96 protein-coding genes, 3 pseudogenes and 3 riboswitches (1 of these 102 running past the window's edge) are annotated in these 115,343 nt (G+C 72.8%); of the genes and pseudogenes, 64 read left to right on the forward strand and 35 right to left on the reverse strand.

Features of this window, described 5'->3' with window-relative positions:
• Positions 1–86: 86 nt before the first annotated feature.
• Positions 87–821: pseudogene (locus ACIQFU_RS31155) on the reverse strand (dienelactone hydrolase family protein); the annotation flags it as partial.
• Positions 822–1,857: 1,036 nt separating this feature from the next.
• Between ACIQFU_RS31155 and ACIQFU_RS31160 the strand changes: the two are divergent.
• From ACIQFU_RS31160 to ACIQFU_RS31235, 16 genes and pseudogenes are all read left to right on the forward strand, one after another.
• Positions 1,858–2,520 carry a DedA family protein gene (locus ACIQFU_RS31160; protein ID WP_402555955.1) on the forward strand — a complete coding sequence of 221 codons (663 nt, stop codon included), beginning with the start codon at positions 1,858–1,860 and terminating at the stop codon, positions 2,518–2,520.
• A 68-nt stretch (positions 2,521–2,588) separates the two neighbouring features.
• On the forward strand, positions 2,589–3,809 hold the full coding sequence (locus tag ACIQFU_RS31165; protein WP_402555957.1) for a sensor histidine kinase: 1,221 nt from the start codon (positions 2,589–2,591) through the stop codon (positions 3,807–3,809).
• The gene (locus ACIQFU_RS31170; protein WP_402556123.1) at positions 3,809–4,444 is read left to right on the forward strand and encodes a response regulator; all 636 of its coding nucleotides are present in this window, start codon (positions 3,809–3,811) and stop codon (positions 4,442–4,444) included. The genes ACIQFU_RS31165 and ACIQFU_RS31170 overlap by 1 nt, the downstream gene beginning before the upstream one ends.
• A gap of 49 nt (positions 4,445–4,493) precedes the next feature.
• Positions 4,494–4,691, forward strand: a pseudogene (locus ACIQFU_RS31175) (DNA-binding transcriptional regulator); the annotation flags it as partial.
• A gap of 588 nt (positions 4,692–5,279) precedes the next feature.
• Complete coding sequence (locus ACIQFU_RS31180) at positions 5,280–6,197, forward strand: ribokinase (RefSeq protein WP_402555959.1); 918 nt, start codon at positions 5,280–5,282, stop codon at positions 6,195–6,197.
• Entirely contained in the window at positions 6,194–7,231 is a 1,038-nt protein-coding gene (locus ACIQFU_RS31185) for an ABC transporter permease (RefSeq protein ID WP_402555961.1), read from the forward strand. The genes ACIQFU_RS31180 and ACIQFU_RS31185 overlap by 4 nt, the downstream gene beginning before the upstream one ends.
• 97 nt (positions 7,232–7,328) lie before the next feature.
• Positions 7,329–8,360, forward strand: coding sequence for a sugar ABC transporter substrate-binding protein (locus tag ACIQFU_RS31190; protein WP_402555963.1), 1,032 nt, complete (start codon positions 7,329–7,331; stop codon positions 8,358–8,360).
• Complete coding sequence (locus ACIQFU_RS31195) at positions 8,360–9,910, forward strand: sugar ABC transporter ATP-binding protein (RefSeq protein WP_402555965.1); 1,551 nt, start codon at positions 8,360–8,362, stop codon at positions 9,908–9,910. The genes ACIQFU_RS31190 and ACIQFU_RS31195 overlap by 1 nt, the downstream gene beginning before the upstream one ends.
• Before the next feature lie 64 nt (positions 9,911–9,974).
• Positions 9,975–10,430, forward strand: a complete 456-nt coding sequence (gene rbsD / locus ACIQFU_RS31200; RefSeq protein ID WP_402555967.1) for a D-ribose pyranase — start codon at positions 9,975–9,977, stop codon at positions 10,428–10,430.
• A 118-nt stretch (positions 10,431–10,548) separates the two neighbouring features.
• On the forward strand, positions 10,549–11,262 hold the full coding sequence (gene deoC / locus ACIQFU_RS31205) for a deoxyribose-phosphate aldolase (RefSeq protein ID WP_402555969.1): 714 nt from the start codon (positions 10,549–10,551) through the stop codon (positions 11,260–11,262).
• A 107-nt stretch (positions 11,263–11,369) separates the two neighbouring features.
• Positions 11,370–12,128, forward strand: coding sequence for a GntR family transcriptional regulator (locus ACIQFU_RS31210; protein ID WP_402555971.1), 759 nt, complete (start codon positions 11,370–11,372; stop codon positions 12,126–12,128).
• A gap of 457 nt (positions 12,129–12,585) precedes the next feature.
• Positions 12,586–13,437 (forward strand): helix-turn-helix domain-containing protein, encoded by an 852-nt coding sequence (locus ACIQFU_RS31215; RefSeq protein WP_402555973.1) that lies wholly within the window; start codon positions 12,586–12,588, stop codon positions 13,435–13,437.
• A 178-nt stretch (positions 13,438–13,615) separates the two neighbouring features.
• On the forward strand, positions 13,616–14,479 hold the full coding sequence (locus ACIQFU_RS31220) for an ABC transporter ATP-binding protein (RefSeq protein WP_402555975.1): 864 nt from the start codon (positions 13,616–13,618) through the stop codon (positions 14,477–14,479).
• Positions 14,480–14,554: 75 nt separating this feature from the next.
• Positions 14,555–15,613 (forward strand): ABC transporter substrate-binding protein, encoded by a 1,059-nt coding sequence (locus ACIQFU_RS31225; RefSeq protein ID WP_402555977.1) that lies wholly within the window; start codon positions 14,555–14,557, stop codon positions 15,611–15,613.
• Between the two features lie 33 nt (positions 15,614–15,646).
• Entirely contained in the window at positions 15,647–17,749 is a 2,103-nt protein-coding gene (locus ACIQFU_RS31230; protein ID WP_402556124.1) for an iron ABC transporter permease, read from the forward strand.
• A gap of 44 nt (positions 17,750–17,793) precedes the next feature.
• Positions 17,794–18,870, forward strand: a complete 1,077-nt coding sequence (locus ACIQFU_RS31235) for a peptidase C39 family protein (RefSeq protein ID WP_402555979.1) — start codon at positions 17,794–17,796, stop codon at positions 18,868–18,870.
• A 44-nt stretch (positions 18,871–18,914) separates the two neighbouring features.
• Here ACIQFU_RS31235 and ACIQFU_RS31240 read toward each other — a convergent pair whose 3' ends face one another.
• The 4 genes from ACIQFU_RS31240 to ACIQFU_RS31255 are packed head-to-tail and all read right to left on the reverse strand — an operon-like array spanning position 18,915 to position 22,105.
• Positions 18,915–20,012, reverse strand: coding sequence for an ABC transporter ATP-binding protein (locus tag ACIQFU_RS31240; RefSeq protein WP_402555981.1), 1,098 nt, complete (start codon positions 20,010–20,012; stop codon positions 18,915–18,917).
• On the reverse strand, positions 20,009–20,857 hold the full coding sequence (gene modB, locus ACIQFU_RS31245) for a molybdate ABC transporter permease subunit (RefSeq protein ID WP_402555983.1): 849 nt from the start codon (positions 20,855–20,857) through the stop codon (positions 20,009–20,011). Before modB ends, ACIQFU_RS31240 begins: the two co-directional genes overlap by 4 nt.
• Positions 20,854–21,681, reverse strand: coding sequence for a molybdate ABC transporter substrate-binding protein (modA, locus tag ACIQFU_RS31250; RefSeq protein WP_402555985.1), 828 nt, complete (start codon positions 21,679–21,681; stop codon positions 20,854–20,856). The genes modB and modA overlap by 4 nt, the downstream gene beginning before the upstream one ends.
• Before the next feature lie 37 nt (positions 21,682–21,718).
• Positions 21,719–22,105, reverse strand: a complete 387-nt coding sequence (locus ACIQFU_RS31255; RefSeq protein WP_402555987.1) for a molybdopterin-binding protein — start codon at positions 22,103–22,105, stop codon at positions 21,719–21,721.
• A 138-nt stretch (positions 22,106–22,243) separates the two neighbouring features.
• On the opposite strand from ACIQFU_RS31255, the gene ACIQFU_RS31260 reads away from it, so the two are divergent.
• Both ACIQFU_RS31260 and ACIQFU_RS31265 read left to right on the forward strand, forming a co-directional pair.
• Positions 22,244–22,726, forward strand: coding sequence for a molybdopterin-dependent oxidoreductase (locus tag ACIQFU_RS31260; protein ID WP_402555989.1), 483 nt, complete (start codon positions 22,244–22,246; stop codon positions 22,724–22,726).
• On the forward strand, positions 22,717–23,934 hold the full coding sequence (locus tag ACIQFU_RS31265) for a methyltransferase domain-containing protein (protein ID WP_402555991.1): 1,218 nt from the start codon (positions 22,717–22,719) through the stop codon (positions 23,932–23,934). The genes ACIQFU_RS31260 and ACIQFU_RS31265 overlap by 10 nt, the downstream gene beginning before the upstream one ends.
• A 322-nt stretch (positions 23,935–24,256) precedes the next feature.
• Here ACIQFU_RS31265 and ACIQFU_RS31270 read toward each other — a convergent pair whose 3' ends face one another.
• The 4 genes from ACIQFU_RS31270 to ACIQFU_RS31285 all read right to left on the reverse strand — a co-directional run bounded on the left by ACIQFU_RS31270 (position 24,257) and on the right by ACIQFU_RS31285 (position 29,780).
• Positions 24,257–24,652 carry a molybdopterin-binding protein gene (locus tag ACIQFU_RS31270; protein ID WP_402555993.1) on the reverse strand — a complete coding sequence of 132 codons (396 nt, stop codon included), beginning with the start codon at positions 24,650–24,652 and terminating at the stop codon, positions 24,257–24,259.
• Positions 24,653–24,761: 109 nt separating this feature from the next.
• Positions 24,762–25,775, reverse strand: a complete 1,014-nt coding sequence (gene meaB, locus ACIQFU_RS31275) for a methylmalonyl Co-A mutase-associated GTPase MeaB (protein WP_402555995.1) — start codon at positions 25,773–25,775, stop codon at positions 24,762–24,764.
• Positions 25,776–25,788: 13 nt separating this feature from the next.
• Positions 25,789–27,966 carry a methylmalonyl-CoA mutase gene (gene scpA / locus ACIQFU_RS31280; protein WP_402555997.1) on the reverse strand — a complete coding sequence of 726 codons (2,178 nt, stop codon included), beginning with the start codon at positions 27,964–27,966 and terminating at the stop codon, positions 25,789–25,791.
• Positions 27,966–29,780: a methylmalonyl-CoA mutase family protein gene (locus ACIQFU_RS31285; protein ID WP_402555999.1), complete on the reverse strand. Its 1,815-nt coding sequence runs from the start codon at positions 29,778–29,780 to the stop codon at positions 27,966–27,968. Before ACIQFU_RS31285 ends, scpA begins: the two co-directional genes overlap by 1 nt.
• 439 nt (positions 29,781–30,219) lie before the next feature.
• Positions 30,220–30,348: riboswitch (cobalamin riboswitch) on the forward strand.
• Between the two features lie 55 nt (positions 30,349–30,403).
• Between ACIQFU_RS31285 and ACIQFU_RS31290 the strand changes: the two genes are divergently transcribed.
• Genes ACIQFU_RS31290 through ACIQFU_RS31305 form a run of 4 tightly spaced genes read left to right on the forward strand, consistent with a single transcriptional unit; the run spans position 30,404 to position 35,313 of the window.
• Positions 30,404–31,963, forward strand: coding sequence for an ABC transporter substrate-binding protein (locus ACIQFU_RS31290; RefSeq protein WP_402556001.1), 1,560 nt, complete (start codon positions 30,404–30,406; stop codon positions 31,961–31,963).
• A 1-nt stretch (position 31,964) separates the two neighbouring features.
• Positions 31,965–32,912, forward strand: a complete 948-nt coding sequence (locus ACIQFU_RS31295; RefSeq protein ID WP_402556002.1) for an ABC transporter permease — start codon at positions 31,965–31,967, stop codon at positions 32,910–32,912.
• A complete protein-coding gene (locus tag ACIQFU_RS31300) occupies positions 32,909–33,748 on the forward strand; it encodes an ABC transporter permease (RefSeq protein WP_402556004.1) in 840 nt (279 codons plus the stop codon). Before ACIQFU_RS31295 ends, ACIQFU_RS31300 begins: the two co-directional genes overlap by 4 nt.
• On the forward strand, positions 33,745–35,313 hold the full coding sequence (locus ACIQFU_RS31305) for an ABC transporter ATP-binding protein (RefSeq protein ID WP_402556006.1): 1,569 nt from the start codon (positions 33,745–33,747) through the stop codon (positions 35,311–35,313). Before ACIQFU_RS31300 ends, ACIQFU_RS31305 begins: the two co-directional genes overlap by 4 nt.
• Positions 35,314–35,356: 43 nt before the next feature.
• Here ACIQFU_RS31305 and metE read toward each other — a convergent pair whose 3' ends face one another.
• The 7 genes from metE to ACIQFU_RS31340 form a co-directional block, all read right to left on the reverse strand.
• Positions 35,357–37,675 (reverse strand): 5-methyltetrahydropteroyltriglutamate--homocysteine S-methyltransferase, encoded by a 2,319-nt coding sequence (gene metE / locus ACIQFU_RS31310; protein ID WP_402556008.1) that lies wholly within the window; start codon positions 37,673–37,675, stop codon positions 35,357–35,359.
• A gap of 169 nt (positions 37,676–37,844) precedes the next feature.
• Positions 37,845–38,067, reverse strand: a riboswitch (cobalamin riboswitch).
• 144 nt (positions 38,068–38,211) lie between these two features.
• Positions 38,212–40,530, reverse strand: a complete 2,319-nt coding sequence (locus tag ACIQFU_RS31315; protein ID WP_402556010.1) for a DHA2 family efflux MFS transporter permease subunit — start codon at positions 40,528–40,530, stop codon at positions 38,212–38,214.
• Positions 40,527–40,991: a MarR family winged helix-turn-helix transcriptional regulator gene (locus tag ACIQFU_RS31320; protein ID WP_402556012.1), complete on the reverse strand. Its 465-nt coding sequence runs from the start codon at positions 40,989–40,991 to the stop codon at positions 40,527–40,529. Before ACIQFU_RS31320 ends, ACIQFU_RS31315 begins: the two co-directional genes overlap by 4 nt.
• Positions 40,992–41,044: 53 nt before the next feature.
• Positions 41,045–41,383 carry a hypothetical protein gene (locus ACIQFU_RS31325; RefSeq protein WP_402556013.1) on the reverse strand — a complete coding sequence of 113 codons (339 nt, stop codon included), beginning with the start codon at positions 41,381–41,383 and terminating at the stop codon, positions 41,045–41,047.
• A 109-nt stretch (positions 41,384–41,492) separates the two neighbouring features.
• Positions 41,493–42,194, reverse strand: coding sequence for a GNAT family N-acetyltransferase (locus ACIQFU_RS31330; RefSeq protein WP_402556014.1), 702 nt, complete (start codon positions 42,192–42,194; stop codon positions 41,493–41,495).
• 76 nt (positions 42,195–42,270) lie between these two features.
• Positions 42,271–42,498, reverse strand: a complete 228-nt coding sequence (locus ACIQFU_RS31335) for a LysE family transporter (RefSeq protein ID WP_402556016.1) — start codon at positions 42,496–42,498, stop codon at positions 42,271–42,273.
• 327 nt (positions 42,499–42,825) lie between these two features.
• A complete protein-coding gene (locus ACIQFU_RS31340) occupies positions 42,826–43,614 on the reverse strand; it encodes an OBAP family protein (protein ID WP_402556017.1) in 789 nt (262 codons plus the stop codon).
• 382 nt (positions 43,615–43,996) lie between these two features.
• Between ACIQFU_RS31340 and ACIQFU_RS31345 the strand changes: the two genes are divergently transcribed.
• The 7 genes from ACIQFU_RS31345 to ACIQFU_RS31375 all read left to right on the forward strand — a co-directional run bounded on the left by ACIQFU_RS31345 (position 43,997) and on the right by ACIQFU_RS31375 (position 50,812).
• The gene (locus ACIQFU_RS31345; protein ID WP_402556018.1) at positions 43,997–45,397 is read left to right on the forward strand and encodes an MFS transporter; all 1,401 of its coding nucleotides are present in this window, start codon (positions 43,997–43,999) and stop codon (positions 45,395–45,397) included.
• On the forward strand, positions 45,394–46,527 hold the full coding sequence (locus tag ACIQFU_RS31350; protein ID WP_402556020.1) for an FAD-dependent monooxygenase: 1,134 nt from the start codon (positions 45,394–45,396) through the stop codon (positions 46,525–46,527). The genes ACIQFU_RS31345 and ACIQFU_RS31350 overlap by 4 nt, the downstream gene beginning before the upstream one ends.
• Complete coding sequence (locus tag ACIQFU_RS31355; RefSeq protein WP_402556021.1) at positions 46,524–46,721, forward strand: hypothetical protein; 198 nt, start codon at positions 46,524–46,526, stop codon at positions 46,719–46,721. Before ACIQFU_RS31350 ends, ACIQFU_RS31355 begins: the two co-directional genes overlap by 4 nt.
• Positions 46,722–46,909: 188 nt before the next feature.
• A complete protein-coding gene (locus ACIQFU_RS31360; RefSeq protein WP_402556126.1) occupies positions 46,910–47,746 on the forward strand; it encodes a polyphosphate polymerase domain-containing protein in 837 nt (278 codons plus the stop codon).
• The gene (locus ACIQFU_RS31365; protein ID WP_373903599.1) at positions 47,743–48,420 is read left to right on the forward strand and encodes a DUF4956 domain-containing protein; all 678 of its coding nucleotides are present in this window, start codon (positions 47,743–47,745) and stop codon (positions 48,418–48,420) included. Before ACIQFU_RS31360 ends, ACIQFU_RS31365 begins: the two co-directional genes overlap by 4 nt.
• Positions 48,420–50,141 carry a CotH kinase family protein gene (locus ACIQFU_RS31370; RefSeq protein WP_402556022.1) on the forward strand — a complete coding sequence of 574 codons (1,722 nt, stop codon included), beginning with the start codon at positions 48,420–48,422 and terminating at the stop codon, positions 50,139–50,141. Before ACIQFU_RS31365 ends, ACIQFU_RS31370 begins: the two co-directional genes overlap by 1 nt.
• A gap of 155 nt (positions 50,142–50,296) precedes the next feature.
• Entirely contained in the window at positions 50,297–50,812 is a 516-nt protein-coding gene (locus tag ACIQFU_RS31375) for a hypothetical protein (RefSeq protein ID WP_402556023.1), read from the forward strand.
• 25 nt (positions 50,813–50,837) lie between these two features.
• On the opposite strand, the gene ACIQFU_RS31380 is transcribed toward ACIQFU_RS31375, so the two are convergent.
• Complete coding sequence (locus tag ACIQFU_RS31380; protein WP_402556024.1) at positions 50,838–51,272, reverse strand: hypothetical protein; 435 nt, start codon at positions 51,270–51,272, stop codon at positions 50,838–50,840.
• A 129-nt stretch (positions 51,273–51,401) separates the two neighbouring features.
• Between ACIQFU_RS31380 and ACIQFU_RS31385 the strand changes: the two genes are divergently transcribed.
• Together ACIQFU_RS31385 and ACIQFU_RS31390 are read left to right on the forward strand one after the other, a co-directional pair.
• On the forward strand, positions 51,402–52,049 hold the full coding sequence (locus ACIQFU_RS31385; protein ID WP_402556025.1) for a TetR/AcrR family transcriptional regulator: 648 nt from the start codon (positions 51,402–51,404) through the stop codon (positions 52,047–52,049).
• Positions 52,050–52,184: 135 nt separating this feature from the next.
• On the forward strand, positions 52,185–53,810 hold the full coding sequence (locus ACIQFU_RS31390; RefSeq protein ID WP_402556027.1) for an MFS transporter: 1,626 nt from the start codon (positions 52,185–52,187) through the stop codon (positions 53,808–53,810).
• On the opposite strand, the gene ACIQFU_RS31395 is transcribed toward ACIQFU_RS31390, so the two are convergent.
• The 6 genes from ACIQFU_RS31395 to ACIQFU_RS31420 all read right to left on the reverse strand — a co-directional run bounded on the left by ACIQFU_RS31395 (position 53,799) and on the right by ACIQFU_RS31420 (position 58,840).
• Positions 53,799–54,683: an ATP-binding cassette domain-containing protein gene (locus tag ACIQFU_RS31395; RefSeq protein WP_402556029.1), complete on the reverse strand. Its 885-nt coding sequence runs from the start codon at positions 54,681–54,683 to the stop codon at positions 53,799–53,801. The two genes, ACIQFU_RS31390 and ACIQFU_RS31395, sit on opposite strands and share 12 nt — an antisense overlap.
• On the reverse strand, positions 54,680–55,429 hold the full coding sequence (gene cbiQ / locus ACIQFU_RS31400) for a cobalt ECF transporter T component CbiQ (RefSeq protein WP_402556031.1): 750 nt from the start codon (positions 55,427–55,429) through the stop codon (positions 54,680–54,682). Before cbiQ ends, ACIQFU_RS31395 begins: the two co-directional genes overlap by 4 nt.
• On the reverse strand, positions 55,430–55,786 hold the full coding sequence (locus ACIQFU_RS31405) for an energy-coupling factor ABC transporter substrate-binding protein (RefSeq protein WP_402556033.1): 357 nt from the start codon (positions 55,784–55,786) through the stop codon (positions 55,430–55,432).
• Positions 55,783–56,487 carry an energy-coupling factor ABC transporter permease gene (locus ACIQFU_RS31410; protein ID WP_402556034.1) on the reverse strand — a complete coding sequence of 235 codons (705 nt, stop codon included), beginning with the start codon at positions 56,485–56,487 and terminating at the stop codon, positions 55,783–55,785. The genes ACIQFU_RS31405 and ACIQFU_RS31410 overlap by 4 nt, the downstream gene beginning before the upstream one ends.
• Before the next feature lie 29 nt (positions 56,488–56,516).
• A riboswitch (cobalamin riboswitch) is annotated at positions 56,517–56,702 on the reverse strand.
• 192 nt (positions 56,703–56,894) lie between these two features.
• Positions 56,895–57,356: a potassium channel family protein gene (locus tag ACIQFU_RS31415; RefSeq protein ID WP_402556128.1), complete on the reverse strand. Its 462-nt coding sequence runs from the start codon at positions 57,354–57,356 to the stop codon at positions 56,895–56,897.
• Between the two features lie 125 nt (positions 57,357–57,481).
• Positions 57,482–58,840 (reverse strand): chloride channel protein, encoded by a 1,359-nt coding sequence (locus tag ACIQFU_RS31420; RefSeq protein ID WP_402556036.1) that lies wholly within the window; start codon positions 58,838–58,840, stop codon positions 57,482–57,484.
• Positions 58,841–59,143: 303 nt separating this feature from the next.
• Here ACIQFU_RS31420 and ACIQFU_RS31425 point away from each other — a divergent pair, with 303 nt between their 5' ends.
• A complete protein-coding gene (locus tag ACIQFU_RS31425; RefSeq protein WP_402556038.1) occupies positions 59,144–59,608 on the forward strand; it encodes a hypothetical protein in 465 nt (154 codons plus the stop codon).
• A 25-nt stretch (positions 59,609–59,633) separates the two neighbouring features.
• Here the strand turns inward: ACIQFU_RS31425 and ACIQFU_RS31430 are convergent.
• Positions 59,634–62,769, reverse strand: a pseudogene (locus ACIQFU_RS31430) (FAD-binding and (Fe-S)-binding domain-containing protein).
• 220 nt (positions 62,770–62,989) lie between these two features.
• On the opposite strand from ACIQFU_RS31430, the gene ACIQFU_RS31435 reads away from it, so the two are divergent.
• The 10 genes from ACIQFU_RS31435 (at position 62,990) to fxsT (ending at position 78,382) form a co-directional block, all read left to right on the forward strand.
• Positions 62,990–63,382: a cell division protein SepF gene (locus ACIQFU_RS31435; protein WP_402556040.1), complete on the forward strand. Its 393-nt coding sequence runs from the start codon at positions 62,990–62,992 to the stop codon at positions 63,380–63,382.
• A 134-nt stretch (positions 63,383–63,516) separates the two neighbouring features.
• On the forward strand, positions 63,517–64,743 hold the full coding sequence (locus ACIQFU_RS31440) for an ATP-binding protein (RefSeq protein WP_402556041.1): 1,227 nt from the start codon (positions 63,517–63,519) through the stop codon (positions 64,741–64,743).
• A complete protein-coding gene (locus ACIQFU_RS31445; protein WP_402556043.1) occupies positions 64,740–65,102 on the forward strand; it encodes a nucleotide pyrophosphohydrolase in 363 nt (120 codons plus the stop codon). Before ACIQFU_RS31440 ends, ACIQFU_RS31445 begins: the two co-directional genes overlap by 4 nt.
• A 177-nt stretch (positions 65,103–65,279) precedes the next feature.
• Positions 65,280–65,750, forward strand: coding sequence for a DUF6099 family protein (locus tag ACIQFU_RS31450; protein WP_402556045.1), 471 nt, complete (start codon positions 65,280–65,282; stop codon positions 65,748–65,750).
• A gap of 70 nt (positions 65,751–65,820) precedes the next feature.
• Complete coding sequence (locus tag ACIQFU_RS31455; RefSeq protein WP_402556047.1) at positions 65,821–66,744, forward strand: LLM class F420-dependent oxidoreductase; 924 nt, start codon at positions 65,821–65,823, stop codon at positions 66,742–66,744.
• 162 nt (positions 66,745–66,906) lie between these two features.
• Positions 66,907–68,400 carry a 3' terminal RNA ribose 2'-O-methyltransferase Hen1 gene (locus ACIQFU_RS31460; protein ID WP_402556048.1) on the forward strand — a complete coding sequence of 498 codons (1,494 nt, stop codon included), beginning with the start codon at positions 66,907–66,909 and terminating at the stop codon, positions 68,398–68,400.
• Positions 68,397–70,961, forward strand: a complete 2,565-nt coding sequence (locus ACIQFU_RS31465) for a polynucleotide kinase-phosphatase (protein ID WP_402556050.1) — start codon at positions 68,397–68,399, stop codon at positions 70,959–70,961. The genes ACIQFU_RS31460 and ACIQFU_RS31465 overlap by 4 nt, the downstream gene beginning before the upstream one ends.
• Before the next feature lie 144 nt (positions 70,962–71,105).
• Positions 71,106–72,653 (forward strand): hypothetical protein, encoded by a 1,548-nt coding sequence (locus ACIQFU_RS31470; protein WP_402556051.1) that lies wholly within the window; start codon positions 71,106–71,108, stop codon positions 72,651–72,653.
• Positions 72,650–73,741 carry an AAA family ATPase gene (locus ACIQFU_RS31475; protein WP_402556053.1) on the forward strand — a complete coding sequence of 364 codons (1,092 nt, stop codon included), beginning with the start codon at positions 72,650–72,652 and terminating at the stop codon, positions 73,739–73,741. The genes ACIQFU_RS31470 and ACIQFU_RS31475 overlap by 4 nt, the downstream gene beginning before the upstream one ends.
• Complete coding sequence (gene fxsT / locus ACIQFU_RS31480; protein ID WP_402556055.1) at positions 73,742–78,382, forward strand: FxSxx-COOH system tetratricopeptide repeat protein; 4,641 nt, start codon at positions 73,742–73,744, stop codon at positions 78,380–78,382. It abuts the gene before it with no gap.
• Positions 78,383–78,461: 79 nt separating this feature from the next.
• Here fxsT and ACIQFU_RS31485 read toward each other — a convergent pair whose 3' ends face one another.
• Positions 78,462–79,775 carry a cation:proton antiporter gene (locus ACIQFU_RS31485; protein ID WP_402556057.1) on the reverse strand — a complete coding sequence of 438 codons (1,314 nt, stop codon included), beginning with the start codon at positions 79,773–79,775 and terminating at the stop codon, positions 78,462–78,464.
• Between the two features lie 178 nt (positions 79,776–79,953).
• On the opposite strand from ACIQFU_RS31485, the gene ACIQFU_RS31490 reads away from it, so the two are divergent.
• The 7 genes from ACIQFU_RS31490 (at position 79,954) to ACIQFU_RS31520 (ending at position 89,133) form a co-directional block, all read left to right on the forward strand.
• Positions 79,954–81,117: a hypothetical protein gene (locus ACIQFU_RS31490; RefSeq protein ID WP_402556058.1), complete on the forward strand. Its 1,164-nt coding sequence runs from the start codon at positions 79,954–79,956 to the stop codon at positions 81,115–81,117.
• On the forward strand, positions 81,114–82,247 hold the full coding sequence (locus ACIQFU_RS31495; protein WP_402556060.1) for a caspase family protein: 1,134 nt from the start codon (positions 81,114–81,116) through the stop codon (positions 82,245–82,247). Before ACIQFU_RS31490 ends, ACIQFU_RS31495 begins: the two co-directional genes overlap by 4 nt.
• 100 nt (positions 82,248–82,347) lie before the next feature.
• The gene (locus tag ACIQFU_RS31500) at positions 82,348–82,587 is read left to right on the forward strand and encodes a hypothetical protein (protein WP_402556062.1); all 240 of its coding nucleotides are present in this window, start codon (positions 82,348–82,350) and stop codon (positions 82,585–82,587) included.
• Positions 82,588–82,727: 140 nt separating this feature from the next.
• Positions 82,728–85,163, forward strand: coding sequence for an aKG-HExxH-type peptide beta-hydroxylase (locus ACIQFU_RS31505; RefSeq protein ID WP_402556063.1), 2,436 nt, complete (start codon positions 82,728–82,730; stop codon positions 85,161–85,163).
• A gap of 65 nt (positions 85,164–85,228) precedes the next feature.
• Complete coding sequence (locus ACIQFU_RS31510; RefSeq protein WP_402556064.1) at positions 85,229–86,452, forward strand: arginine deiminase; 1,224 nt, start codon at positions 85,229–85,231, stop codon at positions 86,450–86,452.
• Between the two features lie 105 nt (positions 86,453–86,557).
• Positions 86,558–87,565 carry an ornithine carbamoyltransferase gene (argF, locus tag ACIQFU_RS31515; protein WP_402556066.1) on the forward strand — a complete coding sequence of 336 codons (1,008 nt, stop codon included), beginning with the start codon at positions 86,558–86,560 and terminating at the stop codon, positions 87,563–87,565.
• A gap of 125 nt (positions 87,566–87,690) precedes the next feature.
• On the forward strand, positions 87,691–89,133 hold the full coding sequence (locus ACIQFU_RS31520; protein ID WP_402556068.1) for an amino acid permease: 1,443 nt from the start codon (positions 87,691–87,693) through the stop codon (positions 89,131–89,133).
• On the opposite strand, the gene ACIQFU_RS31525 is transcribed toward ACIQFU_RS31520, so the two are convergent.
• Positions 89,093–89,533, reverse strand: coding sequence for an ATP-binding protein (locus ACIQFU_RS31525; protein ID WP_402556069.1), 441 nt, complete (start codon positions 89,531–89,533; stop codon positions 89,093–89,095). The genes ACIQFU_RS31520 and ACIQFU_RS31525 overlap by 41 nt on opposite strands.
• Positions 89,534–89,717: 184 nt before the next feature.
• Here ACIQFU_RS31525 and ACIQFU_RS31530 point away from each other — a divergent pair, with 184 nt between their 5' ends.
• Entirely contained in the window at positions 89,718–90,545 is an 828-nt protein-coding gene (locus tag ACIQFU_RS31530; RefSeq protein ID WP_402556071.1) for an enoyl-CoA hydratase family protein, read from the forward strand.
• 4 nt (positions 90,546–90,549) lie between these two features.
• Positions 90,550–92,955: a bifunctional salicylyl-CoA 5-hydroxylase/oxidoreductase gene (locus ACIQFU_RS31535; RefSeq protein WP_402556073.1), complete on the forward strand. Its 2,406-nt coding sequence runs from the start codon at positions 90,550–90,552 to the stop codon at positions 92,953–92,955.
• Here the strand turns inward: ACIQFU_RS31535 and ACIQFU_RS31540 are convergent.
• From ACIQFU_RS31540 to ACIQFU_RS31550, 3 genes are all read right to left on the reverse strand, one after another.
• Positions 92,943–93,854 carry a sulfotransferase family protein gene (locus tag ACIQFU_RS31540; protein ID WP_402556074.1) on the reverse strand — a complete coding sequence of 304 codons (912 nt, stop codon included), beginning with the start codon at positions 93,852–93,854 and terminating at the stop codon, positions 92,943–92,945. The two genes, ACIQFU_RS31535 and ACIQFU_RS31540, sit on opposite strands and share 13 nt — an antisense overlap.
• Before the next feature lie 83 nt (positions 93,855–93,937).
• Entirely contained in the window at positions 93,938–94,798 is an 861-nt protein-coding gene (locus tag ACIQFU_RS31545; protein ID WP_402556075.1) for a PaaX family transcriptional regulator C-terminal domain-containing protein, read from the reverse strand.
• A 1-nt stretch (position 94,799) separates the two neighbouring features.
• Entirely contained in the window at positions 94,800–96,551 is a 1,752-nt protein-coding gene (locus tag ACIQFU_RS31550; RefSeq protein WP_402556129.1) for an AMP-binding protein, read from the reverse strand.
• Positions 96,552–96,627: 76 nt separating this feature from the next.
• On the opposite strand from ACIQFU_RS31550, the gene ACIQFU_RS31555 reads away from it, so the two are divergent.
• The 3 genes from ACIQFU_RS31555 to ACIQFU_RS31565 are packed head-to-tail and all read left to right on the forward strand — an operon-like array spanning position 96,628 to position 99,038.
• On the forward strand, positions 96,628–97,788 hold the full coding sequence (locus ACIQFU_RS31555) for an acyl-CoA dehydrogenase family protein (protein ID WP_402556077.1): 1,161 nt from the start codon (positions 96,628–96,630) through the stop codon (positions 97,786–97,788).
• A complete protein-coding gene (locus ACIQFU_RS31560) occupies positions 97,785–98,183 on the forward strand; it encodes a RidA family protein (protein ID WP_402556079.1) in 399 nt (132 codons plus the stop codon). Before ACIQFU_RS31555 ends, ACIQFU_RS31560 begins: the two co-directional genes overlap by 4 nt.
• A gap of 27 nt (positions 98,184–98,210) precedes the next feature.
• Entirely contained in the window at positions 98,211–99,038 is an 828-nt protein-coding gene (locus ACIQFU_RS31565; RefSeq protein WP_402556081.1) for an alpha/beta fold hydrolase, read from the forward strand.
• A gap of 40 nt (positions 99,039–99,078) precedes the next feature.
• Here the strand turns inward: ACIQFU_RS31565 and ACIQFU_RS31570 are convergent, their stop codons facing one another.
• The gene (locus ACIQFU_RS31570; RefSeq protein ID WP_402556083.1) at positions 99,079–99,270 is read right to left on the reverse strand and encodes a DUF5999 family protein; all 192 of its coding nucleotides are present in this window, start codon (positions 99,268–99,270) and stop codon (positions 99,079–99,081) included.
• 242 nt (positions 99,271–99,512) lie between these two features.
• Between ACIQFU_RS31570 and ACIQFU_RS31575 the strand changes: the two genes are divergently transcribed.
• Positions 99,513–99,956 (forward strand): DUF6299 family protein, encoded by a 444-nt coding sequence (locus tag ACIQFU_RS31575; RefSeq protein ID WP_402556084.1) that lies wholly within the window; start codon positions 99,513–99,515, stop codon positions 99,954–99,956.
• A gap of 126 nt (positions 99,957–100,082) precedes the next feature.
• Here ACIQFU_RS31575 and ACIQFU_RS31580 read toward each other — a convergent pair whose 3' ends face one another.
• Both ACIQFU_RS31580 and ACIQFU_RS31585 read right to left on the reverse strand, forming a co-directional pair.
• The gene (locus ACIQFU_RS31580) at positions 100,083–100,937 is read right to left on the reverse strand and encodes a DUF2637 domain-containing protein (protein WP_402556086.1); all 855 of its coding nucleotides are present in this window, start codon (positions 100,935–100,937) and stop codon (positions 100,083–100,085) included.
• A 593-nt stretch (positions 100,938–101,530) separates the two neighbouring features.
• Positions 101,531–102,553 carry a LacI family DNA-binding transcriptional regulator gene (locus ACIQFU_RS31585; RefSeq protein ID WP_402556087.1) on the reverse strand — a complete coding sequence of 341 codons (1,023 nt, stop codon included), beginning with the start codon at positions 102,551–102,553 and terminating at the stop codon, positions 101,531–101,533.
• Between the two features lie 363 nt (positions 102,554–102,916).
• Between ACIQFU_RS31585 and ACIQFU_RS31590 the strand changes: the two genes are divergently transcribed.
• The 6 genes from ACIQFU_RS31590 (at position 102,917) to ACIQFU_RS31615 (ending at position 110,206) form a co-directional block, all read left to right on the forward strand.
• Positions 102,917–103,171 (forward strand): hypothetical protein, encoded by a 255-nt coding sequence (locus ACIQFU_RS31590; RefSeq protein ID WP_402556088.1) that lies wholly within the window; start codon positions 102,917–102,919, stop codon positions 103,169–103,171.
• The gene (locus ACIQFU_RS31595) at positions 103,168–105,051 is read left to right on the forward strand and encodes a glycoside hydrolase family 35 protein (RefSeq protein ID WP_402556090.1); all 1,884 of its coding nucleotides are present in this window, start codon (positions 103,168–103,170) and stop codon (positions 105,049–105,051) included. Before ACIQFU_RS31590 ends, ACIQFU_RS31595 begins: the two co-directional genes overlap by 4 nt.
• Positions 105,052–105,086: 35 nt before the next feature.
• On the forward strand, positions 105,087–105,416 hold the full coding sequence (locus ACIQFU_RS31600) for a hypothetical protein (protein WP_402556092.1): 330 nt from the start codon (positions 105,087–105,089) through the stop codon (positions 105,414–105,416).
• Entirely contained in the window at positions 105,409–106,395 is a 987-nt protein-coding gene (locus ACIQFU_RS31605; protein ID WP_402556094.1) for an ROK family protein, read from the forward strand. Before ACIQFU_RS31600 ends, ACIQFU_RS31605 begins: the two co-directional genes overlap by 8 nt.
• A gap of 100 nt (positions 106,396–106,495) precedes the next feature.
• A complete protein-coding gene (locus tag ACIQFU_RS31610; protein WP_402556095.1) occupies positions 106,496–108,706 on the forward strand; it encodes an RICIN domain-containing protein in 2,211 nt (736 codons plus the stop codon).
• A gap of 261 nt (positions 108,707–108,967) precedes the next feature.
• Positions 108,968–110,206 (forward strand): Gfo/Idh/MocA family protein, encoded by a 1,239-nt coding sequence (locus ACIQFU_RS31615; protein WP_402556096.1) that lies wholly within the window; start codon positions 108,968–108,970, stop codon positions 110,204–110,206.
• A 114-nt stretch (positions 110,207–110,320) separates the two neighbouring features.
• On the opposite strand, the gene ACIQFU_RS31620 is transcribed toward ACIQFU_RS31615, so the two are convergent.
• Both ACIQFU_RS31620 and ACIQFU_RS31625 read right to left on the reverse strand, forming a co-directional pair.
• Complete coding sequence (locus tag ACIQFU_RS31620; RefSeq protein ID WP_402556130.1) at positions 110,321–110,530, reverse strand: hypothetical protein; 210 nt, start codon at positions 110,528–110,530, stop codon at positions 110,321–110,323.
• 305 nt (positions 110,531–110,835) lie between these two features.
• Complete coding sequence (locus ACIQFU_RS31625; RefSeq protein WP_402556098.1) at positions 110,836–111,606, reverse strand: TetR/AcrR family transcriptional regulator; 771 nt, start codon at positions 111,604–111,606, stop codon at positions 110,836–110,838.
• 107 nt (positions 111,607–111,713) lie between these two features.
• On the opposite strand from ACIQFU_RS31625, the gene ACIQFU_RS31630 reads away from it, so the two are divergent.
• The 3 genes from ACIQFU_RS31630 (at position 111,714) to ACIQFU_RS31640 (ending at position 114,987) form a co-directional block, all read left to right on the forward strand.
• Positions 111,714–112,739: an ATP-binding cassette domain-containing protein gene (locus ACIQFU_RS31630; protein WP_402556100.1), complete on the forward strand. Its 1,026-nt coding sequence runs from the start codon at positions 111,714–111,716 to the stop codon at positions 112,737–112,739.
• A complete protein-coding gene (locus tag ACIQFU_RS31635; RefSeq protein WP_402556102.1) occupies positions 112,736–113,551 on the forward strand; it encodes an ABC transporter permease in 816 nt (271 codons plus the stop codon). Before ACIQFU_RS31630 ends, ACIQFU_RS31635 begins: the two co-directional genes overlap by 4 nt.
• Before the next feature lie 71 nt (positions 113,552–113,622).
• Positions 113,623–114,987, forward strand: coding sequence for a carotenoid oxygenase family protein (locus ACIQFU_RS31640; protein WP_402556104.1), 1,365 nt, complete (start codon positions 113,623–113,625; stop codon positions 114,985–114,987).
• On the opposite strand, the gene ACIQFU_RS31645 is transcribed toward ACIQFU_RS31640, so the two are convergent.
• Positions 114,897–115,343 carry the final stretch of an activator-dependent family glycosyltransferase gene (locus tag ACIQFU_RS31645; protein WP_402556106.1) on the reverse strand. The gene runs 951 nt beyond the window's last position, so 447 of the gene's 1,398 nt are visible here — the last part of the coding sequence; its start codon lies beyond the right edge, outside the window; its stop codon occupies positions 114,897–114,899. The two genes, ACIQFU_RS31640 and ACIQFU_RS31645, sit on opposite strands and share 91 nt — an antisense overlap.

Consider the following 115,343-nt stretch of genomic DNA (forward strand, 5'->3'; position numbering starts at 1 on the left):
GGGACGAGCCTAAGGGTGTGGTGCGGTCCATCGGCCCGCTCACACAGACGCCAGCGCCAAGACGGAGTCAGACTGATCCAAGAGACAGACCCTAGATCCTCCTTCACGGGCAGGCACTCGGCGAGCAGGTCGACGACGTCGCGCCAGGCTCGCTGCGCGTGCCGTGGGTGGTAGCCGACGCCGGGGACTGCGGGGTGGTCGACCGGCGGGTGGTGGAAGGCGTGCAAGGCGCCGCCGTAGACCGCGAGGCGCCAGTCGACGCCCGCGGCCTGCATCTCAGCGGTGAACGCGTTCCGTTGCGCGGGCGGCATGATCGGGTCTTCCGACCCGACCCCGGCCCACACCGGGCAGCGGATGCGCGCTGCCTCGCCCGGTCGGCCCGTGGTGGTTGCGTTGACTGTCCCGATCGCGCGCAGGTTGACGCCATCACGCCCGAGTTCCAGCGCGATGGCGCCCCCGGTGCCGTAGCCGACGGCGGCGATCCGGTCGGGGTCGGTCCGCGGTTCGGTGCGCAACACGTCGAGTGCCGCGTGGCCGATGCCTCGCATCCGGTCGGGATCGGCGAGCAGTGGCATGCAACGGGCCAGCATCTCTTCGGGGTCGCCCAAATAGCGCCCGCCGTGAAGGTCGAAGGCCAGCGCTACGTATCCCAGCTCGGCGAGAGCATCGGCCCGGCGGCGCTCGACGTCGCTGAGTCCCATGCCCTCTGGTCCGAGCAGCACCGCGGGCCGGCGGTCGACACCGGCCGGGAGCGCGAGGTGCCCGATCATCGTCAAACCGTCGGCCGGGTACTCGACCGTACGCGTCGTAATCGTCGTCATGCGACTGGACTGTAGTGATCATCAAGCCCGGTCCGGCCGGTGTTCTGCCGCTGGCAGCAGCGCGCGTGTCCCTCTGAAATGCGGGGGCCGAGCCCTCGGCTTCAAGATCATCTCATTGCCCCTTTGGCGGGTACCTCGGTCACACCCCAACCCGTCGGCTACTCCGCCAGCGGGCGCCACGTCCCCCTCCGGTTCCCCGCGAGTCCACCCCGAGAATCCGCGAACCCGTCGGCTTGGTCCGGGGCGGAGCGAGGTTCCGTGTGCGGTGCTGGCTTCTGGCACTGCGCTGGTGGGGCTGGTCCAGTTCTGTGGGGCGTCCGTTCAGCGGGTTGATGCGTATGGCGCCCACCCGGGCCGCCTTTTTCCTGCCCCGTATGTACGGCGAGCAGTTGACGAACGAAGTACGGATGTCGTGCTCGGTCAGGGGGTTCGTGGAGGATCCTTCGGGGGTGTGAGGTGGACGGTGGCGGGACACGGCTGGGATCGCCAGGCCGGTGTCTCTTTCCGGCGTGGTGCGGCGTCCCGTGCCGTACGGTGCGGGACGCCACCAGGGCGGCGAGCAGCAGCACGCCCGCCGAGCACCGGTAGGCGACGGGGAAGCCGGCCGGGCACCGTACTGCTCAACACCATCGCCACCGGCGCCACCAGCCGTTACGTCCACGTGCACGACCCGGCCCACGTCGGCGCGGTCCTCGACGAAGGCATGCTGCACGGAGCTGACCGGGCTGTTCCAGCGCAGGGTCTCCTCCGCCGTCTCCGCCCAGCTCGCCCTGCCGGAGAGGATCAGGCCGAACTGGTCTCGATGGGCACTCAGGGCGGGTACGGCGTTCGTGACACATGCCGCTCCGCCGGAACCTTGTTGCCAGAGCCCGGTCCCGGCGCGTCCCGACTCTGCGGAAAACCGCAGGGTCGGGGTGCGGGAAAACGCACAAGTTCGACGGCTATCCGCATACCGGCACTGAGCTGGGACTTCTAGCTTGATCAATGGATCGCGGCACCGGCTCGCGGCGTGCGCTTCGTACTTGGAGACCTCGACATGGACCACATCATCCTGGCGCTGCCACAGGAACCCACCGACGGCATCGCGGGATGGGCTGCCGACCTGGTGGACGCCATGGGCGGCCCCGGTGCGGGCCTCGCCATCGCCCTGGAGAACCTCTTCCCGCCGCTGCCGAGCGAGGTCATCCTGCCGTTGACCGGTTTCGCCGCCGGACAGGGTGTCATCAGTCTGTTCTCCGCCCTGTTCTGGACAACGCTCGGGTCCGTGCTGGGCGCCGCCGTCCTCTACTGGATCGGCGCGCTGGTCGGCCGTGAGCGGATGTACGCGATCTGGGCCAGGCTGCCCCTGGTCAAGACCTCCGACCTGGAGCGGACGGAGGCGTGGTTCGCCAAGCACGGCACCAAGGCCGTCTTCCTCGGCCGCATGGTGCCGATCTTCCGCAGTCTGATCTCCGTGCCGGCCGGCCTCGAGCGCATGCCGCTGCCGACCTTCCTGACACTGACCGCTCTGGGCAGCCTGATGTGGAACACCGTGCTGGTCATGTGCGGTTACTGGCTCGGCGACCAGTGGGACACCGTCGGTGACTACGTCGGTGTGGTCAGCAAGGGCGTCCTGGTACTGGTGGTCGCCGCACTGGCCTTCTACGTCGCGGTCCGGTTCCGTTCCCGCGGCATCGCCCGGCACCGCCGTACGTCGTGACCGGCCCCGTTCTCACACCGACCGAACGATCTTGCCCAGGTTGCGCAGCGCGACTACGCTCGGCGACCGTGCAGGGGGAACCGGCGGATACGACCACCCAGCACCTCCCGACAGCCTCCGAAACCGAGCTGCCGGGCGGTGAGGCCACGGCGATTCCGGCGTCGGCGCTGCCCCTGCGGGCGACCGGTGTCCTTCTCGGCTGCCTGACCGCGCTGTTGGGACTGCTGTACTTCGTCGTCGCCGGCACCCTGCTCGGTCCGGCTCTGCTGTGGCCTCGCACCCGGCGACGGGCGTTCGTCGTCCTCACCGCCGGGGCCCGGCGGCTGACGACCCTCGAGCGGCGCCGTCGTTCCACCTTCTTCGGGGACCGCTTCCCCGCTCGGCCCGTGCCCGACCAGCACGTCCTGCGTTACCTGGCCGCCCGTACGTACGCCGGTCTGATCACCGGCGTCGTGGTCGGCCTGCTCGGGTTCGGCGCCCTCCTTGCGGGCCTGCTCGTCGCGTCCCTCGTCCGGGGCACCCTGGGCTGGGGGGAGCTGCTCACCCAGGTCCTGCTCGGCGGGGTGCTGCTCTTCCTGGACGTGCAGGGGCTGTTCTCCCTGGAGGCCCTCGACGCGCGGCTGGCCCGGGAGTGCTTCGGCCCCTCGCAGCGCGAGCTGATGGAGCAGCGCATCGACGAACTGGCCACCAGCCGGGCGGCGGTGCTCCAGGCCGTCGACACCGAGCGCCGACGCATCGAGCGGGACCTGCACGACGGGGTGCAGCAGCGTCTGGTGGCGCTGGCCATGCTCCTCGGACGGGCCCGTCGGGGCGGCCGTACGCCCGAACAGGCGCGGAGTCTGGTGGAGCAGGCCCACAAGGAGTCGCAGGACGTCCTGACGGAACTACGGGAAGTGGCCTGGCGGGTGTATCCGACGGCGCTGGACAACCTGGGGCTCCAAGAGGCGCTGGCCGGGGTGTCGGAGCGGTGCGGCATTCCGCTGCGGACCGAGTTCGCGCTCGACGGGACCCTGCCCGCCTCCGTGGAGACCGCCGCGTACTTCGTCGTGTCGGAGTCGGTGACCAACGCCGCCAAGCACTCCGCCGCCACGGAGATCCACGTGAGCGTCCGCAGGTATGGGCCGGTCCTCGTCATCCGGGTCGAGGACAACGGCGTCGGCGGCGCGAAGCCGGAGGGCAGCGGGCTGACCGGGCTGCACAGCCGGGTCGGCGCCCTGGACGGTCGACTGCACGTTCACAGCCCCCTCGGGGGGCCCACCACGATCACCGCGGAGCTGCCGTGCGCGTAATGCTGGCCGAGGACTCGACCCTGCTGAGAGAGGGGCTGGTCCGGCTGCTCACCGAGGAAGGCCACGAGGTCCCTGCCGCGGTGGGTGACGCCGTCGCCCTGCTGCGAGAGGTCGAGGCCCAGCAGCCGGACATGGTCGTCGTGGACATCCGGATGCCCCCCACTCATACGGACGAGGGACTGCGGGCGGCGCTGGAGATCCGCAAGCGGTGGCCCGGCGTAGGGGTCCTGGTCCTGTCCCAGCACATGGAGCGCAACTACGCGGTGCAGCTGCTGACGGCGAACGCGGAGCGGGTCGGGTACCTGCTGAAGGACCGGGTCGCCCAGGTGGAGGAGTTCCTCGACGCGCTGGAACGGATCCAGGCGGGCGGCGCCGCGCTCGACCCGGAGGTCGTACGGCAGTTGGTGATCCGTACGACGCACAGCGACCCGCTGGCGCGGCTGACCCCCCGCGAGCGCAGCGTCCTGGAGGCCCTGGCGCAGGGGCACACCAACGCGGCCATCGCGGACAAGCTGCACATCTCCATGAGCGCGGTGGAGAAGAACCTCAACATGATCTTCGACAAGCTCGAACTCGGTCACACCACCGGCTACAACCGCCGGATCCTGGCCGTACTCCGGTACCTGGAGTCCTGACGCACGACATCCCGGGCGCTGGTGCCCGGCACGTCCTTCGCCAGGCAGGTCACGGCGAGGCGCGCAGCTGTTCGGTCCGGGATCGGCGCTCGCCCCAGCCGTGCTGAAAGTGGTCGACGCGCTGCCCGAGGGGCTCCGGGACACCGCCGCCGGAGCGGTCCAGCGGCTGCTCATCGACTACGAGGCAGTGGGCCGGCCCCCGAAATGGCGCGCCGTGGACCCGATCGGCCTGGTGCTCGTCAGCGAACCTTTCCCGAGGCCAAGCAGTGGGCCCGGGCGATCGGCGTTTTCGCGGGGGCTCCGCGGTCGGCGCGGCTGCTGCGGCACAGCTCGCTCAGTACGGCAGGCGCCGAGGGCGGCAGGGGGCGCGCGGCCACCCCAAGGCGTTCGGCAGGCGAGTCCGCTCAGCGCTGCGCAGGACGGATTCTCGACCTTGACGCTCCTATGACGCTCTGGGCGCCTGCACGAAGGAGGATGAACGGAGAAACGAGATCTGACCAGGGCATTTCTTGGAGGTAGCGCGACGGACCGGACGGGAGCGGCGCCTCCGTAGCGCACTTCTTGCCGGTCGTCGCAGGTTCTGGTGACGGTCTGACGCCCACGCAGATGTCTGCCATCGGAAAGGGGCCGGTCGCTGTTCCACCCGCCGCAGTGAGAGGCCGGGGCGTCCGTCCGTCGGCCCCGGCCTTTCGTGTGTCCGAGGGGGCGGGGAGGGGGCCCGGGGGCCGGGTGCCTCGCGTTCGACATTCGCTGGGTGCCCGGCCATTGACTATGGACATCCCTGTACCTACGATCTGGCTTGTCCATGGTTGTCCATACACAAAGTGGTGTGCCGATGAAGATCGCGGTTGTCGGAAGTTATGGAGCCGGCCTCACCATGCGGGTCCCCAAGGCGCCCGCAGCCGGTGAGACCGTCTCGGGCGGCCTCTTCGACTCGGGTGCCGGCGGGAAGGGCAGCAACCAGGCCGTCGGCGCTGCCCGGCTGGGCGCCGAGGTCACGCTCCTCACGGCCGTCGGCGACGACGAGTTCGGCCGCTCCGCGCGTGAGCTGTGGCGGCGCGAAGGGGTGGGCGCCGAACACGTGGTCACCGCCGGGGCGCCCACCATGGTCGGTTTCATCCTGGTCGAGCCGTCCGGGGAGAACCGCATCGCCATCGCCCCCGGCGCCCTGGACGAGCTGGACGCCGCCGCCGTCGACGCCTTCCGCGCCGAGATCGCCTCCGCCGACATCCTCGTCGTCTCCATGGAGATCCCCGAGGAAGCCGTCGTCGCCGCCCTCCGCGCCGGACGCGAGAGCGGCACCCGCACCCTGCTGAACCCGGCCCCCGCCCGGCCGCTGCCCGACGAGTGCTGGCCGCTCATCGACGTGCTCACGCCCAATCAGACGGAGGCCCCCGTCCTCCTCGGCCTCGACGAGGGACACGGGCTCGGCGACGAGGACCTGGCCCGCGCGCTGCACGAGCGCACCGGCGGCACCGTCGTCATCACCCGAGGCGGTGAGGGCGCGCTGGTCGCCCAGGACACCGGCGTCACCACGGTGCCCCCGCACCCGGCCCGGACGGTCGTGGACACCACGGGCGCCGGGGACTCCTTCACCGCCGCCTTCGCCGTCGCCCTGGCCGAAGGCCGACCCGTCGACCGGGCCGTGGAGTTCGCCGCCGTGGCCGGCGCGCACACCGTGTCGATCGCGGGCGTCATCCCCGCCCTGCCCACCAGAGCCCAGCTGAACGCCCTGATTGGAAGTGTCTCGTGACCTCGACCGCCACCAAGCCGCCCGCCACCGCGGCCCCGTCGTCCGACGCGAGCACCCGGCAGTTCCCGCTCGCGCTGCGCAGGCTGCTGCACGCGCGGGAGGCCGGCGTCTTCGCCGCGCTCGTCCTGCTCTTCCTGCTGGGCACGGTGCTCTCGCCGACCTTCGCCCAGTCCGACAACCTCCTGTCGGTGGGCCAGCAGATCGCGCAGATCGGCATCATGGCCGTGGGGGCGACCTTCGTCATCCTCAACGGGGAGATCGACCTCTCGGTCGGCTCCACCTACGCCCTCTCCGCGATCTCCACCGGCATGCTCATATCGGACGGCTGGAGCTGGCCCGCCGCCATGTTCGTCGGCCTCGCGGTCGGCGTCCTCGCCGGGCTCTTCAACGGACTGGCCGTGGTGGTCCTCGGCGTCCCTTCCTTCATCGTCACCCTCGGCACGCTCAGCGTCTTCCGCGGCATCGCCCTGCTCATCTCCGACGGCGCCCCGATCTCGCTGAGCTCCTCCCAGCCGGGCGTCGCCGACTTCAACCTGCTCGGCCAGGGGCGGCTGTTCGGCCTCGTGCCCATGCAGTTCGTCTTCTTCGCCGTCGTCGCCGCCATCGGCGTCGTCCTGCTGGCCCGCTCCCGCTTCGGCTTCAACACCTACGCGGTCGGCGGCAACCAGGAGGCCGCCCGGCTCGTCGGCGTCAACGTCAAGCGGGTCAAGCTGACCGCCTTCGTCCTCTCCGGCTTCACCGCGGGCCTCGCCGGCGTCCTCGGCCTGTCCTTCCTCTCCTACGTCCAGGGTGTGACCGGACAGGGCCTCGAACTCACCGTCATCTCGGCCGTCATCATCGGCGGCGCCGCCCTCTTCGGCGGCTCCGGAACGATGTGGGGCACCGTCATCGGCGTCGCCTTCATCGGCCTCCTGCAGAACATCCTCAACATCAAGGGCATCTCGTCCTTCTGGCAGACCGTCGTCACCGGCCTCGTCATCGTCGCCGCCGTCGCCGCGGACACCTGGCAGCGCAAGCGCAAGACACGCGCCTGAGCCAGCGCGCCGACCGCCGTACCCCCAAAAAAAGCCGCCCCACCGGCCCTTCATCCCCGAACGCCTCCCGACCCACGGACTCGACGAAGGAGCCCTCATGTCCCCGCGCACCCTCCTCAGAAGCCTCACCGCCGCCACCGCGGTCGCCGCGGCGCTCTCCCTCACCGCCTGCGGCGCCGTCACCCCCGCCGACGGCGGCTCCGGCGGCTCCGGCGACGGCTCCTTCAAGCTGGCCTCGTACATCCAGCAGCGGATCGACGACGACAAGCCGATGCGCATCAAGCTCAGCTACCACGACCCGTCCCTCGCCTTCGCCACGCCGATCGGCGCCGGGATGAAGAAGGCCGGCAAGGAGCTGGGCGCCGAGGTCTCCCTCATCGGTCCCACCGGCGGCGACGCCGCCAAGCAGGTCTCCGAGATACAGACGCTCATCCAGCAGAAGGCCGTGGACGGGCTCGCCGTCTCCTCCGCCTCCAGCGACGCTCTCAAGCCCGTCATCAGCCAGGCGTACAAGGCGGGCATCCCGGTCATCTCCTTCAACACCGACAACCCCGACTCCGATCAGATGGGCTTCGTCGGCCAGGACCTCAAGGGCTCCGGCAAGGCGCAGGCCGAACAGCTCCGCAAGGACCTCAAGGGGGACGTCAACGGCAAGTCCGTGGTGGTGTTCTCCGTCGACACCGGAGCCGGCTGGTCGCACGACCGCTTCAACGGCTTCAAGGAGGGCCTGGACGGCAGCGGACTGAAGATCGTCGGCCCGGTCAACGTCGGCAACGAGCCCAACAGCGCCTACAACACCGTCGAGTCCACCATGTCCGGTCAGTCCAATGTGGTCGCCGTGGCCGGCCTGGACTGCTGCTCCACCACGGCCGCCGCCAAGTGGGTGGCCCAGTCCGGCAAGGCCGACGGCATCACCATGGGCGGCTTCGACCTGCTGACCCAGACCGCCGAGTACATCGAGCGCGGCGTCCTGAACTTCAGCATCAGCCAGAACCCGGCCGAACAGGGCTACCAGGCCGTCAAGGTGCTGCACGACTTCCTCGCCGACGGCACCGAGATCAAGGGCGTGGACACCGGCGCCCAGTTCATCACCCAGGACAACCTCGCCGACGCGACCGTGGAGGACTGATGACCCCCGCACCCCACGCCGCCTCCCCCGGGAGCCCGGACCGTACCGGCGGGCCGGCCGTCCAGGTCCGCGGCCTCACCCGCAACTTCGGGCCGGTCCGCGCCCTGCGCGACGTCTCCTTCGACGTCCCCGCCGGCGACATCACCGCCCTCCTCGGCGAGAACGGCGCCGGAAAGTCCACCCTGCTCAAGATCCTGGCCGGCCTCCAGCCGCCCAGCGAGGGCAGTGTCACCGTGTTCGGCGAGAAGGTCACCTCCTTCGAACCGGCCTCCATGCTCAGCCGGCACGGCGTGGCGATCGTCCCCCAGGAGCTGTCGCTGCTGCCCGACCGTACCGTCGCCGAGAACGTGCTCAGCGGCGTCGAACCGGGCAACCGCTGGTTCCCCTCCCGGCGTCGCATGCTGGAGCGCACCACCGAACTCCTCGCCGAACTCGACCTCCACCTGGACCCGAACGCCTCCGTGCGCACCCTGGACCTGGCCACCCAGCAGCTCATCGTGGTGGCCCGCTCCATCGCCCGGGGCTGCCGCGTCCTGATCCTTGACGAACCCACGGCGATGCTCACCCCCGCCGAGGCCGACCGCCTGTTCGCCCTCATGGACAAGCTCAAGGCCAACGGCACGACCATGCTCTACGTCTCCCACCGCATGCCGGAGGTCTTCCGCCTGGCCGACCACATCCAGGTCCTGCGCGACGGCGGCCACGTCGCCTCCTGGCGCAGCGAGGACACCACCCCCGACCAGGCCGTCGCCGCCATGGTCGGCCGCGAACTGGGCCAGTTCACCCGCCGCGCCGGCGCGGCCGAACCCACCGCCGAACCGGCCCTCAGGGTCACGGAGTTGAGCGGCAAGCGGCACCGGGACGTCTCCTTCGAGCTGCGCCCCGGAGAGATCCTCGGCGTCGCCGGACTCCCCGACTCCGGACGGGTCGAACTGCTCCACAACCTCTTCGGAGCCGACCCCGGCACCGGCGGCACCGTGGAACTGCTCGGAAAGATCTACGAACGGCGCAACCCGATCGCCAGCGTCGAACGCCGACTGGCGTTCGTCCCCGGCGAGCGCCGCGCCCAGGGGCTGCTGACCACGATGAGCGTCGGCGAGAACGTCGGCGCCCTCACCACGAAGGCGTTCAGCCGGCTCGGCCTGATCCGCCGCCGTGCCTTCGACACGGCCGCCGGTGAACAGGCCCGCCGGCTGCGGGTGAAGACCGCCACCATGACCCAGCCCATCACCAGCCTCTCCGGCGGCAACCAGCAGAAGGCCGTCCTCGGCCGCTGGCTCGCCATCGACCCGGGCGTGCTCATCCTCGACGAGCCCACCCGCGGCGTCGACATCGGCGCCAAGGCCGAGATCTACGACCGGCTCACCGCGCTCGCCGACAAGGGCCTGGCGATCCTCTGCTCCTCCTCCGACCTGCCCGAACTGCTCACCCTGACCGACCGCATCGCGGTGATGAGCGAAGGCCGCCTGGTGGCCGTCGTCGACTCCGCCGACGCCACCGAGGAATCCGTGATGACCCTCGCCACCGGAGCGGCGCCGGCCGTCGCCTGACCCCGCGGCCCCGTCCGACCGCCGCCCCGAACCCTCCTCAAGGCCCCACCCGAAAGGAACCACCATGAAGCGCTCCGGCATCCTCAACGCCGAACTGAGCGGAGTCCTCGCCACCCTCGGCCACACCGACCTCCTCCTCGTGGTCGACGCGGGCTTCCCCGTGCCGCGCGACGCGCACCGTGTCGACCTGGCCCTCGCCGAGAACCTGCCCGACCTGCGCACCGTCCTCGGCCTGATCGCCGACGAACTGGTCGTCGAGGGCGTGGTCCGCGCCGACGACGTCCCGAGCCACAACCCCCGTCTCGACTCCTGGCTGCACGAGCGGTTCGCCGGCGCCGAGTTCACCACCCGCCCGCACGCCGAGGTCCTCGGCGACCTCGCCCGCGAGGCCAAGGCCGTGGTGCGCACCGGAGCCTTCGAGCCCTGGGGGAACATCGGCCTCTATTGCGGCGTCGACGCGCCCCGCTGGTTCGGCGGCGAGGGCGTCGTCGTCCCGGAGCAGTACGCGTCCAAGGTCTGAGCCGCGCCGCCCCGCACGCGGGCGCAGGCACCGTCAACTCGCGGCGGCAGCCCACGAAGAAGCCCCGGCGGCCGATCCGCCGGGAACCTGCCGCCACCCACCCAAGGGAGATCACCCCGTGTCCGAAACCACCGTCAATCCCGCCGAACTCGACCTCACCCCGGCCGAGTTGGCGCCGTTCATCCAGCACACCAAGATCGACCCGGATGCGACGCGCGACGAGATGATCGCCCACGCCCGGGAGGCCGTCACCCACGGCTTCAACGCGGCGATGGTCCCCGCCTCCTGGCTGCCGGTCGTCGTCGCCGAGGTCAAGGGCACCGGCGTCGAGGTGGCCTCCGCCCTGGACTTCCCGACCGTCGGCGTCATGACCAGCGCCGGGAAGGCCGCCGAGGCCGCCGAGATCGCCCGCCTCGGCGCCAGCCAGCTCGACATGGGCGTGCAGGTCGGCTGGCTCAAGAGCGGCCGCTACGACGACTTCCGCGAGGACATCGCGGGCGTCGTGCGCGCCTCGGGCCTGCCCGTCAAGGTCATGCTGGAGCTGCCGCTGCTGACCGACGCCGAGAAGGAGGCCGCGGTCGAACTCGCCATGGAAGCGGGCGCGTCCTTCCTGAAGAACGCCAGCAGCGGGCAGATCGAGACTGCGAATCCCACCAGCGTTCGTTACCTTGTTGACCGGGCGCGGGAAGGCGTCCGGGTGAAGGCGTCCGGCTCGATCAAGAGCTACCGCCAGGGCCTGGAGCTCCTGCGGGCGGGCGCCTCCCTGCTCGGGACCAGCGCCGGCCTGGCGATCATCACCGACACCGGTGACGCGTCCACCGTCAGCTACTGACCGGACACCACCGCCGTACCCCGGCCGCCCGCCGCGGCCGGGGTACGGCTTCCACGCCGGAGCGACACCCGTCCCCCGGTGAGAGCGGAGAAGGAGATGCGACCACTGTGACGGCCGACAAAGGCGGAGTCCCGGGCATCAAGCGGGACGTCCCCACGGCGATCCACGTCCAGATCTCGGAGCACATCCGGTTGCGGATCGCCGGCGGCGAGTGGCCGCCGCACTACCGTCTCAAGAGCGAGCCGGAGCTGGCCCAGCAGTTCGGGGTCAGCCGCGGCACGCTGCGCAGGGCGCTGACCACCCTGATCGAGGAGGGCCTGCTGCGCCAGGTCCGGGGCCGGGGCACCTTCGTGACCTCGACGACGATCGAGCCCGCCATCGCGCAGAAGCTGAGCACGCTGTCCGAGGACTTCGCCGACCAGGGCGTGGTGACCACGACCACGGTGCGCGAGTGTGCGCTGATCGCGCCGCCCAAGCCGGTCGCGGCGCTGCTGGACGTGGCCCCGGGCACCCGTGTCCTGCGTTTGGTGCGGGTGCGGCGCACAGATCAGGGGCCGGTCGCCCTGCTGTTCAACTTCGTGCGTACCGACCTCGCGCCCGGTATCGCGGAGGTCGACTTCACCTCGGCCAGTCTCTTCGGCGTCCTGGAGGGCACGTACGGGCTGAAGATCGCCACGGCCCGCCGTACCTTGGGCGCCGAGGCGGCCGGTGCTGACGTCGCAGCCTCTCTCGACCTCGCTGAGGGCGCCCCGGTCCAGTACCTCCAGCAGGTCACCTACCTCGCCGACGACCGGCCCGTCGAGTACTCCGACGTCTGGATCCACAGCGGCCGCCTCCGCGTGACGTCCCTCCTGCTGCGCCGCTGAGCACGGCAGAGGCCGCCAGGCCGGCCGGGCACACCAGGCCCCGCCCTCCCCGGGACAACGGGGTGGACGGGGCTCCGGGCCCGTGACCGGTGATTTGGGGTTCACGTGCGGGTGCCGCGGGCCCACGACCCCGAGCTGCCGGCGAACTGCGTGGCCGATGCTCCGGCCGAGGGGGATCCGGGCTTCGCCGGCGCCGACGACTGTTTGCCGAGCGCGGGTCGGCGCGTGGTCGTGGTCGGCACTGTTTCGGCAAGGGCCTGATCGGGACAGCGATTATCGGCAGTGACTAGGTGTTCTCGGCCGTGTGCGGGAGATCGCGTCGGCCGTACTCCGTGCTCGCGATGGTGCGCAGCGGTAATGGCTGACCAGCCCATGTCGCCCGGCCCGGTCGCGCCGACCGGTCTGACTGCACGAGGGCCCCGGAGCGTCCCCCACCACCCCGGATAGACTCGCCCGTATGGTCCGAACGTCCCGTGCCGCCGCCGAGGGGAACCCCGGGATGTGGCGGCGCGAGGCCGGTACCGTCGTACGACGGGCCCTCGCGCTTCCGGAGCGGGCGGCGGTGAGCGGCGCCATAACGGCCGGCTCCCATGTACCGCGCGTCCCCACCGAGTGGGCGCCGCACTCCCACCCCTCCCACGAACTCGTCTGGGTCCGCGGGGGCACGGTCACCTCTCGCGTGGAGGACCGCGTCTTCACCGTGTCCGAGGGGTACGGGCTGTGGATGCCCGCCGGAGTGGTGCACGGAGGGCGGACCACGGCGGGGGCGAAGTTCCACGACGCCTTCTTCGCCCCCGACCGGACGCCGTTCGCGTTCGGGGAGCCGAGGACGATCACGATGACGCCGCTCCTGGAGTCACTGCTGACCCACCTCGCCCGTACGGATCTCGACGACGCGGCCAGGGCGCGGGCGGAGTCGGTCGTGTTCGACGTGCTCCAGCCGTCGGAGCGGCAGTTCACCCTGCGGCTGCCGCCCGGCGACGGCCGGATCGACGCCATCGCCGAGGCCCTGCTGGCCGACCCCGCCGACCACCGGTCACTGGAGGAGTGGGCACGGACGCTGGGCATCAGCGACCGCACGATCACCCGCGCGTTCCGGCAGACCACCGGTCTCTCCTTCGCGCAGTGGCGGCAACTGCTGCGGGTACACCGCGCGTTGGCGCTCCTCTCCGAGGGCTTCGATGTGATGACCGTCTCCGAGACACTCGGCTACGCGCAGCCCAGCTCCTTCATCGCCGCGTTCCGGCGGGTCATGGGCACCACCCCCGGGAATGTCCGGAATCCCGTATCGGGCGTCCATAACTCCTGATTGTCGACCTGGCGAGCGGAATATAGCTTTCTCGCAGTTAGGTAACCCTTAGTTGTTGCTCGACGTGGACCGTGCTGCCCGTACGCAGAGGAGTCCGCGGGGCAGCGCGCGGTCCGGCCGGTGACGGCCGGACGGGGGGTGCCGTACGCCTCGCCCCTGCGATCACCCGGAATCGTCGATGCTCACACGCCCCTCCCGGCACACCGGCCGCCCGGCTGCCGACCCCGCCGCGCCGGTGGCCGCCCTCAACGGGCGCGGACTGGTGCTGAGTCACGGCGGCAAGGCGGTCGTCCACGGCGTCTCCATCGGCCTGGAGCCCGGCCGGGCAACCGCCCTGGTGGGGCCGAACGGCAGCGGGAAGTCCACGCTGCTGCGGGCGCTCTCCCGGCTGCATCCGGTGGACGGCGGCCGGGTGACGTTCGGAGCGCACGGGGATGCGCCCGAGCGGGACGCGGCGCTCCTCAGCGCCCGCCGGTTCGCCCGCGAGGTCACGCTCTTCTCCCAGTCGAGGCCGGCGCCGCAGGGGCTGACGGTCGCGGAGGTCGTGGCGTTCGGACGCCACCCCTACCGGCGCGGCTTCGCGGGACCGACCGCCGAGGACCGGGCCGCCGTCGGCCGTGCCATGGGCGTCACGGGCGTACGGGACATGTCCGGACGGCCGGTCGGCGAACTCTCCGGCGGTGAGATGCAGCGCGTCTGGCTCGCCGCCTGCCTGGCCCAGGACACCGGCGTCGTCCTGCTCGACGAACCCACCAACCACCTGGACCTGCGCTACCAGATCGAGACGCTCGACCTGGTGCGCGACCTCGTTGAGGACCACGGCATCGCGGTCGGCATCGTGCTCCACGACCTCGACCAGGCGTCCCGCGTCGCGGACACGCTGGTCCTCATGCGCTCGGGCCGCGTGCACGCGGCGGGCACCCCCGTCGACGTCCTCACCGCCGAGAACATCGGCGAGGTCTACGACATCCGGGTCGAGGTCGCCGTCGACCCCCGCACGGGCCGCCTCCGCATCGACCCCGTCGGACGGCACCCCGCCTGACCGGAAATCCCGCCTGACGCGGAACGTCCCTCGCTCATCACGCATCACGCATCACAAGAAAAAGAGGAACCCTCCATGAACCGTGCCCGACACCTGGCGGCGGCAGCCTCCACGGGGCTCGTACTCCTGGCCGCGACGGCCTGCGGCACGACCGACGTCGGCGACAAGGCCGATGCCGCCGCCCCCTCGCCCGCGTCGAAGGACTGCGCCGACGACACGACGACCACCGCCACGGGCCCGGTTTCCTTCAAGGACGGCGTGGGCCGCACCGTGAAGCTCGACAAGCCCGCCGAGCGCATCGCGGTCCTGGAATGGCAGCAGGTGGAGGACGCGCTGACCCTGTGCGTCACCCCCACCGCGGTCTCCGACGCGAAGGGGTACAGCACCTGGGTCAGCGCGGAGAAGCTGCCCGGCGGGGTGAAGGACATCGGCACCCGTGAGGAGCCCGACCTCGACACCCTCTACGCGGCCGAGCCCGACCTGATCGTCGTGGAGGCGTTCGACGCCGACGACGAGACGGTCAAGAAGCTGGAGAAGCGGAACGTCCCGGTCATGGTCACCAAGGGCGCGGACCCGAAGGACCCGATCGGGAACATGCGCAAGGTGTTCCGCATGATCGGCGAGGCCACGGGCCGCACCGAGCGGGCCGACCAGGTGCTCAAGGAGTTCGACGAGCACCTCGCGGAGGCGAAGCAGCAGGTCACCGATGCCGACCTGCCGACGAAGGAGTTCCTGTTCTTCGACGGCTGGCTCCAGGGCGGCAACCTCACCGTCCGCCCCTACAGCGACGGCGCCCTGTTCACGGAGATCGGCAAGGAACTGGGCATGGCACCCGCCTGGACCGACGCGATCAACAAGGACCACGGTGACGGAGGCGTCGACCCCTCCTACGGTCTCGCCCAGACCGACGTCGAGGGTCTCACCGCGGTCGGCGACGCCAACCTCTTCTACGCCAACGACGAGGGCGCCGGCGGTTATGTCGGGGCGCTGAAGAAGAACCCGATCTGGAAGACCCTCCCGGCCGTCAAGGACGGCCGCGCGCACTCCTTCCCGGCACGGGTGTGGGGCGCCGGCGGCCCGCGCTCCTGCGAGCAGGCCATCGACGCCTACGTCGACGTCCTCGACAAGAAGTAAGTGACACCGCGAGAAGTGAGCACAACGCAAGAAGTGAGCGTGTCCGGGATTCCGGCACCCGGCGCAGAACCGCTGCCGCGCACCGAGCACGACGGCGGCCCCACCGGACTCGCCGTCCTCGCGGCGCTCGCCGCCGCGACCGTCCTGGCCGGCATGTGGCACCTCACGCAGGGAACGTCGGGTGTCTGCGTCGGCGACCTGCTGCGGTACCTCGTCGGGCACCGGGACGGCACCGGCGGCCCGCCGGTCGGCGAGATCATCACCGGCTCGCGCCTGCCGCGGCTCCTGGCGGGCCAGGCGGTCGGCTTCGCCCTCGGCACCGCCGGAACGCTGCTCCAGTCCGTCACGCACAACGCCCTCGCCTCACCCGACACCCTCGCGGTCACGGCCGGCGCCTACTTCACCCTCACCCTCGTCGCGGCGTTCGGCCTGACCGTCCCGCTGTGGGCGTCGGGCGCCGTCGCCTTCGCCGGCGGTCTGCTCGCGGCGGCGCTGGTCCTGCTCCTCGCGGGCCGCGCCGCGGGCACCGCCGGCACCCGGCTGATCCTCGCCGGATCGGCGACGGCGATGGCGCTGGACGCGGCGACCGGCACGCTCCTCATCCTGTTCGACCAGAACACGACCGGCCTCTTCGCCTGGGGCAGCGGTTCGCTCGCACAGCTGAACATCGACGCGTCGGTACGCGCGTGGCCGCTGGTGGCCGTGGTGCTGTGTCTCGCCCTGGCCCTGTCCCGGCGGCTTGACGTCATGAACCTCGGTGACGACACCGCGTCCACCCTCGGTGTGCCGATCCGCACCACCCGCGTCACCGCCGTCCTGTGCGCGGTCCTGCTCACCAGTACGGCGGTGACGCTCGCGGGCCCCATCTCCTTCGTCGGCCTCGGCGCCCCCGTCCTGGTCCGCCTGATCGCGAACCGGGTCCGGGCACTGCGCAGGCACCTGTACGCGGTCCCGGCGGCCGGACTGGTCGGCGCGCTGCTCATCCTCCTCGCCGACGCCGTCCTGCGCGCCGTGCAGGGCGCGGACGGCGCCGCCGCCATCCCGACCGGAGTGCCGACCGCGCTGCTCGGCGCGGTCGTCATCGTCGTCCTCGCGCTGCGGCTGCGGGACACCGGCCAGGTCGCGCGCGCGGCGCACGCGCGGGTCCTCGCACGGTCGCACCGCGCGTATCTCCTCGTCGTGCTCGGCGCGGTGGTCCTGCTGGCGGCCGCGGCCGTCGTGGGGGTGCTGGCGGGGAGCCTGCGGCTGCGGACCGGGGACGTCGTGCTCTGGCTTCAGGGGTCCGCCCCGGACCTCGTCGGCATGGCGCTCGACGACCGGGTGCCGCGCGTGAGCGCCGCCGTCCTCGCCGGCGCGGCACTCGGACTGGCCGGCTGTGTGCTGCAGGGCGCGGTACGCAACCCACTCGCCGAACCCGGCATCCTCGGCATCACCGCCGGCGCCGGGCTGGGAGCGGCGGGAGTCGTCACGTCTGGCCTGTCCGGGGGACGGACGGTACTCGTCGTGGTGGCGGTCGCGGCGGGGCTCGCCACGTTCGGGGTGATCGCCCTGCTGTCCTGGCGCGGCGGCTTCCTGCCCGACCGGTTCGTCCTCGTCGGCATCGGCTGCGGCTACGGACTCAGCGCCGTCACCACCTTCCTCCTCCTGCGCGCCGACCCGTACAACACGCCCCGAATCTTCACCTTCCTCTCGGGCACCACGTACGGCCGTACGTTCCCCGACGTCCTGCCGGTCGCGGTCGCCGTGGCGCTCGCGCTGCCCGTACTGCTGGCCATGCGCGACCGTCTCGACCTGCTCGCGGTCGACGAGGACACCCCGCGCATCGTCGGCGTCAGGGTGGAGCGCACGCGCTTGTTCGCGCTGGCGATCGCGGCGGTACTCGCGGCGCTCAGCGTGGTCGCCGTCGGCGTCGTCGGGTTCGTGGGCCTCGTCGCCCCGCACCTCGCCCGGTCGCTCGTGGGCGCCCGGCACGGCCGCTCGCTCCCGGTCGCGATGCTGCTCGGCGGCGTACTGGTCTGTGTGGCCGACGCCCTCGGCCGTACGGTCGTCGCGCCCTCCCAGGTACCGGCGGGACTGATGATCGCGCTGGTCGGCGCGCCGTACTTCGTCTGGCTGCTCCGGCGGTCCCGCGCCTGACACCCACCCGCCGTTCGTTCCCTCACACCCCCCAGGAGCACCGGATGCCGGCCCAGCAGGAGACACCGGTCAAGAGCGTCGTCGTACCGTTCGAGGCCGGTACGGCGGTCGGCCGGTTCGAGGTGCCGGAGCGCTGGCACACGGTCGACCGCTCGGCGCACCACCCGCACATCGTGGCCGTCACGGGGGACGACGGCGGGGAGTGGACCGCCGCCGCGCTCGTGACGGCACGTCCGCGGACGGCCTACCTGAAGATCGTCGACGCCGTCGGTGACATACGGGCGGTCGTCGCCGCGGTGGCCGGCCACGCCCGCCGCCAGGGCCTGGCGCAGGTCAAGTGGGAAGGCTGGACTGCGAGTCCCCAGGACGCCGCCGCGGCGGGCTTCACCGCACTGCGCCCGCCGGTCGGTCGGGGGCTCGCGCAGGGGGAGGAGACGGCGGGACCCGCCACGGGATACGTGCTCTGGCTGGACGACGGGACACCGGCCCCGGCCCCGCCTCCGTACTACGGCCAGACCACCCACTTCACCTGCGGTGCCGTCACCGCCCTCGTCGCCCAGGCACACGCGGGCAAGATGCCCCGGGAGGCACTCGACCGCCGCGCGGAGCTGTCGCTCTGGCGCGACGCGACCAACTTCCCCGCCTGCGAACCCGTCGGACTGGGCGTCGCCGTACGCCGGGCCCGGCCGTCGTCCCCCGTCACGGTCCACCTGGACACCGACCGGCCCGTCCTGCTCGGCCACCTGCCCGGACCCGAGCAGGAGTGGCGCGCGATCCTCCAGCGGACCTCGCGCACCGAGGCGGAGCGGATCGGCGTCCCGGTCGACCCGGACCACCTCCCCATGGCCGCGATCCGCGCCGCCGTCGAACGCCGGGAGCACGTACTGCTCCTCATCTCGCTCGACGCGATGCTGGGCTTCGACGTACCGCACTGGGTGCTCTGCCACGGCGCCGTGCCGGGCGCCCTCGTGATCGACGACCCGTGGGCTGACACGGCGACGGGGGACACCTGGCTCGACGCCCACCTGCTGCCCGTCCCGGACACCGCGCTCGACACGATGTCCACCCACGCGCCGGACGGCTTCCGCGGCGCAGTGACCATCGCGGGCGAGGCCGACTGACCTCACGGCCGCCGGTACGCGTCCCGGGCCCGAGGACCTGCCGCTCAGTCGTGGTAGGCGTGGGTCTGGGCGGCCTTGACGGTGGCCCAGACGGCGGCGCCGGGGTGCAGGTCCAGCTCGGCGGCGGCGAGTGTGGTCAGGTCGGCGGCGAGGGGGAGTCCGCCGGTGAGGTCGGCGCGGATCTGGTCGCCGTGCGTCTCGAGTCCGGCGACCTCGCAGTGCCAGACGTTGCGGGCGCTGGAGCCGGTGGGACGGTCCCGGTGCAGGGTGACCGCGCTGGGCGGGAAGGCGACGAAGACCGGCCCGGTCAGTTCCTCGGTGGTCGTGATCGCGGGTCCGTCGTCGAGCCGTACGGTGTGGCCCGCGGCCTGTCCCCGGTAGAGGTTGAGGCCGACCAGATGGGCGATGTAGTCGGTGCGCGGGCGGCGGGCGATGTGGGAGGGGGTGCCCTCCTGGACGACGTGGCCGTCCTCGACGACGACGAGGTGGTCGGCGAGGACCATGGCGTCCAGCGGGTCGTGGGTGACGAGTACGGCGACGGCTTCGAAGTCGGCCAGATGGCGGCGGAGTTGGGCGCGGACGTCGAGGCGGGTGCGGGCGTCGAGGGCGGCGAGGGGTTCGTCCAGGAGCAGCAGCCGGGGGTGGGTGGCCAGGGCGCGGGCGAGGGCGACGCGCTGGGCCTGGCCGCCGGAGAGCCGGCGCGGTCTGGCACCGGCGTGCTCGGCCAGGCCGAGGCGGTCCAGCCAGGCGGCGGCCTGCGCCCGGGCCTGCGCCTTGGCCGCGCCCCGGCAGCGCGGTCCGAAGGCGACGTTGTCCAGCGCCGTCAGGTGGGGGAAGAGGAGGTAGTCCTGGAAGACCACCCCGACCGGCCGGGACTCGGGCGGCGTGAGGGTCAACTCGTGCCCGTCGAGCCGGAGATGCCCGTCCGAGAGGGGCACGAGGCCGGCGAGGGCACGCAGGGCGGTGGTCTTGCCGGCGCCGTTGGGGCCGAGCAGGGCGACGACGTCGCCGGGTGCGGCGGTCAGGGCCACGTCGAGGCGGAAGGTGCCGCGTTCCACGACGAGGCGGGCGTCGAGCCCTTCGGGGGCCGGGGCGGCGGCCCCGCGTCCCGTGGTCTTCTCGCTGTCGTCGGTGTCGGTCATGAGGTGGTCATCCAGCGGTCGCGCAGTCCGGCGAGGACGGCGACGGACACCGCCAGCAGCACCAGGCTGAGGGCGATGGCAGCCTGCGGATCGCTCTGCAGGGCGAGGTAGACGGCGAGCGGCATGGTCTGGGTGCGGCCGGGGAAGTTGCCGGCGAAGGTGATCGTCGCCCCGAACTCGCCGAGCGCGCGGGCCCAGGCCAGGACGGCGCCGGCGGCGATACCGGGCGCGATGAGCGGCAGCGTGACCCGGCGGAAGGCGGTGAAGCGGGAGGCGCCGAGGGTGGTGGCCGCCTCCTCGTAGCGGGGATCGGCGGCGCGCAGGGTGCCCTCGACGCTGATGACGAGGAACGGCATCGCCACGAACGCCTCCGCGAGGATCACACCGGTGGTGGTGAACGGCAGCGTGATCCCGAACCACGCATCCAGCCACTGCCCGACGACACCGTTGCGGCCAAGGGCCATGAGCAGGGCGACACCGCCGACCACCGGCGGCAGCACCAGCGGCAGCGTCACCAGGGCCCGGACGAGACCGCGCCCCGGGAACTCCACCCGCGCCAGCAGCCAGGCCAGTGGCACGCCGATCACCATGCTCACCACGGTCGCCGCCGTGGCGCAGATCAGCGAGAGCCGCAGCGCCTGCCACACCTCGGTACTGGTCAGCAGCTCCGGCATGCCCGACCACGGCGCCCGGATCAGCAGCGCCAGGAGAGGGAGCACCAGGAACGCCAGGCCGATCAGCGCGGGCACCAGCAGCGGCAGGGGAGCACCGCTCCGGAGCCGGCGGCGCCGCGGCCCTCCCGGACGGGGGCCGGCCGCGGCGCCGGTCTTGTGCGTCGAGGTCACGGGGCGGTGAACCCGGCCTCGGTCAGGACCTTCTGGCCCTCGGCGGACTGCACCAGCTCGATGAACGCCTTGCCGACCTCGGCGTTGGGGGCGTCCTTGAGCAGGGTGATCGGGTAGTCGTTGACGGCCTTCGCCGACTCGGGGAACTCCACGCCCTCCACCTTGTCACCGGCCGCCTTCACATCCGTCTTGTAGACGACGGCGGCGTCGGCCTCCTTGAGGACGACCTTGTTGAGGGCCGACTTCACGTCCTCCTCGTAGGAGACCGGGGTGAGCTTCAGGCCGGCGGCGGTCAGCGCCTTCTGCGCGGCGGCGCCGCACGGCACCGTCTTGTCGCACAGCACGACCTTCAGGTCCGGTCCGGTGAGGTCCTTCAGGGAGGCGACCTTGTCCGGGTTGCCGGGCAGGGTCGCGATCTCCAGCTGGTTGCGGACGAAGGTGGCCGGCGTACCGGCGGCCGCATCGGAGTCCGTGACCACCTTCATCGTCTTGGGGCTGGCGGAGGCGAACACGTCGGCCGGCGCACCGCTGGTGATACCCGCGGCGAGCGAGTCGCTGCCGCCGAAGTTGAACACGACCTTGGTGCCGGGGTGCTGCTTCTCGAAGTCCTTGCCCAGCTTCGTGAAGCTCTCGGTCAGCGAGGCCGCGGCGAAGACGTTCACGGTCCCGGACAGCTTGTCCGTACCGCCGGCCGACGAGGAGGCACCGGACCCGCCGCCGGAGTCCCCGTCGGAGGAGGAGCAGGCGCTCAGGGCCAGCATCGCTGCGGCACCTGCGCCGGTCAGCTGCAGCATTCGGCGGGTCCGGCGCGCGGAACGGGTCATCACGGGTCCACTCCCTCAAGGTCCTTTACGGACACGTCTACGGTCTTTCGACGACCACGTTGGTCGACTTGATCACGGCAACCGCCGGTACGCCGGGCTCCAGCCCGAGTTCCTCGGCCGATTCCCGGCTGACCAGCGCCACCACCCGGAAGGGCCCGGCCTGGACCTCCACCTGGGCCGACACGTCTCCGAGGATCACTTCGGTGACGATGCCGGCCAGCCGGTTGCGGGCGGAGGAGCCGGTGGACTCCCGTCCGGCCCGGTACTGGTCCCGGGCGTAGGCCGCCAGGGCCGGCCCGGGGATGATCCGGCGGCCCGTCCCGTCCCGTTCGGCGGTGAGTCTCCCCCCGTCGACCAGACGCCTCACGGTGTCGGAGCTGACGCCGAGCAAGGCGGCCGCGTCCCCGATCCGGTAGGTGTGCATACGCAGAGCATACTGCCGCAAATGCAAGGCGGAAGTCTCCTGTCACTTCGCATGAGCCGGATCATGGATTCATTGGCATGGCATGTGCGTTTGTACGGTCCGGCTTGTCGGGTACGGTCCTGCGGGAGGTGATAGCCCGTGAGTCAGTTCCTCGCAGCCGCCGGTACGGCAGCCGGCCCGCTGGCGGAGATCGTCATCACCGGTGACCTGGGCCGGCCGGCCCGGCTGACGGTGGCCGACCTGCTCGCCCGGCCCCAGCACGCCGCGGAGGTCGCCTTCGAGTGCGCCACCAGCGGCGTCCAGCACCACCACTTCACCGGACCGCTGCTGCACGACGTCCTCGTCGACACCGCCCCGGCCTTCGACCCCGCCCGCCGCAAGGACCGGTTGCGCTTCCTGATCGCCGTGCACGGCGCCGACGGCCACCACGCACTGCTGTCCTGGGCGGAGATCGACCCGGACTTCGGGCGAGCCCCCGTCCTGCTCGCCGTCACCCTCGACGGCACCACCCTTGCCCGGGCCGGCGCCCAGCTCGTGCTGCCCCAGGACCGCTGCGGGGCCCGCCACATCAGCGGCATCGACGCGATCCGTGTGGACGGTGGCTACAGCGCGTGGGCGTGACGGCGGCGGAGCGGAAGGACAGGGCGGGGCGGGGCCCGGTGGGGGACGTCCTGGTGCTGGAGCACGACTCGCGCGACGTCCCGGACGCGATCGGTACGGCGCTGGAAACCGTCGGCCTGCGCCCGCGGAACTGCCGTGTCCGGGCGGGCGACGTCGTGCCGGACACCCTGGACGGCGTCGCCGCCGTGGTCGTGACGGGCGGATCGGCGGCGGCCCGCGAGGACTTCCCCGGCCGTGACGCCGAGCTGGCCCTGCTGCGGGCCGCGCTGGCGGCGGAGGTGCCGGTGCTCGGCGTGTGCCTGGGTGCGCAGTTGCTGGCGGTGGCCGCGGGCGGAACGGCTCACCGAGAGGGCCGGGCGCCGGGCGGCCGGGGCGGCGTACGGGTACCGGCCGCCGCCGACCCCCTGCTCGGTACCGTGCCCGCGGGGCTCCCGGTCCCGTACGGGTACGTCGGCCCGCTGCAACTCCCGGCCGGGGCGACCCTGTTGGCGTCCTGCGACCGTTACCCGGTGCAGGCGTTCCGGATCGGCGGCTCGGCCTGGGGCCTGTGGTTTCAGCCGGAGGCCGACAAGAACGTCTTCGTCCGCTTCGCCGCTCTCGTGGCCGACCGGGCTCCGACGACGGCGACCCGCGCCTTCTTCACGCCCCGCGCCGACACCTGGGAGCAGCGCTTCGCCGCAGACGGCCCCCGCTACGCGGCGGCCGTGGCCCGGATGGGGCTGCTCCCGGGGCAGCGTGTGCTGGACGTGGGCTGCGGCAGCGGCCGGGCCCTGCCCGCCCTGCGTGCCGGTGTCGGCACCCACGGCACCGTGCTCGGCGTCGACCTCACTCCGGCCATGCTCACCGCGGCCGAACGCCACCACCCCGCCGACCGCGCCCACCTGCTCCTGGCCGACGCCTGCCGGCTGCCGCTGGCCGGCCGATCCCTGGACGGCGTCTTCAGCGCCGGCCTGATCAACCACGTCGCCGATCCGGCGACGGCCCTGCGGGAGTGGGCGAGGGTGACCGGCCCCGACGGCGTCCTCCTCCTCTACCACCCCTCCGGCCGAGCGGAACGCGCGGCCCGCCACGGCCGCCCCCTGGACCCCGGGGACCCGCTGGCCGAGGAGAACCTGCGGCCCGCACTGGAAGGGGCCGGCTGGCGGCTGCGTCACTACGAGGACGCCCCGCGGCACTTCCTGGCACGGGCGGTACGCGCCGGCGGATGAACGGGTTCGAGCCGGGTGGGAGGGGCGGAAACGGGGGTGCCGCGGGACGACTGGCCCGCAGTGCGAGAACAACGATCGCTCCCCCCGCTTTTCGGTGAAACAAATAAGAGGCATTCCGTCCGCATTGCCTTGCACTTACGATGCAATCACTCGCACTCACTTGGTGAATGTGAGATGCCGGGCGGCACGCCCCTGCCGCCCGGCAGCCCTTCATGCGCCCGTCGGCACACCGGAACCCTGGAGAATCCGACATGCGGCCCGGCCGACCCGCGACGAGTACCTGATCGTCGGCAACGGGCCCCCGGACGGCACCGGCGCCCGCTCAGGCGCGGTCGATGTGCACGTTCGTCGACTTGACCCGGGCGGTGGCCTCCATCCCGACCTCCAGCCCGAGCTCCTCCACGGCCTCCCGGGTGAGCAGTGACACCAGCCGGTGGGGCCCTGCCTGAATCTCCACCTGGGCTGCGACGTCACCGAGCTTGATGGCGGTGACGATGCCGGGGAAGGCGTTGCGGACCGACGTGTAGGAAGCGTCCTCCTCACCGCCCCCGCTCTTGGCGAGTTCCACCGAGAATGCGGCCAGGTCCTTCCCGTCGATCAGCCTCTTCCCGGCCTCGTCCCGTTGGGTGGCCACCCGTCCGCCGTCCGCCCAACGGCGCGCGGTGTCCGGACTCACGCCGAGGAGTCGTGCTGCCTGACCGATCGTGTATGCCTTCATGAGCGCCAAGATAGGCCCAGCGCCGACCAGGGCCTGCACCCGTCGCCGTGTGCCGGGACTGCCGCTGCCGCGGCCCCGGCCACCGACGTCCTCGGCGCCCGTGGACCGGTCACCGGGGGGAGCCGGGCCGTGAGGGAACGGCCGTGGCCTTCGTGAAGGCGTCCATGATGCGCTCCGCGGCCAGAGTGGCCGTCAACCCGCCCTCCATGACCTCCCGTTCGAGCTGCGGTGCGAGGGACCGAACGGCCGGGTCGGCGTGCAGGCGGCCCAGCAGTTCGTCGCGGACCATGGTCCAGACCCAGTCGACTTGCTGGACACGCCGCTTGGCGGCCAGACGATCCGTGGAGTCCAGCAGCGTGCGGTGCTGCTCCAGGCGTTCCCAGACGGTGTCGAGTCCGGTCCGCCCGAGTGCGCTGCAACTGAGCACCGGAGGCGTCCAGAAGGCGTCCTTGCCGTGCATGAGCCGCAGTGCGCCGGCCAGTTCACGGGCGGCGGTACGGGCGTCGCGTTCGTGCGGGCCGTCGGCCTTGTTGACGGCGATGACGTCGGCCAGTTCCAGCACACCCTTCTTGATGCCCTGCAACTGGTCTCCCGTGCGAGCGAGGGTCAGCAGCAGGAAGGAGTCGACCATGTCGGCGACGGCCGTCTCGGACTGGCCGACGCCGACGGTTTCCACCAGGACGACGTCGTAGCCCGCGGCCTCCATCACCACCATCGACTCGCGGGTCGCCTTCGTGACCCCGCCGAGCGTGCCCGCGGTGGGGGAGGGGCGGACGAACGCCGCCGGGTCGACGGCCAGGCGTTCCATGCGTGTCTTGTCGCCGAGGATCGAGCCGCCGGTGCGGCTGGAGGACGGATCGACGGCGAGCACGGCGACCCGGTGGCCGAGCCCGGTCAGCATGGTGCCGAAGGCGTCGATGAACGTCGACTTGCCCACGCCGGGCACCCCGCTGATCCCGATGCGCCGGGCCGTCCCGCTGTGCGGCAGCAGCTCGGTCAGCAACTGCTGGGCGAGCTTGCGGTGCTGGGGGCGCGTGGACTCCACGAGGGTGATCGCGCGGGCGACGACCGCGCGCCTGCCGTCGAGGACGCCCTTGACGTACGCGCCGAGTTCGAGGGCCATCACGTCACCGTCTTCACAGGTCGCCGTGGCCGAGACCGGCCGCCAGCCGTGCCACCAGGTCGCGGGCCGCGTCCGGGATCACCGTGCCCGGTGGGAACACCGCCGCTGCGCCCATCTCCAGCAGGGTCGGCACGTCCTGCGGCGGGATCACTCCGCCCACCACGACCATGATGTCCTCACGCCCTTCCTCGGCGAGCGCCTCGCGCAGCGCCGGGACGAGGGTGAGGTGCCCGGCGGCCAGGGAGGACACTCCGACGATGTGCACGTCCGCCTCGACCGCCTGGCGGGCGACTTCGGCGGGGGTCTGGAAGAGGGGGCCGACGTCGACGTCGAAGCCGAGGTCGGCGAAGGCGGTGGCGATCACCTTCTGGCCGCGGTCGTGGCCGTCCTGGCCCATCTTGGCGACCAGGATGCGCGGCCGGCGGCCCTCGGCCTCGGCGAAGGCGTCCACCAGGGCCCGGGTGCCTTCCACGGCCGGTGACTCGCCCGTCTCGTTGCGGTACACACCGGAGATCGTACGGATCTGACCCGCGTGCCGCCCGTACACCTTCTCCAGGGCGTCGCTGATCTCCCCGACGGTCGCCTTGGCACGGGCGGCGCGCACGGCGAGCTCCAGCAGGTTGCCCTCGCCGCCGGCGGCCCGCGTGAGCGCGTCCAGCGCGTCCCGGCAGGCGCTCTCGTCGCGCTCTTCGCGCAGCCGCCGCAGTTTGGCGATCTGCCGCTCGCGCACCGAGGAGTTGTCGACCTTGAGCACCTCGATCTGCTCGTCGGAGTCCACCCGGTACTTGTTCACGCCGATGACCGGCTGCCGTCCGGAGTCGATGCGGGCCTGGGCGCGGGCGGCGGCCTCCTCCACCCGCAGCTTGGGGATGCCGGCGTCGATGGCCTGCGCCATGCCGCCCGCCTTTTCCACCTCCTGGATGTGCCGCCAGGCGCGGCGCGCGAGGTCGTACGTCAGCTTCTCCACGTACGCGCTGCCGCCCCAGGGGTCGATCACGCGGGTCGTGCCGGACTCCTGCTGGAGGAGGAGCTGGGTGTTGCGGGCGATGCGCGCGGAGAAGTCGGTGGGCAGCGCGAGCGCCTCGTCCAGGGCGTTGGTGTGCAGGGACTGGGTGTGACCCTGGGTCGCGGCCATCGCCTCCACACAGGTGCGGGTGACGTTGTTGAAGACGTCCTGCGCGGTCAGCGACCAGCCGGAGGTCTGCGAATGGGTGCGCAGCGAGAGCGACTTGGCGTTCTGCGGGTCGAACTGCTTGACCAGCTTGGCCCACAGTAGCCGGGCCGCCCGCAGCTTGGCGATCTCCATGAAGAAGTTCATGCCGATCGCCCAGAAGAACGACAGCCGCGGTGCGAACGCGTCCACGTCCAGGCCGGCCCGACGGCCCGCCCGGATGTACTCCACGCCGTCGGCGAGCGTGTACGCCAGCTCCAGGTCCGCCGTCGCGCCCGCCTCCTGGATGTGATAGCCGGAGATGGAGATGGAGTTGTAGCGCGGCATCCGCTGCGAGGTGTACGCGAAGATGTCGGAGATGATCCGCATCGACGGCTTCGGCGGATAGATGTAGGTGTTGCGGACCATGAACTCCTTGAGGATGTCGTTCTGGATGGTCCCGGCCAGCTTCTCCGGCGGCACACCCTGTTCCTCGGCCGCCACGATGTACAGCGCCAGCACCGGCAGCACGGCACCGTTCATCGTCATCGACACCGTCATGCGGTCCAGCGGAATGCCGTCGAACAGCTGCCGCATGTCGTAGATCGAGTCGATGGCCACCCCCGCCATCCCGACGTCACCCGTCACCCGCGGGTGGTCGCTGTCGTAGCCGCGGTGCGTGGGCAGGTCGAAGGCGACCGACAGGCCCTTCTGCCCGGCCGCCAGGTTGCGCCGGTAGAACGCGTTGGACTCCTCGGCCGTCGAGAAGCCCGCGTACTGGCGGATCGTCCACGGCTGGTTGACGTACATCGTCGGGTACGGGCCGCGCAGGTACGGCGCCATGCCCGGATAGGTGTCCAGGAAGTCCAGGCCCTCCAGGTCCTGCCCGGTGTACAGCGGCTTGACCGTGATGCCCTCCGGCGTCTCCCACAGGAGGTCGTCACCGTCGGTGGTCCTCTTCACGGCCGCGCGCCACTCGTCGAGGCAGGCGTCGGCGGACGGGGTCCCCAGCTCGATCGCCGAGAAGTCGGGGATGGACATCAGGACACTCCCATGCGGTCGAGGGCTGCGGAGAGCACGGCGACGGCGTCGCAGCCGGCGAAGACGTACGTGTCGACACCCGCGTACGGACCCGGGCGACCCGCCAGGAACACGTGATCGGCGCCCGCGTCCCGCAACGCGGCGGCGGTGGACTCGGCCCGCTCCGCGTACAGCTCGTCACTGGAGCACAGGCACACCTCCCGCGCCCCGCTCCGCGCGAAGTCGCCCTCGGTGACGGGCTCGATCCCGCCCGCCCGGAAGAGGTTCGCGGCGAAGGCGAGCCGTGCGGTGTGCGCCGCGGCCGGTCCGAGCGCGGCCAGATGGACCCGGGGCCGGGCTCCGGTCGCGGCCAGATGGGCATCGGAGCGGGCGCGCAGCGCCTCGAACGCCTCGTCCCGCCGCACCCGGGGCAGACCCCCGGACGGCGGCTCGGGCGCGGGATCGCGCACCACGGGCTTCTCGGACAGGTCGGGGAACTCGCTCACCCCCGTGACCGGCTCCCGCCGCTGCGCCAGCTTCCCGCGGCGCACGGCCCAGGTCTCGGCCAGCCGTTCGCCGACCATACCGGAGCGCAGGGCGACCGCCTGCCCACCCTCGCGCTCGATGTCCTGGAAGAAGGCCCAAGCGGCGTGGGCGAGTTCGTCGGTCAGCCGTTCCACGTACCAGGAGCCGCCCGCCGGGTCGATCACCCGGGCCAGGTGCGACTCCTCGACCAGGATGGTGGAGGTGTTGCGGGCGATGCGGCGGGCGAACGCGTCCGGCAGACCGAGCGCGTGGTCGAAGGACAGCACGGTCACGGCGTCGGCGCCACCCGTTCCGGCAGCGAGGGCGGCGACCGTGGTGCGCAGCATGTTCACCCACGGGTCGCGGCGGGTCATCATCACCGGCGAGGTCACCGCGTGCTGGAGTTGCCCGCCCGCCCGGGGCGCCCCGCACACCTCGGCCACCCGGGCCCACAGCCGGCGCGCGGCGCGCAGCTTGGCGATGGTCAGGAACTGGTCGGCGGTCGCCGCGTACCGGAACTCCAGCTGCGCCAGCGCCCGGGCCGTGTCCAGCCCGGCGTCGGCCAGGTCGCGCAGATAGGCCAGGCCGGTCGCCAGGGAGCAGCCCAGCTCCTGCGCCGCCGAACCCCCCGCCTCGTGGTACGGCAGCGCGTCCACGGTCACGGTCCGCAGCCCGGGGTGGCGTGCGGCGCACAGCCGGGCCAGCTCGGCCACGGGAGCGACGTCGTACGGACAACCGCCGGTCCGCGCCTCGTGGCCCAGCGGATCGGCACCGAGATTGCCGCGCACGGCGTCCGCGGCGACTCCCCTCGCCTCGTAGAGGCGCAGCAACTCCCGGGCGGCGTCCTCGAAAGCGCCGCCCGCGTCCAGGACGACGGGGGCCAGGTCGAGGTAGACGCCGTCCAGGGTGCGGTCGAGCGCGGTGACGTGGAGGCCGGCCGGCTCACCGACGGACAGCCACAGGGAGGTGACCCCGTTCTCCAGGTCGGCGAGGACCGACGCCGGGTCGGCCACCGTGTGGCGCTGGCGCACGTCCCAGCCGCCGGCCGTGCCGGCCTGCGCGCGGCCCCCGCGGACGAAGGGCGGGAAGCCCGGCAGACCGGGGTCGGGGGCGACGCCACGCGCGGTGTAGAGGGGGTGCGCCCGCAGGCCGTCCTCCAGCGCGGTGGACAGGGCCCTCTCCGCCTCGCCGTCCGGCACCTCCTTGCCCGACTTGCGCAGGACGCCCGCCACCAGGCGCTGCCACTGCTCGTGTGTCGCGTGAGGGAACCCGGCCGCGAGGGCGAGTCCGTCGTCAGGCAGGAGCGTCATGCTCGGATGTTAGGACAGGCGACTTGAGGATCAGCAGAGGAAGCGGTTGTGACCTTGTTCTCCCCGCGTGTGTGACACGAGTCGCTCCCGCGCCACGGGCGACCGCACGGCGACCGGACCACGGGGGGAAGGCCGGCCGGACCCGACGGCGGGGTGCGAGAAGGGGGACGGGCGGACCTCACCGGCGGCGACGGTCGCCCGGGCCCGCACACCGTGCAGGACCGGGAGAGCGGTGGGCAAACCTGTCTGCCGGAGGATGCGTTCGGGAGGTAAGCCGCACGGCGGGACGAATACGGCGCGCAGCGCCACCGGGTCCGCGGCCCGCCGCCCGGTCGGAGACCTTCCCCGCGACCCGGCGAGGAATTCCTCAGTCCCGAACCGGGCCCCGGAGCAGGCGGCACCGGATCGTGCGCCAGAATGAGGGCACGAGGCGACGGGGATCAGGAAGCCGGTGCGAGTCCGGCGCGGTCCCGCCACTGTGACCGGGGAGCAGCCCTTCCGCATGCCACTGTCCGCGACCGCGGACGGGAAGGCGAAGGCGAGCGACGATCCGGGAGCCAGGAGACTGACCCGTCGCCGGTCCGCACACAGGGGCGAGGACACCCCGGAGAGGATCGACAGTGATGACGCGTGCCCAATCGACGTCCGCGCAGCGGCCGCAGCCCGGCAGGCGAGGCGTACTGGCCGCAGGAGGCGCCCTGGCCTTCGCCACGACCGGCCTGCTCGCCGGGTGCGGCGGAGACAAGAAGGACGGTGGCCGCGGCGACCGGTTCCGTGCCGCCTTCGCGGCCGGCGGCTCCCAGGAGACCCTCGACCCGCATGTCGCGCCGAACTTCGTCGACCAGGCCAGGGCCAAGGCCCTGTACGACACACTCGGGACGTACGCCGACGACATGTCGGTGCGCGAGCGGCTCGCCGAGGCGTGGGAGAGCGACACGTCCGGCACCCGGTGGCGCATACGGCTGCGCAAGGCCGAGTTCCACGACGGGAAACCGGTCACGGCCAAGGACGTCCTCTACAGCTACCGGCGCGCCGCCGACCCGGCCACGGGCTCGCCCTCGCAGGTACTGCTCTCCGCGATCGACTTCGACGCGACCGAGGCCGACGGCGAACGCTCCGTCGTCTTCGCGCTGAAGGCACCGAACTTCGAGTTCCCCACCGTCTTCGCCGGCCCCGGCACCGAGATACTCCCGGACGGCACGACCGACTTCCGCCGTCCCGTCGGTTCTGGCCCCTTCACCTACGTGTCCTTCACCCCGGGCGGCAACGCACGCTACCGGAGCTGGGACGGCCACTGGGACGGCGCCCCGCACATCGCCGAACTGGAGATCGTCCCCGCCAACGAGGAGTCCGCGCGCCTGAACGCGCTGCTGTCCGGGCAGGTCCACTACGCCGCCGACATGGCCGGCGCCTTCGTGGAACGGCTGAAGAAGGAGGGCTCGACGCGGCTGCTGACCGCGAAGCGGGCCACCGCGCAGCAACTGCTGCTGCGCACCGGCCGCAAACCGTTCGACGACCCGCGTCTGGTACGCGCCGTGCAGCTGGGCATCGACCGGGAGGAACTGGTCCGGGTCGCCCTGGCCGGTCAAGGCGAGGTGGGCAACGACCTGTTCGGACTCGGTCTGCACGGGTACCCCGACGACCTGACCCCCCGCGAACGGAACGTCGAGGAGGCCCGGAGGCTGGTGAAGCAGGCCGGCGCCGAAGGCCTGCACATCACCGTGGAGACCAGCTCGGTCGACGCGGCCTGGGAACCGGCCGCGGACCTCATGGCGGAGCAGCTGCGCGAGGCCGGACTGAAGCTCACCGTCAACACCCGTGCGTCCAGCACCTACTTCAGCGAGATCAAGACCAAGGGCGTCGCCGCCTTCAACACCACCTCGACCCTGCCGGTCTCCGACTTCCTCCAGCAGCGGGTGCGGGGCCAAGCGGCCCGCAACCAGACGCAGTACGCCTCGAAGAAGTTCGACGCCCTGCTGGACCGTTCCCGCACCACCCGGGACGAACAGGAACGGCTTGCCCTGCTCTCCCGTGCGCAGAAGATCGCGCGGGACGAGTCCGGCCTGCTGGTGTGGGCGTTCTCCGACGCCAACGACGCCATCGCCTCGTCGGTGCGCGGTCTGCGGGCGGCACCTCCGAACTCGCACGACTGGGCCCGGTTCGACCGGGTCCGCGTCGGCTGACGTGCGCTCGTACCTCCTGCGGCGTTCCCTGCTGGCGCTCCTCCAGTGTCTGGTCGTGCTGGTGGCCGTGTTCGCCGTCGGTTCGCTGCTGCCCGGCGACACGGCCGACGTACTCCGCGGCGAACTGGGCACGCCCGAACAGGTGGCGGCCCTGCGCCGGCAGCTGGGACTGGACGAACCCGCCTGGTCCCGCTTCTGGCACTGGCTGGGCCACCTGCTCACCGGCGACCTCGGGACGTCCCTGACGACCGGGGTGCCGGTGGGCGAGGACGTCGGCCGCCGGGCAGGGGTGACGCTGCTCCTGGGCCTTCCGGCGCTGCTGCTCGTCACGGTGCTCGGGCCCGTCCTCGGCACGGTGTCGGGACTGCGGGAGGGCAGCCGCCTCGACCGCGCGCTGAACACCGCTGCCGTCGTGCTGCACGCCGTCCCCGAGTTCGTCCTCGGGCTGCTCCTCGTCGCCTCGGTGTCCCTGTGGGCCGGGCTGCTGCCCGCCACCGCCGTCGGCATGGACACGGCCGGCCTGCCGGCCCAGCCGGCCGTGCTGGTACTGCCCGTCGTCGTCCTGACGGCCCGGCACCTGTGCGACCTCGCGCGGCAGGTCCGTGCGGGCGTCGCGGCGCAGCGGCACGGTGCCGTCGCCGAACATCTGCGGCTCCTGGGGATGCGGGAACGGACGATCGTGCTGCGGCACGTGCTGCCCGGCGCCCTGGGACCGGCCGCGCAGCAGTTCGCCCGCTGCGTGGAGGGACTGCTGGGCGGCGCCGTCCTCGTCGAGGCGGTGTTCGGCTTCCGCGGCCTCGGCACCGGCTTCGTGGAAGCGGTGCAGAACCGGGACCTGCCCCAGGTCCAGACGTACGCGCTGCTGTTCGCCGGCACCGCCGTCGCGGTGAACCTCGCAGGCGACCTGGCCGCGCACCGGCTCGCGCCGCGCCGGGAGGTGACCGCGTGACTCCGGGACGGAAGACCCTTGCGGCCCGCCGCGGTGAGCGGACACGTCATCCGTGGATCGCCCTGGTACTGGTCTGCGTGCCGGTGCTCGCCGCCGTACTGGGCCCGTGGCTTGCCGACGGGACGGCAGTGGGGCGGGGGCGTGCCCTTCCGTCGCAACCGCCGGGCGCCGGGCACCTGCTCGGCACGGATGTACTCGGCCGTGACGTGCTGTGGCTCGTTCTGCACGGCGGCGCCTCCGTGATCGGCAGCGCCCTCGGCGCGCTGCTCGTCGGCACGGCCGTCGGGGTACCGCTGGGACTGCTGGCCGCGGGTCCACGGCGCGGCCTCGACGAAACGGTGATGCGCGGCCTCGACCTGCTGCTCGCCTTCCCCGGGCTGCTGGTGCTGATGACCCTGGCAGCGACCGGACACCGCGAATGGTTCTGGCTGGTGGTCGTCGCCGGAGCCCTCCAGGTACCGGCCGTCGCGCGACTGGTGCGCGGGGCCGCGCTCGCCCCGGCGACCCGGACGGTCGTCGAGGCGCTGCGCATGCAGGGCCGCGGCTGGGCGTACATCCATATTCGGCACCTGACGCGGGAGCTGGCGGCTCCCCTGGCCACCGACGCGGGCGGACGGTTCTCCGTGGTGCTGTACCTGCTGGCGTCCGCGAACTTCCTCGGGCTGGGGCTGCCCGCGTCCTCCGCGGACTGGGCGGTGCTCATCGAGCGCAACAGCGACGCCCTGTTCACCCAGCCCGCCGCCGTGCTGGTCCCCGCCGGCCTGCTGAGCGCCCTGTGCGTCGGCGGCAACCTCCTCGTGGACCACGCCCTCGCACACCGCGGGAGACGCCGATGACACCCTCCTCCCGTGAGCCGCTTCTCGACGTCCCGGAGATCTCCGCGCACGCCGACGGAGTGGACCGGCCTCTGCTCGACCGCATCGCCCTGACCGTCCCCGCGGGCACCGTCACCGCAGTCGTCGGCCCGTCGGGCAGCGGCAAGACGACCCTGGGCCTGGCCGTGCTCGGCGCCGCGCGCGAGGGTGTACGGCTGACCGGCAGGGTGCTGCTGGCCGGAACGGACCTGCTGGCACTCGCACCGCACCGGCGACCGGCCGTCCGGGCAGGACTGGCCGCCCACCTGCCGCAGCACCCGGAGACGGTACTGGACCCGGTCAGGCGCACCGGTCCGGCGCTCACCGAACTGGCGGCCCTCGGCCACGCGGGACGCGCCGCCCGCAGGAGCGCCGCACAGGGGGCGCTCGCCTCGGCCGGACTGGACTGGCAGGCGGTTTGCCGGCGCTTTCCGCACCAGCTGTCCGGCGGTCAGCAGCAGCGGCTGGCACTGGCTTCCGCGCTGGTGACGGGCGCCCGCCTGCTGGTGCTCGACGAGCCGACGAGCGGGCTCGACCCGGCGCTCGCGACGGCCCTGGGAGGCAGGGTGCGGGCACTCGCCGACCACGGTCGCGGCGTACTGCTGCTCAGCCACGACCTGCCGTTGGTCCGCGCGACCGCCGACCGGGTCGTGGTGCTGGAGCACGGCCGCGGCGTCGACGACGGCCCCGTGCCGGACGTACTCGGCGCCGGTGCGCACCCGAGCCGGCATCGGGCGACCCGCGATCTGCTCGCCGCGGAACGGAGCACGGTGGCGAGCGCACGGCCGGATGCGGACGAGGCGAGGGCGCGGCCCGCGCGCGGCGTCACCGCCGAGGGCATCGCCGTACGCCGCCGTTCCGGCGATCCGCTCGCCGGTCCTGTGTCGATGGCGTTCCCGCCCGGCGGCAGGACCGCCCTGCTCGGCCCCTCCGGATCGGGTAAGACGACGTTCGCACGGGTACTGGCCGGTCTGACGACGCCGTCGGCGGGCGAAGTGCGGTACGGCGACGACGCGCTGCCCCGTCGGATCGACCGCCGTAGCGCCGCGCAGCGCCGTGCCGTCCAGTACGTGCACCAGAGCAGCGCCGACTCGTTCGAGGGGCACCGGCGGGTACTGCCGCAACTCGCCGACACGGCCCGCCTCCTGCGTCACCGGGAGCAGGAGGCGGCGACGGCCGAAGCCCTGGACACGGCCGCCGCCCTGGGGCTCGACGAGGAACTCCTGCACCGCACGCCCGCCACGCTCTCCGGGGGCCAGCTCCAGCGCTGCGCCCTCGTGCGCGCGCTGCTGGCGGGCCCCGCGCTGCTCGTGTGCGACGAGGTGACGTCGGCGCTGGACACCGTCTCGCGCAAGCGGGTGTTCGAGGCGCTGCCCGGGCTGCTCGCCCCGGACCGTACGGCCCTGCTGTTCATCAGCCACGACCTGCCCGCAGTCCGGGCCCTGACGGACGACGCGGTGCTGTTCGAGGACGGCCGGTGCACACGGCGCGGCACGGTCGACGAGGTGCTGCCCGAGGACTGGCGGCGCACATCGGCCGCGACCTGAGGGCCGGGACGCCTGTGGCGTCCCGGCCCACCGCCTCCTTCGGTCAGGAGGCGGGCAGCTCACCGCGGACGGTGCGGGCGGCGGCGACCAGGTTCTCCAGGGAGGCGCGGGTCTCGGGCCAGGCGCGGGTCTTCAGACCGCAGTCGGGGTTGACCCACAGCCGTTCGGCGGGGATGGCCTTGAGACCGGTGCGCAGGAGGCCCGCGGCCTCCTCGGCGCTCGGCACGCGCGGGGAGTGGATGTCGTACACGCCCGGTCCGGCCTCGCGCGGGTAGCCGTGGGCGGCGAGTTCGCGGGCGACCTGCATGTGGGAGCGGGCGGCCTCCAGGCTGATCACGTCGGCGTCGAGGTCGTCGATGGCCTGGACGATGTCGCCGAACTCGGCGTAGCACATGTGGGTGTGGATCTGGGTGTCCGGACGGACCCCGCTCGTGCTGAGCCGGAACGCCTCGGTCGCCCACGCCAGGTAGGCGTCCCGGTCGGCGGCCCGCAGCGGCAGCGTTTCGCGCAGCGCCGGCTCGTCGACCTGGATGACCGAGGTGCCCGCGGCCTCCAGGTCGTTCACCTCGTCGCGCAGGGCGAGGGCGACCTGGCGGGCGGTGTCGCCGAGGGGCTGGTCGTCGCGGACGAAGGACCAGGCGAGCATGGTGACCGGTCCGGTGAGCATGCCCTTGACCGGGCGGTCGCTCAGCGACTGGGCGTACGAGGTCCAGCGCACGGTCATCGGCTCGGGGCGGGAGATGTCACCGGCCAGGACCGGCGGACGCACGTAGCGGGTGCCGTAGGACTGGACCCAGCCGTGCTGCGTGGCGAGGTAGCCGGTGAGCTGCTCGGCGAAGTACTGGACCATGTCGTTGCGTTCGGCCTCGCCGTGCACCAGGACGTCCAGGCCGGTCTTCTCCTGGAAGGAGATGACTTCCTGGATCTCTGCCTTGATGCGCTCCTCGTACCCGGCGGTGTCGATGCGGCCGGCGCGCAGGTCGGCGCGGGCGGTGCGCAGCTCGGTGGTCTGAGGGAAGGAACCGATGGTCGTGGTCGGCAGCAGCGGCAGCCCGAGGTGGGCACGTTGGGCGGCGGCCCGCTCGGCGTACGGCTGGGAGCGGCGGACGTCGGCGTCCGTCACGGCCTCGGCGCGGGTCCGGACGGCGGGGTCGCGGGTGATCGGCGAGGTGGCGCGGGAGGCGAGGCCGGCGCGGTTGGCGGCGAGTTCGCCGGTGATGGTGTCGGTGCCCCGGGCGAGGCCCTTGGCGAGGGTGACGACCTCGGCGGTCTTCTGGCGGGCGAAGGCCAGCCAGCGCAGGATCTGCGGATCGACGTCCTTCTCCGCGGACGCATCCAGGGGCACGTGCAGGAGGGAGCAGGAGGCGGCGACGTCGACGCGGTCGGCGAGCCCGAGGAGAGTGCCCAGGGTGGACAGCGACTTGTGCAGGTCGTTGATCCAGACGTTGCGGCCGTTGACGACACCGGCGACCAGGCGCTTGCCGGGCAGCCCGCCGACGGCCGCCAGGGCGTCCAGGTTGGCCGCGGCGGCCTCGGTGAAGTCCAGGGCGAGTCCCTCGACCGGGGCCTGGGCCAGCACGGGCAGTGCGTCGCCGAGCCGGTCGAAGTAGGAGGCCACGAGCAGCTTGGGCCGGTCGGTGAGACCACCGAGGTCACGGTACGCGCGCTCGGCGGCGTTCAGTTCGGCCGGGGAGCGGTCCTGCACCAGGGCCGGCTCGTCGAGCTGCACCCACTCGGCGCCGGCCGCGCGCAGATCGGCGAGGACCTCGGCGTACACCGGAAGCAGCCGGTCCAGGAGCGTCAGCGGCTCGAAGTCCGCGGGCACGCCCGGGGCGGGCTTGGCCAGCAGGAGGTAGGTGACGGGGCCGACCAGCACGGGACGGGCGGCCAGGCCCTGGTCGAGGGCCTCCTTCAGCTCGGCGACCTGCTTGGTGGAGTCGGCCGTGAAGACGGTGCCGGGGCCCAGCTCGGGGACCAGGTAGTGGTAGTTGGTGTCGAACCACTTGGTCATCTCCAGCGGAGCGACCTCCTGGGTGCCGCGGGCCATGGCGAAGTAGCCGTCGATCGCGTCGGCCTCGACGGCGGCGCGGTGCCGCTCGGGGATCGCGCCGACCATGACGGTGGTGTCCAGGACGTGGTCGTAGTACGAGAAGTCGCCGGTGGGCACCTCGTGGATGCCGGCGTCGGCGAGCTGCTGCCGGTTGCCGCGGCGCAGCCCGGCGGCGGTGGCCCGGAGGGCGTCGGCGGTGACGCGGCCCTTCCAGTAGCCCTCGACGGCCTTCTTCAGTTCACGGTTCGGGCCCTGGCGGGGGTAGCCGTACGCGGTGGCCCGTGCTGCCGCGGCTGCGGACTTCGCTGTCACGGAGATCTCCTTCGCGAGATGAATCCCTGAGATCCCGGAAACGGGACGAGAGAGCGAAGGGAACGACGAACCAGATGGCCACGATCCGGCGCGGCACAAGCGCGGTCGTTCCGTCTGGTGTGTACGCCGACCCGCCCTCGAGGTCACCGGGATGTCCGCGCGCGGAACGGTCCGCACGCGGGCAGTTGGCAGGTCTTCGGACTCGCGGGCGTGTCCTGACGACGTCAGGGCTCCTACTGGCCGTCGCTTCCCGGACCCGGTGTCCTGGATCCAGTGCGTATGACGGCGGTCGTTCCCGCTCACCGCTGCGGGGCAGTCCCGGATTCCCACCGGGTTCCCTCTTGCGACGTCCCGCCTGGCGGACGGGACGAACCAGCTGCTGCGGCCAGCTTACGGGGAGGCGCCGTGAAAGGAAGAGCACCGTCCACCATCCGGAAGGCGGGTCGGTGCGTGCGGCGGGTGGCAACGGCGAGGGGCGGTGAACGCCGCACTCGCGTTCACCGCCCCTTCCCGGCCGAGCCGCGGGGAGCCGGGGGTCAGGACTCGTGGGAGGGTGCTTCTCCGCGGCGGTCCAGATGGATGTTGTGCTGGTTGGTCGCCTCGGAGATCTTCAGCCGGCTCACCGTCGGCGGGTGGCCCGCGGCGATCAGGATGTAACTGCCGACCGGCAGGTCGGCGAACTCGAAGCTGCCGTCCTCCTTGGAGGTGGCGGTCAGCCTCGTACCGGAGCCGTCCGTGAGCGTGAGTCGCACGTCGTTCACAGGGGTGTGCTCGCTGTCGCTGACCACGCCGCTCAGGCTGCCGAGACGGGCGTGCGAGGCGAGTTCGGCGGTCACGGTGATCTGCCGTGCGTCGCCGATCTGAAGGTCGATGGCCGCGGGCCGGTAGCCCTCTTGGTGGAGGACGAGAACGTAGGGGCTGTATGCCAGCTTGTCGATGAGGAACGAACCGTCTTCGTCCGTCGACAGGGACCGGACGAGGCGGCCGCTCGCGTCGGTCAGTATGACGGACGTGCCCTTGAGGGGTGAACCGTCCGCCTCGTCGCGCGCGATGCCGGTGACGGCACCTTCGTCCTGGAAGGTGACCGTGTGCTCGATTGCCGACGCGCCCGCTGTGACGGCAAGCGGCGTGGCGGTCGAACGGTGGGTGTCCGAGCGGGCGATGAGAAGGTACGGACCGTGTCCGGGCGCCCGCAGTCCGTAAGCGCCGTCGCGGTCGGTGGACGTGCGCGCGACCTCGCGGCCGTCATGGGTGACCAGGGTGAGCGCCGCCTCGGAGACCGGCACGTCCTCTGCCCAGACGACACGGCCGCGAATCATGACGGCATCGGTGTCGGGCGCGGTGTCGGTGTCGGTGCCGCTGTCGGTGTCGGCGTCCGGGGTGGCCTGCCGTGCCTTGCGGGGATCGGCGTTGATCATGATCGTGCAGACGACCGTGCCGATGAGCAGAATGCCGCTGACCCACCATGCGGCGGCCGCGCTGCCGTGCACGATGGACTTGACGACGAGTTCGTCCTCCGCACCGTGGCCCTGGTGGTCGGCGTAGTAGGACGCGGCGGCGCCCGCCGCGAGGGTGTTGCTCAGCGCGAGGCCGATGGCGCCGCCGATCTGCCGGGCCGTCGTCTGGAACGCGGACACCGCGCCCGAGTCGTGGTCCGGCACCCCTGCCAGAGAGGCGTGTGCGGTGGGGGAGTAGCTCAGACCCATGCCGACGCCCAGCAGGAGCCAGGCCGGCAGCACTCCGAAGAGGTAGGAGCTGTCCTCGGAGAGGGTGGTGAACATCCACACTCCGGCCGTGGTGAAGGCGAGGCCGGGCCCGACCAGCCAGCGCGTCGGTATCCGTCCCATGACGCGCGCGACCACTTGCGTCGCGGTCACCATCACGGCACCGACCATCGGCAGGAACGCGAACCCCGCCTTGAGCGGCTCGTAGTGCATGACGGCCTGCAGGTGGTACGTGGCGAAGAGCGAGATGCCCAGCATGCCGAAGTTGAGCAGCGCGGCCCCGAGGAAGGATCCCGCACGGGTGCGTTCGGCGACCACGCGCAGCGGCAGCAGCGGCTGCCGGATGCGGGCCTGGGAGACCAGGAACGCGCCGATCAGCACGACGGACGCGGCCAGCAGCCCGGTCACCAGGGGGGAGTCCCAGCCGCGTTCCGGTGCCTCGGACAGTCCGTAGACCAGGGCGACCGGGCCCAGACAGCCGAGAACCGCGCCGGTCGCGTCGATGCTGACGTCGCGGTGGCCCCGCTTGCGTGGCAGGGTGGCGACGCCGAGGGCGGTCACGGCGACCGCGATCGGCACGTTCACATAGAGACACCAGCGCCAGCCCGCGTATTCGGTGAGTACGCCACCGACGATCAGTCCGATGGCGGCGCCGCTGCCGACGATGCCGCTGAAGAGGCCGAACGCCTTGGCCCGCTCCTTGGTCTCGGTGAAGGTGGTGGTCAGCAGGGAGACCGTGGCCGGCGAGAGGATGGCGGCGAAGACGCCTTGCAGCGCGCGGGCGGCGATGAGCGTTTCGGTGTTGGGCGCCGCACCGCCGATCGCGGAGACCACGGCGAAGCCGACCAGCCCCACGAGGAAGGTCCGGCCGCGGCCGAAGCGGTCGGCCAGCCGGCCGCCGACCAGGAGCAGGCCCCCGAAGGTCAGTGCGTACGCGGTGACCATCCACTGCCGGTTGGCGTCGGACATGTGGAGCGACTGCTGTACGGAGGGCAGCGCGATCTGAACGATCGTGCCGTCGAGTATCACCATCAGCTGGGCGGTGGCGATGACCGCGAGTACGTACCAACGGTTGCGATGGTCGCGCTCGGCGGCCGCCCGGTCCGTCGCCGTCGCGGCGTCGGCGCTCATGTCCGGGGCCCCCGCTCGCTCTTGGGTGCCGGACGGAGCTTGTTGAGCAGGCGCGCGAACTCCACGCGCTCGTCGCGGGTGAGACCGTTGACGAGTTCGTCGGCGAGGGCCCGTCTGCCCCACTCGATCTCCTGCATCAGCGCGTTGCCCTTGGCGGTGACGCTGACCAGGACGGCGCGACGGTCGTGCGGGTCCGGGGCTCGCTGGACGAGCCCGCGGCGCTCGAGACCGTCGACGAGGGTGGTGACGGTGCGCGGCGCCACATCGAATTCCTGTGCCAGCGTGCTCATGCGCTGGGAAGCTCCTTGCTCGTACAGATGGGTCAGCAGGCTGGCCTGGGAGAACGGGACCTGATTGTTGGCGAACACGGTCCCGGCGTGGCGCAGAAGCGGAGACACCGTCTCCGTCAGAGCCGCAACCAGATCGGAAGCCGTGCCCTCGGGGTCTCGGGTCACGGACACCTCCGTAGTGAGTCATGGGACATCTTGAGTATGTGCTCACTATGTCAGTCGACTCACCGAATCGGTAGGTGGGCGGCTGAGGCCCCGGCTCCGGCACGGCCGGCCTTTGCGACCGGCTTGCCTGCCTCGGCGCTGCTCGCGGAGGTCACGGCGGTCGCGGTGGACCAGGATTCGACCGGCACCTCGGGCTCCTGCACCGCGATCTGGCTGGAGCCGCACACGAAGGACACGTAGGTGGTGAAGCCGCCGAGGAACTCCGCCGTGCGCTCGTCGTCCAGCCCGGCGCGACGGCAGGCTGGCTCGCCGTACTCGTGGAACAGGCGGATCAGCTCGCCGCTCTTCCGCGCCGCGGCGGTCTGCTCAGCGGTCAGATCCGGCAGGAAGCGTTCCATGATCTGCTGGTACTGCAGCGCTCCGACGCGGTGTGTCAGAGGGCGTACGGAAGCTCCCGGGCTCCGAGTGCCGGCGCACCAGCGGGGTGCGCGGCCCCCATGCCGCCCGTCAGGGGGTGCGGAAGCCCCGGAAGGTGACCTGCCGGCGGGTCTCGAAGCCGAGGCGTTCGTACAGCGCGATCGCGCCGGTGTTCGCCTCGGCCACGTGCAGAAAAGGACGTTCCCCGCGGGTCAGGACGCGGGCGGTGAGCGCGCTCACGAGACGGGCGGCGTGTCCTTGCCCGCGTGCGCCGGGGGCGGTGCAGACGGCGCTGATCTCGGTCCAGCCCGGAGGGCGCAGGCGCTCCCCGGCCATCGCCACCAGGGTGCCGTCCACCCGCACGCCCAGGTAGGTGCCGAGTTCCCGGGTGCGCGGCCAGAACGGTCCGGGACCGGTACGCGCGACGAGGTCGAGCATCTCGGGCACGGCGTCCGCGCCCAGCTCGACCACGCCGGCTTCGGACCCCGGGCCTGGCGGGCCCGGGCGGCGGCCACCGGGCCGGACCATCTGGCGGCCTTCGAGACTGAAGACCGGCTTCCAGTGCGGCGGGGGGAGGGCCGGGCAGCCGAACATGTCGGCGAAGGCGCCGGGGCCGAGCAGTTTGGCGAGGTCGGCCCAGTCCTCTGCGTCCGGGTCGGTGGACACGGAGGAGAAGGTGGCCACGTCCGGGAGATAGGTGGCGGCCCGGCCGAGCCGGCGCGCGAGGTGTGCGTGCCGGCCGCCGAGCGACGAGCCCACCGGGTCGTCCAGCACCGGATCGTCGTCGTTCATCGGCGTGCTGTTCCTTTCGAGGTGACGCGGTGGCCCCGCGGCCCGGCCACCGGGGCCGGTTGCGCCGTGGACGTGCTCAGGGCCGGATCGTGGCGACCTTCAGCCCGAATCCGATCAGTACGACGCCGGTGACCCGGTCCATGCCACGGCGCACGGCCGGCTTCTCGAAGAAGGCGCGGGCCCTGGACAGCAGCAGGACGTACCCGCCGAGCCACACCGAGGTCAGCAGGACGTGGACGAGGACCAGCAGGGCCCGGGAGCGGCCCCGACCGCTGTGGACCAGTGCCTGGACGCCGAGGAACACCGGGTGGACGGCGCCGGCGAACTTTGACCACCGTGTACGCGGCGGCGGACGCGGCCAGGACGGCGGCGAGGCCGGTCACCGCGAGTACGCCCCGGACCAGCGGTCCCGCGGTGGTCCCGCCCGCGGTCCGCAGTCCGTTTTGTCGGCCCGAGGCGACGGCACGCCTGGTCACGACCGCCATGTCGGGCCGGGCACCATGGCCGGTGCGGCCAGGACACCGGCCGCGGTCACGAACCGTATGAGCACCCGCCCAGTCTCACATCCGCAGCGTCGTCCGTGGTCAGCGGTCTCGCCCGTACTGCTCTGGGGGGCGGAGGGGCGCGGGGGTCAGCGCTTGAAGTCCGTCTCCTCGATGCGGGTCTGCACGGTCCGGCCGCTTTCCCACGCGTTGGCGCCCGGTGCCACTTCGGGCGTGGGGATGTCCGCCCGGTTCTCCCGCTTGCCGGACGCGGAGAGGCCGAGCCTGTCGTCCCGGGCCCGGATCATCTCCTCCGACGCCTGTCCGTCCTCGGTGAAGCCCATCATCAGCTGGGGGATGCCGTAGGGGAAGTCGTCGCGGTCGTACTGCCAGGTGTGGAACGTCTTGCCGTAGGTGGTGACGAGATCCTCGAAGTAGGCGTGCTCGGCCAGGTCGGGGATTCCGGGGGCGGTGAGGATGCCGGACTTGACCTCGTAGTGGTGGCTGTGCCAGAGCCGTTTCTCGTCCTCGGGCAGGCTGCGGAAGCGTTCCTCGCTGATGATGTACTCGATGCCGATGAGGCGGGGGTCGGGTGCGTTGCGGTCGAATATGACGCACTGGTGCAGGTCGTGCTGGAGATGGATGCACAGGTGCGTGGCCTCCACCTGCCGGCCCATGTCGTCGGCGTACATGTGGAAGCCGTTGAGGTAGGTGCTCATCGCCTCCAGCGGGTACTTCCGCTGCATCGAGCCGGCCGCCAGGTCCAGCGCGCGGTGTTTGAGCGGGTGCCCCTTGCCGATCCTGCCGACCGTGGCCGCCTTGCGGCCGAACAGGAGCGCGGCCGCGGCCGTGACGCCTGCCGCGGCACCGATGCCGATGCTCGCAGCCGCCCCCGGGCCGGAGCCGCGCGAGCGGTGCGTGCCCTGTGTGAGTCCCATGGACGCCGGGTCCCCTGGACCGGGCGGTCGTAACGCCCCCCGGCGGTGCTCGGGAGCGCGGGGGGACCGGTCCGCCGTCTGCCGCCGGGAACCCGCCCGGACCGCGACGGCCCCGCCCGGCCCGGCTACCGCACGAAGCCCCGCCGGATCCTCCACCCCCTACCCCGGTAGCCCGTCCACATTGGCTCCCCGGTATGACGCCCGGCGCACGGGCGTCACCGCACTCTGCATCCCGTCGCCCAGGGACCGCCGTACCACTCGCGGACGGCGCCCGCACGGACAAGGAGGCAGAGATGACGAGGCAAAAGGAGGCAGAGATGACGAGGCAACAGGAAGAACGCACCGCCGGTGATCCGACCCGTTCGACCGTGACCGGACGCTCATGACCACGATCACCCTGGCGCCCCCGGCCCGCGTCGGGAAGGCCGCGGTCGGGGCCCTCGGCCTGCTGGCGCTGTCCACCGGCGCCCTGGAGTCGGTGGTGTCACCGACGATCCCGCTCCTGGAACGGGAACTGGACATGAGCCAGTCCGAAGGGGCGCTGCTCAGCATCGTCCTCCTCATCACCGGCGCGCTCATCACCCCGCTGGCGGGCAAGTTCGGCGACCGCTACGGCGGGAAGAGGGTCCTGATCCTGCTGATGGCGGTGGTCTCGGCCGGCGGCACGGTGTCCGCCGTGGCCCCGAACCTGCCCGTGCTGCTGCTCGGCCAGGTACTGCAGGGCGCGATGGTCGGCGCGCTGCCCCTGTCGTTCATCGTGGTCCGCAGACACCTCCCCGCGGGCGAGTCCAAGGTGGCCATCGGCGTGGTCAGCGGGCTCTTCGTCGGGGGCGGCATGGTCGGCATGCTGTCGGCCGGGCCGGTGGCCGAACAGCTCTCCAGGCACTGGATGTTCGCCCTGCCGACGTTGGCGGTCATCGGCGCCACCCTGCTCGTGAACAGGCTGATGCCGGCCGACCCGCCGGACCGGACGGACGACGCCGGTGTCGACTGGCCCGGACTGCTGCTCCTGAGCGGGATGCTGGTCACGCTCATGCTGGTCCTCGCGCTGGCGCCCGAAGCGGCCTCGCGGCCGCTCGTGCTCGCCGGCCTCGTGCTGGTGCTGGCCGCGTTCGTCACCGGGTGGGTGAGGGTCGAACGGCGTGCGGCCACGCCGATGATCGACCTGCGCATGCTGGCACGGCCCGCGATATGGAAGGCGTGCGTGCTGACGTTCGTGATCTGCCTCGGCACCGCGATGGCGGTCTATCTCGTTCCCCAGCTGCTCGACGAGCGCGGCGACGGATACGGATTCGGGGCGAGCGCCACCGAGATCGGGCTCTTCCTGCTGCCCGGCGCCGTCGCCGCGACGCTGGCCGGACCGCTCGGCGGGATGGGGGACCGGCGATTCGGCTCCCGGACCGTGGTCGGTACCGGCGTCGTCGTCATGGCCGTCGCCCTGGGCGCCCTGGCGGCCGTGCACACCGAGATCTGGCACCTCGTCGTCGGCAAGGCACTGATCGCGCTGGCCAACGGGCTGTGCGTCACCGCGATGATGACCAGCACCGCCACCGCCGTCGACCGGAACGACACCGGCATCGCCACCAGCCTGATCCTGGTGAGCCGCGTCCTCGGCTACGCCGTCGGCGGCCAGCTCGGCGGCGCGCTCCTCACCGCCGCCACCCCCTCCGGGTCGGAGGTCGCGGCCGAATCGGCCTACGTCGCCGGCTTCGTCGTCGCCGGCGTCGTCGTGTCGCTGGCCCTGTTCGTCACCCGCACCATGAGCAAAGGAGTCAAAGCATGACCCGCACCGCACCGAGGCCCGAGGCCCTGATCTCCGGGGCCGGCATCGCCGGCCCCGCCCTGACCTACTGGCTCAACCGCCACGGATACGCGGTCACCGTGGTCGAGAAGGCTCCCACCATCCGCAGCGGCGGCTACCCCGTCGACGTACGCGGCACCGCGCTGGACGTCGTGGAGAAGATGGGGCTCCTGCCGCAACTGCGGGACGCGCACATCGACCTGCGCCGGCTCACCTTCCTAGACGGGGACGGCGGCGAGGTGACCTCGCTCCACCCGCACGCCGTCACCGGCGGTGCCACGGGCCGGGACCTGGAGGTACGGCGCGGGGACCTCACGGAGGCGCTGTACACGGCGGTCCGGGACGACGTGGAGTTCCTCTTCAACGACTCCGTGGACACCCTCGACCAGTCCGGCCACGGCGTCGACGTCACCTTCCACCACGGCAGCAGCCGTACCTTCGACCTGGTCTTCGGCGCGGACGGCATGCACTCACGCACCAGGAAGATGCTGTTCGGCCCCGAGGAGCGGTTCCACCGGTACCTCGGTCACTGCTTCGCCGTGTTCACCATGCGCAACACCCTCGGCCTCTCCCACGAGACGGTGATGTGGAACACCCCGGGCAGGGCGGTCGCCCTCTACGCCGTGGGGGACGACGACGAGGTGCACGCCTTCCTGAACTTCGCCCGACCCGAGCCGCCCTACGCCGCCTTCGGGAACGCTCGGGCCCAACGGGAGCTGGTCGCCGAGGTCTTCGCCGGCGCCGGGTGGGAGGTCCCCGGCATCCTGGCCGCCCTCCGCGACGCGGACGACGTGTTCTTCGACGCGGTCGGCCAGATCCGCATGCCCCGCTGGTCCGACGGCCGCGTCGCGCTGCTGGGCGATGCCGCGCACGCGCCCTCGTTCCTCACCGGCCAGGGCACCAGCCTCGCCCTCATCGGCGCGTATCACCTGGCCGGTGCCCTGGCCGTCAGGGGGCACGCGGAGGGCTTCGCCGCCTACGAGCACGGCACGCGCGACCTCGTGACCCGGACCCAGGACCGGGTCGGTGAGGGCGGCGGCACCCTGTTCCCGACCACGGCCGAGGCCCTGGAGCAGCGCAACCAACGGCTGCGCGCGCTCAGCGGCCGATGAACCCCGCCCACCGACCGGGCCGTCGCGGCGCGACCGCGCAGGAAGAGCGCGGCGGCGACGACTCCGAGGACGACCAGGGCCGCGTTGACGGCGACGGCCGTGATGACGCCCTGCCCTTCACCGAGGCCGGCGCCGACCGTGCGGCGCGCTCGGTGGGCATCGCCGCGCGTGGGGGTGCATGGGCGCCGGGATGACGGGGCGACCCGCCTTGTTCATCTCCAATTCGTCTTGCATTCATGGGCAATTGACGCCGCATTCTCAGCTCTCTCCTAGGTGGCGCCTGTTCCGTGTCCCGTGCCGGTCGACGGGGCCGGAGGGACGAAGGAGGCGCAGGGTGGCAGTGCCGGGTCAGGGCGAGGAACAGGGCGAGGGACCGTTGCACGTGGCCAGCAGGCTGCACGCGTTCAACCGGTTCGAGCTGAAGTACCTCGTGCCGGTCGAGCAGGCCGCCGAGATCCGGGACGAACTGGCCGAGCGCATGGACCGGGACCTGAACAGCCCGGTCGGCGGCTACGGAGTGTGGAGCCTGTACTACGACACCCCCCGGCTGCGCTTCTACTGGGAGAAGATCGAAGGGCTGAAGTTCCGGCGCAAGCTGCGCATCCGGCACTACGGGAACCTCGACGGGGTGACCGACGAGTCCCCCGTGTGCGTGGAGATCAAGCAGCGCGTCAACCGGGTCACGCAGAAGCGCCGGATCACCCTCCCGTACGGAACCGCCCGGCAGTTGTGCGACGGTCGGCAGACGATCGAGCACGCGGCGGGGGAGAGCGCCTTCGTGCAGGAGGTGCTCGAACTGGTCGTGCGACTGAACCTCCAGCCCACCGCCATCACCGGCTACCAGCGCGAAGCCCTGGTCGGCCGGGCCGCGGACACCGGTCTGCGGGTGACGTTCGACCGGCGCATCCGCGGCCGGGACCGCGACTTCCACTTCGGCACGCCGAACGCGGAGAACCGGTTCACCGTCCCGCCGCACATGTCGGTGATGGAGATCAAGGTCAACGAGCGCACCCCGCACTGGATCACCGACCTGGCCGCCCGCCGCAACCTCGGTCTCGTCCGGGTCTCCAAGTACGTGCAGTCCGTCGAGGCCTTCGGTCTCGCCCCCCGGTCCGTCTTCCACGTCAACGAGGCGGACTGTCCGCCGCCCACCCCCACCACCCCGCTGTCCGAGCAGCGGCCGGCGCACGACGCGCCCGTGAAGGCAGGAGCACAGTGAACTTCGATCTCCAGGAACTCAGCGGCACGTTCAGCGTCGCCGACGTCGTCGCCGCCATGGCGCTGTCGTTCGTCCTGAGTACGCTGATCGGCTACGTGTACCGGTACACGCACCGGAACGTCTCCTACAGCCAGTCCTACGTCCAGACCCTGGTGATCGTGGGCATGATCGTCGCCCTGATCATGCTGGTCGTCGGGTCCAACCTGGCCCGGGCGTTCTCGCTCGTCGGCGCGCTGTCCGTGGTCCGCTTCCGCAACGCCGTGAAGGAGACCAGGGACGTCGGCTTCATCTTCCTCGCCATGGCGATCGGCATGGCCTGCGGCGCCCGCTTCTACACGCTGGCCGCGGTCGGCGCCGTCGTCGTCTGCGCCGTCGTCGTCATCATGTTCAAGTTCAACTGGTTCGCCCTCAACGTCCAGCGCCAGGTGGTCAAGGTGCAGGTGCCCGCCGGCGAGAACTACGGTCCGGCGATCAGCGACGTGCTCATCAAGTACACCAGCGAGTACGAACTGGTGAGCACGGAGACGATCCGGGGCGGCGCCCTCAACGAGGTGTTCTACACGGTGCGCATGAAGAAGGGCACCGAGCCCGGCGACCTGGTGAGCGCACTGCAGGAACGCACCTCCGGGCAGCGGGTGACGGTGCTGACCGGTTACGACACGACCGACCTGTGATGGCGGACAACGGCACGCCGGTGCGGGCGCGACGGCGGCTGAGGGACCGGGTGCCGGTGCGGCTGCGGCACCACTGGAGGCCGGTCGGCGCGCTGTGCGCGGGGCTGGCGGTCATGGTCTACGCCTTCGGAGACGCCCGCGTCTCGCCGTACGTCACCTCCTCCTCCCGCGTGGAGGCCGACGTCATCACGGACGATGTCCGCGGCACGGTCGGCCTCTACGACACATCCGTCCCCCACTCCATCCAACTGGGTTACGACCAGACCGAGTTCGACAAGATGATGAAGGAGTTCCAGGAGGACGGGAACAAGGAGTACATCAAGGCCGACCTCACCGTCGACGGGGTCTTCCTCAAGGACGTCGGACTCCGTCTGAAGGGCAACTCCACCCTGATGTCCCTGCGCGGCAACGGCGGCCGGGGCATGCCCGGTGGCGGCCGGAACATGCCCGGTGACGCCGGCGGTACCGGTGCTACCGGTGCCGCGCAGGGAGCCCCGGCCCCGCAGCAGCAGGACGGCGGGGCCGGGGACACCGCCGGGGACCGGGGCGGCAGGGGCGGAGGGATGACGCAGTACGACCTGTCCGCGGCCAAACCCGAGGAACTGCCCTGGCTGATCAAGGTCGACGAGTACATCGAGGGCCGCGCCTACCAGGGCGAGCGCGAGATCTCCCTGCGTCCCGGCAGCAACGCGCAGGTGCCGGTGAACGAGGCACTGACGCTGAACCTGATGGACACCAGCGGTCTGAAGAACGAGCGGTACGCCTTCACCTCGGTCAAGGTCAACGACCGGCCCGAGGCCACCCGGCTGATGGTCGAGAACCCCGACACCGAGTACGCCGACTCCGCCGGGGACGGCAACGGGGTGATGTACAAGGCGCGGGCCGGCAGCAGCTTCGCGTACGCCGGGGACGACCCCACCGACTACGAGGAGTCGTTCAAGCAGCTCAACAAGGTGGGCAGCCAGGACCTGGAACCGGTCATGAAACTCATCCGGTGGGTCGACCAGGCCTCCGACGAGGAGTTCGCGGAGCACCTCGACGAGTACGTGGACGTGAAGTCCTTCGCCACCTACGTCGCGGCGCAGAACCTGCTGCTGAACTCCGACGACATGGCGGGCCCGGGCAAGAACTACCTGCTCTGGTACGACCTGGACACCAAGAAGTTCACCGTACTGGGCTGGGACTACAACCTCACCCTCTCCGGCGACGCGACCACGGGCCCGGACGACGAGTTCGGCATGGGCGGCGGAATGGGCGGCGGCATGGGCGCCGGAGCGGGCGCGGCCCAGGAAGACGGCCGGGGCGCCGCGGGGGGAGACACCCGGATGCCGCAGGGAATGCCGGAAGGCGCGCCCGAGGGGATGCCGGAAGGGATGCCCGGGGGAATGCCCGGCGGCGGTGCGGCGCAGGGCCAGGACGGCGAAGGCGGCGCGGACGGCGGACCGGGCGGCGGCGCGGGTGGCGGCATGGGCGGCCACGCGCTCAAGGAGCGCTTCCTCGCCTCCGACGCCTTCGACGCCGTCTACAAGAAGGCGTACCGGGAGCTGTACGAGAAGTTCTACGGCTCGGGCACCGCGCTGAAGGCGCTCGACCGCGTCGCCGACGAGGCGAGCGCGGCCGGCGCGGACAGCGGGGACCTGGACACCGCCGTCGGGAACCTGCGCAAGACGGTGAAGGAACGCACCACGGCACTCGCGAAGAACGAGGAGGTCACCGGGTGATCCCCGCAGCCCGCCGGGCGTGTTTTCCGCCCGGCGGGAAACCTGAGGCGTCATGGCGGGACCCGGAACGCGACGGTCGGCGGACACCCCCGAAGGCCCGGCGCTCGAACGCGCGCTGACCACCCCCGCTGCTGTACTTCTTCATCCTGGGCGACGTGCTCGGCGCGGGCGTCTGCGTGCTGGTGGGCCAGGTGGCCGCCGACGCCGGGGGAGCGGTGTGGGTGCCCCTGGTCGTCGCGCTGCTGCCGGCGCTGCGGTCAACGCGCGGGGCATCAACCGTCCGTGGCGGTACCGACGGCCCGGCTCGCCGGTCGAGCGGACCGCTGCTGGAGGTGGTCGAGGCGGCCGGTGGCGTCCCGTCCCGCCTGTTCAGCGCCGTCGCTCCGGTCGCCGTGGCCAACGGCGCGCTGCTCACCGGCATCATGTCCTCCCGGCCGGCCTACGGCATGGCCCGGGACGGGCTGCTGCCCGCCGCGCTGACCGGGGTGCTGCCCGGCCGCCGTGGGCCGCGATCGCGGTCACCACCCTGCTGTCGATGCTCCTCGCGCTCGCCACGCAGATCGAGGCGGAGGTGTGGCTGCGCGGGCTGCTGGTGGTGGCCGTGGGGATGGTCCTGGCCGCGCGCGGCCGTACGACGGGGCAGGGCCGCGGACCCGGCCGGGCGCGGGTAGCGCTGCCCCGGTGGGTCCGGCACCGTCATCCCGCCAGGACGGCACAGCCCGACGCGAGCAGCGCGAGGACCTTCACGATCTCCAGTGCGACGTAGTGGAGGTGCGCGCGGGAGCGGTGTTCCGCGGGATCCTCGCCCGCGAGCGCGGCGTCGGAGCGGCGGTTCAGCAGCGGGCGTACGACGCCGAGCTGTACGGCCAGCACGGCCACCGCGACGGCGGTGGGCGCCACGACGGCCGCGGAGGGGTCGCCGGTGGCGACCGCGACGACCACGGCGACGGCGAGGACGGCCTCGACGAGGTTCAGCGCACGGAAGACCATCCGGCCGATACCGAGCCCGATCGGGATCGTCACCCCGGGGGCCCGGAACTTCAGCGGCGCCTCCAGGAAGGAGATCGCCAGCACCATGCCGAGCCACAGGAAGGTGACGGCACCTGCCACGGCTGCCGATGTCGTGTCCATCGCGGAGACCTCGCCCTTCTCGTCGTCCTTCTCGGTGGCCTTCCGGCCGCGCCCCCGTGCCAGAATGTACGACCAAGTCCACGCCGCCCGTCCCGCACCCCCCCCGCATCGTCCCGCTCCGAGGTTCCCGTGACCAAGCCCGTCGCCCGTGAGCCGCAGCGCCGCAACGCGCGCTCCAACCGGGCGCGCATCCTGGCCACCGCCCGCCGGGAGCTGGGGCGGAACCCGGACACCACCCTGGAGGAGCTGGCCCGGGCCGCCGGTGTCGTACGCCGGACCCTCTTCGGCCACTTCCCGGGGCGCGCGGCGCTCCTGGAGGCCCTCGCCGAGGAGGCGTCCGAGGCGCTGCGGAGCGCGATGGCCGACGCGGCGGAGCCGGCCGAACCGGCCGACCGGGCGCTCGCGCACTTCACGCTGCTGATGTGGCCCGTGGGCGACAGGTACCGCATGCTGCTGGCCCTGGCCCGGCACGACCTGGGCGTGGAGCGTGTGTCCGAGATCCTGGCCCCGGCCCGCGCCGAGGTCACCGCCATCCTGGAGCGTGGCCGGCAGGACGGCGTCTTCCCCGCCCACCTGCCCCCCGCCGTGCTGAGCGCCGGACTCGAGGCGATGGTCGTCGCGCTGCTCGAGCAGGTCAACACCGGTGCCCTGGAGGACGACGGCACCCGGGCGGCGGTCGCCATCCTCATCGCGGCCGGGGTGCCGGAGCGGTCCGCGCGGGCCGTGGTCGAGAGCGTGGGTCCGGCGGTTCTCGCCAAGTCCGTCCCGGCCGAGTAGGCCACCCTCCCGTTCAGCAGGCGCCCACCGGTTGGTGGGCGCCTTATTTGCACGTCCATGTGCAACAAACTATTCTGCTCTTGTCTGCTCACCTATGGGCAATTAACTTGCCCTCGCTTGTTTCCGGGAGCCTCCATGCCCCTACTGGCCACCACCCCCGTCGAGAAGATGCCCGGGCCCTACGCCCGGCGCTGGTGGGCTCTCCTGGTGCTCTGCCTGAGCCTGCTGATCGTCGTCATGGCCAACACGTCCCTGATCGTGGCCGCCCCGGACATGACCACCGACCTGGGGCTGAGCAGCAGCGACCTGCAGTGGGTCATCGACGGCTACACCGTCCCGTACGCCGCGCTGATGCTGGTGCTCGGCGCGATCGGCGACAAGTACAGCCGTCGCGGCGCCCTCGTCACCGGTCTGGTGATCTTCGCGGGCGGTTCGGTGATGGGCAGCCTGGTGCACGAGACGGGGCTGGTGATCGCGGCCCGCGCCGTCATGGGCGTCGGCGCCGCCGTCGTCATGCCGGCCACGCTGTCCCTGTTGGTCGCGGTCTTCCCCAGGGGGGAGCGGGCCCGCGCGATCACCGCCTGGACCGCCACCTCCGGACTCGCCATCGCCGTCGGGCCGCTGGTGGCCGGCTGGCTTCTGGAGGACCACGCCTGGGGCTCGACCTTCCTGGTCAACGTCCCCGTCGCGGTCCTCGCCGTCGTCGGCGCGCTGGTCCTCGTACCGCCGTCCAGGGCGGCCGGCACGGGCCGCATCGACTACGTCGGCGGCCTGCTCTCCATCGTCTCCGTCGGCAGCCTCGTCTACGCGACCATCGAGGGCCCGCACTTCGGCTGGGGAGCCGGTCCCGTCACCGCGGCCGTCGTCGCCGGAGTCGGCCTGATCGCCTTCGTCGCCTGGGAACTGCGCCACCCGCACCCCATGCTGGACGTGCGCAGGTTCCTGCTGCGGCCCTTCAGCGGCTCGATGCTCGCGGTGCTGTTCTTCTTCTTCGGCACCTACGGCGCCATCTACTACGCCACGCAGTTCCTGCAGTTCGTGCTCGGCTACGGCGCGCTGGAGACCGGCGTACGGCTGCTGCCGCTGGCCGGGGCGGTGTTCGTCGGCGCCGCGGTGACCGGGCGGCTCACGCCGAAGCTCGGCGTGCGGGCCATGGTCGGCTCCGGCATGGCGATCGGCACCGGCGGAGTCTTCCTGCTGGCACTGATCGACCAGGGCTCCACCTACGCCGACTTCCTCGCCCCGATGCTGCTGCTCGGCCTCGCCATCGGCCTCAGCGTCTCCCCGGCCACCGACACCATCATGGGCTCCTTCCCGGAGAGCGAGCTCGGCGTCGGCGGCGGCGCCAACGACACCGCCCTGGAACTCGGCGGCTCCCTCGGCATCGCCGTCCTGGGCTCTCTCCTCGGCACCTCCTACCGGGACGAGCTGGCCGGCCTGGTGGGTGACCGGCTCCCGGCCGCCGCCCTGGACACCGCCCAGGACTCGGTGGGCGGCGGACTGGCCGTCGCCGAGCGGCTCGCCACCAACCCGGCCGCCGGGCCCGAGCAGGCTGCGGCACTCGCCGACGCCGTGCACAAGGCCTTCGCCCACGGCGTCTCGACGACCAGCCTCGTCGGCGGCTTCATCATGGCCGTCGGCACCGCCGTCGTCCTCGCCGTCCTGCCGGGGCGCCGGGCCCGCCGCGCCGCGGGGGACGACTCCGCGCAGCGCCCGGCGCGGGACCGGGACGACGCCGAGCCGAGCCGGTCAAAGGGCTGAGCCGTCCCCGCTCCCGCCGCCCCGTCGGTCGGCCAGCGCCGCCAGCTCCTCCGCCGTACGCGGACCGGGCGCCGCGTCGGGCAACAGCCCCCGCGCCCGCAGCAGTCCGGCCGCCGCGACGCCCCACGGCAGCCGCAGACCGGCCTGCCGCAGCAGGCCGGTGCGGGCCAGCGTCGAGGCGGCCGGGCCGGTGCGGACGCCGTCCGGCGTGAGCAGGGCGGCGTCGTCGGACCAGCGCAGGGCCAGGTCGACGTCGTGCGTGGCCATCACCACGGTGGTGCCGGCGGCCCGCAGCCGGTCCAGCGTGGCGAGCAGCCGCTCCTGCCCGTCCGGGTCCAGTCCGGCGGTCGGCTCGTCGAGGACGAGCACCCGGGGCCGCATCGCGACGGCCCCGGCGATCGCGGTCCGCTTGCGCTGCCCGTACGACAACAGGTGCGTGGGCCGGTCGGCCAGCGCCGCGATGTCCAGCGCGGCGAGCGCCTGCGCCACCCGGGACCGGACCTCCGCGTCGGGCAGACCGAGGTTCAGCGGCCCGAAGGACACGTCCTGGCCGACCGAGGCCGCGAAGAGCTGGTCGTCCGGGTCCTGGACCACCAACTGCACCGTGGTCCGCAGCCGGGTCAGCCCCCTGCGGTCGTACGTCACCGGCTCGCCGCCGACCGTCAACGTCCCCGTGCGCGGCCGAAGTCCGCCGCTGAGCAGCCGCATCAGCGTGGTCTTGCCGCTGCCGTTGCGGCCGAGGAGTGCCAGCGCCCGCCCCTCACGCACCGCGAAGTCCAGGCCCGCCAGCACGTCCGGACCCTCCTCGTACGCGAACGACACGCCCCGCAGGGCGACCAGGGCCGGTTTGGGTGACTGCGCCGGTGTGCTCACGACAGGGGTCCTTCCAGTACGAGGGTGAGACCGGCCAGTGCCGCGAGGAGCGCGACGCTCGCCGCCGTGAACGGCACCGACACCCGTGCCTCGGGCACCAGCACGCGCAGGGTGCCGTCGTATCCGCGCCCCGCCAGCCCCGACTGGAGCCGCGCCGCCCGGTCGAAGGCCCGCACGAACGCGGTGGCGCCGAGCCCGCCCAGCGAACGCCAGGCCGCCGCCCGGGTGGTGTGTCCCAGCCGCGCGGCCTGCGCCTCACGGATCCGGCGCACGGAGTCCAGCAGCAGGAAACTCATCCGGTACGTCACCAGCGCCACGTCCACGACCGGCGCGGGCACCCCGGCCCGCACCAGCCTCGGCAGCAGGTCGGACATCGGCGTGGTGAACGCGAACAGCAGCACCCCCAGCGAGGCCGCCGAGGTGCGCAGCAGCAGCCCACCCGCGCGCACCGCACCGCCGTCGGCCGCCGACAGGAACCCGTCCGGGCCCCCGACCTGCACCAGCAGCGGCAGCGCACCCGTCACGCAGAAGCCCAGCGGCACCCGGTACGCCCGCCACAGCCGGCGCCCGGGTACGCCCGCCGGGCCGAGCAGCACCGTCAGCGCCGTCACCAGCACCAGCGCCGCGCCCGGCCAGGGCGGCAGCGAGATCGCGAGCACGGTCAGCCCGAGCCCGAGCACGGCCTTGTCCACGGGATGGCGGCGGCGCCAGCGACTGCCGTGCGCCGCCGCGTCGATCGGCAGCACTCAGTCCCCTGCGGGAGTGTCCCGGAGTGCCGTCGGCTCCGGCGTCGCCACCAGCGCCCGTTCCTCGCCCTGCCGCCGGCCCCGGCGCAGCCCGAAGTAGTACGCCAGCACGCCCGCGCCGAGCGCGGCCTGCAGCGCGAACAGCGCCGACTCGACCTCCCCGGAGGGCGGTTCGTACAGCGGGGAGAACCACGGCTCGTAGTCCGGCTCGATCTCCGTGATCGCCGTCTCCGCCTCCGCGTCGGCCCCGGCGAACGGCTCCTCCTTGTGGTCGCCGAGCCCCAGCACCAGCGGCAGCACCGCCAGCGCGGCCACGGCGAGCAGCAGCAGGGTGTTGACCTTCGCGTTGCGGCTCACCGGGCCACCGCCTCGGACTTGGCGCCCGCGGTGGCCGTCTTCGTCAGCAGCACGCCCAGCCGGGTCAGTTCGCCCTTGCTGGACTGCACGAGGAGCCGCATCACGATCACCGTGAGCAGGCCCTCGCTCACCGCGAGCGGGATCTGCGTGACGGCGAAGATCGAGCCGAACTTGCCGAGCGCGCCCGGGAATCCACTGCTCGGGTCCGGGAAGGCCAGCGCCAGCTGGACGCTGGTGACGCAGTACGTGGACAGGTCGGCGACGAACGCGCCGAAGAACACGGTGACCATCAGCGACACGTCGTAGCGGCGCAGGAGCTTGTAGACGGCGTACCCGGCCCAGGGGCCGACGATCGCCATCGAGAAGACGTTGGCGCCGAGCGTGGTCAGCCCGCCGTGGGCGAGCAGCAGCGCCTGGAAGAGCAGGGTGATGGTGCCAAGGACCGCCATGATCGGCGGCCGGAACAGGATCGCGCCCAGGCCGGTGCCGGTCGGGTGCGAGCAACTCCCGGTGACGGACGGCAGTTTCAGGGCCGACAGGACGAATGTGAAGGCCCCGGAGGCGCCGAGGAGCAGTGTGCTCTCCGGGTGCTCCCTGACCTCACGGGTGAGTGACCGGACTCCGTGGACGACGAACGGCGCGGACGCGACACCCCAGGCGATCGCGTGCGCCGGTGGCAGAAAGCCCTCGGCTATGTGCATGGCTCAGCAGACCCTCTCCAGCACCTCGTGGATGGACGACGCGCCTTGGCCGGTCTCCTGGCTTACGGGTACCACCGCCCGTGCTCCGCCTTCCCGGATCGCAAGCGATCCAGTGGCTGCCCGTGAGGGCCGGAGCCGGACTTCCCGATTCACAGTGGCGAGGGCCGCACCGGCATCACACCGGTTTCCCGTTCACCAAGGCGTGGCGACAGTAGTGCTCCCACAGGGGTGCGCACAAGCGGGCCTCGGGTCCCGCGCCCGCCCCGCCGGGCCGCCCGGCAGGCCTCAGGGCTGCGGAAACGCCCGGCACCGCCGGGCCGGCACCAGCCGCCGCCCGGCCGCGCCGAACGTGGCGAAGATCTCCGCGCGCCTGTGGTGCGGGGCACGCGGCGGTTTCGGGGCCCGCTTCAGCGGGAGCGGTCCCGCTCGGGCCGCCTGGCCACGATGTTCCGCAGCCGGGTGGTCAGCGCGGTCGCCGCGGCCGTGAGGAAGACGAAGCTGTAGGTGATCTGCAGAATCGTCACGAGCCGCGCGGACTGGCCCCGCGGGGTGATGTCCCCGTACCCGACGGTGGCGAGCGTCACCACGGTGAAGTACAGCGCGTCGAGCCGGGTGTGCAGTCCGGCGAACTCGCCCGGGGACTTGGCGAGGGAGTAGTACGTGGCCGAGAAGACGTGCACCGACAGCACGATCAGCAGCGAGATGGCCACGCCCGGCCGGCTGCCCGGATGATCGATGAGGACGTGCCGGACCTGCCGGAGCAGCAGCACGGCCACGACCGTCAGCAGCAGGATGAACAGCACCCAGCTCAGCACGGGCCGTTGCGGACCCAGGTGGTCGAGGGGGAGCAGGAAGTAGACCACGACCATGGCGACCGCGGCACCGCCGCGCACCAGCCAGGGCCGGGCGGCTTCCCAGCCGGTGCGGGGGTGTGCGGCCCGACGGTTCCTCCCGCCCGTACCGTCCGCCCCGTCCTTGCCGCCCGTGCGGTCCTTCACCGCTCCCCGCCCGTCTTCGCCGCCTCGCCCGCGGCACCGGCCGCCTCCCCGCCGGTGCGGCGCACCAGCTGGGCGACGACGAAGGCGACGACCGACCCCATGACGATCAGCGGCGTCTGGTCGTGGGCGTCCCGGCCCATCAGCAGCACCGCCAGGACCGCGCCGGCCAGGGGCAGTCCCGTCACCGCGGCCGCCGCGGCGGAGATGCCGAGGGCGAGGGCCGGGGTCGCGCCGAACCCGGGCAGCCCGGAGCAGGCCAACGCGGTCGCCGCGCCCAGCAGTACGGCCGGGAAGATCGGGCCGCCGCGCAGTGCCCCCAGCGCGATGCCCCAGGCCAGCCCCTTGCACGCGACCAGCGCGACCAGGGCCCCCACGGACCAGGCATGCGGGTGCGCGGCGAGCTGGGCCAGGGCGGCCTGGCCGGACAGCGCGGCCTCGGCCGGGGAACGGCCGGTGATCAGCGCGTAGGCGGCGACGCAGACGCCGACCGCGGTGGCGCAGACGACGGTGCGCGTGGCGGTGCGGTGCCGGGTCCAGGTGACGGTGCGGTGTCCCAGGCCGCGCGCCAGCGTGATCAGTACGGCGATCAGCGCGGCGGTGGGCAGCCCCCACAGGAAGTCGCCCGCGTCCGGATCGGCCTGCGGCGGCAGCTCGGGCAGGGAGAGCGCGCCGATCTCGAGCCCCGTCCACTGCCCGAAGCCGGTGAAGACCAGGGCGCCCGTCGCGCTGGCCAGCAGACAGGGCAGCAGCAGGGCGACCAGCTGGGTGCCGGCCAGCCCCGCCCCCTCGATGAGCAGGACCGCCGCCGCGATCGGGCCGCCGAGGATGGTGGAGATCGCGGCGGTGGAACCGGCCGTGGCGAGGATCGCGCCCGCCCGCCGGTCGCCGCCCGCGCCCGCCCGCCGCACCGCCAGCAGGGCGAGTCCGCTGCCGACGGCCATGAGGGGGGCCTCCGGGCCCAGCACCACGCCGAGCGGCAGCGTGGCCAGCGCGGCGAGCACCGCGCCGGGCAGGGCGCGGGGGCCGACGGGCGCGCCGCCCAGACCGTTCACCGGCAGATGGCCGCCGCCGCCCGGCAGCCGGGTCACGATCGGCGCCAGGACCAGCCCCGCGAGCACCAGCGCGGGCAGCGGCCACCACCAGGGAGGAGCGTCGTAACCGGCCGCCTCGGGCAGCGAGCTCCACACCCAGTGCTGCAACTCGTGCTGGAGCCCGACGAAGAAGAAGCAGGCCAGCGCGATGGGTACGCCCAGCAGCACGCACAGCAGCAACAGCCGCCGGTAGCCGGGGCTGAGCAGGGTCTGCCGCAGGGACTGCTCGGCCCGTTCCGGAACGGCGTTCGCCGGCGCGGTCACGGAACCCGCCCGCGCGGGCCCCGTCGGGGCAGCGGCCGACTCGTCACACGCCCTCCTTCGTCCGCCCCGGGGTCCGCCGGTCACCCGTGGCCGCGGATGCCGTTCAGTTAACGCGAGGCCGAGGAGACCCGCACGCGCACGCCCGGCGCGCGGTTCACCCGTCCGGCGGACCCACGTGGCCGGGGAGCGCGGACGCCCGCAGGCTCTGAACGACCCGTCGGTGCCGTCGCGCCGGTGGGCAGCGCCCCGTACGGGGGACACAGAGCAGCGCCCCGTACGGGGGACACAGAAAGGACTCCGCTCATGAGCCAGCACGCCGAACCCTCCCCCGGCCGGCCGTCCCACGGCGGCGACGCCTCGTGGGCCCAGCGTTCGGGCGACCGCACCAGCGGCTGGGTGACCGGCGGTGTCGTCTTCGCGGGCGTACTGCTGCTGCTGAACGGCGCCCTCGCCGTCCTGCAGGGCATTGCGGCCATCGCCGAGGACGACGTGTACGCCCGTATCGGCACCTACGTCTACGAGATGAGCCTCACCGGCTGGGGCATCGTCCACGTCGTCCTCGGCGCCCTCGTGTTCGTCACCGGGTACGGCCTGCTCAAGGACATGACATGGGCGCGCATGGCGGGCATCGTCCTCGCCTCGCTGAGTCTGATCGCCCAGTTCCTGTTCCTGCCGTACTCGCCCGTCTGGTCCGTGATCATGATGGCGCTGGACGTGTTCGTGATCTGGGCCCTGGCCAGCCGCCAGGACAGCGCGTCCCGGGCCTGAGACTCCGCGTCCACGTCGGCGGGGCTCAGCGGCGCCGCAGGCCGCGGGCCAGGACCGCTGCGCCCGCGGCGACGGCCGCGACCGCGGACGCCAGGGCCAGGACCCGTGCCCGGCGGCCCGGAGCAGCCGGCCGGGCGCCCGGCGCGGTGCCGTACGCGCTGCCCGGGGACCCGGGATCGGTCCGGGGGCCGCCCGGCAGGGCCGTAGCCAGCAGTTCCGCCAGGTGCACGCCCTCGTCGCCACCGCTGTCGAACTCGTGGATCTGGGTACGGCAGCTGAACCCGTCCGCGAGGACGACGGCCGACTCGTCCTCCTCCCGGAGCCGAGGCAGCAGCACCCGCTCCGCGCACGCCTCGCTGACGTCCAGGTGGCCGCGCTCGAAGCCGAAGTTGCCGGCCAGCCCGCAGCAGCCGGAGTCCAGCCGCTCCGCGTCCACACCGGCCCGGCGCAGCAGCTCCCGGTCCGCCTCCCAGCCCATCACCGCGTGCTGGTGGCAGTGCACCTGGGCCAGCGCACGCGCCGAGCGGTCCGGGACCCGCGGCGGCTCGTAACCGGAGGAGTGCTCGGTGAGCAACTCCGAGAGCGTCACCGTCTGCTCGGCCAGCCGCAGCACGTCCTGGTCGCCGGGGAACAGCTCCGCCGCGTCCGCCCGGAACACGGCCGTGCAGCTCGGCTCCAGCGCCACGACCAGGCCGCCCGCCCGGACGTGCCCGGCCAGGGCGCGCACGGTACGGGCGAGCACCTTCTCCGCCGTGCCCAGCTGCCCGGTGGAGATCCAGGTCAGCCCGCAGCACAGCGGCTCCTGCGGCAACTCCACGCGCCATCCTGCGTGTTCGAGGACCCGTACCGCCGCCCTGCCGATGTGCGGGTGGAAGTGGTTGGTGAAGGTGTCCGGCCACAGCAGCACGGACCCGCGGTGCCCGTCGCCCTCCGGTTCGTGGTCCGCGAACCACCGCTCGAAGGTCTGCTCCGCGAACAGCGGCACCTCCCGGTCCGCCACGCCCGCCACCAGCACCGCGGCCTTCGACAGCAGCGGCGCGTGCGTGAGCGCGTTGACGGCCGGCGCGAGCCGCGTGCGGCCCACGACCCGCGCGAGCGCAGGCAGCCAGCCCATCGACCAGTCCGAGCGCGGCCTGCGCCAGGGCCGGCCTTCGTAGTGGTGGGACAGGAACTCCGCCTTGTACGTGGCCATGTCCACGTCCGCCGGACAGTCCTTCTTGCAGCCCTTGCAGGCCAGGCACAGGTCGAGGGCGTCCTTGACCGCCTCCGACCGCCAGCCGTCCCGGATCGCGCCGTCCCCGTGCCCGTCGAGCATCTCGAACAGCAGCCGGGCCCGCCCCCGCGTCGAGTGCTCCTCCTCCCGGGTCACCTGGTACGACGGGCACATCACCGTGCCGTCGCTGGTGTGCTGCCGGCACTTGCCGACGCCGACGCAGCGGTTGGCGGCCTGTACGAACGAACCCCCGTCGTGCGGGAAGCGGAAGTGCAGGTCACGCTCCTCGAAGGGGGGCCCAGTCACCGCCGAGTCGCAGGTTCTCGTCCAGCCCGTACGGTGCGACGACCTTCCCCGGGTTCATCCGGTCCAGCGGGTCGAAGACGCTCTTCAGCCGCCCGAACGCCTCGACGAGCCGGTCCCCGAACATCCGGGACAGCAGCTCTCCCCGGCTCTGCCCGTCCCCGTGCTCGCCGGAGAGCGAGCCGCCGAACTCGACGACGAGGTCCGCGGCCCGCTCCATGAACCTCCGGTAGGCCGCCACCCCGTCGGCGGTGTACAGGTCGAACGGGATCCGGGTGTGCACGCAGCCCTGCCCGAAGTGGCCGTACAGGCTCGGGCCGGTGTCGCTCAGGTACCCGAACTCCTCGAACAGGGTCCGCAGTCGCCGAAGGTAGTCGCCCAGCTTCTCGGGGGAGACCGCCGAGTCCTCCCAGCCCTCGAAGGTGTCGGGTTTGCCGGGGACGTGCGCGGTGGCCCCGAGCCCGGCCTCGCGGACCTGCCACAGGTCCTGCTCGTGCGACGGGTCGTCCAGGAACGCGCAGTCGGCGTCGTGCTCGGAGCGGTGCAGGGCCTCCAGCATCCGGTGCGACCGCGCGTCGGCCTCCTCGACGGTGTCCCCGCCGAACTGCACCATCAGATAGGCGTTGCCCTCCGGCATCTCGGCCAGCGCCTCCGGGTTCAGGTGCTTGATCCGCTCGTCGCGGACCAGCCGGGCGTCGACCCCCTCCAGCGCGATCGGCTCGTGCGGCAGGATGCCGGGCACCGCGTCGGCGGCCTTGTCGATGGTGTCGAACCCCAGGACCAGCAGGGAGCGTTCCCTCACCACCGGCACCAGTTCCAGCTCCGCCCGCACCACGGTGACCAGCGTCGACTCGCTGCCCACCAGCAGCCCCGCCACGTCGAAGCCGTACTCGGGCAGCAGCGAGTCCAGGTTGTAGCCGGAGACCCGGCGCGGAACGTCCGGGAACCGGCGGCGGACCTCGTCCCCGTAGGTGTCGCGCAGCGCGCGCAGCCGCCGGTACACGGTCGCCCGCAGATCGCCCTGCCGTTCGATCTCGGCGTACTCCGCGTCGCCGGTCTCCCCGCACCAGAAGCGGGTGCCGTCGTACAGCAGCACTTCGAGGCGGGCGATGTTGTCCACCACCTTGCCGTGCGCCTGCGCGGTGGCGCCGCAGGAGTTGTTGCCGATCATCCCGCCGAGGGTGCAGTTGGCGTGGGTGGCGGGCTCGGGCCCGTAGCGCAGGCCGTACGGCGCGAGCTGCCGGTTCAGGTCGTCGAGCACGATGCCGGGCTGCACGACGCAGGTGCGGGCGTCGGCGTCCACCGACTCGATCCGCGTGCAGTACTTCGACCAGTCGAGGACCACGCCCGCGTTGGTGCACTGCCCGGCCAGGCTCGTCCCGCCGCCGCGCGAGAGCACGGGCGCGCCGAACTCCCGCGCCACGGCAACCGCCTCCGTCCCGGCCTCCGGGGTGCGCGGGACGACCACGCCGACGGGTGTCTGGCGGAAGTTCGACGCGTCCGTGGAGTAGGCGGCCCGGCTTCCGGCGTCGAAGCGGATCTCCCCGTCCACCCGGCCGCGCAGGGCCGCCTCCAGCGCCGCGGTGTCGACCGGAGGCGGTGCCCCCTCGCGCGTGACCGGCTCGGGCAGATCCAGCGCACCCATGGGCACTCCTCCGTGTGACGGTGTACGTCCGTCGGCACGGCGGCGGTACCCGCCCGGGCGCGACGGCGATCGCTGAATACCCGGCCCGGCGCCGCACAATCAGCCGCACAATCACCGGACACGGAGCGTCGCCGACCGTGTCGCTGTTGGGCCGAACGGGTGACTTGGCGTAAGAATTGGCTGGTGCAGGCAATGAAGGCGAGTGAAATCGGGGGAGCCGGTGAACAGCCACGACGTCACCGATGAACAGTGGGAAGGGCTCGCCCAGGTCGTTCCGCTGCGCGGGCGCGACGCCTGGCCGTCGGCGGTCGGCCACCGGGCGATGCCGGAGGCGGAGACGGAGCGGCGCCGCCGGTTCGTCGTACTGCGGGTCAACGTGTTCGCGGACGCCCGCGAGGTCGCCGAGACCCTGATGGCGGGCATTCCGGTGCTCCTGGACCTGACCAGCGCCGAGGGCGACGTCGCCAAGCGGGTCCTGGACTTCAGCACCGGCGTCGTCTTCGGCTTGGCCAGCGGAATGCACCGCGTCGACCGCAACGTCTTCCTGCTGACCCCGGCGGGGACCGAGGTGAACGGGCTGATGGAGGGCGCGGTGGGGGTCACCGGGATGTGACATGCCGCGGGCCGGGAGAGGGCGGGGCCCCGGGGAGTGACGGCCGCCCCGGCCCTGACCGCCCGGTCCCCCGATCGTAGGAAAGCCGTCCGGGCAAAACGGTTCGCCGTTCCGCGGAGTCCTACGGTCCGCATATGGCAGCGTCACCTGCGTCCTCCCCGTCACCGGCACCCGCCGCGTTGTCCGGGCCCTCCGCGTCGCCGGCGTCCGGCATGGCGCATCCCGACCGGCCCCGTGTCACCCAGCTGAGGCTGGCCGCGTTCGCCGGGCACCGGCGCGCCGTGCTGCGGCTCGGTCCGCTCACCCTGCTGGCCGGGCCCAGCGGCAGCGGCAAGACCAGTGCGCTCAGGGCGTACGAGGCCCTGGCCCGGCTCGGCGGCGGCGCGGAACTCGGCGCGGTGTTCCCGGACCCGGGTGCCTGCGTGCCCGAGCGGGCCCGGCCCGACGCCCAGCGCCGCCGGGGCTTCCGCATCGGCTGCACGGCCGACGGGGCCGAGGGGCCGGTGCACCTGGACGTCGCCGTGCAGTGCGAGCCCGAGCTGCGCATCGTGGGGGAGCGGCTGACGGCGGACGGCGTCGTGCTCCTGGAGACGGCCCTGCGCGACCCCGGCCGCCGTACCGTGCAGGCGGCCTGGCACACCGCAGGGTCGGCGCCCGTGACCCGCGCCCCCCTGCCGGACGACCGGCTCGGCACCCCGCTGCTGCCGCTGCGGGTGGCCGGCAAGACGGACGGGCAGCGCAGGGTGCTGGCGGCGGCCGAGCAGATGGTGGTCGCCCTGCGCTCCGTCTTCGCCTGCGATCCCCGGCCGGGCCGGATGCGCGAGCCCGTGCCCACCGGCTCGGGGCACCTGCTCGGCGGCTGCGACAACCTCGCCGACGTGCTGTGGCGCACCCGCGCCGAGTGCGGCCGGCGGCACGCGCAGTTCGTCGCGGCGGTACGCACCGGATGCGCGGGCCCCGTCGAGGACGTCCTGGCCGAACCGGACGCCGGCGGTGTGGTCCGCGCGCTGATCGACCGGGGCGGCGGCGCCCGTACCGGTCTCGCCCGCCTCGGCTACGGCGAACTGCGCTATCTCGCCCTCGCGCTCGTGCTGTTCACCGGCCCCGGGGTGCTGGAGGTCGACCCGGCCGGCGAAGTGCCCGCCGCCCTGCAGACGCTCACCGTCCTCGCCGACGGCTTCGACCGCGGCCTCGACGTGCGCCAGCGCGCCGAACTGCTCCGGCTGGCGGCGCGGATGTGCGACCGGGGGCACATCCGCTTCCTCGGAGCGGTCGCCGACGCGTCGTGGGCCACGGGGGCGGCCGGAGCGGTGGGCGGGGGCGGGCCGTGCGGCGTCACGGTGGTACACCTGGACCCGTGACCGATCATCCCCGTGACCTCGCGGCCCTGCGGCGCAGACTGGCCGAGTTCGCCGCCGCGCGCGACTGGCAGCCGTACCACACCCCCAAGAACCTCGCCGCGGCCCTCAGTGTGGAGGCGTCCGAACTCCTGGAGATCTTCCAGTGGTTGACGCCCGAGCAGTCGGCCCGCGTGATGAGCGACCCGGACACCGCGCACCGGGTCGGCGACGAGGTCGCCGACGTCCTGGCCTACCTGCTGCAGTTCTGCGAGGTGCTCGGGATCGATCCGCTGGCCGCGCTGGACGCGAAGATCGAGCGCAACGAGTCCCGTTTCCCCGTGCCGGGCGCCCCGGAAGGCGGACCAGGAGAAGCCGACTGAGGAGCCAGGCACTCCGTTATCACTCTCCGAAGTCAAAATCCGGCCAGAAATCAATTTGTTGTCCGAAGATTTCCACCTTCCTCTGGCTTTTCGCCCCACACGCCTTCACTCTGGGTAGTGGACAACGGAGTTCGGGCGGACGCGCCGCGCGCGCGTCGGAACAGACGGGGGCAGCGCATGGACGCTGTGCGGCTCATCGTGACGAGTGGGCGCGCCCTGGCCGCCGGCGGCGAGGTGCCGGAGGTCCTGAGGGAGGTGTGGCAGGTGCAGGCACTGGCACAGGCGATCGGCAGCCGGCTGGCCGTCCACGGACCACCCGAACTGCGCGGCGAGGCCCTCGGACTGACCGAGCTGGCGGGCCGCGGCTGCGGAGTGCTGCGCACCCCGGAGCTGGCCCCGGGCGAGCTGCGCGCCGCCCAGCTCACCGAACTGGGGGACGCCAGGCAGGCCCTGATGCGCCTGGGCACCCTGCTCGGCGAGACCGGCATCGCCCTCGTGGGCGTCGCCTGCGCCGCCGACGACGAGGCGACGTACTGGCAGTGCATGGAGGCCATCGACGCGGCGGACGAGTCACGGGACCGCGTCCTGGAGATGCTCCGCAAACTGGCGGACCGCGACGCGCACTTACCGCAGCGGGAGGCAGGCTAGGGCCCGCGTTCCGCGCGGCGCGGCCGGAGCCTGTGCCGGACACCCGCGTCGAGCAGGCAGGATGGGAGACATGGATCTCCGTATCTTCACCGAGCCCCAGCAGGGGGCCACCTACGACACCTTGCTCACCGTCGCCAAGGCCACCGAGGACCTCGGCTTCGACGCCTTCTTCCGCAGTGACCACTACCTCCGCATGGGCGCCGCGGACGGCCTCCCCGGCCCCACCGACGCCTGGATCACCCTCGCCGGCCTCGCCCGGGAGACGAAGCGCATCCGCCTGGGCACCCTGATGACCGCCGGGACCTTCCGGCTGCCCGGCGTCCTCGCCATCCAGGTCGCCCAGGTCGACCAGATGTCCGGCGGCCGCGTCGAGCTGGGCCTGGGCGCGGGCTGGTTCGAGGAGGAGCACAAGGCGTACGGCATCCCCTTCCCGAAGGAGAAGATCGGGCGGCTGGAGGAGCAGCTGGCGATCGTCACCGGGCTGTGGGCCACCGAGACCGGCAAGACCTTCGACTTCCACGGCACGTACTACGACCTCACCGACTCGCCCGCGCTGCCCAAGCCCGCGCAGGCCAAGGTTCCCGTGCTCATCGGCGGTCACGGCGCCACCCGCACCCCGCGGCTGGCCGGTCAGTACGCCGACGAGTTCAACATGCCCTTCGCCTCCATCGAGGACACCGAGCGCCAGTTCGGCCGGGTACGGGCCGCCGCCGAGACGGCCGGCCGCCCGGCCGACGCGCTCACCTACTCCAACGCGCTCGTCGCCTGCGTCGGCAAGGACGACGCCGAGGTCGCCCGGCGCGCCGCCGTCATCGGCCGCGAGGTCGAGGAGCTGAAGGCCAACGGCCTCGCGGGCTCCCCGGCCGAGGTCGTCGAGAAGATCGGCCGCTACGCCGAGGCCGGCGCCCAGCGGATCTACCTCCAGATCCTCGACCTCGACGACCTGGACCACCTGGAACTGATCTCCTCCCAGGTCCAGTCGCAACTGGCCTGAGGCCACCGCCGGCCGGCCCGATAACCGAAGGCGCCGGTCACCCGCCCTGTGCGATCGTGTGACCGTCGTTCCGCCGGAGCCCTCGGGGTACCGCCCCGGGGGCTCCCGCGCGTACGGCGTCAGCAGTCGTCCGCTGCACCGCCGACCCGGCCGGAGAGGCCCATGTTCCTGACCGTCACCACCACCGGCACCCCCGAGCACCCCGCGACCGACCTCGGTTTCCTGCTGCACAAGCATCCCGAGAAGGCGCAGGCGTTCTCCACCTCCTTCGGCACGGCCCACGTGTTCTACCCGGAGGCGGGGGAACAGCGCTGCACGGCCGCGCTGCTGCTGGAGGTCGACGCGGTGACGCTGGTCAGGCGCGGCAAGGGCAAGGGCCGCGGCGGCGCCCCCGACGCCGCCCTCGCGCAGTACGTCAACGACCGCCCGTACGCGGCCTCGTCCCTCCTCGCCGTCGCGCTCAGCAACGTCTTCTCCAGCGCCATGCGCGGCGTGTGCGGGGCCCGCCCCGAGCGCGCGGCCGAGCCGCTGCCGCTGCGCGTCGAGATCCCGGCGCTGCCCGCCCGCGGCGGCCCCGGCCTGGTACGGCGCCTGTTCGAGCCGCTCGGCTGGGCGGTCGCCGTCGAGTCCGTGCCGCTGGACACCGAGTTCCCCGAGTGGGGCGACTCGCGCTACGTCCGGCTCGTGCTGGAGTCCGGGGCCCTCACCCTCTCCCACGCCCTGCGCCACCTGTACGTCCTCCTCCCGGTGCTCGACGACGCCAAGCACTACTGGGTCTCCCCGGACGAGGTCGACAAGCTGCTGCGGGCGGGTGAGGGCTGGCTGCCCGGCCACCCCGAGCAGAAGCTGATCACCAGCCGCTACCTGTCCCGCCGCTGGTCCCTGACCCGCGAGGCGATGGACCGGCTGGAGCTGATCCGGCTGGCCGAGACCGACGACAGCGAGGTCGAGGAGATCGACAACGCGGTCGAGGCGGAGGCCGAGCAGGAGGCGAAGCCCACCCCGCTCGCCGTGCGGCGCCGCGAGGCGATCCTCACCGCGCTGCGCGACCACGTCGCCGCCCGCGTCCTCGACCTCGGCTGCGGCGAGGGACACCTGGTGCGCGAGCTGCTCAAGGAGCCGCGGTTCACCGAGGTCGTCGGCGTGGACGTGTCGGTGCGCGCCCTCACCATCGCCTCCCGGCGGCTCGGGCTGGACCGCATGGGCGAGCGGCAGGCCGCACGCGTCCGGCTCTTCCAGGGCTCCCTGGCCTACACCGACAAGCGCCTGAAGGGCTACGACGCCGCCGTGCTCAGCGAGGTGATCGAGCACCTCGACCTGCCGAGGCTGCCCGCCCTGGAGTACGCCGTCTTCGGCGCGGCCCGCCCGCGCACCGTCGTCGTCACCACGCCCAACGTCGAGTACAACGTGCGCTGGGAGAGCCTGCCCGCCGGGCGCCTCCGCCACCGCGACCACCGCTTCGAGTGGACCCGCGACGAGTTCCGCACCTGGGCCGGAGCGGTCGCCGAACGACACGGCTACGACGTGGAGTTCCGCCCCGTGGGCCCCGACGACCCCGAGGTGGGCCCGCCCACCCAGCTGGCCCTGTTCGGCCTGGGGACCCCGGCCGGGACCCCGGCCGGCACCGCGGCCGAGAAGGAGGCGAAGGCCGCATGAGCACCCCCGAGACCACCCCCGAAGGCCCCGCGCGGGCCCGCGCCCTGCCCGTCACCGACCTCTCCCTCGTCGTGCTGATCGGCGCCTCCGGCTCCGGCAAGTCCACCTTCGCCCGGCGCCACTTCAAGCCGACCGAGGTCATCTCCTCCGACTTCTGCCGGGGCCTGGTCGCCGACGACGAGAACGACCAGAGCGCCGGCCGCGACGCCTTCGACGTCCTGCACTACATCGCGGGCAAGCGGCTCGCCGCCGGCCGCCGCACCGTCGTCGACGCGACCAACGTGCAGCAGGACGCCCGGCGTCAGCTGATCGACCTGGCCAGGAGGTACGACGTGCTGCCCATCGCCGTCGTCCTCGACGTGCCCGAGCAGGTCTGCGCCGAGCGCAACGCCGGCCGCACCGACCGCGCCGACATGCCCCGCCGGGTCATCCGGCGCCACATCCGCGAACTGCGCCGCTCCCTGCGCCACCTGGAGCGCGAGGGCTTCCGCAAGGTGCACGTCCTGCGCGGTGCCGAGGAGGCCGAGCACGCCACCGTCGTCACCGAGAAGCGCTTCAACGACCTCACCCACCTCACCGGCCCCTTCGACATCGTCGGCGACATCCACGGCTGCGCCGCCGAGCTGGACACCCTGCTCGCCAAGCTCGGCTACGACACGAACGGCGTCCACCCCGAGGGCCGCACCGCCGTCTTCGTCGGCGACCTCGTGGACCGCGGCCCGGACAGCCCCGGCGTCCTGCGCCGCGTCATGTCCATGGTCAAGTCGGGCAACGCCCTGTGCGTCCCCGGCAACCACGAGAACAAGTACGGCCGTTACCTCAAGGGCCGCACCGTCCAGCACACCCACGGGCTCGCCGAGACCGTCGAGCAGATGGCGGGGGAGAGCGAGGAGTTCCGCGCCGAGGTGCGGGAGTTCATCGACGGACTGGTCAGCCACTACGTCCTCGACGGCGGCAGGCTGGTGGTCTGCCACGCCGGGCTGCCCGAGAAGTATCACGGCCGCACCTCCGGCCGGGTCCGCAGCCACGCCCTGTACGGCGACACCACCGGCGAGACCGACGAGTTCGGTCTGCCCGTGCGCTACCCGTGGGCCGAGGACTACCGGGGCCGCGCGGCCGTCGTCTACGGCCACACCCCCGTCCCGGAGGCCACCTGGCTCAACAACACCATCTGCCTCGACACCGGCGCCGTCTTCGGCGGCAGGCTCACCGCGCTGCGCTGGCCGGAGCGGGAGATCGTCGACGTACCCGCCGAGCGGGTCTGGTACGAGCCGGCCAAGCCGCTGCGCACGGAGGCGCCCGGCGGGCACGACGGCCGCCCGCTGGACCTGGCCGACGTCCAGGGCCGCCGGACGGTGGAGACCCGGCACGCCGGACGGATCACCGTGCGCGAGGCGAACGGGGCCGCCGCCCTGGAGGTCATGAGCCGCTTCGCCACCGACCCCCGCCTGCTGCCGTACCTCCCGCCGACCATGGCACCGACCGCCGGCTCCGGCGTGGAGGGATACCTGGAGCACCCGAAGGAGGCCTTCGCGCAGTACGCGGCGGACGGCGTCGAGCGCGTCGTGTGCGAGGAGAAGCACATGGGTTCGCGGGCGGTGGTCCTGGTCTGCCGCGACGCGGAGGCGACCCGCGCCCGCTTCGGCGTGGAGGGCCCCACGGGCTCCCTCTGCACCCGCACCGGCCGCCCCTTCCTCGACGACGCACCGGTCACCGAGGAGATCCTCGGCCGGCTGCGCACCGCGATCGGCGAGGCGGGGCTGTGGGAGGAACTGGCCACCGACTGGCTGCTCCTGGACACCGAGCTGATGCCGTGGTCGCTCAAGGCGTCCGGGCTGCTGCGCTCCCAGTACGCCGCCGTGGGCGCCGCCTCCGGCGCGGTGTTCCCGGGCGCGCTGGCCGCACTGGAGGGCGCCGCCGCGCGCGGGGCGGCGGTCGGGGACCTCCTCGACCGCCAGCGCGCCCGGTCCGCCGACGCGGCCGCCTTCACCGACGCCTACCGCCGCTACTGCTGGCCCACCGACGGCCTGGACGGGGTCCGCCTGGCCCCGTTCCAGATCCTCGCCGGTCAGGGCCGCAGCCTGGCCGCACTGCCGCACGACGAGCAGCTCGCCCTCATCGACCGGCTCGTCGAGCACGACGGCAGCGGCCTGCTGCGGACCACCCGGCGCCTGTACGTCGACACCGGCGACCCCGAGTCGGTGGCGGCCGGGACCGACTGGTGGCTGGAGATGACCGGCCGCGGCGGCGAGGGCATGGTCGTCAAGCCGGTCGGCGCCGTCGTACGCGACGAGAAGGGCCGCCTGGTGCAGCCCGGCGTCAAGTGCCGGGGCCGCGAGTACCTGCGGATCGTCTACGGTCCCGAGTACACCCGCCCCGACAACCTCGCCCGGCTCAGGCACCGGTCCCTGAACCACAAGCGGTCCCTTGCAATCCGCGAGTACGCCCTCGGCCTGGAGGCCCTGGACCGCCTCGCGGACGGCGAGCCGCTGTGGCGCGTGCACGAGGCGGTGTTCGCAGTGCTGGCACTGGAGTCGGAGCCGGTGGACCCGCGCCTGTGACGTACGTTTTCGGCCGAGTCGCCCACCAGGGGCGGCTCGGCCGGGCCCAGTGCGCCCGAACCCCACAGGTCCCTGGTTAACCGTCAGCTCCCGTGCTAACTTCGCAGGTCGGTCAGGGACGTACCGACTCATGGGGGACAGTCGGTGGAGACAGCCACGGGGTTCGGCGGAGCCGAGGGCGATTCCGGGCATGCACGCGGGCTGACCCTCCTGCTGGAGCTGACCGAGGCTCTGTGCGCACTCGGCTGCACGGAGGACCCACAGGGGCGGGGCCAGTTCGCCGCGGTGCTCGGGGACCAGCTGGGCCGCCCCGTCGACCTGCGCGGTGTCAAACAGCGCGAGGACGTGGTCACCCTGGTCCGCACCGCCCTGAACGTGGCGGGCGGGGAACGCGTACTCGTCGCCGTGGTGCGCATCCTCGAAGGACCGCTCGCCGGCGACGAACTGGACCGGCTGATCACCCCCGGCCCGCCCGCCGGGCCCGAGGCACCGCCGGGCCCGCTGGGCGGCGACGACGAGGCCGCCGCGCGAGCCGTCCTGGCCAGGGGCGAGCTGCCCGCGGACCGGCTGCGCGACGACCTCGCCGAGGAACTCAACGGCCTCGACCTGCCGGGCGGGCTCTTACCCGAACAGCTCTTCCTCCACGTCCTCGCGTGGAACACCCAGCCGGACGGTCTGCCGCCCGCCGTCCTCCTCCTCGACCGTGCGGCCCCCCTCGCCGCCACGGGCGGCCACCGCGCCGCGCTGACCGACTGGGTCGACGACTGGGTGAAGCGGGCCGGTCTTCCGCGGGAGCTGGAGCGGCGCCGGCGGGCCCGCGCCCGGGTCGTGCGGGACCCCGACATCCCCCGCGCCCTGATCGTCGCGGTCGAGCCCGCCCGGGACGGCTCCGACGACGTCGTCGTACGGCCCTGGCTCAACACCTCTCCCGGCCAGTGGGATCCGCAGCCCGGCGCGCCGGCCGTGACCACCCTGGACGCGCTCGGCCCGGCCGTCGACGACGCGCTGCGGCAGGGCGCCCGGCTGTGGACCGCACCGGGCGACCCGGCCTCCGGTGGACGCGGACAGCCGACGGCGTACGTGGAGTTCGTCCTTCCGTACGACCTCCTCAACCACGATGTGGCGAGTTTGACGTACCGCGTCGGCGACGGACGGCCGTTGCCGCTCGGGCTGAAGTACGGGGTGCACCTACGGAGCCTGGAGCGGATGCGCACCGACGACGCACTGGTGCGACACCAGTGGCAGGAGCGCTGGCACGCGCTGCGCCGGGACGGGGTCGGGGTGCACGGCTGGAGCGAGCCGGACGCGCGGCGGCTCGACGCGTGGCAGGCGACACTCGCCGGGGACACCAGGCACACGGCGGTGGTGCTCGACGCCCCGGCCCACGTCCCCGCCATGGAGGCGCTCAAGGCCGCCATAGCGGAAGGCATCGGGCTGGCGGTGTGGGACCGCAGAGGAATCTTCCCCGAGGAGCGGCGCGAAGTGGTGACCGCCGTGTTCGCCGCGGTGCCCAGGCCCGGGCAGATCCCGCTCGCCATCCACCGCCTGCGGCAGAACGCCGAACTGAACCAGCAGGGACCCGGCCGTCTCCTGGGACGGCACATCGGATTCTTCTGGGACGATCCCACTCGAGTCGTCGACATGCACACAAACGACCCCGGCGAGATCGCCGGCGAGGAGGCACCGGCATGAGCACGCAGGAACAGACGTCCCCGAACGGCTGGCGCGTGTTCCACGGCACCGGACGGCCGCCGGTCGTCGCGCCCCCGCTGCCCCAGGCACCCCCGTGGCGGCGCTTCCTCGGCTCGCCGTCCCAGCCGGCCCCGCCGGACGAACCGGAGTCCGCGGTGCGCCGGCTGGGCCCCGGCGACGTCACCCCGCAGCTCGGCCCCGACGAGATCGACACCGTCAACGCGGCGCTGCTGCTGCGCCGGCCGCTGCTGATCACCGGCCCGCCCGGCATCGGCAAGTCCACCCTCGCCTACGTGATCTCCAGGGAACTGGGCCTGGGCCGGGTCCTGGAATGGAGCATCGTCAGCCGGACCACGCTGCGGGACGGGCTGTACGCCCACGACGCCATGGGCCGCGCCCAGTCCATCGCCGCCTGGCAGGCCGGCCTGCGCGGCACCGCGGCCCCGGAGGCGGACGCGGCAGCGCCGGCGGACGACGTCAACCCGTCAGTCGTATCAACACACGGTCAACTGCCTCCCGTTCTCGGGAACTTCATCACCCTCGGGCCACTGGGCACCGCCCTGCTGCCCTACGATCGGCCCAGGGTGCTCCTCGTCGACGAACTCGACAAGAGCGACATCGACCTGCCCAACGATCTGCTGCACGTACTGGAGAACGGAAGCTATGACGTCCCGGAGCTGGTGCGCGACGCCACGGACACCGCGCGCGTCCACACCAGCGACCCCGCCGGCCAGGCGCTGGTGCGCAACGGCCGCGTCGAGTGCCGGGAGTTCCCCGTCGTGGTGATCACCAGCAACGGAGAGCGCGAGTTCCCCGCCGCCTTCCGCCGGCGCTGCCTGCCCCTGGAGCTGCGCACCCCCAGCCGCGAGCAGTTGCTCGCCCTGGTGGAAGGGCACCTCGGCGTCCAACCCGAGGGCACCGAACAGCTGGTGGACGAGTTCCTGGGCCGCATCCGGTCCGGCGGCACCCACTCCCTGGACCAGTTGCTCAACGCTGTCCAGATGACTACTGCGGGTGGTTTCCAGGCGCACGGTGACGGGCGTAAGCTCGTGGAAATGCTGCTCCGCGACCTCGCGAAGGGCCGCTGAATGACCGGCTTTCCCAGGGAGCGCGCATCCGGACCGGGCGACGGTGACGCCGTATCAGGGACGTCGCCTCCGTCGGCCTCCCCCGAGTCCGCCGAAGGCGCGAGTGGGCACGGAGCGGCGCACACCTCTGCCCCGGCCGAGGCACCGGCCGCCCGCGAACGGCACGGCACGGACGGCTCGGCGCCGGCCGACGCGCACTGGCGGGAGGTCGCCGAGGCCGTCTGGCTCGCGGCGTACTGGGACCGCCACGGCGGCCCCGGCGCCGTCCGCGCGCAACCGGCGACCGGACCCGGCCGACCGGACCACCCGGCCTCCACCGGGGCGGACGCCCCGTCCGGCATCGACACCCGGCCGGGCAGCGACGTCGAGGACACCGCGCCACCGGCGCCGTCCCCGGCGTGGGACGGCGCGCGTGGCGCCGACGCCGCGCCGCTCCCGCAGCCGGGCGTGCCCGGCCCGGGCCCACGCACGCGGCCCGCGCCGCCGCCCGACCGCGCGGACCGCAGCGCGGCCGTCGGCCCGCCGGGAGCGGTGACCGCCGAACGAGCCGACCGGCCGCAGCTGTTACCCGACCCCGAGGGCACGTACACCCTGCATGCCGGGCGGCCGCTGCTGCCCGCCGAGGAGCGCCCGCAGCCCGGACCCGGCCGCACCACCGCGCTGCTCGCCCGGGCCCTGCACCAACTGGCCCGGCGCATCCCCTCCCGCCACACCCTCGAGCTCGACGAGGAGGCCACCGCCGAGCAGGGCCTGTCGGACGGCCTGTGGCTGCCCTTCCTGCGGCCCGCCCGGGCGACCGCCTTCGACCTCGTCCTGCTCGTCGACGACGCCCCGACCATGCGGATCTGGCAGGACACCTGCGCCCGGCTCACCGAGGCCGCGGAACACAGCGGAGCCTTCAGCGGCGTCCGCGCCGTCCGGGTGCACGTACCGCGCACCGGCACCGCCACCCTGCGCCGCCCCGACGACGGCGCCGCCGCCGACCCCGCCGAACTCCTCGACGGCCGCGGCGGCCGGGTCTTCCTCGTCGTCACCGACGGGCTCGCCCACGGCTGGGCGGCCCCGGCCGCGGACGACCTGCTCGGCCGCCTCGGCCACGCCGGCCCGACGGCACTGGTCCACCTCCTGCCTCCGCACCTGCGCCACCGCACCTCCCTCTACCCGTACCAGGCGGTCCTGGAGGCCGGCGGGTTCGGCGCCGCCAACGAGGGCCTCGGGCACTGGGCGCCGCCCGGCGGCCCCGACCCGCTGCGCCCGCTGCCCGAAGCCGGCGACGGCTCGGTACCCGTGCCGGTGCTCTCCCTCAAACCCGGCTCCCTCGGCACCTGGGCCGACCTCGTCACCGGCGAGCGGGGCGTACGCCGGTCGCTGCCCGTCGTCCTCGCGGGCGCCCTCGCCAAGGGCGCGCCGGCGCCCGGTCTGCGCGCCCCGCGCCTCTCGCGCGCCGCCACCGCGGCCGTACGCCGCTTCTTCACGCTCGCCACTCCCGCCGCACGCCGGCTCGCCACCCAACTGGCCGCCATCCCCTTCGAGTTCGACCTGGTGGAGCAGATGCGGCGGCGGACCATGCCGGAGACCGGCCCCGACCACCTCGCCGAGATCCTCATGGGCGGGCTGATCGACTGGAACAGCGGCGGCGAGGGACGCCCCGAGTTCGCGGAAGGGGTCCGCGAGGCGCTGCTCGCCACCACCACCCGCAGCCAACTGGCGCGCACCGTCAGCATGGTGGGCGAGCTGCCCGCCGCCGGACGGCGCGGTGCCGCCCTGCGCGCCGCACTGCAGGACCCGGCCGGAACAGCCCTGCCCGACCCGGCCGAAGGCGGCTGGGCGCGCAGTGAACTGGCCGTGATGCGCGCCCTCTCGGGGCCCTACTCCGAACGGGCAAGGCGCATCGAACCCCGACTCTCCGGGCGCCCGCCGTCCGGTGCGGCCGAACGGGTGGGCGCCGGTTTGCCCGCGGGTACACCCACTGAGGTGAACCCTGCGGGCGACGGGGGATCATCCGGCGGTCGAGAAGGCAGTGATCCAGCGTCAGACAACCCCGACGAACCTGGAGACCACGTGCCGCCCCTGGTAACCGACGCGACCCCATCCGAAGCCCCGGAGGCTGAGCAGCTCATGCAGAGCACCACGACCGCGACGCCCGCCCTACTGGTGAACGTTCCCCTGCGGAACACCTCGTTCGTCGGCCGGCAGGGACTGCTGAGGGCCGTGGAGGAGCAACTGAGTTCCCAGGACACGGCCGCGGTGCTGCCGCACGCGCTGCACGGCCTGGGCGGCGTCGGCAAGTCCCAGCTCGCGCTGGAGTACATCTACACCCACCAGCACGACTACAAGGTGATCTGCTGGATCCCCGCCGAGCGCGAGAGCCTCATCCTGGCCGCGCTGGGCAACCTCGCCGCCCAGCTGGGCGTCACCCCCTCCGGCCAGGACCGCGTGGGCGCTCCGACCGCCAACACCGCGGTGCCCGCCGTGCTGGAGGCACTGCGCAACGGGACGCCGTTCAACGACTGGCTGCTCGTCTTCGACAACGCGGAGGACGTCGAGGCGGTGCGCCAGTACTTCCCCACCAACGGGCCGGGCAAGGTCATCGTCACCTCCCGGAACCGGGCCTGGGAGCGGGTGGCGACCCCACTGCCGGTGAACGTCTTCGACCGTGCCGAGTCCGTCGAACTCCTCCAGAGGCGATCGCCCGACCTGAGCACCGAGGACGCCGACCGGCTGGCCGAGGCACTCGGCGACCTGCCGCTCGCCGTCGAGCAGGCCGGCGCCTGGCGCGCGGTCACCGGGATGCTCGTCGACGAGTACCTGGACCTGCTGGCCCAGCGCAGCCCCGAGATCCTGGAACTCGACCCGGCACCCGACTACCCGGTCTCCGTCGCCGCCGCCTGGGACCTGTCGCTGGAACGCATCCAGCAGAACAACCCCGGTGCCCGCCAACTCCTCGACATCTGCGCCAGCATGGCCCCCGAGCCCATCCCGCGCTCCATCCTCCGCGGCAGCCGGGGCGTCAGCATCACGCCCGAGGTCGACCCGCTGCTGCGCCAGTCGATCCGGCTGAACCGCGCCGTGCGCGACCTCAGCCAGTTCTCCCTCATCAAGGTCGACCCGCGTGCCGACACCCTGCAGATGCACCGGCTGCTACAGACCGTGCTCCTGGCCAAGCTGGGCGAGGAGGAACGCGAGCGGATGCGCGGCGCCGCGCACCAGCTGCTCTCGGCGGCCAAGCCGGGACCGTACGGCTCCTCCCTCGAATGGCCCGCCTACCAGGCGCTGCTGCCCCACGTCCTGGCCTCGCAGGCCGTGACCAGCTCCGACACCTGGGTGCGTGACCTGGTCGCCGACACCGTCTGGTTCCTCTACTACTGGGGCGACCACGAGGGCGCCGCAGACTTCGCGCGGGAGGCCTGGAACCGGTGGCTCGCCGCCTCCGGAGAGGAGGACATCCACGTCGTCCGCATGGCGAAGAGCTTCTCCTTCCTGCTGCGGCAGACCGGGCAGGTGCCCGAGTCCATCCCGCTGATCGAGAGGGCGCTGGAAACCTCGCGCAGGCTGGAGGTCGAGCCCGAGGAACTGATCGACTCCCTGTGCGAGATGGCCGACGCCCGGCGCTACCAGGGCCGGATGGACGAGGCCCGGAGCGTGAGCCGGGAGGCCACCGAGCTGGCCCGGTCCCTGTTCGGCTCCGACGACCCGGCCACCTTGCGGGCGACGCACTCGTGGGGCGTCGACCTCCGCCTGGTCGGGGAGTTCAGCGAGGCGCTGCCGCTCGACCAGGAGAACGCGCGGCTGCGCGACCTCCTTTTCGGTCCGTCCAGCTTCTTCACGCTGAACACCCTGAACGGCCTGGCCATCGACATGCGCGAGAGCGGCGACTTCCCGGGCGCCCGCGAGTTCCAGGAGGACGTGTACCGCCGGGCGCGTGCCGCGTTCGGCGACGAGCACCCGCTCACTCTGCGCATCGCCCGCAATCTGGCCGTCTGCCGGCGCCGCGACGGCGCGGTGGCCGAGGCGGCCAAACTCACCGAGGAGACGCTGCGGCGCTTCGTCAACCGCTACGGGAGCGACCACTCCGACTCGCTGGCGACGGCGGCCAACCTCTCCGTCGACCGGCGTCTGGCCGGAGACCTGGACAGCTCGCGGCAACTCGCCGAGGACACCGTGCGGCGCTACGAGCAGCGGCTGGGCGCCGACCACCTCTACACACTGCTGACCCGGGCCAACCTGGCCGCCACGCTGCGGACCCTCGGGTCCCTGGACGCCGCGCAGGAGGAGGAGGACGACGCGGCACGCCGGCTGACCGAGACGCTGGGGGAGCGGCACATCACCACCCTCACCACCGCCATCGGGCAGGCCAGCACCGCCTACGCCCGGCTGGACTTCGACCGGGCCCGCGAGATCGACGAGGCCAACCTGCCGCTGCTCGCGGAGGTGGCCGGTGAGGACCACCCGCTCACCCTCTCCTGCACCGCCAACCTCGCACTCGACCTGCGGGGCCTGGGCCGCGGCGCGGAGGCGGACGAACTGGAGCGCCGGGCCGTGGAGGGCTTCGGCGACAGGGTCCGCGCCGACCACCCCTGGCTCACCGCGGCACGCCGTCGCCGCCGCATCGAGTGCGACATGGCTCCGATGCCGCTGTAGCCGCCACCGGCCGGGCGCACGAAGCCGCCCGGCCCCACGCGGACGCGGGGCCGGGCGGCCGGGTGCCGGGTGCGCGGTCTCAGCCCAGGTCCGCCGGTGTCGTCGTGCCGTCCTGGGCGGGCGGGGACGCGGCGGGGACGGGGACGGGCGGCCGGGCGCGGTCGCGCTCGGCGAGGCGGCGGGTCAGGATCAGCAGCGGCTGCGTGAACAGCGTGGTGGCCAGCGCCATGAAGACCAGCACCGTGTACAGCCGGTGGCTCAACAGGCCCGCCCGAAGGCCGGCGTCGAGGGCGATCAGCTCGGTGAGACCGCGGGCGCTGAGCAGTACGCCGACGGTCCGCGCGTCGTGCCGGTCCAGTCCGCCGAGCCAGGCGGCGAGCGTCCCGCTGCCGACCTTGGTGACCACCGCCAGTACCGTGACCGCCAGCAGGACGGCCCAGCCCGTGCCGTCCATACTGTTCAGGGCCACCGACTGACCCGAGAGCACGAAGAAGAACGGCAGCAGCAGCGAGCCGACGTCGTGCAGCGGACGCAGCAGGTCGGGATCGAGCGTGCCGCCCTCCTCACGGGGGATCACTACCCCGGCGAGCAGCGCGCCGAAGATCACGTGCAGTCCGAGGAAGTGCGTCACCCAGGCCGACCCGAGGGCGAAGCCGATGAGCAGCGCCAGCCGCAGCGAGGGCTCCAGCCGCGTCCGCCACAGCAGCCGGCGGAGCAACGGCCGGGCGGCGAGGACCATCACGGTGACGAAGCCGACGGCCAGCACCACCCGCCACGGCCAGCCCAGGGCCGCCGCGTCGTCGCCGCCCATCAGCGCGGCGGCCAGGACCGTCCAGCAGACCGCGTCCAGCACACCGGCCGCGGACACCGCCACCACCCCGGGAACGGACCGGGACAGCTCGTTCTCCCGCACGATGGCGGTCAGCACGGGGACCGCCGTTATCGACAGGGCGATCCCCGCGAACGCCACCATGGAGGGCGACGGATCCCGCGGCATGCCCAGCTCGTGCAACTGCTCCCGGAACAGCAACGCGCCCCCGCAGCCCACCGCCATCGGCGCCGCGAACGAGGCCAGGGCCACGGTCAGCGAGGCGCGGGCACGGTCGCCGAGGATCCTCAGATCCAGTTCGTAGCCCACCGCGAACAGGAAGACCACCAGCGCGAGCTGCGCGAAGCCGGTCAGCGCGGGTCCGATCGCGGCGGGGAACAGCGTCCGGTAGGCATCCGGTGCCAGCGAGCCGAGCAGGGAGGGACCGAGCGCGATGCCCGCCGACAACTGGCCCACGATGTAGGGCTGCTTCAGTTTTCGGGCCAGCCAGCCCGCCGCGTGGGCCGCGACCAGGACGAGGGCCGAGGCCCCCACGAAATGTGTGATCAGCGAGTCAGGGCTCATCCCGTCCCCCCGTTGGTCCGGTGGCCGTCCGGCCCGCAGACATGTCCTACGGTCCGCTGTTCGGCGACCCCGTGTTCGAAGCGTTCCCCTGTGGAAGCCGCAACTTGCCTAGAATAAAAGCGATCTGACGTGTCATCGGGAGTAGTACACGGCCTTTCACCAGGGTCACGGGGGGCACATGACGGCGCTCGTCTTCATCCACGGCACGGGAGTGCGCGAACCGGGCTTCTCTGCGCTCGCGGGGCGCTTCTCCGCCGGAGTGACGCAACTGCGGGGCGGCCTGCGTGTCGTGCCGTACTACTGGGGCGGCGACCACGGCGCCGCCCTGGCCGCCGGCGGGGCGAGCCTGCCCCCCGGCTCCGGCACCGTCCGGGGTCCGCTCGCCCCGGACGCGGGCGCCGACGACACCGCCGACTGGGCGGCCCTCTACACCGACCCGTACGCCGAACTGGCGCTGGCCGCCGCCGGGGCGCCCCGGGCCGTGGAACTGCCGCCCGGGGCCCTGCCGCCCGACCGGTACCTCCGGGCCCGGCTGGCCGCCCTCGCCGCCGAGGGCGACGGCCCGGCGGACGAGCTGGGACCCGGCCTGGCACGCGCCGCCGCGGACCTGGCGGCCCACCCGCTGCTGGCCGCGGCGGCCGCCTCCCTCGCCCCGGACGACCTCGCCGAGGCCACCGCCCGCTGCCTGACCGCCCAGGTCGTCGCCGGCCTCCTCGACTCCGACGCGCCCCTCGTGCCCGTCGGCGCCACCCGGGACGCCGTCGCCGGCCGGCTCGCCACCGCTCTCGGGGCGCCTGCCCGCGGCACGGAGCGCGGCGTGCGTTCGCTGGCACTGCGGGCCGCCTCCTCCGCCGCCTCCCGCGCCGTCGTACGCCGCCGCCGCGCCCTGACCGAGGCCGCCCATCCCGCCGCCGGGGACGTCCTGCGCTACCTCAGCCGCGGCGAGGCGGTCCGCGCCGGACTGCGCACCCTGCTCGCGGGACTCGAACCGCCCGTCGCGATCGTCGCCCACAGCCTCGGCGGCATCATCGCCCTGGACACCCTGGTCCTCACCCCGCTGCCCCAGGTCCGGCTGCTGGTCACCGCCGGTTCCCAGGCACCCTTCCTGTACGAGTCGGGGTCCCTGCCCTCCCTCGAACACCCCGCGCCCCTGCCGGCCCACGTCCCCGACTGGCTGAACCTCTACGACCCCCGGGACCTGCTCTCCTACCTGGGTGCCGGCCTGTTCCCGGGCCGGGTCGCCGACGTCGCCGTCGACAGCCGCCAGCCGTTCCCCGCCGCGCACAGCGCCTACTGGACCAACCCCGAGGTGTACCGGCACATCGTGGAGCGGCTTCCGTGACCGGCCCCGGCCCCTCCGCCGCCGTGGACCCCGCCCGTGTGCACGCCCTGGTCGTCGGCGTCGAGAGCTACGACGCCGGGCCCGACTGGGACCTGCCCGGGCCCGCCCGGGACGCCGTCCGCTTCCACCGCCTGCTGCGAGCCGCCGGCGTACCGGACGCCAACATCCGCCTCCACCTGGCTCCGTCGCCGCCGTACGTCCCCGAAGTCCCGTACGCCCCCGCCGACCACGCCACGCTGCGCCGGCTCCTCGTACGCGAACTGCCCGGCGCCCGGGGGGACGTGCTCTGGGTCTGGTGGGGCGGGCACGGCGTTCTCGACCGGTCCGGGCACCTGCGGCTGTTCTGCGCGGACGCCACCACCGAGGACAAGCTGGGCATCGACCTGGACTCCGCGCTGGAACGCTACGCCGGGGACGCGGTACCGGGCTTCGCCGACCAGTTGTGGCTGGTGGACGCCTGCGAGACCTTCGAGGAGGCGCTCGCCTTCCGGGAGCCGCTGCCGCCCGACGCGCTGCCCGTCGGCAGGCGCGGCACCGCGCACCGGCAGACCGTGCTGCGCGCCGCCGGACGGGGCCGGGCCGCGGCGAACGATCCGGTACGGGCGACCGGTCTCTTCTCCGACGTCCTGCTCGCCCTGCTGGCCGACCGGTCGTCCGTACTGCCCGCGCCACCCGACGCGGAGGAACTGTTTCCGGCCGTGCGGGGGCGCATCGCCGCTCTCAGGGAAGCGGGCCGTACTCTGCAGTATCCCGAGATCCGGCTGCAGAGCCCCGAGCGCACCGAAGTCCTCGTGCCCGCGGAGGCGGACGGGCGGGAGCGGCCGGCCTCCCCGCTGCTGCGGGCCGTCGACGCGCTCCTCGCCTATCCGCTGATGAGCGACCCGGCCGAGCGGCAGACGGTGGTCGCCGCACTGGACCCGCGCTTCACCGGGACGCTGCCCCGTCACACCAAGGCGCGCACGGATGCGACCGGCATCCTCAACGGGCTCGTCCGACGCCGCCCGCAGGCGCTGTGGGATCTGTACGACGCCGTCGTGGCCGTCGACGACGACCCGGCGCTCGGGGGTGAACTGGCCGCGGCCATCAGGGATTTGGTGAACCGTGCAGGACACTCGCCCACGCGCCGATGATCGGGTGGCGTGATCGTACGGTTTTCGACTTGCCCTCAAGTGGCCATGATGAAAAGAGACACGGGGCATCGAGTGCCACCGTGCGAGAAGGGGGAGCACCTTGGACCAGCCGCCCGCTCTGCGCCATGCCGAAGCCGCGACCCGCGCACGGTCGGCCGCCCCGCGGCGCGCCGACGTCTGGGAGTCGGACCTGGCGGACGTCGCGGCGCTGCCCCTGACCGCCGTGGACGGACTCGCACCACTGCGCCCCACCGCCCGCCTGCTGGAGGAGGTCCTGCGGGCCAGGGGCAGCATCAGAGGCGGCGGCGAGGGCGGTGGCGGCGGCGCCCGGGCCGAGTAGCCGCCGCCCGCACCCGACCGGAGAGTCGCACTTCCCGTCCGCCCCCGCGGCGGCGCACAGTAACGCCGACGACGGAACCCGACGAGACCGAATGACCGCCGGGGGCTCCCGCATGCCGTCCCGACCGGAGGTCCCCGCCCATGACCAGTGAGCCGCGCCCCGCCCCGTTCCGCGTACCGGACCGGCTCGTAGCGGAATTGGCCGCCGGAGGCGGTTCCGCGGAGGCCGTGGCCTTCCTGGAACGCGGCGAACGGGCGCGTCGGCTGCTGCTGCTGCGGACGCTGCTGGACCGGCTGGCGGCGCTGCCCACGCCGCTGACGCCGGTCGCGGATGTCTGGGAGGTGTTCAAGGACGCCGCCGAACGGGACCCCGAGGCGGTCGACGGACTGCTGCTCGCGCCGACGACCGGTGCCTGGATCGCCCACATGCTGCGCCGGGTGCACGGCACCGCGACCGGGCCGCCGCTGTGGGCGGAGGCCGGGCGGCTGAACGTCCTGGCCCTCACCGCAGCCCTGCGCGCCGGTACGGAGGCGGTGCTCACGGTCCCGCTCACCGACCGCGGCCTGCACCTGCCGGGCCTGGGCCTCCTCCGCCTCCCGGCCGCGCCCGGACCGTCCGTCGCCCACGCCACCACCCGGGCCGGCGAACTCACCGTCTCCGGCCCTCCGGCCCACGGCCGGCCCCCGCGGCCCGTGACATGCCGACCGGCTTCCACGCCGGTGGGCGATCCGGGCACCGACTCCGGCGCGTCGATACGTCCGTGGACGGCATCGACGCGCCCCGGGGAGCCGGGGCCGGGGTCCGGCGGCCAACCCGGGGCGGCGGGCGGTTCCGGGGTGGTGGGTGGCTCGGGGGCCGCAGCCGGTTCCGGGGTGGCGGCCGGTTCCGGCGGAATGGCCGGTTCCGGCACCGCGGGCGGTTCTGGAGCGGCGGGTGGCTCGGGGGCGACAGCCGGTTCCGGGGTGGAGGGTGGTTCGGGGGCCGCGGCCGGTTCCGGTACGGCGGGTGGTTCGGTGGTGGCGGCCGGTTCCGGGGGGATGGCCGGTTCCGGCACCGCGGGCGGTTCTGGAGCGGCGGGTGGCTTGAGGGCGGCGGGCTCCGGCACAGCGGCCGGTTCCGGGGCTGCGGGTGGCTCGGGGTCGGCCGGTTCCGGAGTGGCGGCCGGTTCCGGGGCGACGGCCGGTTCCGGCACGGCGGGCGGCTCGGGGGCCGCGGCCGGTTCCGGCACCGCGGGCGGTTCTGGAGCGGCGGGTGGCTTGAGGGCGGCGGGCTCCGGCACAGCGGCCGGTTCCGGGGCGGCGGGTGGCTCGGGGTCGGCCGGCTCCGCCACGGCGGGCGGTTCCGGGGTGGTGGGTGGCTCGGAGGCCGCGGCCGGTTCCGGGGTGGTGGGTGGCTCCGGTTCGAAGGCGGTGCCGGCGGGGGCGCGGCGGTTCGACGGTCCGGCGGATGCGCGGCACGCCGCCCCGGACGGGAGCGCCTCCGCGGAGACGGGCACCTGGCTCCCGCTGCGTACCCTCACCCACCTCGCCCCCACCGGTCCCGTCGCCATCCCCCTGGACGACCTCGACCCCTACCGCGACCTCGACGACCCGGTACCGCCCGCCCGTCTCGACGCCGAGGAGGCGGCCGAGTGGCAGCGGGTGTTCGACGGCGCTGTCGCGGTGCTCGCCGCGACCGGCACCGATCAGGGACCGGGCCGGCTCGACCCGGCTCTGATACGCGCCGTCGTGCCCTACGGGCGCACCGCCGCCACCCCGCCCGCCGCACCGACCGTCGCCGTCTCCGCCTCCAGCGGCGATTCCTTCGGCGCCATGGTGATCTCCCGCCCCGGATCCGCGCTCGCCCTCGCGGAGACCATCGTCCACGAGTTCCAGCACAGCAAGCTCGCCGCACTGCTCCACCTCTTCCCCCTCCTCGACGACGACCGCGAGGAGCGCTACTACGCCCCCTGGCGCGCCGATCCGCGCCACCTCACGGGGCTGCTGCACGGCGCGTACGCCTTCACCGGCGTCGCGGGCTTCTGGCACGACCGGCTGACCGAGCCGGCGCACGCCGAGGCGGCCGCCTACCACTTCGCGCTGCGCCGGCTGCAGTGCCGGCTGGTCGTGCGCACCCTGCTGACCAGTGACCGGCTCACCGCACCCGGGCGCCGGCTCGTCGAGGGCCTGGCCCGGACGCTGGACGGCTGGCTGCGGGTGCCCGTCGACCCGGTCGCCCTGCGCCGGGCCCGCACGGCGGCCGCCCTGCACCGCGCCCAGTGGCGGCTGCGCAACCTCGACGCCCCCGCCGGACCGGACGGTGCCCCGCGCCTGCGTCCGGACCGCGCCTTCTGGCCCGACCACCGCACCCACGCCTTCGCCAGCCGCCCCACCGATCCCCGCACCCCCGACGAGCACCTCGCCGCCGAGGACCCGGCCACCGCGCTGGACGGCTACGCCAGGGCACTCGCCCGCGACCCGGCCGACCCCCACGCCCTGTCCGGCTGGATCGTCGCCCGCGCGACCCTGAACCCGGGGCACCCGACCCGCCGCCCGCTCGCCCGCCCGGAGTCGCTCCTGCCCCGCTCCGGTCACTGACCCCGGGTCGCACCGGTCTGCCCAAGCAGGGGATGAACACCCGCACGATTGGTCAGGATGGAGGCATGGGATTCCAAGTCGACTCCGAAGCCGGGCGGCTCACCCGCGTCATCCTGCACCGGCCGGATCTCGAGCTCAAAAGGCTCACCCCCAGCAACAAGGACGCCCTTCTCTTCGACGACGTGCTGTGGGTGCGCCGGGCGCGCGCCGAGCACGACGGGTTCGCCGACGTGCTCCGCGACCGCGGGGTGGCGGTGCACCTCTTCGGCGACCTGCTCACCGAGACCCTGGACGTCCCGGCCGCGCGGCGGCTCGTCCTCGACCGGGTCTTCGACGAGAAGGAGTACGGAGTGCTGGCCACGGACCACCTCCGGGCCGCATTCGAGACCCTGCCCGCCCACGAACTGGCCGAGTGGCTGGTCGGCGGCATGACCAAGCGGGAGTTCCTGGCCGCGCACCCGGAGCCGACCTCCGTGCGCTTCCACGCCATGGAACTGGACGACTTCCTGCTCGGCCCGCTGCCCAACCACCTCTTCACCCGCGACACCTCGGCCTGGATCTACGACGGCGTCTCCATCAACGCCATGCGCTGGCCCGCCCGGCAGCGCGAGACGGTCCACTTCGAGGCGATCTACCGGCACCACCCGCTGTTCCGCGACGAGACCTTCCACCTCTGGTCCGAGGGGCAGGCCGACTACCCCTCCACCATCGAGGGCGGCGACGTCCTCGTCATCGGCAACGGCGCCGTGCTCATCGGCATGAGCGAGCGCACCACGCCCCAGGCCGTCGAGATGCTCGCCCACAAGCTGTTCGCCGCCGGGTCCGCCCGGACCATCGTGGCCCTCGACATGCCGAAGCGGCGCGCCTTCATGCACCTCGACACGGTGATGACGATGGTCGACGGCGACACCTTCACCCAGTACGCCGGGCTCGGCATGCTCCGCTCCTACACCATTGAGCCCGGCGCCGGCGAGAAGGACCTGAAGGTCACCGACCACCCCCCGGAGCACATGCACCGCGCGATGGCCGCCGCCCTCGGACTCGGCGAGATCCGGGTCCTGACCGCGACCCAGGACGTCCACGCGGCGGAGCGGGAGCAGTGGGACGACGGCTGCAACGTCCTGGCCGTCGAACCGGGCGTCGTCGTCGCCTACGAGCGCAACGCCACCACCAACACCCACCTGCGCAAACAGGGCATCGAGGTGATCGAGATCCCGGGCAGCGAACTGGGCCGGGGCAGGGGCGGGCCCCGCTGCATGAGCTGCCCGGTCGAGCGGTCCGCCGTCTAGGCCCCAGAGCCCGCGGCCCCCCCGCCCTGACCGTATAGAAATTCGGAGCATCGTATATAGTTCCAGAAGTCCCCTGTTCTCGTACCGTATCCCTGGAGCGCCCTCATGGCGACAGCCCCGACCGCCCTCGCCGGCCGCCACTTCCTCAAGGAGCTCGATCTCACCGAGGAGGAGTTCCGCGGCCTGGTCGAGCTGGCCGCGGAGCTGAAGGCCGCCAAGCGGGCCGGGACCGAGACGCGGCACCTCACCGGCAAGAACATCGCGCTGATCTTCGAGAAGACCTCGACGCGCACCCGCTGCGCGTTCGAGGTCGCCGCCGCCGACCAGGGTGCCTCGACCACCTACCTCGACCCGGCCGGCTCGCAGATCGGTCACAAGGAGTCCGTGAAGGACACCGCCCGCGTACTCGGGCGCATGTTCGACGGCATCCAGTACCGCGGCGACAGCCAGGCCAAGGTCGAGGAACTGGCGGCCTTCGCCGGCGTCCCCGTGTACAACGGCCTGACCGACGACTGGCACCCCACCCAGATGCTCGCCGACGTGCTCACGATGAGCGAGCACAGCGACCGCCCCCTGCGGGAGACCGCCTTCGCCTACCTCGGCGACGCGCGCTTCAACATGGGCAACTCCTACCTGGTCACCGGCGCCCTGCTCGGCATGGACGTGCGGATCGTCGCCCCGAGGTCCTACTGGCCCGCCCGGGAGGTCGTCGAGCGGGCGCACAAGCTCGCCGAGGCCAGCGGGGCGCGTGTCACCCTCACCGAGGACGTGACCGAGGGCGTGCGCGGCGCGGGATTCGTCGTCACCGACGTCTGGGTCTCCATGGGCGAGCCCAAGGAGGTCTGGGCGGAGCGGATCAAGGCCCTCGCGCCCTACGCCGTGACCATGGACGTCCTGCGCGCCACCGGCAACCCGGACGTCAGGTTCATGCACTGCCTGCCCGCCTTCCACGACCTGGGCACCAAGGTCGGCCAGGAGATCTTCGAGGCCCACGGACTCGACTCCCTGGAGGTCACGGACGAGGTCTTCGAGTCGGAGCACTCGGTCGTCTTCGACGAGGCGGAGAACCGCCTGCACACCATCAAGGCCGTCCTCGTCGCCACCCTGGCCTGACTCCTCCGGGCGGCCTCCCCCCACCAGGCCCTATGCTGACCGGCGGTTCCGGAGCCACCCCTTCCGGCGCCGCCGGCCGCGACCACCGTCGCGCCCCGCACCACCAGAAACGAGCACCACCCGCAATGCCCGCTTCCCGCGTCAAGTCCCCCCACCTCCTGGTCGCCGAATCCGGCGCCGACCGCGAAGGCCACGGTCTGAAGCGCACGATGGGGCTGTTCCAGCTCGTCTGCTTCGGCGTCGGCGCGATCGTCGGCACCGGCATCTTCGTCGGCCTGTCCGACTCGGTCGCCGAGGCCGGTCCTGCCGTCGTCGTCTCCTTCGTCCTGGCCGCGATCACCTGCGTGTTCACCGCGTTCGCCTTCGCCGAGCTGGGCGGCGCGATCCCGGTCTCCGGCTCCTCGTACTCCTTCGCCTACGCCGGACTCGGCGAGCGGACCGCGTTCCTCGTCGGCTGGTGCCTGCTCCTGGAGTACGGCGTGTCGGTCTCGGCGGTCGCCGTCGGCTGGAGCCAGTACGTCAACGAGCTGCTCGACAGCGTCCTCGGGCTCCGGCTGCCGCAGGCACTGTCCGCCGGGCCCGGTGAAGGCGGCGCCGTCAACCTGCCCGCGGTGGTCGTCATCGCGCTGGCCTCGGTCCTGCTGGTGCGCGGCGTGCGCGAGAGCGCCCGGGCCACGGCCGCCATGGCCGTCCTCAAGCTGGCCGTCCTCCTCGCCTTCTGCGCCATCGGCTTCCACGCCTTCCAGGACGGCAACCTCACCCCGTTCTCACCGGCCGGCCTCGGCGGCATCGGCGCCGGCACCACGGCCGCCTTCTTCTCGTACATCGGCTTCGACGCGATCACCACGGCCGGCGAGGAGGCCAAGAACCCGCGCCGGGACATCCCCGTCGCGATCCTGGTCTGCATCGGCCTGGTCACCCTGCTCTACTGCGCGGTCGCCGTCGCCGCGATCGGCGCCGTCGGCGGGGACGAGGTCGGCGACCGGCCCGCCGCCCTCTCCCACGTCGTCGACCGGGTCACCGGCTCCGCGGCCGGCGGCGGCGTGGTCGCCTTCGGCGCGGTCGTCGCCATCGCCTCGGTGGTGCTCGCCGTGATGTACGGCCAGACCCGCATCCTGATGTCGATGTCCCGGGACGGCCTGATTCCGCGCGTCTTCGAGAAGGTCTCCCCGCGCACCTCGACGCCCGTCGCCGGCACCCTGATCGTCGGCTTGGTCTTCGCGCTCCCGGCGGCTTTCGCCCCGCTCGACGCGGTGGTCAACCTGTGCACCATCGGCACCCTCGCCACGATGGCCGCCGTCAACGTCTCGGTGATCGCCCTGCGGCGCCGCGAACCGGGCCTCGCCCGCACCTTCCGCGTCCCCCTGTACCCGGCGACGCCCCTGCTCGGGATCGGCTTCTGCCTGTACCTGATGTACGAGACGGGCGGCGCCACCTGGCTCCAGTTCGCGGTGTTCCTCGCGGTGGGCCTGCTGGTCTACGGCGCCTACGGGCGCCGCCACTCCCGCCTGGCCCGCACGGCGGCCGTCAGTGCGGACGACGCTGAGCGGGTACCGCAGGAAGCCTGAACCAGACCGCCTTGCCCGCCCCCGTGGGCCGGTGGCCGCAGGACGAGCTGAGGGCGCGGATCAGCAGCAGACCGCGCCCGCCCTCGCGCCACGGGTCGGGCGGCTCCACGCCCGGCCGGGTGAGGTCGGCCGGCGGCGCCGGGTCCGGGTCGTGCACCTCGACCTGGCAGCCGGTCGGCCGCAACTCCACCACCAGCTCGATCGGCGTCCGGCCCACGGAGGTGTGCTCCACGGCGTTGGCGACCAGCTCCGCCGTGAGCAGCTCCGCGGTGTCGCCGTCCGCCGTGTGCTCCAGCTCTGCCAGGGCGTTGCGCACCAGGGCACGCGCCACCGGCACCGCCGCGGCGGAATGCGGCAGCGCGATGCGCCAGGAGGCGGGAGCGGGGGAGTGATCGTGCACGGCAGGTCCGTTTCGTGGAGCAGGGGTGTCCTGTCCTGCTTTCAACCTTATGAATGGTACGGCGCCACCCGGCAGAGCCGTTCGACGGGCACCCCCGGGACCTTCGACTCTCGACGCCGGCGCCCCCGGCGCTTTATCGCGCACCCGTGACGACAGTCACAGAAGGGTGATAACTTCGAGTGTCATGAGTCCCTTCACCGGCTCCGCCGCCCCCACCTCCGACTGGCGGCACCTGCGTGTCGAGATCACCGACGGCGTCGCCACCGTCACCCTCGCCCGGCCCGACAAGCTCAACGCGCTCACCTTCGAGGCCTACGCCGACCTGCGCGACCTGCTCGCCGAGTTGTCCCGCGGGCGGTCCGTGCGGGCGCTGGTGCTGGCCGGCGAGGGGCGCGGCTTCTGCTCCGGCGGTGACGTGGACGAGATCATCGGCGCCACCCTGTCCATGGACACCGCGACGCTGCTCGACTTCAACCGGATGACGGGCCAGGTGGTCCGGGCGGTGCGGGAGTGCCCGTTCCCGGTGATCGCCGCACTGCACGGCGTCGCCGCCGGCGCGGGCGCGGTCCTCGCCCTGGCCGCCGACTTCCGCGTCGCCGACCCGTCCGCCCGCTTCGCCTTCCTCTTCACCCGCGTCGGCCTCTCCGGCGGCGACATGGGTGCCGCGTACCTGCTGCCCCGCGTCGTCGGCCTCGGCCACGCCACCCGCCTGCTGATGCTCGGCGACACGGTCCGCGCACCCGAGGCCGAGCGGATCGGCCTGATCAGCGAACTGACCGAAGAGGGCCGGGCCGACGAGGCCGCCCTCACCCTGGCCCACCGCCTGGCCGACGGCCCGGCCCTGGCCCACGCCCAGACCAAGGCCCTCCTGACGGCCGAGCTGGACATGCCGCTGGCGGCAGCGGTGGAACTGGACGCGTCGACCCAGGCCCTCCTGATGACGGGCGAGGACTACACCGAGTTCCACGCCGCCTTCACGGAAAAGCGTCCCCCGAAGTGGCAAGGGAGGTAGGGAGATGTTGTCGACGCGGGGGAGCATGCCGACCTCAGGGGCGCGGGGCAGTGCCGATCAGCGGCTCCGCCGCGGGGCGCGAGCGATCACGACGAACCCGCACCCGCCTGCGGCGAGAATCCACCCCCTGCGCACGGCGATCGTGGGCGGAGGCCCCGGCGGCCTCTACACCGCCGCCCTCCTCAAACGCCTCGCCCCCGACCGCGAGATCACCGTCTACGAGCGCAACGCCCCCGACGACACCTTCGGCTTCGGGGTAGTCCTCTCCGACGAAACCCTCGGCGGCATCGAACACGCCGACCCGGCCGTCTACGAGGCCCTCAAGGCACACTTCGTCCGCTGGGACGACATCGACATCGTCCACCGAGGCACCCGCCACACCTCCGGAGGGCACCGCTTCGCCGCCCTCGGCCGCCGCCGCCTCCTCGGCATCCTGCACGACCGCTGCCGCGACCTCGGCGTGGACCTGCGCTTCCGTACCGAGGCACCGCCCCCCGACCGGCTCGCACGGACCCACGACCTGGTCGTCGCCGCCGACGGGGTGCACAGCGCCACCCGCGAGGCCTACCGCGACGTCTTCCGGCCGCACCCGACCCCCCACCGCTGCCGCTACGTCTGGCTCGCCGCCGACTTCGCCTTCGAGGCCTTCCGCTTCGAGATCGCCGAAACCGAGCACGGCGTGATGCAACTGCACGGCTACCCCTACTCCCCGGACGCCTCCACCGTCATCGTCGAGATGCGCGAGGAGGTCTGGCGCGCGGCCGGCTTCGACGAACTGGACGAGGCCGAGTCCACCGCCCGCTGCGCCAAGATCTTCGCCGACGCCCTCGGCGGCCGCCCGCTCAGGTCCAACAGGTCCGCGTGGACCACCTTCCGTACGGTCGTCAACGAACGCTGGTCGCACGGCAACGTCGTCCTGCTCGGCGACGCCGCCCACACCGCGCACTTCTCCATCGGCTCCGGCACCAAGCTCGCCGTGGAGGACGCCCTCGCGCTGGCCGCCTGCCTGGAGGAGCAGCCCACCCTCCAGCAGGCACTCACCGCCTACGAGGAGGAGCGGCGCCCGGTCGTCGCCTCCACGCAGCGGGCGGCCAAGGCCAGCCTCGAGTGGTTCGAGGACCTGGACCGGTACCTCGGCCAGCCGCCGCGCCAGTTCGCCTTCAACCTGCTCACCCGCAGCCGCCGGGTCACCCACGACAACCTGCGGCTGCGCGACGCCGACTTCACGGACTCCGTCGAGCGCGAGTTCGGCTGCCCGCCGGACACGCCCCCGATGTTCACCCCGTTCCGGCTGCGCGGCCTGACCCTGCGCAACCGCGTCGTCGTCTCCGCGATGGACATGTACTCGGCCACCGACGGCGTCCCCGGCGACTTCCACCTGGTCCACCTGGGAGCGCGGGCCCTGGGCGGTGCCGCGCTGGTGATGACCGAGATGGTGTGCGTCAGCCCCGAGGGCCGCATCACCCCCGGCTGCGCGGGCCTCTACACCGGCCGCCAGGCCGAGGCGTGGCGGCGGATCACGGATTTCGTGCACGAGAGCGCGCCCGGCACCGCGATCGGCGTGCAGCTGGGCCACAGCGGCCGCAAGGGCTCGACCCGGCTGATGTGGGAGGGCATGGACGAACCGCTGCCCGACGGCAACTGGCCCCTCGTGGCCCCCTCCCCGCTGCCCTACCGGCCGGGCAGCCAGCTCCCGCGGGAGCTGACCCGGGCCCAACTGACCGACGTACGGCAGCAGTTCAGGGACGCCGCCGAACGGGCCGGGCGCGCCGGCTTCGACCTGCTCGAACTGCACTGCGCCCACGGCTACCTGCTCTCCGGCTTCCTCTCCCCGCTCACCAACCACCGCACCGACGCCTACGGCGGCTCACTGGAGAACCGGCTGCGCTTCCCCCTGGAGGTCTTCGACGCCGTACGCGAGGTGTGGCCCGGCGAGCGGCCCATGACCGTACGGATCTCCGCCACCGACTGGGCCGAGGGCGGCACGAGCGCCGAGGAGGCGGTCGGAATCGCCCGCGCCTTCGCCGCGCACGGCGCCGACGCCGTCGACGTGTCCACGGGGCAGGTCGTGTCCGGTGAACGGCCCGAGTTCGGGCGGTCGTACCAGACGCCGTACGCCGACCGCATCCGTCACGAGGCGGGCGTCCCGGTGATCGCCGTCGGCGCGATCTCCTCCTGGGACGACGTGAACTCGCTGATCCTGGCCGGACGCACCGACCTGTGCGCGCTGGCCCGCCCCCACCTCTACGACCCGCACTGGACCCTGCACGCCGCCGCCGAACAGGGCTACGACGGCCCCGGCGCCGTCTGGCCGGCGCCGTACCGGGCGGGCAGCCGCCCACCGCGCACCGGGCGCACCGACGCCCCCAAGCCGAGGCTCACGTTGCACGGACCGCGTCAGGACGGGTAGCCCCAGGCCGCGCACATCGCCCGCAGCCGCTCGGGGATCTCGTCCCGGCCGGGCAGTGCGCGCCCCGGCTGCACGGTGCCGGTGCGGATGTTCTCGCGCCAGTCGCCCAGGCCCCTGACCAGCTCGGCGCTGCTCTTCTTGCCGTAGTTGAGCATGGCCGGCGCGTAGTCGACGTCGAGGTACGCGCACAGGCGGCGCATCTCGCGCTCGGGGTCGTCGGTGATGTCCTCGTAGCGCACGGTGAAGCCGTCGGCGTCCGCCGCGCGGGCGTCCTCGACGGCCGTCATGTAGCGCAGCACGTCCGTGACGGCCGTCTCCAGCGGCCGCTTGACGGGGTCGGTCTCGTGCCAGGAGCGGGCGATCGACACGGGGTGGCGCAGCAGGAAGACGAAGCGCGCGTCGGGCCAGCAGTCCTTGAGGCGCCGGTACATGTACGCGTTGGCCGGTGTCTTCTCGACCACGAAGTCCTTGCCGGATCTGGTGAGTTCACGGTGCAGGACGCGGTCCCACAGCAGGTGCTCCAGATCGCCGCGCCGAAGATCGAGGGCGCCCATCGCGCGCTCGGAGAACCAGTTGCCGCAGGTGACTTGGAGCCGGCCGATGTGCAGCTCGTGCGGGGCGTGCAGCCGGGGGTGGGCGCCCAGCATCATGCGCAGCAGGGTGGAGCCGGAACGGATGGACGAGATGACGAAGACGGGCCGCCGCAGCAGCCGTTCGGTCGGCAGTTCCCCTGCCGACGGACATCGGTACGCCGCCGCCCGGTCCGCCGCCGGCTTCGCGGCGGCGGACTTCCTGTCCTGCTTTCCCTTCGGTTTCCCCTTCGCCGCCTGGGGTGCCCTCCGTACCTGGAGGCCGGTGGTCACGGTGAGGGCCCGGTTCAAGTTGCGCGCGAGACTCATGCGTCCGCACGGTAGGTGAGAAACCTGAGAAGAGGGTCTGAGAGGGCTGAGGGTTCGCTGATCCCGCGGAAATGTGATGTGAATCACTGTCCGGGAGGTGGGATCGGTCCCGTGTTCTGCCCCATGTCCGCATAGTGCGCGCCCGCGTCGCGCAGCCGCTCGTGCAGGGCGCGGAAGACGGTCGCCGAGCGCGTGCCGGGCCAGTCCCCGGGCAGCAGCCGGGCGGGCAGCCCCGGGTCCGCGTAGGGCAGGTGGCGCCAGGAGTCCAGGGCGAGGAGGTAGTCGCGGTAGGCCTCCTCGGGCGGGGTGTCCGCCCGGCGCTCCCAGTCGTGCAGTACGCGCGCGTGCCGGTCGAGGAACGCCTCGTGCTCCTTGGCGATCGCGGCCAGGTCCCACCAGCGGGCCACCGCCTCGGCGGTCGGCGTGAAGCCCAGGTGCTCCCCGCGGAAGAAGTCCACGTAGGAGTCCAGGCCCAGGCGGCCCAGCGCGTGCCGGGTCTCCTCGTACAGCCGGGCCGGTGCGATCCACACGCCGGGTGCCGCGGTGCCGAAACCGAGGCCGGCCAGGCGGGAGCGCAGGACGTGCCGCTTCTGCCGCTCCGACTCGGGCACCGAGAACACGGCGAGCACCCAGCCCCCGTCCTCGTGGAGGGCGGTGGTGGCGTAGACGCGCCGGTCTCCGTCGTCCAGCAACTGACGTGCCTCGGCGGAGAGTTCGTACCCCGCCGCGCCCTCGGCCGTCCGGGCGGGCACCAGCAGCCCGCGCCGCTTCAGCCGGGACACCGACGAGCGCACGGAGGGCGCGTCCACTCCGACCGCCGCCAGCAGCCGGATCAGCTCGGCGACGGGCACCGGGCCCGGCGCGAAACGGCCGTACGCGCCGTAGAGCGTGACGATGAGGGACCTCGGGGCGTGCTGTACGTGCTGGTCGGACACGTTGATCATCTTATGTCGTCGGCGTCGCGCCCGGCCGCCCAGGGGATCCCGGACGCGCACCGGGAGGCGGGGCGGAAGGACCGGGCGGGTCCAGCAGACGGTAGCGCTGGAGTTTGCCCGTCGCCGTGCGCGGCAGCGCGTCCAGGAAGACGAGCTCACGCGGGCACTTGTACGGCGCCAGCTCCGAGCGCAGGAAGTCGCGCAGCGCGTCCGCGTCCCGCCCGGCCCCTTCCCGCAGCACCACGTGGGCCACCACGACCTGCCCCCGGCGCTGGTCGGGCCGGCCCACCACCGCCGCCTCCACCACGTCCGGATGGCGCAGCAGCGCGTCCTCCACCTCCGGCCCGGCGATGTTGTACCCGGCGGAGATGATCATGTCGTCGGCGCGTGCCACGTACCTGAAGTACCCGTCGGGCTCGCGGACGTAGGTGTCCCCGGTGACGTTCCAGCCGTCGCGCACGTACTCGCGCTGGCGCGGATCGGCGAGGTAGCGGCACCCGACCGGCCCGCGCACCGCCAGCAGTCCCGGCTCCCCGTCGGGCACGGGCATGCCCTGCCCGTCCTGCACGCGCGCGTGCCACCCCGGCACCGGAACGCCGGTCGTACCGGGCCTGATGGCGTCGTCCGCCGCGGAGACGAAGATGTGCAGCAGCTCGGTGGCGCCGATGCCGTTGATGACGCGCAGACCCGTGCGCTCGTGCCAGGCCCGCCAGGTGGCCGCGGGCAGGTTCTCGCCCGCCGAGACACAGCGCCTCAGGCTCCTCACGTCGTACGCGTCCAGCTCGTCGAGCATCGCGCGGTACGCCGTCGGCGCCGTGAACAGCACCGACACCCGGTGCTCGGCGACGGCCGGCAACAGCTGTCTGGGACCGGCCTGTTCGAGCAGCAGGGCGCTCGCCCCGGCCCGCATCGGGAAGACGACGAGACCGCCGAGACCGAAGGTGAAACCGAGCGGCGGGCTGCCCGCGAAGACGTCGTCCGGGAGCGGCTTCAGCACCTGCTCGGAGAAGGTGTCCGCGATCGCCAGCACATCGCGGTGGAAGTGCATGCAGCCCTTGGGGCGCCCGGTGGTGCCGGAGGTGAACGCGATCAGCGCCACGTCGTCGGCGGCCGTGTCGACGGCCTCGTACGGAGTGCCGGTCCCCGCTCGGGACGCCGTACGGCCCCGCAGGTCGTCCGGCGCGTCCCCGCCGTACGTGGTGATCCTGAGCCCGGGGATCTCCGCCTTGGCGAGGTCGTCGACGGCCCGGACGTCGCACAGCGCGTGCCGCACCCGGGCGATCTCGCAGATCGCGCGCAGCTCGTGCGGCCGCTGCTGGGCCAGCACGGTGACCGCCACCGCGCCCGCCTTCAGCACCGCCAGCCAGCATGCGGCCAGCCACGGGGTGGTGGGGCCGCGCAGCAGCACCCGGTTCCCCGGGACCACACCGAGGTCGCCGCTGAGCACGTGCGCGATCCGGTCGACGCGCTCCCGCAGCCCGCCGTAGCTCCACACGTCCCCGGACGCGGTGCGGAAGACCGGGCGGTCGCCGGGCGGGCCGGTGAGCAGCTCCTCGGCGCAGTTCAGCCGGTCCGGGTAGCGCAGCCGGGGCAGCTCGAAGAGGAGCTCGGGCCACTGCTCGGGGGGCGGCAGGTGGTCGCGCGCGAAGGTGTCGACGTGGGCGGAGCGGTGCGGGTCCGCGCGGCGCGGATCGGCCATGGCGGTTCGCCCCCTTTGTCGTGGTGGGCTCGCGCAACGAGCGTATCGTGTTGGTGACGGCAGTCAACGGGGCGCGATAACCTCGGCCGTGGCCCGGCAAGCGGGGTGGCAGGCAGGGGAGCAGGGGAAGGGACCGGCGATGACCGCATTCTCGCTCGAACCGGCACAACTCGCCTGGTGCGAGGAGCTGCGCGCCCTCGCCGCCGAACGGCTGCGCCCGCTCGCGGAGAAGGGCGAGCCGGGCCGCGTCAACCGCGCCCTGGTCGCCGAGCTCGGCACCCTCGGCCTGCTGCCCCGGCTGTTCACCTCGGGCGCCCTCGACCTGTGCCTGATGCGGGAGTCACTCGCCCACGCCTGCACGGAGGCCGAGACGGCCCTCGCCCTCCAGGGCCTCGGCGCCCACCCCGTGCACGCCCACGGCACCGACTCCCAGCGCGCCCGCTGGCTCCCCCGTGTGAGCGCCGGCACCGCGGTGGCCGCCTTCGCCCTCAGCGAGCCCGACGCGGGCTCGGACGCGGCGGCACTGTCCCTGAGGGCGGAACCGGAGGCCGGGCACGGCGCGGGAGCCTCCGCCTGGCGCCTCACCGGCGAGAAGTGCTGGATCTCCAACGCCCCCGAGGCCGACTTCTACACCGTGTTCGCCCGCACCACCCCCGGCGCCGGCGCCCGCGGCGTCACCGCCTTCCTCGTGCCCGCCGACCGCCCCGGCCTGACCGGCACCCCGCTCGACATGCTCTCGCCGCACCCCATCGGCGCCCTCGCCCTCGACGCCGTGCCCGTCACCGCGGACGACGTGCTGGGCGAACCGGACCGCGGCTTCCGGGTGGCGATGGACACCCTCAACCTGTTCCGCCCCAGCGTCGGCGCCTTCGCCGTCGGCATGGCGCAGGCCGCCCTCGACGCGACCCTCGCGCACACCCGCGCACGCGACGCCTTCGGCGGCAAGCTGCGCGACCTCCAGGCCGTCTCCCACCAGGTCGCCGAGATGGCCCTGCGCACCGAGGCGGCCCGGCTGATGGTGTACGCGGCGGCCACGGCCTACGACGCGGGCGCGCCGGACGTCCCGAAGCGCGCCGCGATGGCGAAACTCCTCGCCACCGAGACCGCGCAGTACGTCGTCGACCGCGCCGTCCAGCTGCACGGCGCCCGCGCCCTGCGCCGCGGCCACCTCCTCGAACACCTCTACCGCGAGGTGCGCGCGCCGCGCGTCTACGAGGGCGCGAGCGAGGTCCAGCGCGGCATCGTCGCCAAGGAGCTCTACCGCACACAGGACACAACAACGAAGGAGGCCGGAGCATGACCACCGAACGGGTGAACCCGCCCGACCTGTCCCCGCCCACCGGCTTCTCCCACGCCGTCGTCGCCACCGGCACCCGGGTCGTCTTCCTGGCCGGCCAGACCGCCCTCGACACCGACGGCAAGATCACCGGCGACACCCTCCCCGCCCAGTTCGAGCTGGCCCTCACCAACCTCCTCACCGCCCTGCGTGCCGCCGGCGGCACCCCCGTCGACCTCGCCCGCGTCACCGTCTACGCCACCGACGTCGCCGCCTACCGCACCCACGCCGCCGAACTCGGCCGCACCTGGCGCGAGCTGGCCGGCCGCGACTACCCGGCGATGGCGGTCGTGGAGGTCGTACGGCTCTGGGACGAACGGGCGTTGGTGGAACTCGACGGGTTCGCCGTACTGCCGTAGCGCACCCGCGGCCCCTACCATTCCGGCATGCCGGACATCGAACTGAGCGCGGGAACCATCGAGTACGAGGACACCGGCGGCGAGGGCCCGGTCGTCGTCCTCCTCCACGGCCTCGTCCACGACGCGACCGTGTGGCGCAAGGTCCTCGCCGACCTGCGCACCGACCACCGGGTGATCGCGCCGACCCTGCCCTACGGCGCCCACCGCCGCCCGATGCGCCGCCCGCCCACGCCCGACCTGGTCAACGAGCTGATCGCCGAGTTCCTCGACCGCCTCGACCTCACCGACGTCACCCTCGTCGAGAACGACTGCGGACGCGCCCAGACGGTGGCCGCCCGGCACCCCGAGCGCCTCGCGAGACTGGCGCTCGTCGCGTGCGAGGCGTTCGACAACTACCCGCCGGGCCTGCCGGGAAAGCTGATCGGCGTCGCCTGCCGGACGCCCGGCGGGGTGTCCGCCCTGGTGCGCACCCTGGGCCTCAAGCCGCTGCGCCGCCTGCCCGTCGGCATCGGCGCCCTCACCAAGAGGCCCGTGCCGGACACGGTCGTCGACGGCTGGCTGCGCCCGCTGCGCACCGACCCTGCGATCCGGTGGGACTTCCGGCACTACGGCACCCACGTCCGCCGCGACGAACTGCTCGAAGCCGCCCGGGGACTGCGGAAGTTCGACCGGCCCGCGCTCGTCGTCTGGGCGACCGAGGACCTGATGATGCCCCGCGCCCACGGCCGGCGCCTGGCCGAACTCCTCCCGCACGGGCGGCTGGTGGAGGTCGAGGACGCCAGGACGCTGATCCCCGAGGACCAGCCGGAGCTGCTCGCCTCCCTGCTGCGGGAGTTCATCGCCGAGAAGCACTGACCCCACGGACCGCTGCCTGCCCGGCGGGGGCGAACCGCGGTCAGGCGGCCGTCGCCAGGTGTCCGTCCGGCACCCGGTGCGGGGCGACGACCAGGCCGTCGGGCCGCAGTTCGCCGGTGTCGTCGAAGACGATCGTGCCGTCGCACAGCAGCTTCCACCCCTGCTCGGGGTGGGCGGCGACGGCGTGCGCGCGGGCGTCGGTCGCGGGGCAGGAAGGCCGGTGGGCACACATGGCGCACCTCCATGTCGGGAGACCGTCCCGCCGTCGGGACCGTCGCGTGCACCGACCGTGCGCCCGCCGGCGAGCCGCCGCCAAGACCCCGGCGGCAGGCGTGACAACACCCGGACAGACCGGCGACGGTTCCACGACCGTCGACGCGGACTCGCCACCGAAGGGGTGATGGTCACTGCCGCCCGCCCCTTCGCCCGGTACCAGTGGAACCCCTCATTCCGACCCGACCGGGAGGTCCCCCCATGCGTGCAAGTTCCGCCGCTCTCGCCACCGCCGCCGCTGCCGCCCTGCTCCTGCTCGGCGCGCCCGCCGCCCCGGCCGCGCCCCACGACGCCCGCCTCGTCGCGGAGTCGGTGACCGTCGACCCGGTCGGCCGCATCGCCGCCGACGGCGGCATCACCCTCTCCGGAACCTACCGCTGCACCGGCGGCAGCGGCCCGGTCTTCGTCAGCTCCACCGTGAGCCAGAGCGACCCGTCCGTCCGGTACGGCGTCGGCGGCACCCGCGCGGTCTGCGACGGCCTGGAGCACCGCTGGGTCAACACCGGCACGCCCGACAGAGTCGTCCTCGAGCCCGGCGCGGCCCACGTCGAGGCCACCCTGATGGAACTGCGTCCCACGGGCATCGTGCCGCTCCCGAGCTTCCACGCCCGGCAGGGACAGGACGTGACCCTGACGGCGTCCTGACCCGCCTCTCTCGGCGGCCTCCGGACCTGCCCGGAAACGCGGTCCGCGACGACCGCCGAATTCACCTTTCCTCACATCCGCCGGAGGGAACGGAAGCCTGTTCCGACCATCTTGTTCCGCTCCGGGTCAGATTCTTTTCCCGGGGCGCGTGCCCGGTCGCGGCGAGCGCACGGCATTCTGCCGCTGCTGGGGAAGGGACACCGCGTCGGACGCCGCCTTGCCCGACACCTCGTCACCCGGAGTGACCGTGGCGCGCTGCCGGTGACGCGGCACCGCCCGCCGGGGCGGACGGGTGAGCGTGATCTGCCGGATGACCTGCTGGAAGCAGACCAGCGAGGCGAGACCGGGCAGGGCCGCCGCCGCGGCGTCACTCACGGTCCTGGGTGCCTCCGCGACGCACAGCAGCATCGCGATGGCCGAGAACAGCAGGACGACGGCCCAGGAGTGCACCGCGCGGCGCTGGTGCAGCGCGGCCCGCAGCACCGCCAGCGAGGCCACCAGCCAGGGCCCGTAGACCAGCAGCGGCCACCAGGACACGACACTGCCCCGGGTGCGGGTCACGGCGGCCAGGCGCAGCGGCTCGTAGGCCACCATGCCGCCGAACAGGCTCACGGAGGCCGCGATGACCGCGGCGAGCGCGGCGACGAACAGGCTCGCGGCCCGCAGCCGGCTCACCTTTCTCCCTCTGCGGACCCTGCGGTGACTCGTCGGGGACTCCCTCAACGGGGGCAACTCCGCCGTGATCTCCTGCAGGTTGCTCAGCGGTGTGCCCGGGGCGGGTGCGAGCGCCGAAGCGTCCGTGGCGGAGGGTGAGGGCACGCCGGTCTGCTGCTCCATCGCGTCCTGGAGCAGGAACGCGAGTTCCTCGGCCGGGTCCCAGCCCGGCTCGGGCGGAACCAGGGTCTCCTGGAAGGCCTCCTGGGGCGCCCGGTGCCGGCCCGTGCCGCCCATGGCGCGGAACGACCCTTCGCCGTACGGCATGTGGGGATGAGTGTGTTCTTCGTACACGAGGTGCCGGTCACTCCGCCCGGGTGCACGTCAGGGAGCCCTGCGCGCGGCCCCACCGCTCGGCGAGACCGCTCTCCAACTCGGTCATGACGTCCAGGAAGCGTTGCAGGACCGGTTCGGTCACACGGAGAGGGACGGGGTGCCCGCCTCTGGTCGGAGTCCCGTCACCCGGTGACGGACAGTGAGATCTGCCGGGCCTGTAGGTGTACGGGCCAAGCGCCGTCAATTCCCCGTGTTCCTCGGTCATATCCGAAGTAACGTCTGCCTACTCCGTCGGATGCGCGGCAGTCGAGTGAACGATTCCTGCGATACTTACCCAATCTCGAATTCACACCGGTTCGGTCGTGGTTCTGTACGAAAAGCGTCAGGGGACGCGTGAACGGTGGAAAAAAGCGCCGTCGGCGGCGCGTACGGGTGATCTTCCGAAGAGTGTCCGAAAGTCCCGGCCGCCGACCCGCTGCTCCCCGCGCGGCGGAACCCGGCAACGGGTGCTGGAGGACTGAGGGATGGCCGAACGGCGTCGGCGCGACCGGCCGTCGGCACGGAGCCAACGGGAGCGGCGGGGCTCACCTGGGGGCGGTGCTGGCCCTGACGACGAGTTCGGGTTCCACGGAGCAGGGGACGACGATGCTGTCGGGGTCGGTGACGTGTCGCAGGAGATGGGCGACCGCCAGCTCGCCGGTGCGGCTGAAGGGCTGGGCGATGGTGGTCAGGGGAGGGGTGCAGTAGGCCGCGAGGTCGATGTCGTCCATGCCGACCAGGGAGATGTCCTCGGGGACGCGGCGGCCGAGTTCGGTGAGGGCACGGATCACGCCGAAGGCCATCTCGTCACTGGCGACGAAGACGGCGGTGGCGTCGGGGATGTGGCCGAGGATGAGCCCGTTGCGGTATCCGGAGGCGGGCGACCAGTCACCCTCCAGCTCGGGCGGCACCGTCCGTCCGGCCGCCTCCAGGGTCCCGCGCCACCCGTCGCGCCGGCCGGCCGCCTCCAGCCACTGCTCCGGGCCCGCGATGTGCCAGACGGTCTCGTGGCCCAGGTCGAGCAGGTGCCGGGTGGCCAGGCGGGCGGCCAGCGCCTGGTCGATGGCGATGACCTCGGTCGTGTCGGTGCGGGAGCCGTCGATGGTGATGGTGGGCACCGCCCGGGTCAGCTGCTCGATGCGGGGACTGCTGTGGATGAGCGGCACGGAGAGGATGACGCCCTCGACGCCCTGGTCGGCCAGACGGGAGAGCGCCGCCTCGATGGCGGAGGTGTCCAGTGAGGCGACGGTGGCCGTGCTGACCGCGTACCCGGCGGCCTGCGCCGCGTACTCGATGCTGGACGTGACGGCCGCGCGCGAGTAGAAGGTGGTCTGGAGGGTGACCACGCCGATGGTGCGGCTGCGGCCCGAGGACAGCATGCGCGCCGCGTTGTTGCGGCGGTAGCCCAGTTGTTCCACCGCCGCCAGCACCTTGGCCCGGGTGCGCTCCTGCACGTTTGGATGGTTCGACAGGACGCGTGAGACCGTCTGCGCCGACACGCCCGCGGCCCGCGCTACGTCCGCCATCCCCGGCGGCCGCTCTCTGACCTGCGCATCCTGCTCGGACATGGCTTCCTTCCTCCGGCCGACCCGCAGATGATAGCGCTCTCCACCTTGCCCGGTCGGTGTCACTCGGTGTCCTCGGGGGACGCCCGTGCCGGGGCTCTTGGCATCGATAACATTTTCTGTCATAGTCTCGCTCCATCGAAGCGCTCCGGTGTCTGCTCCGGCGGTACGCCGGCCGTCCCGCGGCCCCCGTGGAGTGCGCCTCCAATGGCTCCCATCGCTGTAGGAGTGGCCGTGAAGTATACAGTTCTGCGTCGTTGCCTGGGCTCCGCCGGAGCGTTGGTCCTGCTGCTCACCGCGACGGTGCGATCCGGAGGTGCCGGTGACACCTCGTCTGCGGAGTCCGGAAAGTCATCGATAACATTCTTGGCATGGACCGGTTACGCGGACGCGGTCAAGGCGTTCGACGCATCGCATCCCGGCAGCAAGGTCACCTACCAGGCCGTCCAGCCGGGCGCCAAGGACGGTTGCCAGAAGATGCTCAACGCGGTGAGCCGCGTCGCGGTGCCTCCGCCGTTGGTCGTCATCGGTTCGCTCGTGTCCGTCCTTCCCCTGCTGCTCGCCTTCCTCGCCCACCAGCGGTTCTGGTGCGGGGGCACGACCGCCGGAGCCGTCAAGTGACCCCGTCCCCCGAACGGCCGGCCGCACGGCCCGCCGCCGACACCGCCGCCTGCCCCACCGCCGCGCTCACGCACGCGGACGCCGCCCTGCTGCGGTGGGGGCGGCCCCACCGTGTCCTGTCCGGCTCGCTGCACTACTTCCGCGTCCACCCCGAGCAGTGGGCCGACCGCCTGGAGCGGCTGGCCGCGCTGGGACTCAACACCGTCGACACCTACGTGCCGTGGAACTTCCACGAGCGCACGCCGGGAGACGTCCGCTTCGACGGCAGGTGCGACCTGGAGCGGTTCGTCCGGCTGGCGCAGGACCAGGGCCTCGACGTGATCGTCCGCCCCGGTCCGTACATCTGCGCCGAGTGGGACAACGGCGGGCTGCCCGCCTGGCTGACGGGCACCCCGGGCATGCGGCTGCGCACCTCGTACCCGCCGTTCCTGGACGCCGTGGACCGCTGGTTCGACGAGCTGATCCCGCGCGTCGCCGCACTCCAGGCGGGCCGCGGCGGCCCGGTGGTGGCCGTGCAGATCGAGAACGAGTACGGCAGCCACGGCGACGACGCCGGCTACCTCCTGCGGGTGCGCGACGCGCTGACCGCCCGCGGCATCACCGAACTGCTCTACACCGCCGACGGGCCAACCGAGCTGATGCTCGACGGCGGCAGCGTCCCCGGGCAGTTGGCCGCCGCGACCTTCGGCTCCCGTCCCGAGCAGGCGGCCGCACTGCTGCGCGCACGGCGGCCCGACGAGCCGTTCTTCTGCGCGGAGTTCTGGAACGGCTGGTTCGACCACTGGGGCGAGAACCACCACGTGCGCGACGCCTCGGACGCCGCCCGGACGGTGGGCCGCATCCTGGACGAGGACGGCTCCGTCAGCCTCTACATGGCCCACGGCGGCACCAACTTCGGCCTGTGGGCCGGTGCCAACCACGACGGGGACCGGCTCCAGCCGACCGTCACCAGCTACGACTCCGACGCACCCGTGGCCGAACACGGCGCACTCACACCGAAGTTCCACGCCCTGCGCGAGCGGCTCCTCGGTCCGGACGCACCGGACCGCCCGCTCCCGGCGGACCCCACCCTGCTGGCGCCCCGAACCCTGCCCGTCACCCGCGGTGCCGCCCTGCTGGACGCGCTGCGCACGGCGGCGGAGCCGGTGGAGGCTCCGCTGCCGCTCAGCTTCGAGGAGCTCGGCCAGGCGTCCGGGCTCGTGCTCTACAGCGCCGGGCCGCGGATACCCGCCGGCGAGCACGAGCTGACCGTGACCGGCCTGCACGACCGGGCACACGTGTTCGTGGACGGCGCTCTCATCGCCGTACTCGACCAGGAGACCTCCTCCTGCCCGCTGACCGGCACCGGACAGCGGGTGCGGCTGGAGCTGCTGGTGGAGAACCAGGGCCGTATCAACTACGGGCCACTGCTCGGCCAGGGCAAGGGCATCCTCGGCCAAGTGCGCGTCGAGCGGCGGCAGGTGCACGGCTGGAGCATGCACCGGCTCCCGCTCGACACGTGGACGCCCGCGGACCTCGCCCGCGCCGCCTCCGCCGCACCACCCGGAGGGGCAACCGGCTTCGCCACCGCCCGCCTCACCCTGGACCGGCCAGCCGACACCTTCCTCGCCCTGCCCGGCTTCGCCAAGGGCTTCTGCTGGGTCAACGGCGAACTGCTGGGCCGCTACTGGGAGATCGGCCCGCAGACCACCCTCTACCTGCCCCGCCCCTTCCTGCGCAGGGGCGAGAACACCGTCACCGTGCTGGAGCTGGAGCGCCTCGCCGACCGCGTCGAGCTGCGCGACCGTCCCGCCCTCGGGCCCGCCGAGGAGTACGTCGAGACCTTCGAGCCCACGACCGACGTGGCCGACGGGACCGGTCCGGGCCGCTCGCCCGCCTAGGACCTCCGTACCGCTTCGTACAAGGAGTCTCCGCCATGCCCCTCTCCACCGCCTCCGCGCCGAACCCCGAGCCCGGGTGCCCCACGACCCGCGAGACCGCCCCGCAGCCCGAGCGCCGCCGACGGACCGCCACGTCCGCCGGCGACCACCGCGCGGTCCTGCCCCACGCGGGGGAGCGGGGCGCGGACCGCGGCACATCCGGTCCCGCCGTGGATTACCGGCGCGGACCGGTCGGCCCGCCCACCGACGCACCGCGTACCGGGGGTGAGGGCCCGGCCGTCCACGGCGCCCGGACACGCGCTCCCGGCCCCGGCCCGTCCCGCGGCCCCGCCCGCTCCCTCACCGCTGGCCGTTGGGATGCCTGAGCACCCCGTACCGTCCGAGTACGCAGTCGCCGTCGACGTCGGCGGGACCTCGATCAAGGGCGCGGTGGTCAACCGTGCGACGGAGCCGGTCGCCGGTCTGCGACGGCCGACTCCGCGGACCGAGGGCCCCCGGGCGGTCGTGGACGCGGTGGCCGAGGTGCTGCGCCGACTGGCCGAGCACGCCCCCGGGTCGGCGGCCGGCGTGATGGTGACCGGAGTCGTGGACGAGCCGTCCCAGCGGGCGGTCTACTCGGCCACCCTCGGCCGGCGGGGCCTGCCGCTGTCCGAGATCCTCAGCCGGGCCGCCGCTCTGCCCGTCACCCTGGGACACGACGTGTGGGCCGGCGGCATGGCGGAGACACGGCTCGGCGCCGCCCAGGGAGCCGACGACGTGCTCTTCTGCGCCATCGGCACCGGCATCGCCGCCGCCCCGCTGGTCGACGGCCGGCCGGTCTCGGGCCACGGCCACGCCGATGAACTCGGCCATGTCGTCACCGGCCCCGAGGGCACGGCCTGTGGGTGCGGCGGACACGGCTGCCTGGAGTTCGTCGCCTCGGCCGCAGCCGCCTACAGTGCCCGCTCGGGCCGCACGGTCACCGGCGCCGCGCAGGTGGCCGGGCTGAAGGCGGCGTGCGACCCGGTGGCCGAAGCGGTCTGGGCCCGCGCCGTGACGCACCTGGCGACGGCCCTGGCCTCCTCCGTCTCGTTGGTCTCACCCCAGGTCGTCGTCATGGGAGGCGGGCTCTCCGAGGCCGGTGAGCTGCTCCTCGGCCCGCTGCGGGAGCAACTGGACCGGCGGCTCACCTTCCACCGGCGACCCACCTTGGTGCGGGCCGCCCCGGGCGACGAGGCGGGCTGCCTGGGAGCGGGACTACTGGCCTGGCAGACCGTGCACGGGGCGACCGGGCCCGCCGCATGCACGGGCGCCCGCGACGGTGCGCGACGCCCCGCTACCACGGCGCCGATGCCGGACAGCTGACCGCACGTCAGCCCGCCACGCGGTTCGACCCACCCGTCGGACCACTCACACAGCCGTCTGCGCGCCCCACGTGAGGACGGACGACCGAAAGGAACCGCACGTGTCCACCTTCCGCAGCAGAAGGATCAGCGGCGCGCTGGTCGCCACCGCTCTGGTCGCGGCCGGCAGCGCCGCACTCACCACCCCGCAGCAGCCGGCCGCCGCCGCGGTGCCCGCCTACACGGTGAACGTCGGAGCCAAGGGCACCTGGAACCGCCCCGACGACACCCCCGCCGCCCCGTACATCGACAAGGACGGCACCTTCTACTACCAGCAGGCCCACGCCCTCTACGGCGCGAACGACGGTCGTGCCTGGTCCTTCTACTCCGGCACCGACTTCGACAACACCACCAGGCACCCGATCAGCGACGCGGTCGCCCCGGACAACGCCGACGACAAGAACAACGACACCACCTGGCGCTGCAACAACAGCCCCACCGGCAAGGAGTCGACCAACGCCCCCGCCGGTTCCGGCTACGCCCACCGCAACTACTGCGATCCGGCCGGCGGCACCTGGGTCGATCCGGACACCGGCCACTGGTACACCCTGATCCACAACGAGTTCACCCCCCAGCCCTTCGGCGACGGCGTCCACTACGACGGCATCGACTACGCCGTCTCCACCGACCAGGGCAGGACATGGGCCGTCAAGGACCACGTCATCACCTCCCCGTACAGCACAGAGCGGGGAGACACCGCCGCCTTCCCGCAGCAGACGTACCACTACGGCGACGGCGACCCGCGGCTCTTCGCCGACACCGCCTCCGGCTACTTCTACGCCTTCTACGGCTCCCGGATCGTGGACAAGAACGGCGGCTGGAAGGCGTTCCACGCCCATGTCGCCCGCTCTCCCATCTCCGCCAGGATGGCACCCGGTTCCTGGCAGAAGTGGTACGACGGCGCCTGGTCCCAGCCCGGCGTCGGCGGCAAGGAGAGCAACATGGTGCCCGTCGACTCGGCCGGCAACGGCACCGGGTACACCCCCACCGCCAAGGAGTACGACCCGGCGAACACCGGCACGACGGCGGAGCAGGTCGCGGCCGGCAAAACGCCTCCCACTTCCCCCCTGTTTGTCATGGACATAACCTGGAATGCCCATCTCGGTCTCTACATCGGCGAGCCGCAGGCGGTGGACCAGTCGGGCAACGCGCCCCAGCAGCTGTACGCCACCGACGATCTCGCCACCCAGAAGTGGCGGCTGATCGGCGACACCGGCGGCTACACCAACGCCTCCTGGTACCGCTGGTTCCTGGACAGCGCCAACAGGACGAGCTCCTCCATCGTCGGCCGTGACTTCCGCTCCTACTGCTCCTTCGGGTGCTCGAACGGATCCTCCGCCGAGTACGTCAACCTCTCCATCGACACCTCTGCTCCCGCCGCCCCGGTCGACACCACCAAGACCTACCGGATCGGCGGCACCGACAACCGTGTCCTCGCCCAGGTCTCGGGCGCGTCCTCCACCGCCTCCCAGGCTGCCGGCGGCTCCAACCCGGACGTGTGGGCGTTCAGTTCCAACGGTGACGGCAGCTACCGCATCGCCAACACCACCACCGGCGCCCTGCTGGGGGTCGGCACCTCGCCCGCCCAGCGCGCCTGGGGCACCAAGCCCACCGCCACCGCGGCCGGTTCGGGCGGTCCCACCGTGGGGCAGCAGTGGTTCGCCGTCCGCAACGCCACCGGCGGCACCTACCGCCTGGTCAACCGCTACAGCGGGCTCGTCCTCGGGGTCTCCGGCGTCTCCTCGCGCATGGCCGAGACCTCCCCGGCCCGCTACTGGACCGCCCCCGCCGGCGGCGTCGGCGACGCCCGCACCGCGGCCGAGCAGACCCTGACCCTCACAGCGGCCGGCACCGCGCCCACCGCACTGAACGGCGTGCGCACGCTCACCGCGGGCGGCAAGGCCCTGGACGTCCCCGGCCACAGCACCACCGCCGGCACCCAGCTCACCACCTACGCGCCCAACGGTGGCGACAACCAGAAGTGGCGCCTCACCCGGCCGACCGACGGCAGCTACGAGATCGTCGGCACCGAGTCGGGCCTGTGCGCCGACGTCAGCGACCACTCCACCACCGCCGGCGCCAAGGTGGTCCAGTGGACCTGCAACGGCGGTGACAACCAGCGCTGGAGGGCCACCCGTCGCACCGACGGCACCTACACCCTGACCTCGGCCGGCAGTGGCCTGGCCCTCACCACCGCCTCCGGCGCCGACGGCGCCCTCGTCACCCAACAGCCGGACATCGGCAGCACGCAGCAGAAGTGGACCATCACCTGACCGTCCCGGCCGCCCCGGCCGTCCCGCGGACCCCGGCCCGGCCCGGCCCGTGCACAACGTCACGGGCCGGGCCGGGGCCTGAAGTTCTTTGCGTGAAAGTGATTGAAACTCTCATTGACTATGCACCTTCGAGCACTCTAGCTTTGAATCCGGCGGTGAACGGACGTGTCACGTCACCGTTCGCACCGGGTGCCCGTCCTCATGGTGATGTGGTGCCGGCTCGTCCGGGGCATCGCCTTCTCCGGCATGAAGGGCTGAACCATGACCGACCCCCGCACCGACGACACCACCGGAGACCTGCGCCTGGCCGTCATCGGCCTCGGACTGCGAGCCCCGGTGGCCCGGCACGCCCATCGGCCCGGCAAGGGCCAGGCCGTGGTCGCCGCCGTCGACACCGACCCGCGAGCCCACCGGCGGGCCCGGGACTGGTTCGGCGACGAGGTGCGTCTGTACACCGGCCACCACGAGCTGACCTCCGCGGACATCGACGCAGCGTTCGTCATCACCCCCGACGACACCCACGAGAACCTGGTCGTCGACCTGCTCGAAGCGGGGATCCCCGTCTTCGTCGAGAAACCGCTCGCCATCACCACCGCCGGCTGCGACCGCGTCCTCGACACCGCCCACCGCACCGGCACCCGGCTCTACGTCGGCCACAACATGCGGCACATGCCCGTCGTCCGGACCATGCGGGAGCTGATCCGGCGCGGGGAGATCGGCGAGGTCAAGGCGGTCTGGTGCCGCCACTTCGTCGGACACGGCGGGGACTTCTACTTCAAGGACTGGCACGCCGACCGCCGCCGGACCACCGGCCTCCTGCTCCAGAAGGGAGCGCACGACCTCGACGTCATCCACTGGCTCGCGGGCTCGTACACCGAACACGTCACCGCGCTGGGCGGCCTGACCGTCTACGGCGGCCTCCCGGACCGCTCCGGCCAGCCGGAGGGAGCGGTGATGCCCGACTGGTACGACCCGGACAACAACTGGCCGCCGCGCTCGCTGACCGGTCTGAATCCCGTCGTCGACGTGGAGGACCTGTCCATGATGATCATGAGGCTGGAAGGCGGCGTGCACGCTTCCTACCAGCAGTGCCACTACACGCCGGACTACTGGCGCAACTACACGGTGATCGGGACGGAGGGACGGCTGGAGAACTTCGGCGACCACGGCGACACCGCCGAGGTCCGGGTCTGGAAGCGCCGCAGCGGCTACCGCACCGACGCCGACCTCGTGGTGCCCGTGCCGGAGCCGCAGGCCGGCGGACACGGCGGCTCCGACCCGCTGCTCGTCGCCGAGTTCCTGCGCTTCGTGCGCGAGGGTGGCACGACCGACACCAGCCCCGTCGCCGCCCGGGAAGCGGTGGCAGCGGGCTGCGCGGCCACGGAGTCGCTGCGCGACGGCGGCCGCCCGGTCGCGGTCCCACGCGTCCCGTCTGAGGTGGCACGCTACTTCGACCGGGGACAACGGGAACCGCGGCAGGAAGCGACCGCCCGCCGGTAGCAGGGCACCGCTGGTGGCCTCTTCCGTCCTGCCGCCCGGCGGACCGGACACCTGTGTGGGGCCGCGGGTCCGGCTCCAGGCGTCGGCTCCGGCGACGTGCGCGCCGCGCCCGGCCTAGGGGCCGTGCCAGTCCAGGCAGAGCACGGTGGCGTCCTCCCTCAGACGGCCGGCGTCGACGAGCTGGGCGCGGCTGCCGTCCAGGGTGATGCGCAGCAGTTGCCCGGTGGCGAAGGTGCGCCTGCCGTGGTCGAGGAGCGCCTGATGGCTGGCGGGGCCTGATCGGGCCGGCGCCCCTGCTGTGTGCCGGCCTCCTCGATGACCCACACCACCTTCCGGCCGACGACGTCCATGAACAGGAACGACGTGTACTCGGCGCCGGACCACTAGCGTAGATTCCGCGCCACCACGTCAAGCGACGCCACCGGTGAGGCATCCGCCGCCGCCAGAACTTCCGTCAGCCCGATCCGATCGCCCGTCCCTCCCCGCTTCCTCGTCATCTCCGAAGCAACGTCGGCCTGGTCCGTCGGATGCGCGGCAGTCGAGTGAACGGTTTCTGCGATTCACACCGGTTCGGACGCGGCGCCGGATGTGCCCCGGCCCACCGCTGTGCCCGGGGCACGCCCCCGTTCTCAGGTGGCCGTGCGCGCCATGACGTAGGTCTCGATCCCGTCGAGCAGCCGCTGGAGTCCGAACTCCAGGTCGTGGGTCGTGCCCTGGCCCGGACCCGCGCCCGGCCGGAAGGCGCCCGCGGCCACCACCCTGGTCAGTGTCGGGAAGCGGTCGGGGTCCAGCACGCGCTCCAGGATCTGTGCGTAGTCGGCGCCGACCCGCTCGGCCGGCACGCCGGTGTGGGCGGCGGTCCGGGCCGCGGCGGTGGAGTGCCGGGCGAGGCCGGTCGCCGCTCCGTTGAGGAAGAGGCTCACGAACAGCATCTCATCGGCGGTGAGGCCGGTGCCCTCCAGGGCGGAGAGCGAACTCTCCAGCCACGCCAGCTGGTTGGGCCCCAGGGGTGGGCCGCTCGCCTGCACCTGGAGCATCCACGGGTGCAGCTGATAGCGCACCCACAGGGCCTGTACCCACCGCTCGATCCGGTTGCGCCACCCCTCGACGGCGGGCAGTTGCGGCGGTGGGCCCGAAGCCGCGTCCATCATCGCGTCGACGAGTTGGTCCTTGCCGGGCACGTACCGGTACAGCGACATGGTGGTGAAGCCGAGCCGGCCGGCCACCTGCTGCATCGACAGGCCGTCGATGCCCTCGGTGTCGGCGATCTCGATCGCCGCGCGCACGATCTTCTCCAGGCTGAGCGCCGGCTTGGGGCCTCGGCTCGGTTTGTCCTTGGAGCCCCAGAGCAGATCCAGACTGCGGCTCAGCCGGTCGGCCCCGTCGTGCTCCGCTGTCATCCCGTGTACCTCTCGTCGGTCCCGTTGCTGTCCGTTGACGGCCTCATTGTAACTGTGTATAGGATACGCGAGTCAGTGTGTGACGTACACAGTTGTGGAGTCTGCCTGTGGCCAACAGCTATGCGATCGAGATCTCGGGTCTCACCAAGTCCTATGGGGACGTGCATGTCCTCAAGGGCGTGGACCTTCAGGTCGAGCGTGGCACCATGCTCGCCCTCCTCGGGCCCAACGGAGCGGGCAAGACGACCCTGGTCCGGATCCTGAGCACCCTCATAGGCCCGACCGGCGGCAGCGCCGTGGTCAACGGGCACGACGTGGTGGGCCAGGCCGCCGGCGTACGCCGCTCCATCGGGCTGGTCAGCCAGTTCATGGCCCTGGACTACGTGCACAGTGGCCGGGAGAACCTGGTCATGCTGGGCCGCCTCCAGCACCTGCGGCCCCCGGCCGCCCGCCGCCGGGCGGAAGAACTGCTGGAGCAGTTCGACCTGGTGGAAGCCGCGGACCGGCCGGTGAAGACCTACTCCGGCGGTATGCGGCGCCGCCTCGACCTCGCCATCAGCCTGATCACCGCGCCGCCGGTGCTCTTTCTCGACGAGCCGACCGTCGGGCTCGACCCGCGCAGCCGCCGGACCCTGTGGGCGGTCATCCGGGAACTGCTCGCCAAGGGCTCGACGATCCTGCTGACCACGCAGTACCTGGAAGAGGCCGACCAGCTCGCGGACCGGGTCGCGGTGATCGATGAGGGGCGGATCGCCGCGCAGGGCACGGCCACCGAGCTCAAGCAGCGGATCGGCGCCGAACGGATGCAGGTGACCTTCGACACCGACGAGGACTTCCTCAAGGCCGACGCCCTGAGCCGGGCCGGGGACGAGTATCTCCAGTGGGACCGCGAGACGCGCACGGTGAGCGTCGCCACCGACGACATGGAGCTGCTCGTCCGGACGCTGGACGAACTGCGGCGGTCGGGGGCGCGGATCGGCTCCCTGGATGTGGCCAGACCGTCGCTGGACGATGTCTTCCTCACCCTCACCCAGCGCACCTCCGCCACCGGGCAGCCCGGCACCCGGAGCGTCACCCCGCCCGCCGCGTCCGCGACGACCGGCTCCGAAACGGTAGGAAGCAGGAGCGAATGACGACCGCCACCACCTACGAGGAAGCCGTCCGCCCGTGCGGCGGGGGCTCCAGGATCGCCTGGGCGTTCAGCGACGCCCGGGTCCTCGCAGGGCGCTATGTGCGCCACATCCTGCGGCAGCCCGAGGAGATCGCGACCGCGATCCTGATCCCCACCGTGCTCATGCTGATGTTCCGCTACATGCTCGGCGGCGCCGTCGACGCGGGCGGCCCCTCCTACGCCAACTTCCTGGTGCCGGGCATCCTGGCCATCGGTGTCACCCTGATCTCGGTCTCCACCACAGTGGGTGTCTTCCTCGACATGCAGGAAGGCTTCGTCGACCGGCTCCGGTCGATGTCGACCCTCGCCACCTCGGTCGTCATCGGACACATCGTGGCGGCGGTGATGCGCGCCCTCATCGGCCTGGTGGTGCTCACCGCCATCGGCTTCGCCGTGGGGTTCCGCCCCTCGGCCGGCGTCCTGCAGTATCTGGCCGCATTCGCGCTGCTCATGCTCTTCGCCGTCGCCGTCGGCTGGATCTCCGCGCTCTTCGGGCAGCTGGCCAGGAGCACCGAGGGGGCCAGTGGCCTGGCCCTGACCCTGACCTTCCTGCCCTACGCGAGCAATGTGTTCGCGCCGACCGAGACCATGTCGCCCGGTCTGCGGGTCTTCGTCGAGCACCAGCCGGTCACCGCGGTCATCGATGCCGTGCGGGCGCTCCTGCTCGACCAGCCGGTGGGCAACGCGGCCTGGATCGCGGTGCTCTGGTGGGGCGGCATCATCGCCCTCGCCGTACCGCTGTCCAACCGGCTCTTCCGGCGCCGGTTCTCCTGAGCCCGAGCCTTGACACGGGGCTCGCTCGCCGGGCAGGGCCCACGCACCGAACCGTCAGGAGCACCGCACCGATGAGTCGCTTTCTCGCTGGTCCCTTCGCCCCGGTCGACGAGGAGGTCACCGCCTTCGACCTCCCCGTCACCGGCCGTGTCCCCGGCGAGCTGACCGGTCGCTACCTGCGCATCGGGCCCAACGCCCTCAACACCGAGGACCCCGCGGCCCACCACTGGATGTCGGGGCCGGGCATGGTGCACGGTGTCCGCATCCGCGACGGGCGGGCCCAGTGGTACCGCAATCGCTGGGTCCGCTCCGAGCAGGTGCGTGGCCTTCTCGGCGAACCGTCCGGCGACTCCGCCTGCGAGATCGGAATCGACTTCGCCTGCAACACCCACGTCATCGGCCACGGCGGCCGCACCCTGGCGCTGATGGAGGACTGGGCCTGCCCCCAGGAACTGACCGCCGAACTGGACACCGTCGGGCCGTACGCGCTCGGGGGTGTCCGACCCGGCTTCACCATGGGCGCCCACACCAAGCTCGACCCCCTGACCGGTGAACTGCACGGCCTGGCCTACCTCAGCGGGCGTCAGACGGCCAGGCACCTGGTGGTCGACGGGGCCGGCCGGCTCGTCCACGAGGCGGAGATCCGGCTCGACGGCAACCCGATGATGCACGACTTCGCCCTCACCGAGCGGTGGGTCGTCGTCTACGACTCTCCGGTGGTGTTCTCTCCCGAGGCGATGAGCACCGGCGCGAGGACGCCGTACACACGAGACCCGCAGAGGCCGCCCCGCATCGGGGTGCTGTCGCGTGCGGGTGGTGGTGTGCGCTGGTTCGAGGCGCCGGACGCCTTCGTCTCGCACACGCTCAACGCCTACGACGACGGCGAACGCATCATCCTGGAACTCGTCACGCTGCCCGCCGACTTCGACATCGCCGCCATGCGCATGAGCCGGTACGGCACCCTCGACCGGTGGACCGTCGACCTGTCGGCCGGCACGGTGTGCGAGCAGCGGCTGGACGACCGGCCACAGGAGTTCCCCAGGATCGCCGACACCGTCGTGTCCCGGCCGCACCGATACGGCTACACCGCGGCCGCGGCCGCCATGTACCAGGCGTACGTGCCCGCCGGCGACGGGCCGCTGCCCGACGAGGCCTTCGTCAACGCCCTGATCAAGCATGACACCGTACGCGGAACCAGCGAGGTCCACACCTTCGAGCGGGACGCCGCGGTCGGCGAGGCCGTGTTCGTGCCGGCGGCCGGCGGCCGGGCCGAGGACGACGGATACGTCATGGGGTACGTCCATGATCCGCGGCGAGGAGCGGCGGACCTGGTGATCCTTGCGGCTCAGGACTTCACGGCCGAGCCGGTCGCCCGCATCCATCTGCCGCGCAGGGTGCCACTGGGGCTGCACGGCAGCTGGCTGCCCGACCGGTGAACCGCCACCAGCCGCTCCACCTGCGGCACGATGGCGCGCGGCGACGGCGTGGCGTGCAGTTCCCGCTGGACGGCGTGCGCCGCGCTCCGGAACGAGGGCTCGCCGAGCAGCCGGGCCACTCCTGCCCGAAGCACCTCGGCCGACGCCTCCCGCGGGTCCACGAGCAGTCCGGCGCCGCGTGCCTCGATGTGGCGGCCCAGGTCGGTCTCGTCCCACCAGGGCGCGGGGACGGTGATGCTGGGCACGCCGTGGGCGAGGACGTTGCCGACGGTGCCGAAGCCGCCGTGGTGGACGACGGCCGCGCAGGTCGGCAGCAGGTCGTTGAGCGGCACGAAGTCGACGGCCCGGACGTTGTC

Source organism: Streptomyces sp. NPDC093065 (genome assembly GCF_044754585.1).
Lineage (GTDB): Bacteria > Actinomycetota > Actinomycetes > Streptomycetales > Streptomycetaceae > Streptomyces.

Bases quoted from the DNA above. Each gene is read 5' to 3' on its own strand.
- ACIQFU_RS31160 (WP_402555955.1), top strand. From the start codon at position 1,858: ATGGACCACATCATCCTGGCGCTGCCACAGGAACCCACCGACGGCATC.
- ACIQFU_RS31170 (WP_402556123.1), top strand. From the start codon at position 3,809: ATGCTGGCCGAGGACTCGACCCTGCTGAGAGAGGGGCTGGTCCGGCTG.
- ACIQFU_RS31180 (WP_402555959.1), top strand. From the start codon at position 5,280: ATGAAGATCGCGGTTGTCGGAAGTTATGGAGCCGGCCTCACCATGCGG.
- ACIQFU_RS31190 (WP_402555963.1), top strand. From the start codon at position 7,329: ATGTCCCCGCGCACCCTCCTCAGAAGCCTCACCGCCGCCACCGCGGTC.
- ACIQFU_RS31195 (WP_402555965.1), top strand. From the start codon at position 8,360: ATGACCCCCGCACCCCACGCCGCCTCCCCCGGGAGCCCGGACCGTACC.
- rbsD (WP_402555967.1), top strand. From the start codon at position 9,975: ATGAAGCGCTCCGGCATCCTCAACGCCGAACTGAGCGGAGTCCTCGCC.
- ACIQFU_RS31215 (WP_402555973.1), top strand. From the start codon at position 12,586: ATGGTCCGAACGTCCCGTGCCGCCGCCGAGGGGAACCCCGGGATGTGG.
- ACIQFU_RS31220 (WP_402555975.1), top strand. From the start codon at position 13,616: ATGCTCACACGCCCCTCCCGGCACACCGGCCGCCCGGCTGCCGACCCC.
- ACIQFU_RS31225 (WP_402555977.1), top strand. From the start codon at position 14,555: ATGAACCGTGCCCGACACCTGGCGGCGGCAGCCTCCACGGGGCTCGTA.
- ACIQFU_RS31235 (WP_402555979.1), top strand. From the start codon at position 17,794: ATGCCGGCCCAGCAGGAGACACCGGTCAAGAGCGTCGTCGTACCGTTC.
- ACIQFU_RS31240 (WP_402555981.1), bottom strand. From the start codon at position 20,012: ATGACCGACACCGACGACAGCGAGAAGACCACGGGACGCGGGGCCGCC.
- modA (WP_402555985.1), bottom strand. From the start codon at position 21,681: ATGACCCGTTCCGCGCGCCGGACCCGCCGAATGCTGCAGCTGACCGGC.
- ACIQFU_RS31255 (WP_402555987.1), bottom strand. From the start codon at position 22,105: ATGCACACCTACCGGATCGGGGACGCGGCCGCCTTGCTCGGCGTCAGC.
- ACIQFU_RS31270 (WP_402555993.1), bottom strand. From the start codon at position 24,652: ATGAAGGCATACACGATCGGTCAGGCAGCACGACTCCTCGGCGTGAGT.
- meaB (WP_402555995.1), bottom strand. From the start codon at position 25,775: ATGGCCCTCGAACTCGGCGCGTACGTCAAGGGCGTCCTCGACGGCAGG.
- scpA (WP_402555997.1), bottom strand. From the start codon at position 27,966: ATGTCCATCCCCGACTTCTCGGCGATCGAGCTGGGGACCCCGTCCGCC.
- ACIQFU_RS31285 (WP_402555999.1), bottom strand. From the start codon at position 29,780: ATGACGCTCCTGCCTGACGACGGACTCGCCCTCGCGGCCGGGTTCCCT.
- ACIQFU_RS31290 (WP_402556001.1), top strand. From the start codon at position 30,404: ATGACGCGTGCCCAATCGACGTCCGCGCAGCGGCCGCAGCCCGGCAGG.
- ACIQFU_RS31305 (WP_402556006.1), top strand. From the start codon at position 33,745: ATGACACCCTCCTCCCGTGAGCCGCTTCTCGACGTCCCGGAGATCTCC.
- ACIQFU_RS31315 (WP_402556010.1), bottom strand. From the start codon at position 40,530: ATGAGCGCCGACGCCGCGACGGCGACGGACCGGGCGGCCGCCGAGCGC.
- ACIQFU_RS31325 (WP_402556013.1), bottom strand. From the start codon at position 41,383: ATGGAACGCTTCCTGCCGGATCTGACCGCTGAGCAGACCGCCGCGGCG.
- ACIQFU_RS31330 (WP_402556014.1), bottom strand. From the start codon at position 42,194: ATGAACGACGACGATCCGGTGCTGGACGACCCGGTGGGCTCGTCGCTC.
- ACIQFU_RS31340 (WP_402556017.1), bottom strand. From the start codon at position 43,614: ATGGGACTCACACAGGGCACGCACCGCTCGCGCGGCTCCGGCCCGGGG.
- ACIQFU_RS31345 (WP_402556018.1), top strand. From the start codon at position 43,997: ATGACCACGATCACCCTGGCGCCCCCGGCCCGCGTCGGGAAGGCCGCG.
- ACIQFU_RS31350 (WP_402556020.1), top strand. From the start codon at position 45,394: ATGACCCGCACCGCACCGAGGCCCGAGGCCCTGATCTCCGGGGCCGGC.
- ACIQFU_RS31355 (WP_402556021.1), top strand. From the start codon at position 46,524: ATGAACCCCGCCCACCGACCGGGCCGTCGCGGCGCGACCGCGCAGGAA.
- ACIQFU_RS31370 (WP_402556022.1), top strand. From the start codon at position 48,420: ATGGCGGACAACGGCACGCCGGTGCGGGCGCGACGGCGGCTGAGGGAC.
- ACIQFU_RS31380 (WP_402556024.1), bottom strand. From the start codon at position 51,272: ATGGACACGACATCGGCAGCCGTGGCAGGTGCCGTCACCTTCCTGTGG.
- ACIQFU_RS31390 (WP_402556027.1), top strand. From the start codon at position 52,185: ATGCCCCTACTGGCCACCACCCCCGTCGAGAAGATGCCCGGGCCCTAC.
- ACIQFU_RS31410 (WP_402556034.1), bottom strand. From the start codon at position 56,487: ATGCACATAGCCGAGGGCTTTCTGCCACCGGCGCACGCGATCGCCTGG.
- ACIQFU_RS31415 (WP_402556128.1), bottom strand. From the start codon at position 57,356: ATGGTCGTGGTCTACTTCCTGCTCCCCCTCGACCACCTGGGTCCGCAA.
- ACIQFU_RS31425 (WP_402556038.1), top strand. From the start codon at position 59,144: ATGAGCCAGCACGCCGAACCCTCCCCCGGCCGGCCGTCCCACGGCGGC.
- ACIQFU_RS31440 (WP_402556041.1), top strand. From the start codon at position 63,517: ATGGCAGCGTCACCTGCGTCCTCCCCGTCACCGGCACCCGCCGCGTTG.
- ACIQFU_RS31450 (WP_402556045.1), top strand. From the start codon at position 65,280: ATGGACGCTGTGCGGCTCATCGTGACGAGTGGGCGCGCCCTGGCCGCC.
- ACIQFU_RS31455 (WP_402556047.1), top strand. From the start codon at position 65,821: ATGGATCTCCGTATCTTCACCGAGCCCCAGCAGGGGGCCACCTACGAC.
- ACIQFU_RS31460 (WP_402556048.1), top strand. From the start codon at position 66,907: ATGTTCCTGACCGTCACCACCACCGGCACCCCCGAGCACCCCGCGACC.
- ACIQFU_RS31465 (WP_402556050.1), top strand. From the start codon at position 68,397: ATGAGCACCCCCGAGACCACCCCCGAAGGCCCCGCGCGGGCCCGCGCC.
- ACIQFU_RS31475 (WP_402556053.1), top strand. From the start codon at position 72,650: ATGAGCACGCAGGAACAGACGTCCCCGAACGGCTGGCGCGTGTTCCAC.
- fxsT (WP_402556055.1), top strand. From the start codon at position 73,742: ATGACCGGCTTTCCCAGGGAGCGCGCATCCGGACCGGGCGACGGTGAC.
- ACIQFU_RS31485 (WP_402556057.1), bottom strand. From the start codon at position 79,775: ATGAGCCCTGACTCGCTGATCACACATTTCGTGGGGGCCTCGGCCCTC.
- ACIQFU_RS31490 (WP_402556058.1), top strand. From the start codon at position 79,954: ATGACGGCGCTCGTCTTCATCCACGGCACGGGAGTGCGCGAACCGGGC.
- ACIQFU_RS31505 (WP_402556063.1), top strand. From the start codon at position 82,728: ATGACCAGTGAGCCGCGCCCCGCCCCGTTCCGCGTACCGGACCGGCTC.
- ACIQFU_RS31510 (WP_402556064.1), top strand. From the start codon at position 85,229: ATGGGATTCCAAGTCGACTCCGAAGCCGGGCGGCTCACCCGCGTCATC.
- argF (WP_402556066.1), top strand. From the start codon at position 86,558: ATGGCGACAGCCCCGACCGCCCTCGCCGGCCGCCACTTCCTCAAGGAG.
- ACIQFU_RS31520 (WP_402556068.1), top strand. From the start codon at position 87,691: ATGCCCGCTTCCCGCGTCAAGTCCCCCCACCTCCTGGTCGCCGAATCC.
- ACIQFU_RS31530 (WP_402556071.1), top strand. From the start codon at position 89,718: ATGAGTCCCTTCACCGGCTCCGCCGCCCCCACCTCCGACTGGCGGCAC.
- ACIQFU_RS31535 (WP_402556073.1), top strand. From the start codon at position 90,550: ATGTTGTCGACGCGGGGGAGCATGCCGACCTCAGGGGCGCGGGGCAGT.
- ACIQFU_RS31540 (WP_402556074.1), bottom strand. From the start codon at position 93,854: ATGAGTCTCGCGCGCAACTTGAACCGGGCCCTCACCGTGACCACCGGC.
- ACIQFU_RS31545 (WP_402556075.1), bottom strand. From the start codon at position 94,798: ATGATCAACGTGTCCGACCAGCACGTACAGCACGCCCCGAGGTCCCTC.
- ACIQFU_RS31555 (WP_402556077.1), top strand. From the start codon at position 96,628: ATGACCGCATTCTCGCTCGAACCGGCACAACTCGCCTGGTGCGAGGAG.
- ACIQFU_RS31560 (WP_402556079.1), top strand. From the start codon at position 97,785: ATGACCACCGAACGGGTGAACCCGCCCGACCTGTCCCCGCCCACCGGC.
- ACIQFU_RS31565 (WP_402556081.1), top strand. From the start codon at position 98,211: ATGCCGGACATCGAACTGAGCGCGGGAACCATCGAGTACGAGGACACC.
- ACIQFU_RS31570 (WP_402556083.1), bottom strand. From the start codon at position 99,270: ATGTGTGCCCACCGGCCTTCCTGCCCCGCGACCGACGCCCGCGCGCAC.
- ACIQFU_RS31575 (WP_402556084.1), top strand. From the start codon at position 99,513: ATGCGTGCAAGTTCCGCCGCTCTCGCCACCGCCGCCGCTGCCGCCCTG.
- ACIQFU_RS31580 (WP_402556086.1), bottom strand. From the start codon at position 100,937: ATGCCGTACGGCGAAGGGTCGTTCCGCGCCATGGGCGGCACGGGCCGG.
- ACIQFU_RS31585 (WP_402556087.1), bottom strand. From the start codon at position 102,553: ATGTCCGAGCAGGATGCGCAGGTCAGAGAGCGGCCGCCGGGGATGGCG.
- ACIQFU_RS31600 (WP_402556092.1), top strand. From the start codon at position 105,087: ATGCCCCTCTCCACCGCCTCCGCGCCGAACCCCGAGCCCGGGTGCCCC.
- ACIQFU_RS31605 (WP_402556094.1), top strand. From the start codon at position 105,409: ATGCCTGAGCACCCCGTACCGTCCGAGTACGCAGTCGCCGTCGACGTC.
- ACIQFU_RS31615 (WP_402556096.1), top strand. From the start codon at position 108,968: ATGACCGACCCCCGCACCGACGACACCACCGGAGACCTGCGCCTGGCC.
- ACIQFU_RS31625 (WP_402556098.1), bottom strand. From the start codon at position 111,606: ATGACAGCGGAGCACGACGGGGCCGACCGGCTGAGCCGCAGTCTGGAT.
- ACIQFU_RS31635 (WP_402556102.1), top strand. From the start codon at position 112,736: ATGACGACCGCCACCACCTACGAGGAAGCCGTCCGCCCGTGCGGCGGG.
- ACIQFU_RS31640 (WP_402556104.1), top strand. From the start codon at position 113,623: ATGAGTCGCTTTCTCGCTGGTCCCTTCGCCCCGGTCGACGAGGAGGTC.